Genomic DNA, 100195 nt, shown 5'->3' on the forward strand with positions numbered 1-100195 from the left:
AATCTGAGTCGCTATCTGAATCCGAGTCGCTGTCTGAGTCTGAGTCACTATCTGAGTCGGAATCACTGTCTGAGTCTGAGTCACTATCTGAGTCGGAATCACTATCTGAGTCAGAGTCGCTGTCGGAATCTGAATCGCTATCTGCGTCGGAATCGCTATCTGCGTCGGAGTCGCTGTCCGAATCTGAGTCACTGTCCGAATCTGAGTCTGAGTCACTGTCTGAGTCGGAATCGCTATCTGAGTCTGAGTCACTATCTGAGTCGGAATCTGAGTCGCTATCTGAATCCGAGTCGCTGTCTGAGTCTGAGTCACTATCTGAGTCGGAGTCACTATCGGAATCTGAGTCGCTGTCCGAGTCGGAGTCGCTATCTGAATCCGAGTCACTATCTGAGTCGGAATCACTGTCTGAGTCTGAGTCGCTATCTGAGTCGGAATCGCTGTCGGAATCTGAATCGCTGTCGGAATCTGAGTCACTGTCTGAATCTGAGTCGCTATCTGAGTCGGAATCGCTGTCGGAATCTGAATCGCTATCTGAGTCAGAGTCACTGTCTGAGTCAGAATCACTATCGGCGTCTGAGTCGCTGTCTGAATCTGAGTCTGCATCTGCATCAGTATCGTCTATATCTTTATAGAAACCTGAGTCTATTGTTAAGTCGTCCTCTTCAAGATCTACTTCTACAGTTTGACCATCTGAGTCTTTTCCATCATCTGTACCTTGATCTGGTGTTGTTGGTTTATAGCCTTCTGGTGTTTCAAATTCTACTGTGTAATGGCCTGGTTCTAACTCTTCAAAACCGTATTCACCATTTTCATCTGTTGTTGTGCGTCCGATTTCTTCGCCATCTTTATTTTTCAAGATAACTGTTACGCCTGAGATACCTTTTTCATCTGGATCTTGGACACCGTCTTTATTTGTATCCTCCCATACGTAGTCACCTAGTTTTAACTTAGGCTCTTTGTAGAAACCTGAATCAATTGTTAAGTCATCTTCTTCTAGCGTTACTTTAACAACTAAACCATCTGAGTCTTTTCCATCATCTGTACCTTGATCTGGTGTTGTTGGTTTATAGCCTTCTGGTGTTTCAAATTCTACTGTGTAATGGCCTGGTTCTAACTCTTCAAAACCGTATTCACCATTTTCATCTGTTGTTGTACGTCCGATTTCTTCGCCATCTTTATTTTTCAAGATAACTGTTACGCCTGAGATACCTTTTTCATCTGGGTCTTGGATACCATCTTTGTCAGCATCTTCCCATACGTAGTCACCTAGTTTTAACTTAGGTTCTTTGTAGAAACCTGAGTCAATTGTGACATCGTCTTCTTCTAGCGTTACTTTAACGACTAAACCATCTGAGTCTTTTCCATCATCTGTACCTTGATCTGGTGTTGTTGGTTTATAACCTTCTGGTGTTTCAAATTCTACTGTATAATCACCTGGCTCTAACTCTTCAAATCCATATCCACCATTTTCATCTGTTGTTGTGCGTCCAATTTCTTCGCCATCTTTATTTTTCAAGATGACTGTTACGCCTGAGATACCTTTTTCGTCTGGGTCTTGGATACCATCTTTGTCAGCATCTTCCCATACGTAGTCACCCAGTTTTAACTTAGGTTCTTTGTAGAAGCCTGAGTCAATTGTTAAGTCATCCTTTTCAAGTGTTACGTTTACTTTGAGACCATCTGAGTCAACTACATCGTTTCCACCTTGATCTACTTTTGTTGGAATGTATCCCTCTGGTGTTTCAAATTCTACAATATAATTACCTTCGTCTAAGTTTTCAAAGATGTATCCACCGTTTTCATCTGTTGTTGTACGGCTAATTTCATTGCCTTGGTCATCTTTTAAAATAACATTGACGTTAGGAATACCCTTTTCATTGATGTCTTGAACACCATCTTTATTCGTGTCTTCCCATACGTAGTCACCTAATTTTAGCTTAGGTTTTTTGTAGAAGCCTGAATCAATTGTTAAATCATCAGCTTGAAGATCTACACTTACAGTTAAACCGTCTGAATCAACTGCATCATTTTCACCTTGGTCTACTTTTGTCGGAATGTAACCTTCTGGTGTACCAAATTGAACTGTATATTTACCTTTGTCCAAATTATCAAATAGATAACGTCCATTTTCGTCTGTTGTTGTTCTTGCCACTTCAAGACCTTGGCTATCTCTTAAAATAACTGGTACGTTCGCAATACCACGCTCATTGTCATCTTGAACACCATCACGATTTGTATCTTCCCATACGTAGTCACCTAATTTTAATTTAGGCTCTTTGTAGAATCCTGAGTCAATTGTGAGGTCATCAGCTTGAAGATTTACATTGACACTCAAACCATCTGAGTCAGCTGCATCATTACTTCCTTGATTTACTGTAGTTGAAATATATCCTTCTGGTGTACCGAATTCTACTGTGTAATTACCTGCTTCTAATTCTTCAAAAATGTATTTCCCGTTAGCATCTGTTGTCGTACGTTTAATCTCTTTACCTTGTGCATCTTTTAAGATAACTGGTACGTTCGCAATACCACGTTCATCTGCATCTTGAATACCATCTTTATTTGTGTCTTCCCATACATAGTCACCTAATTTATAAAGTGGTGGTGGTGTAGGAATACTTGGTCTACCTTCCGCATCTGAAACATCACTGAAAATACCAGGGTAGTAATTGTGATATTGAGTAGTAGTATTATTTACAACATTTCGTAGTTCATTTGTGACTTGTCTGCTTTTTGCATCATCGACTGTTCGGACCAGCTTATACGTAACGATATACTGTTGTCTTCTATTGAATGGAATGACTGATGGATTAATGGATGCTCTCGTTCCATCTGCACTCATCGTGATACCATTAGAAGGAATTCGTACTTTTTCTAAACCACTAGTATCCGGGTTACCATTCGCCCAAAATTGACTTTTGTTTGTTACTTTGTACACTTGGATACTAGATTTATCAATTGTATAACCTTTGACAACAATATCTAATTTTTGTGGATCTAATATATCCCCACGTTGATTTAGGTAAGTTGTCATATATTGATCATTTGTTTGTCTATCAATATAATTTGCATTACCTTGAACATAACTGTCTGGTTTTAAACCATGATCAACCACGATATCTTTTCTATATGTTTCACCCGCAAAGTTCAACTCAAGAGGATAACTATTTTTATCAATTGTATTTTCTTTTTTGTTTTCATAACCTGTGATTTTAAAGCTACCTGATACATCATCAAGTTTATCTACATAGTCTGTAAATGTATAAGTTGATGTATTAGTTGCTAAATCATAAGATCCTTTTGCAACAACTTGTCCATCTCTACTATATAAATCAACTGCTATTGGTGGTAAATGTAAACCACCTGGGCGGAAGTAACGTCCCCAGTTAAAAGTCATATAGTCACCAGCGTGCACGTCATTGTCAACGCTATAGTTACCTGAGATTTCTAGATAGTCACCACTTGTTACCCAAAATTCATTTCTTGTGCCACCATTTGATGTTTTGATTGTTGAGTTAATATTAGACACTTGAACTTTGTCATTTACATTTCTGCCAGAAGGTGTTTCTGCTGCACGAAATGCTGTTGGTTGTGATGCAACACTTCTAAATGATGTTCGTGGTGCTGTTGCTTCTGTACGAGTATTGTCTACATTAAGGTTATTCGTTGAGGTATTAGATGTTTCTTCGATGTGATTTTTTTCGACACTAATTGCAGAAATAGATTCTGTCGTAGGTTGTTCTGAGGTTGTATCTGTGGATGTTGATGGCTCTGTTGATACAATTTCGTTAATAGGTGTTTTTTCAACATGTTCGAGTGTGACATTCGTAGTATTAGGCGTTTCAGAGGTATTGGCATCAGGGGTAGGTGTAGCCGTTCTTTCTACTTCACGCACAGGTTGGCTGTCTGCTTCTTCATCAACTTTTGTCTCTTCATCAGTTACTGACGTTTCAGTTGTTTTTTCTTCATCGACTTCTTCACTAACTATTGTGTCAACTTTTTCAGTAGTAGATTCTGCTTCTTCATTTAGTTGACTCTCATCAACTACTTCTTCTGATGTTTTTTCTTCAATAGACTTGTCAGAATCATCTGGTGTCGATAAAGCTTCTGTAACACCATCATTTTCTTCGGCTTGTGCTTCATCATTCGCAACACCAAAGACCAAAGTAGCACCAATCAAAATGGAGGCTGTACCCACTGTGTACTTTCTAATCGAATACCTATTTTTTCGATTAGGTAAAAAATCTAGCTTTCTCTTCAAAATGAACACTCCTTTAAAAATAATATTATAATACTATTACAGAATTATATATAACAATAATATTTTAATCAATAGGAATCCTTATAGTTTCACAATTATTTTGAATAAAATTTATCAAGGGATAACAAAAGTATTCATTTATACATATTACCCCTGCTTTATATCACAATTTTTGTATTAGCACTTCCTCATTTCTACTAAGCTTTAATTTAGTACACAATACTCATTTAGTGATAAGTTCATTACTATTCAAAGTATAAAATATTAAATCTAGACTTTATTATAATAAAATATTTTAATTGTTTACTCTCTAAACTTTGCTACATATATTAACCATTACTTATCTCATTACTTAACTGACCTTATCTCTTACATGCTGTTATCCAACTTTGACGCACTTTATTTATTTATTTATTATCAGCTTAAAAAATGTATGAAAAAAGCCGTGCAAAATCGCACGGCCTTTTATTTTAATATCCAATTATGATTGCTCGTCGTTACGTTTTTGACGACGTTTTGATGATAAGAATAGTGCACCTAATCCCGCAAATAATGATCCGAATAACGTACCATTCATACCTTTTTCATTACCAGTGTCAGGTAATTGACCATGGCCAGTACCTTTATGATCTTTATTATCTGCATCTTTATCAACATTGCCATCTTTATCTTCTTCAGCGTCAGAATCTGAATCGCTATCTGAATCAGAATCTGCATCAGCATCTGCGTCACTTTCTGCGTCAGAGTCACTGTCTGCGTCAGAATCGCTATCTGAGTCGGAGTCACTGTCTGAATCTGAATCGCTATCTGAGTCGGAGTCACTGTCTGAATCTGAATCGCTATCTGAGTCGGAGTCACTATCTGAGTCGGAATCCGAGTCGCTATCTGAGTCTGAGTCACTATCTGAGTCAGAATCGCTGTCGGAATCTGAGTCGGAGTCGCTGTCGGAATCTGAGTCGCTGTCCGAGTCGGAATCACTATCGGAATCTGAGTCTGAGTCGCTGTCGGAATCTGAGTCGCTGTCCGAGTCGGAATCACTATCGGAATCTGAGTCGCTATCTGAGTCTGAGTCACTATCTGAATCTGAGTCACTATCTGAGTCAGAATCGCTGTCTGAATCTGAGTCACTGTCTGAATCCGAGTCGCTATCTGAGTCGGAATCGCTATCTGAATCTGAGTCACTATCTGAGTCAGAATCGCTGTCTGAATCTGAGTCACTGTCTGAATCCGAGTCGCTATCTGAGTCGGAATCGCTATCTGAATCCGAGTCACTATCGGAATCTGAATCGCTGTCTGAGTCAGAATCGCTGTCGGAATCTGAGTCACTATCCGAATCTGAGTCACTATCTGAGTCACTATCTGAGTCAGAATCGCTATCTGAATCCGAGTCGCTGTCTGAGTCAGAATCACTGTCTGAGTCTGAGTCGCTATCTGAGTCGGAATCGCTATCTGAGTCTGAGTCGCTATCTGAATCAGAATCACTGTCGGAATCCGAGTCACTGTCTGAGTCTGAGTCGCTGTCGGAATCTGAATCGCTGTCTGAGTCAGAATCGCTATCTGAGTCGGAATCGCTGTCTGCGTCTGAGTCACTATCTGAGTCGGAATCGCTGTCTGAGTCTGAGTCACTGTCTGAGTCTGAGTCACTATCTGAATCTGAGTCGCTGTCCGCATCTGAATCGCTGTCTGCGTCTGAGTCGCTGTCGGAATCTGAGTCACTGTCTGCGTCTGAGTCACTATCTGAATCTGAGTCGCTGTCCGCATCTGAATCGCCGTCTGCGTCTGAGTCGCTGTCGGAATCTGAGTCACTGTCTGCGTCTGAATCGCTATCCGCATCTGAGTCGCTGTCCGCATCTGAGTCGCTGTCCGCATCTGAATCACTGTCTGCGTCTGAGTCACTGTCCGCATCTGAATCTGAGTCGCTGTCCGCATCTGAGTCGCTATCCGCATCTGAATCGCTGTCCGCATCTGAGTCGCTGTCCGCATCTGAATCGCTGTCTGCATCTGAATCAGAGTCGCTATCTGCGTCCGAGTCACTGTCCGCGTCGGAATCTGAGTCGCTATCCGCATCTGAATCGCTGTCTGCATCTGAGTCAGAGTCGCTATCCGCATCTGAGTCACTGTCCGCATCTGAATCGCTGTCTGCATCTGAGTCAGAGTCGCTGTCCGCATCTGAATCACTGTCTGAGTCGGAATCACTGTCGGAATCTGAATCAGCGTCTGCATCACTTTCATCTACACTTTGATCACCATTTGCATTACCTGAGCCATTGTACAAGAAGTTTTCATTATCCCAGTAGAAGTCACTTCCGTAGCCTGTATAGGCATCTTCAGTTTTCATTTTAACTCTTGTTTTTACATTTTCACCATTGTCTTGGTAATGTCCATCGACAGTAACGATATATGTTTTATCAATATTGCCAAAGTTGATGCTAAGTGAATTGTCATTATTGTATGTTACATACGGTAATACATCATTTGTAACATCTTTGTAGTTAGGATTTGTTGGATCCACATAGTAACTGTCTGTAATTTTTTCGCCATTGATCACTTCATAAACTCTTAAGTTTGTTTGATCAGCTGAAATAACTGTACTACTTGCAGTTGCGTCATCATGATATCCTTGAATCGTAACCATTGTATTTTTCAAATTACGTTTTTGTGGATTGACGTATACTGTTTGTTTATATTCTCTATTACCAGAAGCGATGTCTATTTCTGTAATCGTTGATGTAATATTCGCTCCGTATTCATGACCTTGTGCAGGATTACCGTAATCAATTACGACATCACCTACATATTTTTGACCAGCCATATCAAATTCAACATTATACGTACCATTTCTCAAAGAATTTTTACGGTCAGTAAAAATTGGTAATGTAAAATTTCCAGCAATATTATCTTTATCATTTACGTAATCTGTAAATACGTATGTGCCTGTTTTGTTTTCTGTATTGTAATAACCTGTTGCAACTAATTCACCTGTATTGCTATATAAGTTAGGTAAATCTGTAATGTTATTTACATTTGAATAATCAATGTCACCATCTAAACTTAAGTTATTTGGAATCACAAAGGTAAAGTAATCATTCTCTCTTACATTACCTTCCACTTTAAATGAACCGCTAAAGTTTAAAGATTCACCACTGTTAGGATAAAATGGTTTATTCTCAAGGTTAAAGCTACCCATTGTCACTTGATTGTTTACTAAATTACCTGTCGCATCATTTGGTCTCGCTCTATCAGCTACTGAACGAAAAGCAGTTCCCTCAGGACGTGTTTGATTATTAGTAGTGCTTACTGCAGGTTGCGGAGTTGATACCGGTTCCACATTCTCGTCTGATTCTACTGTTGTATTTTCTGTTTTTGGGGCAACTTCTTCAGTTACTTTCTCAGGTGTCGGTTCACTCGCAGCTGGCTCTACTGCTTCTGTTGCTTCATCCACTGTTGTTTCACCGTTATCCACTGTTGGATCAACAACTTCTTCAGTTGTTGGTTGCGTTTCAACAGTTGGAACTTCGCTTTCATTTGCTGTCGTTTCGTTAGTTGCTAATTCTGCTGTTGGCTTATTCTCTACGTCTGTGTCATTAGCTACGTCTGTTCCATTTTCCGTTGTCGTTAAAGTTCTTCCTGCATTACTTTGCTCTTCAGCTTGTACTTCGTCATTCGCAATACCTAAAGCTAAAGTAGCACCGATTAAAATAGACGCTGTTCCAATTGTGTACTTTCTAATCGAATACCTATTTTTTCGATTAGGCAAAAAATCCAATTTTTTCAAAATAAACACTCCTTTTTAAAAAGTAATATTATATTACTATTTGAATATCATATATCACAATAGTATTTTAATCAATAGAAAATACAATACTTTTGCAATCATTTTAAATAAAATCTATGAAAATTTTGAAAATATCATTTTTCAATTATTCTAAGACACCTTTAAAACTCTATAACAATGCATTGTTAAGCGTTTTCTTTAATCTAATTATTTTCTATCAATTGATTTACAATCATTGCAAAAAATTTAATTTATTCTTTAATTTTAATTAAAAATAAAGCTTAATAGTTCTGTACATCTAGTTTTATTATCCTATAATATTTTCCACCTTTCTGAAAACAAAAAAAACATACGTGCCTCTCTCATTGAGACTCGTATGTCTTATTCAATCGTTATATTCTTTTTTAAATCTCAAAACGCTCGCCGTTGCGAATTTTATCTGCCATTTCATTCAGCTTTCGCAAACGGTGGTTGACACCTGATTTAGAAATGGTGCCTGTACTAACCATTTCACCAAGTTCTTTTAAAGAAACATCTTGGTTTTCGATGCGCAGTTTTGCAATTTCTCTTAAACGGTCTGGTAAGTTATCTAAACCAATCTCTTGATCAATTAACTCGATACTTTTCACTTGCTTCATAGCAGCGCTCACAGTTTTGTTCAAATTCGCTGTTTCACAGTTTACAAGGCGATTTACGGAGTTACGCATATCACGTACGATACGCACATCTTCAAATTTAAGCAAAGCTTGGTAACCACCGATTAAGCTTAAAAACTCCGCAATACGTTCCGCTTCTTTTAAATACGTAATCCAGCCTTTTTTACGTTCTAACTTTTTCGCATTTAAACCGTACTGATTCATCAACTCTGTTAAACCTTCTGAATGACTCTCGTACAATGAAAAAATTTCTAAATGGTACGATGATGTTTCAGGGTTATTGACCGACCCCCCTGCTAAAAATGCACCTCTTAAATAACTGCGTCGCATTTCATCTGTAGCAACCATCGCTGGATCAATATCGTGTGTAAAGCTACCTTCTTTTAGAATCCCCAATTCATCTAAAATTTCTCTTGCTTTCATCTTAATACGACAAATATAAATATTATTTTTCTTAAGTTTCATTTTTTTGCGTACTAATATTTCAACTTCTACGTTAAATACTTTCTTAATTAATGAGTAAATACGTCGTGCTGTTGTCGCATTTTCCGTTTGAATATTGATGACAAATTGCTGATTGGACAGGCTAAGTGCACCATTCATACGGATCAACGCACTGAGCTCTGCCATAGCATCATCATTATTCACTTCGACTCTCGTTAATTCATTTTTCATGTCTGATGCAAAGCTCATATGATTGACTCCCTTTCTCTCTATTAACCGTTACTTTGTGGATTTAAGCTGATCTGGATCAAATTCGATCGTACTAATTTCTTGAAGGGCAATTTCATAAATCATCTCTGCCAATATTTCCGTACGATGACGGACATGATGGTTTTCTGAAATAAGTGCTAAGTCTTTTGCTGTCACTAACTCAACACCACGTTCTTGTAATGCCGCTTCATCATATAATACAGGTTTTGCACCTTTTTCTTCATATTTTTCTAAAATTTCATCATCAAATTTCAATTCATTCGCAATGACAAAGTCTAAGACGTTTTGTCCAAGTTGTTGATGTATCGCATCAATATGATCCACAACTGTGTAATTATCCGTCTCTCCCGGTTGCGTCATAATATTGGACACGTATAGTTTTTTAGCAGTACTTTCTATTAATGCTTTACTGATGCCATTCACACATAGCGTTGAAATCACGCTTGTATACAACGAACCCGGTCCTAGTACAATCAAGTCTGCGTCACGCAGTGCTTCTACCGCTTCGTCCATCGGTTCTGCATCTGCTGGCTCTAAATAAACACGTTTAATTTTTTTATGTTTTTTAGGAATACTTGACTCTCCTATGACAATTTCGCCATCTTCCATTTCTGCATGTAACGCAACACTTGAAACGGTTGATGGAATAACGCGACCTTTAATATTTAAAATTTTGCTAAGTTCTTTGACCGCATGCCCAAAGTCGTGCGTAATGTTGGTCATGGCTGCAATAAGTAAATTTCCAAGTGAATGGCCGCTAATCTTATCTTCTTCAAAACGATATTGAAAAAGTTGTTCTAAAGTCGGCTCTGCATCACTCAAGGCAGCAAGTACGTTACGCACATCACCAGGTGCTGGAATATCCATTTCATGACGAATCTTCCCTGTACTGCCACCATCATCTGCGACTGTAACGATTGCTGTAATATCTATTGGAAACGATCTTAACCCTCTCGCTAATACAGAAAGGCCTGTGCCGCCTCCTATTAGCACTAATTTGAGTTGTTTCATGTTAATCTCCACTTTCAATGTGTGCATCGCGATGGTACACATAAATATTATAGTCATATATTTGCTGTAATTCTTCTGCTAAACGTCTTGCCAAAGCAACTGAACGATGTTGACCGCCTGTACAACCGATGGCAATGACTAACTGAGACTTTCCTTCTTTTTGGTAGCCCGGAATTGTAAACCGTAATAAATCGAGTAGCTTTTGATAGAACGTTTCTGTTTCTTCCCACTTCATCACATACTCATAGACAGATGTATCCATACCCGTCAATGGACGTAACGATTCAATATAATATGGATTTGGTAAAAAGCGTACGTCAAATACAATATCTGCATCAATTTGAATACCATGTTTAAAGCCGAAGCTTGTCACGTTAATTGTAAAAGACGGATCTTCTGCTTTATTAAAATATTCAGCAATGCGCTTTTTCAACTGCTTCGGTGTGAGCTTTGTCGTATCAACAGTAAAACTTGAAATACTATGCACTTCAGATAAAAGTTGACGCTCTTCGGTAATTGCTTCCATCAAAGTTAATCCTGTTTTCTTTTGTAATGGATGTTGACGGCGTGTTTCTTTGTATCGTGAAATCAACTTTTTCGTTTCAGCATCAACGAACAGTATTTTAACTTGTACTTGCGCATCATCTTGAATTTTGTTGATTTCTTGGACAAAGCTTTGGAAAAATTCACGTCCTCGCAAGTCTATCCCAATGGCGACTTTTTGTAGTGACGGTGTCCCTTCAACCATTAATTCGATAAACTTAGGCAGTAATATTGGCGGTAGGTTATCGACGCAGAAGTAGCCTAGATCTTCTAAGCTTTGAATAGCTACAGACTTCCCTGCACCTGATAATCCTGTAACGATAATTAATTCTCTTTTCATTGTTTCTTTATTTTCTATGTCTTGCATATATATAACCACCATCCCATTTTAGTCTCTTTTAGTGTACATGAAAACAGTCTTAAGTAGTAGCCGTAGTCACAAAATGATCGATATTCTTCACGATTACACACACAGTCACAAACAGTTTTTTAGCGCGGCTATAGACGATTCCCAATACATAAGTAAAGACTGAACGATGATGTGTCCAGTCTCTATGTGTTACTTATATGATTGTAGCTATCGTAGCTTAGTCTTCCAACGCTTCGATATAGGCTTGAACGCTTTGTGCAGCAATACTACCGTCACCTGTTGCTGTAACGATTTGACGTAGACCTTTTTCACGCACGTCACCCGCAACATAAATACCTTTAACAGCTGTACTCATATCATCATTTGCGACGATATAACCTGCATCATTTGTAATACCTAAATCTTCAAATGGTTTCGTGTTAGGTTGCATACCGATATAAACGAATAAACCATCTGCTTCCACAGTTTGTTCTGAACCGTCTACTGTAGATACAAGTGTTAATGAGCCCACTTTGCCGTCTTTTTCGTTGACTGATTTCAATGTGTGATTGTAAATAAAGTCGATTTTTTCGTTTTTAAATGCACGATCTTGTAAGATTTTTTGTGCACGTAATTTGTCACGACGGTGTACAATCGTTACTTTATCTGCAAATTTCGTTAAGAATGTCCCTTCTTCTACTGCAGAGTCTCCGCCACCGATGACATAGACATTTTTGTTTTTAAAGAATGCACCATCACATACCGCACAGTAGCTTACACCGCGACCACCAAGTTCTTCTTCTCCAGGTACACCAATTTTTTTATATTCTGCACCTGTTGCGATAATGACCGCTGTTGCTTCAACTTGGCTTGAACCTAAATCGATGACTTTATAATCACCTTTATCTTCAATGCCTTTAATATCTCCGTATTTATACTCTGCACCGAATTTTTTTGCGTGGTCAAACATTTTAGTAGAAAGGTCAGGACCTGAAATCATTTCAAAACCAGGGAAGTTCTCGACTTCTTCTGTGTTTGCCATTTGACCTCCTGGTATACCGCGTTCAATCATCACTGTGTTTAAGTTTGCACGTGATGCATAAACAGCTGCAGTCATGCCTGCTGGGCCTGCACCAATAATCGCAACATCATATCTTACTTGTTCTGACATGGATGGTTCCTCCTCTTATTATAATCATAGTTATTTTACGATATTTGACTATTTGTCTAAACTTATATGCTCATCAATGTATCCAACGCGGCTGAAAAGCTTTCTTCAGTCACACCGAACATCTGACAGCACGTTTCTTTACTTTGCGGCGCCTCTGTTGTATTCAAATATAAAAAGACGACTGCTGCAATAAAAGGCTTCACATTTTCTTTGTCAATCTCCATTGCAAGTAGGTCTTCCGCATATGCAATCCATCGCAAATACAAAGCGGTATCCTCTCTCGTCGTTGGCACCTCATATAATGCCAACATACCGCGATGAATAAAGTCCAACTTCGTTAAATGCAATCCTTGTATAAGGTACGATAAATACAACTTTTCGTAGTCGCCTAACGATTCTAAAATTTCCCAAACGTCTCGTGTCATCAATACTTCTTTACCATTTAGCTGATTTAATAAGAATAGCCCATAGAGTCGACGGTGTTGGTCTTCACTCATCAACAACGGTGCGATATGCTCATCAAAATAAGCGATACGGGAATCAATGACCCATGGAGGGAGTCCCGGATAGGCACGGCTAAATGTCGCTAACTTATTCCAAAAATATTCGCTTTGCGTTCTATTTCCCAGGTAATAATAATTGACGGATAACGCATTGAACAGTTGGAACGTTTGAAATTTGCCTTTGCGATGGAGTGGAATCAGTAATTGTTGTGATGCTTCGTACTGTTTCAAATAGCTTAAAACAATCCCAAGCTTAAACGTTTCATCATCATTCATCGGCATAATTTTATTCAAGCGTTGGACATAACGTTCAAATAGTTGCTGTTCATTCATATTGTGTAACAACAGTGTATAGTGACACAATGCGTATACGTCTGATGGATCCTCACGCAACAATCTTTCGTACATCTCTTTAGCGATTTGATTTTCATTTAAATATAAATAGCACATCGCCAGTAAATTACGCACGATGCGATTGTCTTGTATGTCTTCGTCTTGCCTTAAAATATACGTGCGAGCATCTAATAAGCGACCTTCACCGAACAAATATTGAAAAATGACTTGCACGGTAAAAAGTTGACTTTCTTGTTTTAAAGTCGCTTCCTCATGAAACGACACGTCAAACATACTTTCTAACTCATCGCGATAATCTTCATCACCTGAAGTAAATACATAGTTCAAGCCGAATAAATAAGCTTTGTTCGGCTCATTCATTGTGATATTCAGTTGACTCAGTGCATAATAGGATGCTTCGAGATCTCTACCATCACTAATTGCATCATAATAAAGCGCTTCTGCTTTACGTAGGTTTCGTAATTTTTCATAACAGATCGCAAGTTGTTCTCTTGCTTCAAAATGATCCGGTGACAATTCCAACACTTTTTCTAAATAGTGGCGCGCTTTGTCATAAGATTGTTGACGTACTTTCTGTGTCGCTATTTTATAGTAGAGTGCCACATCTTGATTGAATGGTATCACTTTCTGTTCTTGTGTCATCATTGTCACCTCTCTTTATTTCTTCGGATTAATTTGTAATGGCGCACCGTATGCCGTGGCATTGTCAGGCACATCTTTAGAAACGACGCTACCAGCACCAATGCGGACATTTCGTCCAATCGTCACACCTGGTAGGATAGTCACATTCGCGCCAATTAATGTATTGTCGCCAATTTTTACGTCACCTACGCGCAATGCACCAATGATAAATTCATGCGTCAATATTGTGGCATTATAACCAATAATCACATTGTTGCCAATGGTAATGCGCTCAGGATACAACAAGTCTGGCACAGCTTTAAACGCAAATGCCGTTTGGGTCCCAATATTCATTTTCAATAAGCGGCGGTATATGGCACGCTTCCAACGCACAAATGGGACATAACGTGTTACTTCAATAATCAATGTATTTTTAAACATCTTTGTAAAGCGAATATAACGATATAAATACCAGAGTGGGTTGCGCTGCTTTGTATGGAGCGTTGTCAGTCGTCTTGACATATTATCGACGCCCCTTATTGTACGTCGCACGTCCTGGCCATGATAACACATTCGCATCACGATACATCATAACTTGCTGAGACTTACGTTGAATCACAATAATCACCAGCCCAACAAGAATGAGTGCGATAGACATTACTTGTGCAATACGGATTGTTTCCGTCAACATCAAGCTATCTGTACGCAGCCCTTCGACAAAGAAGCGACCGATAGAATACCAGATTAAATATAACGCAAATGTCTCACCGATACGAAGATGACGACGTAATACCATTAATAGTACGAATCCAAGAACATTCCATACAGATTCATATAAAAATGTCGGATGATAATATTGTCCGTTGATATACATATTGTCGATAATGAATTTCGGTAATGAAAGTTGCTCTAAAAATGCTCTCGTTACAGGTCCACCATGTGCTTCATGATTCATAAAATTACCCCAACGGCCGATACCTTGGGCTAAAATAATGCTTGGTGCAACAATATCAGCAACTTGTAGTGGATGCCAATTTTTACGATAACAATAATAAATGCCCATACCAAATGCACCAAGTAACCCGCCATGTATCGCAATACCACCTTGCCATATCATCGGAATTTCAGCTGGATATTGACTGTAATAATCCAAGTGGAAAAGCACAAAATATAAACGTGCTGTTATAATCGCTACAATGACACAGACGATTAACAAGTTAACAAGGTCATCTTCTTGGAAACCTACTTTTTTCGCACTGCGTTGGGCAATCACGTATCCGAGCAGTATCGCCGAAGCAATAATAATACCGTACCATCTGACGGATAAGCCCCCGAGTTGAATCGCAACTGGATCAATATAAGCTATCATAATTGCTCACCTTGTTTCTGCTGCTGACTATTTTTCAAAATTTCCGCGTTTAAGCGTTCATTGAATTCTTCAGCTGTATTAATCCCCATCACATTTAAGCGATAGTTCATCGCAGCCACTTCGATGATGACTGCAACATTACGTCCAGGACGAATCGGAATCGTCTTTTTCGTAATATCTGTATCTAAAATTCTTAGTTTTTCTTCGTTCAAACCGACACGATCATACATTTTTCCTTCGCGCCATGTTTCAAGATTGATATTCAATTGAATGCGTTTCTTTAATAAGATAGAACCTGCACCGAATAGCGTCATGACATTAATAATGCCGAGCCCTCGAATTTCTAATAAATGACGGATAATTTCAGGTGATTTCCCGATTAACTCATCTTTCACCACTTCTTTAATCTCTACATTGTCATCGGCAACGAGTCGATGCCCACGCTTTACAAGTTCAAGTGCTGTTTCACTTTTTCCAACGCCTGAATCGCCTGTGATTAGCACGCCTACACCATAGACGTCAACTAACACACCATGAAGTGATGTCGAGTTCGCAAGTTCATGTTCAAGATACGTTGTGACACGTCCCATGACACGTGTTGTTGCTTCATCGGCATAAAGGAGTGGCGTGTCTGTTTCCTTTGATGCACGAATCAATTCTTCTGGTGCTTCATGCCCGCGCGTAATAATAATCGCTGGCGTATCTGGGCGACATAACTTACGCATACGCCCTTTTCTTTCTTCATCACGCAGTAAATTATAAAAAGACAGTTCTGTCGTACCTAACACTTGTATACGGTTTGACGAATAGTGTGAGAAATATCCCGCCATTTCTAAGCCAGGTCGTGATATGTCCGTATTGTGGATTGGGCGGTTTAATCCTGCTTCGCCAGTAACCACATGAAAGTCAAACCTTTCAACGACGTCTTTCGTTGTTAACATTTCTTCACCTCATTTTATGTAGCTCCACTCTATCATATCAAATTGTATCGATAACTGGGAATTGAATATAAGAAATCACAATAGATTCACAAATTTTGACTCGTTTATCATATCATGTATCACTTGATTCTCTATGAATAAACGCCAAAAAAGCCACTGTCCGTCACATCATACACAAATTATTATTCGTACATAGATTGCAACGAAACAATGGCTATTTATACTATGCGTTCTATTTCTTATTTAAACGGTCACTGAATTCACGTAATGTTTTTTCTAGTTGTTGAAATGGGTCAACATCGGAATCGCTACGTTGTTCTTTCGCTTTTTTCAATTGTTCATCTGCTGTTTGAACACCTTTACGCACAGTATCTGTCACATTTTGAAATGTGTCGCGTACAAAGTCTTCAATGTTCGTTTCTGCTTGTTTCGCTGTTTCAGTATTTTTATCATCGTTTGACGTCGTTGCCTGTGCTTGCTGAGACGTTGATGCCTCATGTCCCATCGCATCTAACAATAACGTCGCATCGTCCACACTAATTTTACCGTCTGCTAAAAGTTCCAATACTTTTACTTTCGCTGTTTGCATGTTTTATCCCTCCATACGTGCTGTATCTCGTTCTAAAATACGTTTCAAATACTTACCTGTGTATGATTGTGGATTTTCCGCAATCTCTTCCGGTGTTCCAGTCGCAATAATCGTACCCCCGCCATCGCCACCTTCAGGACCTAAATCAATCAGATGGTCTGCTGTTTTAATGACGTCGAGGTTATGTTCAATAATAACAACTGTGTCACCATTTTCCACTAATTTGTTTAACACTTTTAACAAGCGCTGAATATCATCGACATGTAAACCTGTTGTCGGCTCATCTAAAATGTAAATAGAACGACCTGTTGATCGTTTGTGCAGTTCAGATGCAAGTTTCACACGTTGGGCTTCCCCACCTGAAAGTGTCGTTGCTGGTTGACCTAACGTAATGTAACCAAGTCCAACATCGACTAATGTTTGTAATTTGCGTTTGATCTTTGGAATATTTTCAAAAAACTGTGTCGCATCTTCAACTGTCATTGCTAACACATCCGCAATGCTTTTACCTTTGTATGTGACTTCAAGTGTTTCACGGTTGTACCGCTTGCCTTCACACACTTCACATGGCACATAAACATCTGGTAAAAAGTGCATTTCAATCTTGATAATCCCGTCACCTTTACACGCTTCACAACGTCCACCTTTAACGTTAAAGCTGAAACGTCCTTTTTGGTAACCACGTACTTTCGCTTCGTTCGTTGAAGCAAAGACATCACGAATATCGTCGAAAACACCTGTATACGTCGCTGGGTTTGAACGCGGTGTACGACCAATTGGCGATTGATCAATATCAATAATTTTGTCAATTTCTTCCATACCTGTTATATCATCGTGGTCGCCCGGACGTACTTTAGACTTGTTAATCGCTTTTGCTAAGGATTTGTACAACACTTCATTGACAAGTGAACTTTTACCTGAGCCTGACACACCTGTCACCACATTCATCACTGACAACGGAAAGTCTACATCGACATTTTTTAAATTATTACTGCGAGCCCCTTTGATTGAAATTTTACGGTCCGTTACTTCTCGGCGTTGTGGTGGCACTGGAATATACTTCGCACCACTTAAATATTGTCCTGTCAGTGATTTTTTATTTTTCATCACTTGTTTCGGTGTACCGCTCGCAACAACAGTCCCACCGTGTATACCTGCACCCGGACCAATATCCACAAGGTAGTCCGCTTCATACATCGTATCTTCATCGTGTTCCACAACAATTAATGTATTGCCTAAATCACGCATTTCTTTCAGCGTTTGAATTAAGCGGTCATTATCACGTTGATGCAAACCGATAGACGGTTCATCTAGCACATATAGAACGCCTGACAAGCGTGAACCAATTTGTGTTGCCAAGCGAATACGTTGCGCCTCGCCACCAGATAACGTCCCTGACGCACGATCTAAAGTTAAATAATCCAGACCAACATTATTTAAAAATGACAAACGGGCTGAAATTTCTTTTAAAATTAAACGTGCAATTTGCGCATCTTGTTCGGATAGCTCGATATTTTCATAATATGCGAGGGCTTCGCGTATGGATTGTGACACGACTTCGCCAATATTTTTTCCTGCAACATAGACAGAAAGTGCCTCTTTGCTTAAACGTTGCCCGTGACATGTTTCACACGGCTGTTCTGCCAAATATTTACGCATCATCTCACGCGTATATTCTGATGGCGACTCGTTAAAACGACGCTCAATGTTTGGTACAACACCTTCAAACGGCATTGTACGCTTGCGTTTGTCGCCTGAACGCGAATTAAATGTAAACGTAATTTCTTTATCGCCAGAACCGTACAAAATAATGTTTTGTTGGCGTTCAGTCAATTTGCCGAACGGTTTATCCATATTGATTTTATACACTTCACACACACGTTTTAACAGCGTTGGGTAAAAGTCAGAACTTTTAGGCTCCCACGGTAAAATCGCACCTTCTGCCAATGTTTTTGTACGATCTGGAATGACAAGATCGACATCAACTGTCAGTTTCTGACCTAACCCGTCACATGTCGGACATGCACCGAACGGACTGTTGAAACTGAACATTCTCGGTTCTAATTCGCCAATTGTAAAGCCACAAATAGGGCAGGCGTGCTTTTCAGAGAATTCGAGTGGTTCGCCACCAATCACATCGACAACCAAACGTCCTTCCGCTAATTCAAGTACCGTTTCAATCGAATCTGCCAATCGTGTTTCAATGCCTGGTTTAACAACGAGGCGGTCTACCACGATTTCAATTGTATGATTTTTATTTTTATCGAGTGCTGGCACATCGGTAATATCCATAATTTCACCATTTAAACGAACACGGACATACCCTTTTTTACTGATGTCCGACAATAACTTTTCATGCGTTCCTTTACGGTGACTGACAACCGGCGCAAGCAATTGAATCTTCGTACGTTCTTTCAATTCCATAATACGGTCTGCCATCTGTTGTACCGTTTGCGATTCAATTTCAATACCATGTTCTGGGCAGATTGGTTTCCCAATACGCGCGTACAATAATCGAATATAGTCATAAATTTCTGTTACCGTCGCTACTGTAGAACGTGGGTTTTTACTCGTTGTTTTTTGATCAATTGAAATCGCAGGCGAAAGCCCTTCAATCGTATCAACATCCGGTTTATCCATCTGTCCTAAAAATTGGCGTGCATACGCACTTAATGACTCAACATAACGGCGTTGCCCTTCCGCATAAATCGTATCAAAAGCAAGCGATGACTTACCTGAACCCGATAGACCCGTCATCACAATAAACTTATCTTTTGGTAGTTCTATATCTACATTTTTTAAATTATGGGCACGTGCCCCTTTTACTACAATTGATGGTCCTCTCATGCATGTCACCCTTCTGATTTAAGTTCAAATAATAAATCTCTCAATTCTGTTGCTTTCTCGAAATCTAATGCTTTCGCTGCTGCTTTCATTTCTTTCTCGATATTTTGTATCGTTTTTTGACGTTCTTTCTTCGTCATTTTCTTCGGTACTTCTTTGCGTTCTGCATCATTCGTCGTATCCGTTTCAACCGTAGCACTAATAACGTCATGAATTTTCTTATTAATCGTTTGCGGTATAATGCCATGTTTTTCATTGTATGCCATTTGAATTTCACGACGTCGTTCCGTTTCATCAATGGCCACACGCATCGAATCTGTTATCTTGTCAGCATACATAATCACTTCACCTTTATCATTACGTGCAGCACGCCCAATCGTCTGAATAAGCGAACGCTCTGAACGTAAAAAGCCTTCTTTATCTGCATCTAAAATAACGACCAATGACACTTCAGGAATATCAATACCTTCTCGCAATAAGTTAATACCAATCAAGACATCGTACGTTCCCATACGTAAATCTCGAATAATCTCGATACGTTCTAACGTCTTAATCTCGGAATGTAAGTAGTTAACCTTGACACCCGCTTCTTTCAAATAAGTCGTCAAATCTTCACTCATTTTTTTCGTTAAAGTTGTAATCAATACACGTTCGTTACGTTCCACACGCGTCTGTATTTCACTCAATAAGTCATCAATTTGATTTTTCGTTGGACGCACTTCAATTTTAGGATCTAACAAGCCTGTCGGACGAATGATTTGTTCAACCATTTCGTCCGTATGTTCTAATTCATAAGGTCCCGGCGTCGCTGATACGTACACGAGCTGATGTGCTTTTTCTTCAAACTCTTCAAACATTAATGGTCGGTTATCAAGCGCACTCGGCAAACGGAAACCATGTTCAACAAGCACACTTTTTCGTGCTTTGTCCCCATTGTACATCCCTCGAATTTGGGGTAATGTCACATGCGATTCATCAATCATAATTAACCAATCATCGCCAAAGTAATCAAGCAACGTGTATGGCGTTGAACCCAGTGGACGTAATGTTAAATGTACAGAATAGTTCTCGATACCCGAACAGAATCCCATTTCTCGCATCATTTCAAGATCATAATTTGTACGCTGTTCCAAACGCTGTGCTTCCAACAACTTATTTTCACTGCGTAGTTTTTCAAGTTGTGTCGCAAGCTCTTGTTCAATACGTTCAATCGCCACTTTCATCTTTTCTTCACGTGTAACGAAGTGAGAAGCTGGGAACAGCGCAAAATGTTCACGTTCACGCAGTACTTCACCCGTCAAATAGTTAATTTCGCTCACACGATCAATCTCATCGCCGAAAAACTCCACTCGAATACACAATTCATCACGTGACGCAGGGAAAATCTCAACAACATCACCACGCACGCGGAACGTCCCACGCTGAAAATCAATGTCGTTACGTGTATATTGCACATCGACTAACTTACGCAATAGTTCACTGCGATCCATCTCCATGCCCGCACGAATACTCACAACTAAGTCTTTATATTCTTCAGGATTCCCTAAACCATAAATACAGCTGACACTTGCAATAATAATGACATCATCACGCTCAAACAACGCACTTGTCGCTGAGTGACGCAATTGGTCAATCTCATCATTAATTGACGCATCTTTTTCAATAAATGTATCCGTTGATGGTACATACGCTTCCGGTTGATAATAATCATAATAACTCACAAAATATTCAACCCTATTTTCAGGAAAGAACTCCTTAAATTCACTATACAGCTGTCCTGCGAGCGTTTTGTTATGCGCAATGATCAACGTTGGCTTACCCGCTCGTTTAATCACATTACTCATCGTAAAAGTTTTCCCCGTCCCTGTGGCACCTAATAGCGTTTGATGGCGCTTGCCCTCTTGAATGCCTTGTACAAGCTCATCAATCGCGCGCGGTTGATCACCTTGTGGGTCAAACTGAGATACCACTTTAAAATCATGATGCTCCATGCACACTCGTCTCCTCATCTCATAATCGTACTGTTATTTTAACAAAACTTAAGATATAAATACAAACATCTGTTCGTTTTTCGATTTATTCATTTTAGTATACCCTTTTCTTCTATCGTGTCAAACGACAGCTTTTTCTGTTTGGGTTCATAAAAAATATTGACACACATTGGTATTGATATGAAAGAATCGTTTCTATTGCGAGACTCCATGCAGCATAAGCCGAAGCAAATAATAAAGAAACGATGGTACTAAAAAATACCGCTTAAAACTTATCATCGTAAGCTTTAAACGGTAAGTCAATCTAGTATTATCGTTCTTTGAAATCATCATAATAACGTGTATGCAATGTATCAACAATAATATAGCCCGCCAATATTGACACCACATCTATAAAAATAATCCATTCATTATGAAAAAATCCTTTATAAATTGAAGCACCAATAACGACAAGTGTCACGCACGTACCAATCCATTTGTTACGTGTAATTGCGCTTAATATAACGACTAACACGCATGGGAAAAAGGCTGCTAAAGCATACCATATCACGTTGATCACTGCTTTCTATTATTTAATATATGCATCGTTGTTTCACGTAATTCTGCACGTGGAATAAAGTTTTCTGTCAACATTTCTGGAATGATATTGTCGATGAAATCTTGCACCGCATGCAAATGATCAAACTGCATAATCGTCTCTAAACTCATCTCATAAATTTCAAAAAAGAGCGGTTCGGGATTACGTTTTTGAATTTCGCCAAATGTTTCATATAACAAGTCGATTTTGTCAGCAACGGATAAGAGCTGTCCTTCTAACGAATCATCTTTTCCTTCTTGCAAGCGTCGACGATAAATATCTTGGTAGCGTTCCGGAATTTCTTCAGAGATAAACGTATCCACCATCTCTTCTTCTACTTGTGAAAAGAGCTTCTTCAGCTCACTGCTCGCATACTTTACTGGCGTCTTAATATCACCTGTAAACACTTCGGCAAAGTCATGGTTGAGTGCTTTTTCATATAGGCTCTTCCAATCCACTTCTTTACCGTAATATTCTTCAACAGTCCCTAAATACTGTGCAATCTTTGTTACTTTGAAAGAGTGTGCCGCGACATTATGCTCAAAATATTTAAACTTGCCAGGTAAACGAATCAATTTTTCTAAATCTGATAGTCTTTTAAAATATTGGTGAACACCCATAATTCTATGTCCTCCTTCATACGTATCTTTATAGTTTATGATACTATAACACACTTTCTCACTTTCAAGCACATAAAATTATGAAGACCTTATAAATTCAAATACTTAGTAAATATATTGATAGGCGGTTGGATTATTAATAAAACGTGTACTGACAATCCCTTCTCCTTGCCAGTTCATCTCTGAAACACGAATCCCGTTACGATAACACGCTTCGACAATCGCAACATGACCATACGCACCTTCTTGTGAGACGAGAATCGCATTGACCCGTGGTTGATGAGAAACCGTATAACCAGCTTGTTGTGCATGCATCGCCCAATATTTGGCATCTACCCAATTATTCGGAATCGGACGTTGTCGCAGTTGACGCTGTTCAAATGCGTAAGCGGTACATTGCCCAGGCGTATATCCATTGTTGAATGACATGTCTTGTGACGAAACATCTGTATGTTGAAGTGAAGGTTCAAACGGCATTTCCATTGTTGGTGGTGATTGTGAAAAAGTTTGTGACATCGGTATCAATTGCGATAACGAAGGAGGAGTGAGATGTGCCATCCCTTTGTTAGAAACAGCAATATACTGTTGGTCATCACTTAGATTTAAAAATGGATTAAACTGTTGAATCGCATTGAGAGATAATTTTTGTTGTGAGAGAAAATCAGAAAGAGATTCATTTGCAGGCTTCATCAAAATGTCATCAGCGGGGAGTGTTAAAGTTTGGTGTGATTTAAAGTGTTCGTGTCTATCGTTTAAATGATTAAGTTGTTGAATACGCCGTGTCGTTGTCGCAAATTGTTGCGCAAGCTGGTAAATCGTCGTATCTTCAGAAAGTTCAACATGTTGCGTAGCTGCGGCTGGTGGTGACATTAAAGTAGCAATCAGTGGTAAGCTTAATAACAATACTTTCATCTCCTTACAAAATCATGCGTTCAGTATAGCATGTCATCTACAAGGAAAATGCATTGCTTTCAAATTGTGATGAAATTGAAATAACCCTACGTTATTTGAAAAACTGTATAAACAAATCGTGAAATGCGTTAAAAAAGGAAAACAAAAAACCTCCACAAATCTGTGAAGGCTTTTATTATTACTCATTACATCGAATCCGATGCTTCATTCATTTGACTGCGTAAGTATGCGTCAATAAACATGCCAATATCGCCGTCCATGACTGCATTCACATTCCCTGTTTCAACGTTGGTACGATGGTCTTTTACCATTGAATACGGATGGAATACATACGAGCGAATTTGACTGCCCCAACCAATTTCTTTCTGTTCACCACGAATTGCTGCTAATTCTTGCGCTTTTTGTTCCAGCTCAAGTTGATACAACTTCGCTTTCAACATTTTCATCGCTGCTTCACGGTTTTTAATCTGTGAACGTTCGTTTTGGTTGTTAACGACAATGCCCGTTGGATGGTGGGTAATACGAATGGCAGATTCTGTTTTGTTAATGTGCTGTCCACCCGCACCTGATGCACGGAATGTGTCCACTGTAATGTCATCTGGATTCACTTCAATTTCAATCTTCTCATTGTTGAACTCAGGAATGACGTCACAAGAAGCAAATGATGTATGTCTACGTCCTGATGAGTCAAAAGGCGAAATACGTACGAGACGATGCACACCTTTTTCAGCTTTCAAATAGCCATATGCATTGTGCCCTTTAATGACAAGCGTCACACTTTTAACACCCGCTTCGTCACCTGCTTGATAATCGGCGACTTCGACTTTGAAGCCTTGCTGCTCACAAAAACGTTGATACATACGCAACAACATATTCGTCCAGTCTTGAGATTCTGTACCACCTGCACCTGGATGTAATTCTAAAATGGCATTATTTGCGTCATGCTCGCCGTTAAGCAATAGCTGTAGTTCAAAGCGATCCAACTTCGGCGCGTAGTCACGCACGGTCTCTTCCAAGTCTGCTTTGATGTCTTCATCAAATTCTTCTTGAAGTAACTCATGCGTCGCTTCCATATCTTCAATATCTGCGGCAATATCGTAATACGTTGTTACAACAGCTTTCAACGCATTGTTCTGGTCAATCACTTCTTGCGCGCGTTGCTGATCATCCCAGAACGTTGGTTCCGCCATCATCTCTTCATATTCTTGGATATTCGTCTCTTTGTTTTCTAAGTCAAAGAGACCCCCTAAGTTGTTCTAGCTTTGATGCATACTCATCAATGTTGCGTTTGATTTCAGATAGTTCCATCCACTATCGCTCCTTTACACCTATTTACCATGACAGTTTTTATATTTTTTGCCACTGCCACATGGACAAGGGTCATTACGTCCTACTTCATCTTTTTTGACGATTGGTTGTGGTTTTACCTTTTCTTTACCGTCATTTGCTGAAAGGTGCTGACCTTCTAATTCTTTCGTTTTTTCACGTTGTACATCGTCATCAACTGAAACGATTGATTTCAAAATAAACTTGCTGACTTCTTCTTCAATACTTTGCATCATCGTGTCAAACAGTTCATGTCCTTCGTTTTGATAGTCACGCAATGGGTTTTGCTGACCGTATGAACGCAAGTGAATCCCTTGACGTAATTGATCCATCGTATCGATATGTGATGTCCAATGGTTATCAATGGTACGCAATAAAATCATACGTTCAAATTCTGGCATTTGTTCGCCTAACAATGCTTTTTGTTTTTCATAACCTTGTTCAACTTTATTCCAAATGACGTCATAAATGTCTTCATGATCTTTACCTTTTAGTTCAGAAACTTTCAAGTCACCTTCATGTAAAAAGACATCTTCCACATAGTGAACTAATGGTTCGTAGTCAGGGTTATCTTCTTCTTCGTTAATAAAGTATGCAATTGTACGTGTTAAAGCGGTCTTAATCATTGCGATAACAAGTGCTGAACTTTCAGGCTCATCAATGATTTTGTTACGCTCTTCATACATAATTTCACGTTGTTTTCTAAGTACTTCGTCATACTCTAAAATACGTTTACGTGCATCGAAGTTATTTCCTTCCACACGTTTTTGTGCTGATTCTACCGCACGTGTCACCATTTTAGACTCAATTGGTGTCGTATCATCCATACCTAAACGGTTCATCATTGATTTAATACGTTCTGAGGCGAAACGTACCATCAAGTCATCTTCTAAAGAAAGGTAGAAACGACTGTCCCCTTTATCCCCTTGACGACCTGAACGACCACGAAGCTGATCATCAATACGACGTGATTCATGACGCTCTGTTCCGATAACAGCTAATCCGCCTAATTCTTCTACGCCCTCACCAAGCTTGATGTCCGTACCACGACCGGCCATGTTTGTTGCGATTGTAACCGCACCTTTTTGACCTGCACCTGAAACAATTTCCGCTTCTTTTTCATGGTTTTTCGCATTCAAGACACTATGACGAATGCCACGTTTTTTCAATAGCTCAGAAATATATTCTGATGTTTCAACCGCAACCGTACCAAGCAATACCGGTTGACCTTTACGATGCTTTTCAATTACTTGTTCCACAACGGCATCGAATTTACCTTTTTGACTGATATAAATTAAGTCACTATGGTCCACACGTTGTACCGGTCGGTTCGTTGGAATTTGCGTAACTGTCATATTGTAAATGTTACGGAATTCTTCTTCTTCCGTTTTCGCTGTACCAGTCATACCTGCAAGCTTACGGTACATTCTGAAGTAGTTTTGGAATGTAATAGACGCCATCGTTTTCGATTCATTTTGAATTTTAACGCCTTCTTTCGCTTCAATCGCTTGGTGTAAACCTTCAGAGAAACGACGTCCTGGCATTGTACGACCTGTAAATTGGTCGACAATTAAAATTTCACCTTCTGATACCATGTAATCTACGTCACGTTGCATCGTGTAGTTCGCACGTAAGGCAAGGTTAATGTGGTGAATAATATCAACATATTTCAGATCGTATAAGTTATCAATCTTAAACATACGCTCTGCCTTATCAATCCCTTGTTCCGTCAATTGAATGTTACGTGTTTGTACATCGTAGTTATAATCTTCTTCAGATTTCAACATCTTCGCAAAAACATTTGCTTGTGTATATAACGACGTAGATTTTTCTGCTTCTCCTGAAATAATTAAAGGCGTACGTGCTTCGTCGATTAAAATTGAGTCAACCTCATCAATAATCGCAAAGTTAAGCGGGCGCATAACACGGTCTTCTTTGTAGTTAACCATGTTGTCACGTAAGTAATCGAAACCTAGTTCGTTGTTTGTACTGTACGTAATATCTTGTGCGTACGCATCACGTTTACCAGCTGTATTTAAACTATTAATATTAAGACCAACTGTTAATCCTAAGAAATTGTACAGTTCTTTCATCTCTTCACTTTGAACAGAAGATAAATATTCATTGACCGTGATGACATGCACACCACGACCTGTTAACGCATTTAAATACGTTGGCATTGTCGCAGTTAATGTTTTACCTTCACCAGTTCTCATCTCTGCAATATCGCCATTATGAATCGCAATACCACCCATAATTTGTACTTTATATGGAGACATGTTAAAGACACGCTTAGACGCTTCACGCACTAACGCAAAAGCTTCAGGTAAAATTTCGTCTAATTTGTTATTTTGTTTTTTGATGTCATCTATTTTTTGTAATTCTTCTTGAAATGTTTTTGTTTTTTGTCTAATTTCATCGTCCGTTAAAATTGCCATGTCATCTTCCAAAGCAATGACTTTATCCGCAATTTTGCCTAGACGTTTGACTTCTCGTTTGTTTCCGTCAACCAATTTGGATAAAATACCCATTTCGTTCGCTCCTTTAGCTTAAAACTCTGTCGCTTACAACAACAAATCATACCATTATTAAGTATACATTTATACCAATATACTCTTTCAAAATACCATTATAGCATGATATACCGCCGAACAACACGACGACGGGTTACCTATGTGACATAAATCACATTTTAACTGAAAACAACTTAAGAAAACAGCATAACAAAGTGATACGCAAGACCTATTTTAAAATAAACAAAAAAGCTAGGGTGCGCAGATTGCGATTGGCACCCTAACTCTCTATATAATGCTTGTTGTGATTATTCAGTTTCAATTAAACCGTATTTACCGTTTTTACGACGATATACGATGCTTGTGCCATCGGTATCACGGTCGTTAAATACGAAGAAGTCATGACCTAAAAGGTTCATCTGTAATACTGCTTCTTCTGGATCCATTGGTTTTAAGTGGAATGTTTTAGAACGAATGATTTCGATATCAGCGTCGCTTGCCGCTTCTTCTACATCTGGTTGTGTTGGTTGTGCATCTACAAAAATATCTTCTTCACTACCACGATCACGATGTTTACGGTTCACGCGTGTTTTATATTTGCGTACTTGACGCTCTAATTTACTGTTAATTAAATCAATACCAGCGTATAAATCATCATGACGCTCTTCTGCGCGGAGAGTTACATTTTTAAGCGGTATTGTTACTTCAATTTTAGTACTAGAATTTTGATAAGTTTTCACTTTTACGTGTGCTGTTGCATTTGGTACATTTGTGAAGTAGCGTTCTAATTTACCGATTTTCTCCTCGATATAATTTCTCATAGCATCTGTGATTGTGAGGTTGTCCCCATGAATTTCAAAGTTAATCATAGTGCTCGCTCCTTTCAACCTCTTTGTTATTATATTTCTTACTTATATTTTAACATGTTTACGCTAACGTGCAAACGTTAACATATCTAATTTTCTGACTTTTGATTGAAACAGCTTTATAGCAGCATTGTGCGCTGTTTTCCCCGTCGTGTAAATATCATCTACAAGTAAGATACTTTTGTTTTCGAGGTTTATTCCATCGCTAACATGTATCTCATTTGATATGCGAAATCGTTCTTTTTTCGTCAAATCAAATTGTTTATGGCGATTGGGCATCGTTAATATATCCTGAAACGCTATACCACGAGCTGTTAAGACGTACTTTACCGGATTAAATGTCCGTGCTTGATCATTCGATGGCGACGATGGAATTGGTATAATCCAATCATACGTCAACTGCGGCCAAATCATATAACGTGCAATGACTTCTGCAAGTGCGACATCTTTCATAAATTTATACTGTTGTATAAGTTCTTTCATAAAATTGGCATAACAAAATGGCGCAAAAATCTGATTGAATCGCACTGGACAGTCACTTAAATGTGCACATGTCATGCACTGTTCGTCCGTAAGACACCCTTTACAATATGGACAACGATTTGTTGAATCTAGCATGCATTCCGCCATATGTATACGACATCTTTCACATAAAAGATGTGGCCGTTCAAACAAATTGTGAAAGCTTAACATTTCTACAATATCTGTTCGACATACGAAACATTTCATCGTGTTATCCATCCCTTCTCAGCTGCCAAGTGGTTCATGCGTTTGATTTCTGAACGTGCGTGATACATGGCACGAGATCGTCCCTCATGATAAAACAATACGTCACCAGTCGGACATGTTGCTTTACGTCCAACACGTCCAGCAATTTGAATAAGTGCGGTCGACAAGTAACGATGGCTCTCCATAACCCAAACATCAAGTGCTGCCATTGTGAAACCTCTTTCTAATATCGTTGTTGTAAGCACAATTGTATAGTTCCCTGCACGTAGCGCTTCTACTTTCTCAAGACGTTCTGGATCTTCACTGTACACATAACACATCTTTGGCACATACCTTGCATATGTCTTATAAAACTGACGCATATCATCAATATCACTGAAAAAGAGTAATGTCGTCCGTCCTGCTGCTTGTTGTACCTGCATGTGTCGCAACAATTTCGATTGCACGCGATGATAACGCACTTTGAAATACTTAAACATCGGTACGGCAAGCGGATGACGATGAAAACGTGCAGGCAATGTGACGATATGTTGCTGTCCAACTTGACGTAGTAATGCTTGCGGAGGTGTTGCTGTCATATAAACGACACTGTTCCGTTCTTTACGCGCTTGTTGCAACGTATGCATTAATGTTTCATCCATCGACAACGGAAACGCATCTACTTCATCGACAAAGATAATATCGAAATGCTGTTTAAATCGATACAATTGATGAACTGTCGATACAATAAAATGCCCGTCAAAGCGTTGCTGACTTGCTTGATGTAGTACGTCGATCGCTTCATCACAAAACGCTTCACACAAACGTTTGCTCACTTCTATGACAACATCAACTCTAGGCGAGACAACCGCAACATTATCTCCACGTTGCCGTGCATAAGCGATTGCTTCAAAAATCATCTCCGTTTTCCCTGCCCCTGTTACGGCATGCAAAAGTAACGTTTCATAATTTTTTACAGCATGTAACACTTTATCAGACGCATACTGCTGTTGTTCGGACAAATGAAAAGGCAAATGATAACGCCCTTCAGAACGACTATTCACACTCTCTGTTAACCAAATACGGTCTACTGTCGACATTCTTCCCATCTGAAGACATCTTCTGCAATATGTCACAGCTGTTGAAGTTGTACATGATGTATATGTGTAAAAGTCCGTTTGACATCGTGTGCCACATTGCATACAACACCAGTCATCGTCTTTCTTTACTACACCGTATGACTCCGCATGTATTTTTTCTGTTGATAATTGCCCTTTGTCACTTATAAGCTGACCATGGCGCATGTATCATCCCCCCCTTTCACTTCTAATACACGTGTGACCGATCAAAATTACTTCTTGAAAAACGAAAAACCGCTAAAATTCTATTCATGAACTTTAACGGCTTTTTATATATATTTTATTAAAATGTTGGGTCATCTACTGGAAAATTAATATGGCGGTCTGTGACACCGATACCTAAACTACCTAATCCTAAATGTGATGAAATGACAGGTCCAAACTCTGAAAATACAATATGTTTGTCAGGACAACGCGCGATCATATCTTGGTAAACACGATGTGATTCTTCCTTGTTATCTCCGCCAATAATCATAATTGTAGGTTGATCATATTGTTCAGCGAGCTCTACAGCTTTATCTTCAATCAGCTTCAACGCACGTTTTTTCGTACGTACTTTTTCATAAGGAATAATTAAACCATCTTCAAACGTTAAGACGGGTTTCATTTTTAACAAGTTACCAATCCACGCTTGCGCACCTGTAATACGACCACTTTTATGTAAGTTTTTCAAGTCGTCTACAACTAAATAAGCACCGGTATTCTCACGCATCGCTTCAAGGTCTGCTAAAATTTCTTGAACGTCTTTACCTTCTTCAATCAATTTAATGGCACGTAAAGCATAGGCACCTTCAGGTAAACATGCGATTTTAGAATCAAATGGGTGTACATTAATGCCTTCTACCATGTCAGCTGCTTGAATCGCTGTTTGAAAAGCACCGCTAATACCACTCGATAAATGCACAACAATTACATCCGTGTATCCTTCATCTCTATAGTCTTCAAAAGCACGAATCATCTCGCCAATAGCTGGTTGACTCGTTGTAGGAATTGTTTCAGATTGCTCTAGAATCGCATAGAACTCATCCGCAAAAATTGTTTCGTTTTCTTTATAGTTTTCACCATTTTCCAAAGTAATGCTCAATGGAACTGTGCGTATATGATATTTTTCTAAGATAGATTGAGGTATATAGCTTGTTGAATCTGTCATCACAGCTATCTTCATCTCATCGTCCTCCTCTATAAGTTAAAACGTGCTAACTTCACGCTCATTTTTTCAAGTAAGATACAATGTACAGTGTACTACAATTCAAAATGGAATACTTCTTTTTAAGATTCTTTATGTCATTTGAATGTTTAATTTTGTATCATCTTTTATCATTTTGGCATTTAATCTATTTCACATCGCCAATTTTGCCTCTTATTATCATACATGCTTTTAACTTAAATTTCATGTATTATTTTTCATTTCATTCGTGCATACGCTTTCTTATGATTTAAGATGAAAATGTTTTATCTATTCTAAAATATAGTATAATCATAACTAAGAAATTTTGAAGTAAAGGATGACAGACATGACACGCTCAGTCATTACAATTAAAAACGAACACGAGATTGAAAATGTCATTAATAAATCTCGTTTTATTGCACATATTATTCCTGTTGAAACCGAAGAAGATGCAAAAGCATTTATTGCGCAAAAAAAGAAAGAACACCGTGAAGCAACACATAACTGTTCTGCTTATACAGTCGGTGACACCATGCATATTCAAAAAGCGAGCGATGATGGTGAGCCAAGTGGAACAGCCGGCGTACCCATGCTCGAAATGTTAAAAAAGCTTGATGTGCATAACGCAGCTGTTGTTGTCACACGTTATTTCGGTGGTATTAAGTTGGGAACGGGTGGCTTAATTCGTGCTTATGGTGGTGCTGTACGCGATGTGATACAAGATGTGGGACGTATTATTCTTCGCCCTGCCATTCCAATGCAAGTGACGCTTGATTATGACTTAACAGGTAAATTTGAATATGAGTTACAATCAACAACCTTCTTCCTACGTGACACAGTTTATACCGATAAAGTCACCTATCATATTGATGTCATTGAAGAAGAACGCGATGCTTTTATCACATTTTTAAACACGCATACCCAAGCAAAGTTTGACTTAGTGGAAGCACCCGTCAAACGTCTTCCCTTCGACCTTGAAGTAGATTAATATGTATAAAAGGACTGATTGCTCGTCGTAAGCTGTCAGTCCTTTTTATCATGTTTTATGATTCCGTTGCTTTGCGTGCAATACCGATAATCACTTGTGTCGCCAATGCCATAACATCAATTGACGCATATTCATACGGTCCGTGGAAGTTATCACAGCCCGTGAAAATATTCGGTGTTGGCAAGCCCATAAATGATAACTGTGATCCATCTGTGCCGCCTCGAATTGGTGCCGTATTTGGCGTAATATCCAATTCTGCAAATACCGCTTTTGGCAAGTCGATAATATGTGGATGTGGCAAAATTTGTTCAGCCATATTGTGATATTGATCATTCATCGTGATGTTTACCGGATCATAATGATAACGCGCATTAATGTCTCGTTGAATATTAATCATTTGTTGTTTACGTTTTTCAAATGTGGTACGGTCATGATCACGAATAATATACTGTGCCGTTGCTTTTTCAACGTTTCCTTCAAGCTGCATTAAATGATAGAAACCTTCATACCCTTCTGTATGTTCAGGCACTTCTTCACTCGGCAATAATTGATTAAAATACGTCGCCAAGTTCAGCGCGTTCACCATTTTATGTTTCGCAGAGCCCGGATGTACGTTAACACCTTCAAACGTCACAACCGCTTCAGCCGCATTAAAACTTTCAAATTGTAGCTCACCTAATTGACTGCCATCCATTGTGTATGCAAAATCTGCGTCAAAACGTTCTACATCAAAACGGTGTGGACCTTTGCCGATTTCTTCATCAGGTGTAAAGCCGACACGAATGCGACCATGTGGCACATCTGGATGTGTCGTTAAGTAATGCAGTGCCTCCATAATTTCAACAATACCTGCTTTGTCGTCAGCCCCTAACAAGGATGTGCCGTCCGTTGTCATGAGTGTATGACCCGTTACTTTTGACATATCTGGAAAGACTTCCGGATCAATTGTACGTCCAGAATCTCCTAATTGAATGACGCCCCCATCGTACTGTTCAATCACTTGCGGTTTGACGTTTGCTGCATTGAAATCAGGTGATGTATCAACATGTGCTAAAAAGCCAATCGTTGGGACATCTTTATCCGTATTCGCTGGCAATGTTGCAAAAAGATAGCCATGCGCATCCATATCGGTTTCAAGTCCCATTGCTTTCAACTCTTCTTCTAACACACGCAACAAGTCCCATTGGCGTGATGTAGACGGTGTTGTATCACTATTCGGATCCGATTGCGTATTGATTGTGACATAACGTGTCAATCTTTCAATAATTGCTTCTTTCATCCTCATACACTCCTTATATACGGTTATTCATATGATAACCTTTGCGATATGTTTTGCCTTTAAGTTTACCATACCCTTGTTTAATGCGTGTATAGATATAGTAAAAGATCTCCGCACATAAAATACCGAAAGCGATGGCACCTGAAATCAATGTGACTTCTAAAAATTGATTCACTGCAGCCGTATAAGAATTCGTTACTAATAAACGTGTCGCTTCATAAGCTGCGCCCCCCGGTACGAGTGGGATAATGCCCGGCACGATAAAAATAATGACCGGACGTTTGTAATGACGGCTCATCGTGTGACTCATCATACCTAAAATAAAACTTCCGAAAAAGGCAGCCATAACAGTACCGTAATTTAAATCAAGCGTAAATTTATAAATAATCCATCCCATTGAACCAACGAACCCCGACGCAACGAGTAAACGTTTCGGTGCATTAAATAAGATAGAGAACAGCATCGTCGAAATAAAACTGATTAAAAACTGTGCGATATAGTAGAACACCAACGTCATCATAATCCCCCTCTCTAAAAAATAAGTAAAACAATCGCTACACCTGCACCAATCGCGAATGCGGTTAATGCAGCTTCTACACCACGTGACATGCCGGCAAGTAGCTCGCCTGCCATTAAATCACGGATTGCATTGGTAATTAAAATCCCCGGTACAAGTGGCATGACACCTGCAATCGTAATGATATCTTGGTTCGTTGCCCAGCCAATTTTAGTGAAAAATGCTGCAATCATAATTACGACCATGGAACTAATAAACTCTGAAAAGAACTTAATCTGTATAAAACGCTGTACAATATCGAATGTTAAAAAGGCACCTGCCCCTGCAAGTACAGCGAATGGAAAATCTTGTCGAACACCGCCAAACATAAACATGAAAAATCCTGACGCAATTGCGGCAGATAGAAACTTAATCACGAATGAATATTGTAACGATGCTTGTTCCAAATGAATCAATTCCGCTTTCGCTTCGTCTAATGTTAATTCATCACGTGATATTTTACGCGACACATTGTTGGCAATTGCTATTTTTTCCAAATCTGTTGTACGCTCTCGCACTCGAACGAGACGTGTATTCGTGCGATCATTCAGCGAAAAAATAATCGCTGTTGATGTCACAAAAGAATATGTATCTTCTAAGCCAAAACTTGCTGCAATGCGTCCCATCGTATCTTCTACACGGTACGTCTCAGCACCACTTTCTAACAAAACTTTGCCCGCAAGTAAGACTACATCTATGACTTTATTTTCATCTATAATCGTCAATGCTTCAGCCATCGGACATCCTCCTTCTATTTTGATACGTCAAATCAATTGTCAGTCTACATTGTAATAACGGGTGTTGCAATACAAAATGATGAATCTCTGAAACTTTTTAAAGAAGTACATCATACCGTATTGAGTGTGGAACAGAAAACTTATTTTTGAAAAATAGGTCTGTAGCGCTACAAAAGTTTGTTAAATTAGTTTTTAAACATTTACATCAATAAAGTATTTTGACAATATTTTGTATTATTTGTATAATCCAAAACACAAAGGGGGGGATAGGCTATGAAATGTCTAATTTTTGGGTTCAGTACCCATACACAAAGCGTGTACTGGCACTATTTAAACAATGAAACAAAATTTGACAAGCTCATCATCGTGGACCTTATGTCAGCCAAGCAACGAATAGAATCTGAGTTATCTGACAGTCGCGTCCCATTTGAAACGGTATTTTTAGATGACCATGTTCAATATCATCAAACACTACCAAAAAATATGCACGAAAAACTAGCTGCTATCGTTCAAAAAGAACAAGTGACACATGCGATCATTTCAACAGAACCACGAAGTCACAACTTGTATATTGATTTCTGTTTGAGTATGAATATTAATATTTTATGCAACAAACCACTGACAACACCGATGTACACAAACACACCCGTTGGTGCATCACTCATCGCTGAAAATTTCCAATCGTATGACGCAAAATGGCAAGCAAGTGATACTGCCTTATTTGAATTACAGACGATAAAACGTACACATAAGGTCTATCAATATGTACGCATGCTCGTTGAAGAAGTTGTTAAAACATATCAAGTACCTATTAATAAACTGACTATTTCCTCGTCAGATGATCACTGGTATTTACCGAGTGATACGGCACTTAAAGAAACACATCCTTATAAGTATGGTTACGGCAGATTGATGCATAATGGTTATCACTTTATCGAATTACTAACCTCTTTTACAAATATTAATAAAAAGTATGGCTTTATAGAAACACAGAAAAACTATCATGTGTCAGATTATCGTCCGAGTGATTTCTATAAATATTATGGGAAAGCCTTTAATGAACAATTAGGTTTCTTTGATAATGATGATACCTATCAAAACCTTAATATCGTTCAAAACTTTGGCGAATTTGATTTAACTGCCATCATAGATTATTTAGATGGTGACAACCATAAAATCATGACCGCAAACTTACAATTTTCACAGTCCGGTGATGCACAGCTACCAACCGCACCTTCCGATGAAAAAGGACAACATTCAAATACACACGAAGTTGTTGAAATCAGTGTTGGCCCTTTAATAACTATCAAAGTAATTAGTCATTCAACAGCAAATTTTGAAGTTTTGATTTTCAGAAACACTGCCATTTTAGACGGCAAATCTTTCGAGCGACTTAAACAAGATGACCTCGAACAGGATACATTATCAACGACCTATGATATTGGACAGAACCAAGCTGTTTGTATTGAGGCACTCGATGGCTTCTTCTTCCATCAACAATCATATACAAGTCTTCTAGATCATCAAGAAGAAGTTGATATACTCACTACTTTATACAATCGTATGGCACAAAATTTAGATATGTCACATTTTCGTTTTGCGGTAGAATTAATTATCGAACATAATGGGAAATTTTTAGTATGCAGAAGACGTCCAGATGTTGAAGTTGCACCTGGCTTATGGAATGTGCCTGCGGGTAAAGTACAATACAACGAAAGTATGGACGCTGCCATTATACGTGAAGCAAAAGAAGAAACAAATCTCGATATATCTGACTTTAACTGCTTAGGTTATCAGTTTATTAATAAAGCACACCAACGTTGCGTCTACACATACCACGTCAAAATAGACGATATTTCAAACATTCAAATAGATGAAGGTGAATTCGATCGCTACGCTTGGATTGACGCCTCTCAAATTCATGAATACGACTCGTTAAATCCACATATTAAAGATGCCATTGTTCATTTACATCATACGTAATATTCAAAAAAGACCTCAAAACTCGCATTGAATTTTGAGGTCTTTATTTCATTATTGTAATTTAATAATCGGATTAAACATCACTTTATTACGCCCTTCATTTTTAGCGACATGCAACATGTCATCGGCGTCTTTAAATACTTTACGTTGTGATTTATAATCATCGTCTGTTAAATAACCAACACCAATGGACACGGATAGTTTAATAACTATTTTATCTGGTAAATGAAAACTTGATTTTGAAACTGCCACACGAATACTTTCTGCCAGTTTGACACATTCATCTAGCGTGTAATCACGTAATACGACAGAGAACTCTTCCCCACCGTTACGGAAGATCTGCGTCTGCTTCGGTACATAATTTTCTAATAAATGCGCCATTTGTTTAAGCACTGCATCACCTGCGCTATGTGTATAGGCATCGTTGACGTCTTTAAACCCGTCGATGTCAATGAGCAACAAGCCAAGACTTTGCGCTTGCTGTTGTGCTTGATTCGATACTTCGTTAAGATGGCGGTCAAATTCTTTCACATTACCTAAACCAGTTAAATAATCAATCGTATCTTCATTTTCATAACGTTCAATTAAACGGAAGAAATGATGGACATCTACATAAAATACAGCTGTTACAAATGTTGCAACGATAGATAAAGGCAATAAATATAAGACAGCAAGTACATCATAATTCGGCACAAACCACGCAATAATTAATAAGATGATAATACTAATGATATTTAAAATTTGCATGGCGATAATATGATTATATTTAATAAAAGGCCCGATTGTGCTGGCAATCGCACCAATAATAATTAATGCTATCGCAAATACGAGTGACATTGCGAGTACAAAATAACCCACTAGCGCAATAATAATCGCTGAGATAAAAGTATAAAAACCATTTGTATAGCGCCCTAAAAATAATAGCGGTACAAACGATAATTGAATCGCATAGCCCGCGATAGGTACTGGATAGAAAGTTAATAATAAACCGACAATCGTCATTAAAACGGTAATATAACTTTTAGAAAATCGAAAATCATGTGATTCTGCATATTGCAAACGATGGAACAAATAAATACCTGCGATTGTGACTGAGATATTGTAAATAATTGCTTCAATCATAACATTCGTCTCCTTTGCATCAACATCTATTGTATGGGAAAAGTCTTTTTTTGTCATCTGCTATGTTATGAAAAAGACATAAAGAAATGCTATTATTTTAAGAGCCTTAATAGGTTAAAATGTGATAAAATAAATAATGTTAGAAATTGAAATATAACTTTATACTTCCTACAGTATATAAATGAATAGACACTTGATTTTAAAAGTACTCTAAATTAGTTATGAGGGTGACCTGATGTATACATTAACACTCATTGCCGTCTCAATGATTGTCAGCTTAATCACAGCACCCATTGTGATTGCTGTATCTAAAAAATTAGATATTGTTGATAAACCAAACTTTCGAAAAGTACATACGAAACCGATATCCATGATGGGTGGCGCGGTCATCTTAATTGCCTTTTTTATCGGCATTTGGTTAGGTCATCCGATTGAGCGGGAAACAAAACCATTATTGCTCGGAGCGATTGTTATTTATTTAGTCGGTCTCATTGATGACTTGTATGACATCAAGCCTATATTGAAGCTACTCGGTCAAATCGGGGCGGCGTCTATTGTCGTCATGTACGGTGTAACGATTGACTTCATCACATTACCTATGGGCCCTACATTACACTTCGGTTGGTTCAGCATTCCAATCACAATCATTTGGTTTGTTGCGATTATTAATGCTATCAACTTAATTGATGGGTTAGATGGTTTAGCTGCTGGTGTGTCTACAATCGCTTATGTGACGATTGCATTTATCGCTATTTTACAAGGGAATATTTTTATTATTATGATATGCAGCGTGCAAATCGGGGCGTTACTTGGCTTTCTAGTGTTTAACTTCCACCCAGCCAAAATATTTTTAGGCGATAACGGGGCATTATTACTCGGCTTTATTATTGCTTTTGTGTCACTTCTAGGATTCAAAAACATTACATTAATTTCATTGTTTTTCCCTGTTGTGATTCTCGCTGTACCGTTTATCGATACATTGTTTGCGATGATTCGCCGTGTTAAAAAAGGGCAACGCATTATGCAAGCGGATAAATCACATCTGCATCATCGCTTGCTCGACCTTGGTTATACTCATCGCCAAACAGTTATTTTAATCTATGCCATTGCGATTATGTTTAGTGTTGTAAGTGTCATTCTTTATTTATCCCAACCTTGGGGCGTCTTTTTGATGATTATTTTAATTATCTTGACGATTGAATTGATTGTTGAATTTACAGGACTTGTTGATAACAACTACCGTCCGTTACTCAATATGATTGCACGTAAACGTTAGTATATAAAACAGCCGTATTTTCAGGTTTGACACCTTTGAAAATACGGCTGTTTGTTTATATTTTAACGATTGAGTAATTGATAAATCTTATAAAAGAATGGTTTGACTGGCTTAATAAAGTCGCCAATATATTCTTCAACATGTGCATTAAAGCCTTCTTTAAAGCGTTGTACACCTTTATCTTCTGCGTCATCGCTAAAGTCTCCAGTAATACCATAGAAATTATAGCGATCAATATTGTGTGCTTTCGCAAACTTAATCATTTCCCACTGTAAACGGTAAGCACCCATATACGCATTATATTTAGGGTTCGAACCACTCGATAAATAGTATACTTCATGGTCGTTATAAATATAAAGTGCTGCAGCTAAATCTAATACTTTACCGTCTGTTTTGATCAGTTGCTCCGTCTCAGCTATTTTCTTCTCTTGTTTCTCCAATTGTTGTTTAACTTGCTGATGTTTTGTTTTACTTTTTTTAGAATTTGGATTTTCTTGAAGTTTCTGCTCTGTTGCTTCAAATTCTTTCGATAACGTCTCATACTGCGCTTTTTGCTTGTCTAACAAATTCTCCAAGTCAATATAAGCTAATTTCAACATACTATTTTCTGGATATGTACGTTGCATCTTTTCAAAATAGTCTTGATCACGGAATTTAAAGCCATGTTTCTCTTCCGCCATTCTAAACAACTTGAAAAATCTATCCGTTTCGTCTATCGACAACGTACGAACTTGCACATCCATTTCATATGTTTTCTTAATATTACGTCTCGTTTGATAATCCATCTCTTTCAAGAGTTGGTCTTCTGATTTATCTGCCAAATCTAAAACGGACAACCAGCGAATTTGACTTGTTTGAGAATAGCCAATTGTATAACCTTGATGTTGATAACCGAGCTGTTCCATTTGTTTAATAAATAATTGATTGTCGAACGCTTGCACGACGTTCCCTTTCGCATCACGAATATTCTCTAGTAAATAAGGATCTGTTAACACAAACAGACATTGGTGTTTTTTCAAATACGCGGTTAAGTTGCTGTAGAAAAACTTCACAAGCTCCAAATCTTGATAGTCCATTACAGGTCCTCTATGCGTATAAAAATATTTAAAAAACTTCAAGCTTCTAGCTTCTGTCAATAAACATGCTGCTAAAATTGTTCCATCTTCATTTTTCACACCGACTAAATGCGCATCTTTCTGATTTAAGTCACGGAACGAAAAATGTTCAGCGCTCTGTGTATAATGAGAGAAACGCTCTTTGACAAATGTTTGATACTCTTGTTGATTCAAACGACCAAACTCCATTAAGTAAACAGCTCCTTTTTTTATCAGTTCACATATCACCATTCTAACATAAATAAGAAAAAACAGAGAGCGAGACAGAAAGCTCATTTTTGTAAAAATCTTTCTGTCCCACTCCCTGTCCCGTTCCTTTTTCACACTTACTTATTTCCCTATCTGTGATTGAAGTAACTTAATCGCTTGAATCGTATAACTACGCAATTGAATGCCTAGTTTAAAGTCCGGATACGTTGTAGGCATATCCATAAACGTATTGAACATGCCTGTCACACCTAGCGCTTCAAAGCGGGCAAATTTATCGGTCGTACCACAAATGGCAATGCTTGTTTTATCATATTTCTGTGCTAATTCTGCAATGCGCAATGACGATGTTTCTATTTGTTGATCTTGTTCGTTAATACCTTCTCCAAATACAATCAAATCTGCATGTTGTACTAATGCATCTAAACCCATAATCTGGTCGACAAGGACATGGCTTGTCACGACTTCGCCACCTAATAATGCTTGTGTTACAGCGGCAATACCACCACCTGCACCGCCACGTTCTACAGGTCCTAATGCAATATGCAAGTTGTTTTTAAACAATTCGCTGAAATACCACAGCAAGTTGTCAATTTCAACAGCTTCGTCACGTGTCATGCCAATTTCATTATAACGCTGCATGACTTCACTTTGCTTACCGTAAAAATGACTATCAAAGTCACTCAAAATTTGGATACGGGCTTGATAAATATCATCTCGAAGTTCTGAGACATCAATGCGACGAATATATTTAATTTGTCCTGCACCTTGTCGCATATCTAATTGTTCGCCTTCATCATTATAAAAACGCACACCTAATGCTTGTAACATGCCAGCGCCGCCATCAAATACTTGTGTGCCGCCTACTGAAATCGCAAAGTGTGTCGCATCTTGGTCTAAAGCATGGTTAATCACTTCACCTAAGCCATAACTTGTTTGTTGTATAGATGACACATCTGCTTTCATAAACTGACTCGCTTCAATTACGGTTAAGCCTTCTTCTGTTTGACCGTATGTCGCTGAAATAGGACGCATTTGTGCATCATGTATATCAATGTGATATTGTGTACCAGAACGCCATAAAAAGACGGCTTCTAACAGCTCGTGACGCCCATTGAACAACGGTACTTGTACAATATCTGCATTTTCAATTTGACTCGCAACCGCTTCTTCAACAAAACGATTGGCATCATAGCTTGAAATAATCCCATGATATGCATCCATGGCTACTAGTACTTTCATCTTGTCACCTCATTCATTTACTCATCTTTTCATTTTACCATAAAACACGACAAAAAAAGAACGCACAGGCTCTCCATCTTCGTGTTGGAGACCTATCGCGTTCTCATCTGTTTTGTTTATTAACCTTCTGCTTTCGCAAGTGAAGATACATTGATATTATTGTGACTGTCGTGCCACTTTACTTCGCCTTCCACAAAATAAAAAGCTTGTGGCGTTTCATGTTTAATGCCTGTTTTTTCTTCGATATAGTTCGATAATTCTCGCTCTTGTTGTACGATTAAATAATAACCATCCATATCGCGTTCATATAAAAATTTATTGAACTGATCTAAAGCATTTTCTGAAATTGGACATGTATTGCTGTGTTTAAAAATAAAAATATCATGATTCGTTGTAATCACTTGTTCGAATTGTTCTATTGAAGTTAGCTTAATAGCCATGACGTTCTTCACCTCTAAGTAAAATTTCAATTCGTCTCTCTGGCAAACCTTCCATCTCACATAAAATTCGTAATGTTTACCATTATACACATTATCAGTATCATTGTTAACCTGTAAATTTTGCCTCATACACGGTCAAACGTGTACATCATTTTAAAATATATTGCTATCAACAATCAGTTTGTACATCAACATATTTCTATTTATACCCTAACCATACCTTATCCAATCATTTATAGTGCATCATATTGCTTCTGGTACGGTTCATTGTAGTGTGCCAACTGTTCAGAAGAAGTTACCAACGTATTTGCATCTATTTTTGCCAACGCTTCACTATATTCAATCGTTTTAACACGTTCCTTGTAATAGCGTTCAAGATCATAGTACATCTCAATTGCACTTTGTCTTGCTTGACTGACAGAGTGATTATGTAGCTGCTTCTGATTTAGTGCTTGCGTCTGTTGTTGAATAAGCGGAATCGTTTTTGTATTGTAGACATCTGCTTCTTTTCCGTCATCGTTATGCGTTGCTGCTTCTTCTGCACTTGCCTTAATCTGCGCATTACAAGATTCTAACATATCTTGTAGAATAGCACCTTCTTCTACACCTTCTGCAGTTGATTGCGCCTGCGTCATATAGGTTTCAACTTGTACACGATGTGACTCAAAAGCTTGTGTGTTATTTAAAATCTTTTCGTTCGACTCAATTGATGCGATATATTGTGCCACAAAGTCTTCAAGGCGTTGTATCTCTTGTTCTTTACCCTGCATGCCTTTTAAGTATGCGTCTTTGACTGATTTCAATTGTGCGTTAGACGCTGGCAGTTGCTTCACCGCTTTATTGTACGCTTGAAATTTAGGTTTTAACTGCTTTTTAATTTCTGTATTAAGCTGTTTAAATACTTTTTTACTTTCGTCTGTCGTATCCCCTTGTCCTAAATCTTTCAATTTGTATAATGCCATGTTATCTAATGTTTGGTTAAATGCTTTCTCTTTATCAGCAACACGCGACAACTGTGCATCAAAAGCTGCTTTATCACGTTGTGTCTGTCCACCACATGCTGAAAGTACAAATATCACGATCATACAAAATGTTAAAAGCCTCTTTATTTTTTTCATGATAGCCCCCTTAACACCTCGTATTATACCGAAACATATTTAACTTGAAAATAATATATGTTATAGTAATGCAGAATTATAGAGCTGTCGGAACTGAATCTTTAAGGAGGACACCGCATGTACCCACATGTTCAACCTTTCGTCACTGATGCGGCGAAAGAAGATTACGCACAACAATATGCGCATTACCAATCGTTGTTATTCGATCTTTTAGACTCGCCTGTTAAATCAACGCAACATATCGGTGGAACACAGCACTTCCATTATCCAACTGAACCAATTCTTGATATTTTAGTCGGTGTTGATAACTTGCATGATATTACCTCACTTGATGAAAAACGCTTGAATTATGCAGGATTTTATCGTTTGCATCATACATACAATAAAAAAGTGATGATGGCACGTTTCAACAACTTATCGGAATTAAAACAACACGTGCGCCTACATATTTTACAGCGAAACACCGCATTGTTTGAACACTATATTGCGATAGACCAGCTATTAAACGAGTCTTCACAGGCGATTGATTTCTTCGCTAAAGAAAAACAAGCATTGCTGACAAACAGTCGTACAATTCGAAACTACGAAACAGGCAAGCAACAACTTTTTACACAACTCGGCAAATTATTATAAATGCCTTTTACTTTTATAGGTTGATACATGACTTTCAACCCGTTAAACAGGTAAAATAAAGATAATGATAATAGAAAGGATGTTACAAAGGATGAATATGAACATCTTGCAAGACCTTGAACAAATCGTTCCAAAAGACATTATTAAAGTGAATGAACCACTCAAAAAATATACGTATACGGAAACGGGTGGTATTGCAGATTTTTACATTTCACCTAAACGCTACGAAGATGTTCAACACGTTGTGAAATACGCTTATGCGCATCACATCCCTGTCACATATTTAGGGAATGGCTCTAACATTATTATTCGTGATGGTGGTATTCGTGGCATTGTATTGAGCTTATTAAAACTCAATCATATCGAAGCTTCTGATGCGACAATTATTGCAGGGAGTGGTGCCGCAATTATCGATGTTTCACGTAAAGCACGTGACTTGTCGTTAACAGGCCTTGAATTTGCATGCGGTATCCCTGGATCTGTCGGTGGTGCTGTTTATATGAATGCAGGTGCATACGGTGGCGAAATTAAAGACGTTATTGATTATGCACGCGTGATTGATGAACAAGGCAATATGTTACAACTCACGCATAACGAGTTAGAATTAGATTATCGTAATAGCATCATTCAAAGTGCACATTACGTCGTGCTTGAGGCAGCATTTACACTGACACCTGGTAAACAAGAAGCGATCCAAGAAGTGATGGATGATTTAACAGAACGCCGTGAGTCTAAACAACCCCTTGAATATCCGTCATGTGGCAGTGTTTTCCGTCGCCCACCTGGGCACTTTGCAGGTAAATTGATTCAAGATGCTGAATTACAAGGACATCGTGTCGGTGGTGTTGAAGTTTCTAAAAAACATGCAGGTTTCATGGTCAATATCGACAATGGGACAGCAACAGACTACGAGAATCTCATCAAACACGTTCAACACGTCGTGAAAGAAAAGTTTGATGTGATGTTAGAACGAGAAGTACGCATTATTGGCGAACCTTTAGATGACAATACTTCAGCAAAGGATGCCTAACGATGGTGCACGTATATGGTACCACCGTTGATAATGAAACACGTTGCACACACTATCATACAGACTTAGATATTATCGCAATTAAGTTTAAATGTTGCGATAAATACTACCCGTGTATTCATTGTCATAATGAAGCGGAAACACATTCAGCTGAACAATGGCCAGCGCATACTTTTACAAATACAAAAGCGGTATTATGTGGCGTTTGTCGATATGAAATGACGATTCAAACGTATATGCAGGCAACACATTGTCCACAATGTCAATCACAATTTAATAGTAGATGTCGCCTCCACTATCCTTACTACTTTGAAGTCGACCAATAACGAAAGAAGCGGTACGTACATATTTCCATATGCGCGTACCGCTTCTTTATTGGTATGATTTAAAATAAAAAGTCTTCATCACGTAAAGCTTCAACGTTTAATGCAAGCGTATAGCCGTCACCTTTCACTGAGAAGAAGTCATGGTTTTTCGTTGTTGTATCCAATGCATTTTCAATAATTGGATTGAATCCACGCTCTTCAAAGTACGGTTCAAAACCTAAGTTAGATAATGCTTTATTTCCGTTATAACGGACATAGTTTAACACATCTTCTGCTAAGCCAATCGGTTCATACAAACTACGTGTATACGATTCTTCATTGGCGTATAGCTCTTCTAACAACTTGTACATTTCACGATCCGCACGTTGCTTTTCACTCTCTGACAATTCATTGCGCAAGCTTTGTGCGTCGAGTCCTGTAAACACACCGTGAATCGACTCATCAAGTAAAATCTTACGGATAATTTCACCCGATGTTGTCATGCGTCCTTGTCCCGCTAAATATAACGGGTAGTAGAAACCAGAGTAGAATAAAAACGTCTCTAAGAACACACTTGAAACACGTGCCATATATTGATCGTAAATAGACGCTTCTGGCTTCCATAATTTATGATAGTTACCAACAATTTTTTCAGATTTGAACTTCAAATGTGGCTCTTCTAACACCCATTTGTCTAGCAGTTCATTCGTCTCTTTTGATGGTAATAACGTCGTGAAAATATGCGAATAACTTTTCGCATGAATTTGTTCCATCATCCCCATAAAAGAATAAACCGCTTTTTTACGCAAATCTTTCGTGTGCATCATAATTAATGGCATACCGTCATCTGCTTGGTGTGTATCTAGACCTGTTAAACCCGCCAATGCCTTTTTAAATGCATCTTGTTCTGCTTCTGTTAATGTCTTCCAGCTCGCAATATCTTTTGAAACTTTAAATTCCGTTTCCACCCACATCTGTGAAATGTTTTGACGCCAAAACATATTCGTCATGTCTTCTTGTGTATTCCAATTTACAGCAATCATTGACATAAAAAATCTCCTATCTATCGTTTTTCCAACACGCTTGTTATAAAAAGTAAAGCTGAGCTTATGCCCACGCTCACTTTCTACTTCAGCAATATTGATAAAAATGTAAAAGTTTTTGGTTGCTTTTGACTTCTATCAACTATCGCGTTTCAGCTATTTCTTTTTAATATGAGGGCTGTTGAGCACCCTATTGTTATCAACGTGTTATTGGTTGAGACATCATCTCTCGCTCTTGTCCCAACCGCAACGTCGTTTATGCTATGTCTCAATCGCTTCGTATCGTGTTGCTTTATGTTGCAGCCTTAAATCGCACAACTTGTACATTCTTCAACACTTAATAACTTGTTACGTGTGTAATACAATGACTTAAGGCCTTTATGGTGCGCATAAACATATAAGCGAGCCAATTCACGTGTTGAAATATCCGAGTTGACATATAAAATCGTCGAAATACCTTGGTCAATATGTGTCTGGATTGTCGCAATCAAATCAATTAACTTCATTTGATCTGTATTGAACGCTGACTTGTAATACCACATTGTTTGTGGTGATAGGAACGGCATTGGGTAGAACGTCTCAGCGTTACCGTACGTACGGCGCTCGATTTGATCGACAATCGGCATGACAGAGCTTGTTGCATTTTGCACGTATGAAATACTTTGTGTTGGTGCAATCGCTAAACGATACGCATGATAAAGACCATACTGCTTAACGTCTGCCTCCAATGCACGCCAATCTTCTTGTGTCGGAATATGATGTGGCGCAAACAATGCTTTTACTTTGTCGTATTCTGGTAAGAAATCTTCTGTTGTATAACGTTCAAAGTAACGACCGCTCGCATAATCTGATAACTCAAAGCCTTTAAATGCTTCGCCACGTTCTTTCGCAATTTGCATTGAACGCTCGATTGAATAGTAGTTCATCATCATAAAGAACACATTCGCAAAGTCTTTCGCTTCTTCAGACTCATAGTTAATTTGATTTTTCGCTAAGTAGCCGTGTAAGTTCATCACACCCAGACCAACTGAATGTAACTCGCTATTGGCTTTACGAACACCTGGTGCGTTTTGAATATTCGCTTCATCACTAACAACTGTTAAAGCGTCCATACCTGTATGCACAGAATCTCTGAACTTGTCAGATTCCATTACATTCACAATGTTCAATGAACCTAAGTTACATGAAATGTCACGTTTGATTTCATCTTCAATACCGTAGTCGTTAATAACAGACGTTTCTTGAAGTTGGAAAATCTCCGTACATAAGTTACTCATTTTAATTTGACCGATATTGCTATTCGCATGTACACGGTTCGCATTATCTTTGAACATCAAATACGGATAACCCGATTGTAATTGCGTTTGTGCAATCATATTGAGCATTTCACGCGCATCTTTACGTTTTTTCATAATGTTCGGGTTCTCAACAAGACGATCGTAATATTCTTCAATGTTAATATCGTCCAACGTCACACCATACTCTTGTTCTACAGTATGTGGCGCGAACATGTAGAAGTCTTTACCTTCCTTCGCTAAATCGAAAAACTTAGACGGTACAATCAAACCTGTTGAAATCGTTGATAGACGCAAATCTTCATCTGCATTTACTTTTTTCGTATCTAAAAATTCTTCCACATCGTAATGGAAAATATTTAAATATACCGCACCCGCACCCGGACGTTGACCGAGTTGGTCTGCGTAACTAAAACCACCTTCAAGTGCTTTTGCAACAGGTAGCACACCTTTTGCAACACCTTTAATCCCTTTAATCGCTTCGCCACGTGCACGTAGTTTAGAAAGGTTGATCGCAACACCGCCACCAATTTTACTTAATTGTTTCGCCGTAGAATCAATAAAGTTGATAGAATTCAAGCTGTCATCAACTTCTAGTAGGAAACATGACACTAATTCGCCACGTCTCGCACGACCTGCATTTAAAAATGTCGGCGTCGCTGGTTGGTAACGTTGATCAATCATCGCTTGAATAAAGCGTTTTGCCAACGCAACGTCCCCTTTCGCTAAATAGAGTGATACGATGACAACGTGTTGATGGTAGTTCTCAAGATATTGTGATTTATCATTTGTCTTAAGGGCATAGTCTTTGTAAAACTTACTTGCTGACATATAGCTCGCAAAATGAAATGGCAATGTGTTCGCAAAGTCAATAATCTCTGTTAACTGTGCCTCTGTATAATCATTGAATACATTATAGTAAAACTGATTGGCTACTAAAAAGTGAAGGCGGGCAAGTTCATTATCGAAATGGACTGTTTTGTCTTGAATCTCCTCCAAATAGACATTCAATGCTTCTTGGTCCTTCTCTAAATTAAAAAAGCCACTCTCGTTACGCTTCGTTACTTCATTATTTAACTCAATATGATTGTAGTGCTTCTCTTCCATAGCTTTCATCAAAATTAACCACCTTCTCTTTAAACTCCAAAGTATCTTTCAAAGTGCCGTGCAATTCAAACTTCATGAGTAACGGAACGTCGTATGTTTGAGAAATCGTCACGCCTGCTTTCGCAAAGTTATTACCCCAATTGCGATTACCACTTGCTGCCACACCTTTCAAATTAGCATGATTGACTGCCAAAAAGTGTTCAACGGGTGCAGGGACTTCTCCAAAACCAATCGTTCCAGTCACTAAAATAAATGGTTCTGTCATTGTCTCAGAGGCATTTGCTTCTGTAATCTCATATATATCTGTCAGTTCTGTTCGCTTAAGAAATCGTCTAACATTGCCTGTCAAAGAATAATAAACAATTTTCATCATAAATGACCGCCTTTCCCACGCCATCTCCTAACAGTGCGTTATGACTTGGACCTTTCGTACGCTATTGGAATCACTCTAGAGATTTTCAATCGTACATGGCTCGTATTGCCTATAATGATATAAATGTATGTCCATGTCATAATCAGCCGATCCCTTAAATATACGACTCAAAAACACGAACATACATTTCTATTTTACGCAATTACTTCAAGCCAATAAGCGCTGACATGTTTTGTATCAATGTCGAACGCATACCGAACGTTTATGTAACACATCATGTGCACATAAAAAAATCTCATATGTATACATGCGTACCATATCGTACATATCATATTCAACCCATACAAAACACAATATATAGTATGTTTTCTATCTGTTAAACACTACATTCTGTGCTTCATTATACCTAAGATATTGTCCAAATAAAAGAGGAAAATATTGAAGTATTACATCTCAACAGAGCTAAAAGCAATGATATCAATATGTACAAGATTTGAGAAATTTATTTGAACAATTTTCGTGCTTTTTTGCTTGACTTTTTCAAACAGAATAAACAGAACGTGCGTTCGCATTTATTATACACCTTTCTACTTCAAAATCAATGTTCCTACTGTACCATCATCACAACGATAAAATCAAAAATTTGAAATGTAGCACATCCATTGCTTTTGTGCTACGATAGATACGTTGAAAATTTAGTTAATGTAGAGGCGATTGCATGAATTCTAAAATGAAAGGCATTATCGCTATTTTAATTTCTGCTATTGGTTTTAGCTTTATGGCAGTTTTTTTTCGTCTTGCTGGCGATTTACCTGTCTTCCAAAAATCTTTAGCACGAAACTTCGTGGCGATGTTTATCCCCTTGTTTTTCATCTTAAAATATAAACAACCCTTTTTTGGCAAGTTAAGCAGTCAACCTTTGTTGGTGACACGGTCAATGCTCGGCTTAACAGGTGTGCTACTCAACATCTATGCCATTGATCATATGGTATTAAGTGACGCTGACATTTTAATGAAGCTCAACCCATTTTGGACGATATTACTCAGCCTAATCATTTTAAAAGAGTATATTGAACGCTATCAATTGATTGCCATGGTCGTTGCGATTATCGGTATGTTTTTCGTCGTTCAACCCGAGTTTTCATCTGATGTAACACCTGCCGTCATGGGGCTACTGTCAGGCATCTTTGCCGCTGGCGCTTATACCGCGGTACGTGCGTTAAGTACACGAGAAGCACCTTACACGATTGTATTTTACTTTTCATTCTTCTCCGTTGTTGCACTTTTACCGTTCGTTGCGTTCACATATGAGCCTATGACAACGTTGCAAATAACGTATTTAATTTTTGCAGGGTTATCCGCAGCAGTCGGACAAATCGGTGTAACCGTCGCATATAGTTATGCACCTGCGAAGGATATTTCTATTTTTACGTATGCGTCAATTCTATTCACTGCACTTATCGGCTTTGTGCTCTTTGGTGAATCACCTGACTTCTATGCCATTATCGGCTACGTCATTATACTTACTGCGAGCTATTATATGTTCGAGGTGGCACGTCGTTCAGCCTCACCGAAACACCGCAAACAACAATCAAACACATAACTTAAAAAAGGAGGTCTTGTCATGTCTGAAGGACGTTCAAAAGAAGACTTACAAGATATTACATTACTTGGTAACCAAAATAACACTTATAACTTTGATTATCGCCCAGATGTTTTAGAGAGCTTTGATAATAAGCATCAAGGACGTGATTACTTTGTGAAATTTAACTGTCCAGAGTTCACATCGTTATGTCCTATTACGGGACAACCGGACTTTGCAACGATTTATATTTCATATATTCCTAATGTGAAGATGGTCGAATCAAAATCATTAAAGCTTTACTTGTTTAGTTTCCGTAACCACGGGGATTTCCATGAAGATTGCATGAATATTATTATGAACGATCTTATCGAATTGATGGATCCACATTATATTGAAGTTTGGGGTAAATTCACGCCACGTGGCGGCATCTCTATTGATCCATACACGAACTATGGACGCCCGAATAGTAAGTATGAAAAAATGGCGGAATATCGTATGATGAACCATGATCTCTATCCTGAAAACATTGATAACCGCTAAAAAGGCTGTCTATCTACTGTGATGGGGAGATAATTAAAAGTATCTAGTTTTATGATCATTTCATATATGTAGGAGAAATAGCTGGTTATGTCTAAGCGTACAATCTTGATGGGTTGTGCGCTTTTTTAGTACCATCGTTTCTTTCATAACTCTAAATACATGCCGTAACAGAATAGGTCGTTTCAGCTATTACTTAACGTTTAAGTAGCATAACACGTTAAGCTGTCCTATACAGGAGGTTGATACACCTTAAAAATCAACAATAAAATTATTAACATTTCGATAGCCATACGATATGCGTTTAATTAACTTGACTTTATTGTCGATTCCTTCAATACCACCATTATTGAAATGTGAGTTAATAAAAATAACACCGTATCATCATAAACAAATATCCTGCTCGTGTGGTATGTCATCACTTACGAGTGGGATATTTTGATAAGTCGTAATGCTTATTCAAAAAATAAGTCATTTGTATATAAATCGTCACAAATGACTATAATATTTTTCAGAATTTTCTTGTTTAAAATGATTATTAGGTATAAAATGGGAGTAATTCTCGCCAAAGGAAGGGGCAGTATTATGAGCAAACATTACACAAGAGAAGAAATCCTCAACAGTACACCTCGTACTGGATTCTTCGGGCATCCAAAAGGTCTAAGCACCCTGTTCTTTACAGAGTTTTGGGAGAGATTTAGTTACTATGGTATGAAGGCCATTTTAGCTTATTACATTTATTACTCTGTAGCAAAAGGTGGCTTTGGCATTGATCAAGGCGTCGCACTTCAAATCGTCTCTATGTATGGTGCGTTAATCTACATGAGTGGTGTGATTGGTGGTTGGATTGCCGACCGTCTGATCGGTACACGACACGCACTATTCTACGGTGGTATTTTAATTATGATTGGGCATATATTATTATCACTGCCGAACAACTTTATTCTTTTATTAGTCGCGTTATTCTTTTTAATTATCGGTACAGGATTACTTAAACCGAACATTTCATCAACAGTTGGTTTACTGTACGATAAAAATGACCCACGTATGGATTCAGCATTTACAATTTTCTACATGTCTATCAACCTTGGTAGCTTAATTTCACCACTTATTATCGGTTGGACACAAGTAAATGTTGGCTTCCACGCCGGATTCGCAATCGCAGCTGTTGGTATGTTCTTTGGTTTAGTTACATATTTTGCAACAAACAAGAAATACTTAGGTTTAGCAGGATTAGAAGTACCTGACCCATTATCAGCAGAAGAACGCTCTAAATTTATTAAGATCACATCTATTGTTATCGCAATTGTTGTCCTTGTTGTTATCGGGCTTTATTTCATTGGACAACTTACGATCGCAAACTTTGCAAACTTTGTAACACTCTTAGGTATTGGTTTACCATTATTTTATTTCATCAAAATGCTTACAAGTAAGAAAACAGCGGATCACGAACGTAAACGTGTTTATGCGTACATCCCGCTATTCATTGCATCTGTCGCATTCTGGATGATTCAAGAACAAGGTTCAACAGTATTGGCACAATTTGCTGATACAAAAACACAGTTAGACTTGGCAAAAGCAACAGGTGGTTTAATCGATTTCCATATTCCACCGGCTTGGTTCCAATCATTGAACCCACTGTTCATCGTTATCTTAGCACCTGTTTTCTCAATATTATGGGTCAAACTCGGTCGCTTTAATCCACCTACTGTTATGAAATTTGCTATCGGTGTATTACTTGCCGGTATTTCATATTTAATTATGGTTGTACCATTGTCAGGTGGCGCAGAGTTAATTAACCCATTCTGGTTAGTGGCAAGTTTCTTACTCGTTACATTAGGAGAACTTTGCTTATCACCAATCGGTTTGTCAACAACAACAAAATTGGCACCAGAAGCATTTACCGCTCAAATGATGAGTGTATGGTTCTTGTCTAACGCAATGGCACAAGGTATCAACGCGCAAATGGTAACAATCTATACAGCGATTAGTGCAAACCAATACTTCCTATATTCAGGTGGTATTGCCATTCTTATCGGTGTGTTATTAACGATTGCAACACCATTCCTTAAAAACTTAATGCAAGGTGTTAAATAACATCGATCAACAAAAACAGACACTTTCCTAGATGGACTAGAGAAAGTGCCTGTTTTTTTATACATTATTTTAGAAAATACGCTTCAACTTCACGCCAATCATTCAGACGTTCAAATTCTGTATTTCCGTGATTATGCGGTGCACTGAACATTAAAGACTTCCCTTTAAAAATGCGTAATTGTTTAGGATTATCATCTATTAAATAATCAGTCGCTGCAATGTTTTTACGCCCACAAAATACAAAGTGCTGTGGATCTAAAAACGGAAAATATTTACGTAACCATTCGTATTTGTCATGAAACGAAGATGGCACATCCATTGCTGCTGTAACAATATAAACATCATAGTGTTCTGTCAGCTTTTCAACAACTTCTTGTGCGTCTTTAATGACTGGCAAACGGCCAAAGAAGCCATCTGATGCTAAGATATCACGGATGACTGGTTTGTGTTCAGGCATAATATCGTATACCTTTTTACCAGTAATCTCTTCAATTGTGATACCAAGCTGCGTACGACGGTTAAACTCTTCTAAAATCGCCCCCATCGTATCAGCTAAAACTTCATCCATATCAATTCCGATTGATTCTCTCATGTTATCGCTCCTTGTGACTGTCCTTGACTTTATTATAGCAAATCGTTGATGTAACGTCTTTTCACACAGACTTTAAAATTGAGCGAGTACTTGGCGAATCACTTCATTTTGTTCTGGGAAACCGAACGTAATGCGGACGCCATTTGGAAAAGCACGTGCAATAATGCCGGCTTTCAACAATGCTTCATCTAACTCCGCAACGCGATCTGTTTCAACGAAGACAAAGTTTGTTTGCGTTGGATACAGTTTAAGCGATGTCTCTACATCTGCAAACTTGTCACGTTCCTGTTTGTTCACTGATACAGTTTGTTTCAAATAATCTTGATCTTGAAAAGCGGCTAATGCAGCTTGTTCAGATAAACGTGTTGTATTAAACGGTGGACGAATCACATTGAGTTGTTCCGCTAATGGTGTTGGTGCGATGATATAACCAATACGTAATCCTGCAAGACCGTATGCTTTTGAAAACGTACGTAACATCGCAATATTGTCATATTTTTTCATGAGTTCTAATGTATCCGGATAATCATCCGCTGTCACATACTCTACATATGCTTCATCAAATAAAATCGTGACGTTACTTGGGATTTTTTGAATAAATGCTTCAATCGCTTCTTCGTTATGATACGTACCAGTCGGATTATTTGGGTTACAAATCCAAACGAGTGCTGTGTCTTCATCAACTGCTTCAGCAATCGCATCTAAGTCATAAGCACCTTCTTGTAATGGCACTTGAACGATATTTGCATCTTCAACAACAGCGTTATGAAAGTATTGACCAAAAGTGCCTGCACTCGTTACAACCTTATCTCCTGAACGAATAACAGTACGTGAAATAATGACAATCATTTCGTCTAACCCCGCACCAAATACAACTTGTTCAGGGGCAACACCATAATGTTTGGCAATTGCTTCCTGTAATAATGGTGCATTCGGTTCAGGGTACAAAAATAAATCATCAACATGGGCTTTGATTGCTTCTTTTGCTTTCGGTGAAGGACCATAGACATTTTCATTGGAAGCAAGTTTATGTAATTCGCCGGTAATACCCAACTTTTTCTTCAATGCTTCTGGTGATAAGCCAGGTGTGTATGCACGTAACTGTGCGATTTGTGACTTCATAAATACGACCTCCATTTAATTCTGAAAATTTAAAATATGTTAATAATTATAACGATAGAATTTGAAAATAGCTAGTGTTGTAGTGAAAAAATGCAGCGGCGTCCAACGACTTCCGCTACATTCTCGTATTAATCAATAATATGATGTTTTTTCAAATAGTCTTTGGCAACATCATAAGGACGTTCGCCTTTTTCAGCAACACGATAATTCATATCTTGCATTTCTTCATCTGTAATTTGACCTTCTAATTGATTCAACGCTTTCTCAATCTCTGGATGTTTATCAAGGAATGCTTGTTTAAACAAAGGTGCCCCTTGATAAGGCGGGAAGACATGTTGATCATCTTCTAACACGACCATATCATATTGCTTTAACTCAGCATCAGTTGAATACGCATCAATTAAGTTAATTTCACCTTTTTCAACCGCTTGATAACGCAGCTTCGGTTCCATCGTTCTAACGTTACTAAAGTTCAAATCATACGTTGACTGCACTTTAGGATAGCCATCTTGACGGTCATTAAATTCAAGTGTAAATCCCGGTTTAATTTCATTCTCTACACGTTTTAAGTCACTGATTGTTTTTAAATCATGTGCTTCCGCGAACGATTTTTTCACCGCTAACGCATACGTGTTATTGTATTTCATCGGTTTGAGCAATGTCATATCAAACTTTGACTCTAAGCTTGAACGTGCTTGATTGTATACTTCGGTTTCTTCATTTGATTTTGGCGTTTCTTTCGTTAATTCACCTAACACTGTTCCTGTAAATTCTAAATAGCCATCAATTTCATCTGCTTTTAATGCATTGAAAAGGAATGTTGTTTTACCCATCCCATCTTTCACATCAACGGTATAATCAGTTTCTTCTTCAATAATAAGCTTGTACATATTCGTAATAATTGATGGTTCTGTTCCTAACTTACCAGCGAGTGTGATTTTATTATCTTTCTGTGCCAACATTGGTGCAAGTGTCACACTTAACATTACAACAAGCACTGCTACTAATGTTACAAGCATTCTACGATAAGAGACGCGACTCAAAATACGTAATAATATGTCAAAAAGAATCGCAAGGACTGCTGCTGGAATTGCCCCAATTAAAATTAGTGATGTATTATTGCGGTCAATACCGAGCAAAATCAAGTCCCCGAGTCCACCTGCACCAATCAATGCTGCAAGTGTGGCTGTCCCGATAATTAAAACCATCGCTGTACGAATACCTGCCATAATAACTGGCATAGCAAGCGGGAGTTCGACACGTAACAGTCGACGTGCTGGTTTCATGCCTATCCCTTTGGCCGCTTCAATTAATGAACCATCGACACCTACAATCCCCGTGTACGTATTGCGTAAGATAGGTAATAAAGCATAAATGACCAATGCGATTACAGCAGGTACTGTCCCAATGCCGAATAATGGAATCATCAACCCTAGCAATGCGAGTGATGGAATCGTTTGAAGGACTGCTGCAACGTTAATAATCGGTTCTGATAATTTTGGTGTTTTCGTCAATAAAATTCCTAATGGCACGCCAATTAACACCGCAATGAGAAGTGCAATAAACGACAGTTCAATATGTTCCAGTAACGCTTCTAGCAATTCTCCTTTACGTTCAGCAAGTGTTGAAAGAAATGTAGTCATCGCACATCACCTGCTTTGCTTTGTGATAAAAAGCGGAAAATATCTTCACGTGCTAAACGCCAACGTTGTGCATCTACTTCAACAATAACTGCTTCATGCGTAGCCAATTCACGATACACATCACTCACAGCATCTTCATGATGTACAATCGGTAAGTGCATACCCACGTCATCTGACACACGTTCTCCAGCTAATTCAACAATTTTCCCAAGTGAGAAGTGGTTGAGTACCACTCCTGTTAAATTACCGATAAATTCACGCACAAAATCATTTTTCGGATGTTTCACAAAATCATTTGGTGTTCCGATTTGTTCAACACGCCCTTGATTCAACAAGCAAATGCGGTCTCCTAATTTAAATGCTTCTTCAATATCGTGCGTTACAAATACAATTGTTTTATTTATTTTACTTTGTAATGCTATGAGATCATCTTGTAGCTTCTCTCTCGTAATAGGATCTAACGCACTAAATGGTTCGTCCATAAGAATAACGGGCGGATCTGCTGCGAGTGCACGAACAACCCCCACACGCTGCCGTTGACCACCTGACAATTCACTCGGCATACGGTCACGGAATTGTTGCGGTTCGAGACCTACCATTTCTAACAATTCATCAACGCGTGAATCAATCGTTTGTTTATCCCACTTTTTCATAAGCGGCACTTGCGCAATATTATCTCGAATTGACATATGTGGGAATAGCGCAATTTGTTGTAATACATAGCCCATATCCCAACGCATCTCATACACAGAGTAATCACTAATCGGTTGCCCTTTAAAATAAATATAGCCTTCAGACAAGTCAATCAAGCGATTAATCATCTTCATCGTCGTTGTCTTCCCCGAACCAGACGGCCCAATGAGAACAAAGAACTCCCCTTCTTTTATTTCTAAATTAACTTGGTCAACAACCGTTTTGTTGCCATATCGTTTGGATACATTTTCAAACTTTATCATAAACTCACTCTTTTTATATTTTTTAACAGCTTATACGTATCAAGTACCCTACATACACAACTATTATCATTATTTAAACACATTTTCTAAAAAAATTAATCTAATTTGATTGGGTAGTGCGTGATATAAAGTAAAAACACTGGTATGATACGAAGTCAGTTGGTTGGACTTGTAATATTACCAGTGTTTTATATTAGTTTTTTCAATTTACAAAAGGTGCTATCGACACGCACCTATCCTATTAAAGTTTTTCAATAAAGTCTAAAATTGTTTTGCTGTTATCGTCTTGGTAAGCGTACTCTAAATAATACGCTATATTTTTTAATACTGTGTCAGATACTGTAAATCCACGCTCAATATTATTTTTGATTTCTTGAACTGTTTCTTCAATCGTACTAACAGACTTACCAAGTTCGTTCTTTTCAAAATCCAAGTACCCTTTTTTGTAATGTTTTTTATAAAAATCATCTATATCAAATTGTGTGAACAATACAGGCTTTTTCATAAATAAAACATCGAAAAATACTGAAGAATAATCTGTAATTAGCATGTCACACTCAATCAACAAGTCTTGTACATTTTTTTCTTTTGGAACAATTTCAATTTTGTCTGATTGTGGTTGATCAAAATATTCAAGTAGATCCCTCATCTCATAGTGCGGGAAAAATTTCAACTTAATATTTTGTTCTTCAAGTGCTTGGATCATCTCTTTATTATTTATTAAATCATTATAGAAATGATAATAATCTGACGCTAGGAACTTAGTAGGGTCTAGTTTAAAATCCTCACCCTTTCTGTCATAAGAAAGAGGTGCTAACCCTTTACGCCAAGTTGGCATTAATAGTATTGTTCTTTCTTGACTCTGATCAAACTGAATAGCCTCATTAGAACGAATATTCTCTTTTAATCGCTGATATCTCGAAAATCCTGATGGAATCAGTTGATTATCGTTGTAATATGCATTGCGTTTAAGTAACGCTTCTTCTGATTTATTCGTAATCACGATGCCTTCAAATCCGATACGATAATTTGAAATAGCTTGCACTACATTATTATAAGTTACACCGTGTTGAAGAAAGACACGATTGTAGTGAATTAAATCTCCAAACAGGCGATAGAACTCTGGTTTGGAATAGGCTGATGGGCGCATATAGGAATCTGGATCATAAGAATTCACTAACGTATCCGCTGACAATAAATACAAAAAGTGTCTGATGGAGTCTTTTGGGATGACCTTACCATACTTTTGCGCTTCTTGATACGCTTCAGACTGCCCATCCGCTAAATAATAATAATTTTTCTTCTTGTTAGGTTGTGTATTTACATATTTAAAAAATGCCGCACTATTATCTTGGAATGTATCTGGTCGTTCAGCAACAAGTACAATGTTTTTCTTTTTTAATGCCCAATTTGTCGCATGATGCATAAGTCGCAACTTACCACCGACACGAAGTTTTGAATGATCCATAATTTTGTTCTTTTCATGAATCAGTTTTTCTTTCAATGATGCATTAGTAATCAATTTAACTGTACGGTTCGGTAGTACATCAAGTGATATTTGACGATCTACTTTCCCTTTAAATCGATGGAATAAACCGTGTGCTAACGTTGCGATATGTTTGCGTTCTTGTGTTGCCTCTTCAATAATACAAACGGCTATTTCAAAGCTATTTTGCGATTTATTAATAAGCGCTTTCGGAATGCTGACTTTTATGCCACAATTCGAATCTTCTTCTTGCTTCAAATAAGGTGAGTCTAGTTTGTTAAACTTTTGAATTGGGAATTCCATCGTCTTATCTTCTATATCCTTCAGCTGAAGTACTAATGGGTTTTGAAGACGATAATCAATAATTGCATTGTTTGAAAGTATTTCCCCAATTAACTCAATTTCATCATCACGTGCAATCAATCTTTCAATAGACGCATACAAATGAACTGAGTTAATTTCTGGTATTTCAAAATGTTTAGGTGACGTTAAAACACCATCACGAATAATGATTTGATTTACAATTAACTGCGGATTAACGAATAACGCTTCATCATTCGTAACTAATGCATAATAAATTGTTTTTATCACGCGATGATTACTAAGATTTTCCAGCAACTTATAACTGATATTTTGGTAAATCGGTTGAATTTGTTTAAAGATATTTGCTTTTGCCAAATCGTCAAACACAATCTCATCATTTAAAAAGATATTATTTAAATATCCATGAAATGTTTTATAGATGAATTTCTCAACCGCAAATTTAATCTGGTAAACTTTCTGACCTTCTACAAACGGTGTATAAAGTGATTTTATCAGTTCAATATAATCATAATAGTTCTTTTCTTTAGTAAACACTGAATCCATGATAGATGTCCCATTATCACGTTGTCTGTATAAATAAATGGTTTCATCCAATAGACCAATGCGTTTAGAATCTATCATTAATGGGATAATTGCGAAGGCATCTTCAAAATGACGCCCAACAGGGAATAATTCTGTTTTATCGCGCAAAATTTCTGTTTTGAATATTTTGTTGCATGCTGATGGGTTTCTTAACAGATCTTCTCCGCCAACTGTTAAGTCAATCACTACATTGCCATTGCCATAATATTTTTTCCACTCGTATTTAGGCGTTTCGGTAGGAAAAGTCACTAGATCTCCTACGACAATATCTAAATTATTTTCTTCAGCAAAATCATAAAGATGCTCACACGCCTGAGGGGTATACATATCGTCAGAGTCTAAAAACATCGTATACTTACTTTCTACGTACTGTAGACCATGATTGCGAGCAGAAGACAATCCACCGTTCTCCTTAAGATAATATGAAATATTGGAATACTTTTTGGCATAGTCTTTCGCAATATCTGTACTACCATCTTGACTGCCATCATCTATTAGTAAGATATCAAGATCTTGAAAAATAGTTTGAGCGATCAATGACTCAATAGCTTCTGCTAAATAATCTTCCACATTGTATATTGGCACTATAATAGATATTTTGCTCATTTGTTAAATCTCCTAACCTTTATGATCATTCCATTTATTTCTATACAATACTACTTCATTTTAAAATTGATAGTATGGATAAGCAACTAATTTTGTGAATTTGTTCTCGTTATCCAATGCTAACTTTTCGTTTTAAATCATCAACCTTTTATATCTTATACGCTTGTATCGCTTCTAAAAAGACTGGGCAGTAATGTTTAAGTTTATAACTGCCGACGCCTTCTATATGAATCATTTCTTGCTTAGTCATTGGTTTACGCTTCGCAAATTCTTCTAATGTATAATCTGAGAATACATTGACAGGTGGGACATTCAATTGTTCACTTAATCGTTGACGTACAGCTACTAAACTTTCTAACAGTTTACGGTCTACACCTTCAACTGTGTTAATTTTAACGGTCTCTTTAGACTTGCGACGGAATGGTGTTGTGTATACGTGTTCCGCTTCTTTTAATATTTTTTTCACGGTATCATCGCACAATAAAATATCGTCTTGCGCATTCAAATACCCTTTAAAGCGCAATTCATCAATTAAATGATGCAGTTCACCCGTCGTATAATTTTTCATAATGCCATATGTAGAGACTTCCGCAAAACCTTGGTGTTGAATATAATCCGACTGTTCCCCGCGTAATACTTGAATGACTGTCTGGTATGTTTCACGTTGTCCCAGACGTGCCACACAGCTAATAATTTTCTTCGCCTCTTGTGTCATATCATACGTTTTATTTTTAGCGATACAATTACTACATTGTCCACATTCTTCAAGACGTTCATTCGGTTCAAAATAATGAACGAGTGTTGCTTCTAAACATTTTTTCGTCTTCGTATAATGAATCATCTTCGTCAGTTTTTCGCCCATCTTATCTTGATAGTCTTCATCTGCTTTCGATGACGTAATAAAATATTCGTGCAAGCCAATATCACGCTCACTGAATAACAAAATACAGTCACTTTCTAAGCCGTCACGACCCGCACGACCCGCTTCTTGATAATAAGACTCCAAATCACCCGGCATATTGTAATGAATCACAAAACGTACGTTGGACTTATCTATCCCCATACCGAACGCATTCGTTGCAACAACAACGCGTGTACGATCATATAGAAAGTCATTTTGTGCTGCTTCTCTTTCTTTTGCCGAACGTCCTGCGTGATAATACGTTGCCGACACACCAGCATCTTCCAACGCATGGTATAGCGCCTCTACTTGTTTCCGTGTGGCACAATACACAACACCCGAGGCTTGTGCATGTTTTTTAATATAATCAATCACAAATTTTTCGCGCTGATATGTCGGGTTGACATCAAATATCAAGTTGCGTCGTTTAATACTTGTTTTAACAACGTAATTCGTATGAATGTGTAATCGTTGCATAATGTCCTGTTGTACTTCCGTCGTTGCCGTTGCTGTAAGTGCTACAATCGCAAACTGCTGTGGCAATGTGAGCACTGTATTAATGACGGCTTGATAACTCGGACGAAAGTCATGCCCCCATTTAGAAATACAATGTGCCTCGTCAAATGCGACAAGTGCCAGACGTATGCGACGTAACAATGCAACAAAACGCTGTTGTTCCAATCGTTCAGGTGCAACGTATAAAAACTTAATCGCTCCCGCTCGTAACTGAGCCTCAATCTCTTGTTGTTCTTTGACACTTTGACTGCTGTTCAAATACGCAGCTGAAATCCCCATCGCCTTGAGCTGATCGACTTGGTCTTTCATCAGTGAAATCAATGGACTAATAACAAGCGTCGTTCCTGATAGTTTAAGTCCTGGCACTTGATAACAAAGAGACTTACCGCCACCTGTTGGTAAAACACCTAATGTATGATGGTTGTCCAAGACATATTCAATAATCTCTCGCTGTCCTGGTCTGAACTGTTGGTATCCAAAATAATGCGATAATATCTCTTCCATGCTATCCCTCTTATTGTTCTAAAATTTCTTCTAGTTCACTCCAACGTGTGATGTCCGTTTCATATTGCGCTTCAAGCGCTGTACGCTCTTCATTTAACGTATGAATTGCCCCGTAATCCGCCTGAGCTGCAATCATTTCTTCATCTATTTCAGCTAAGCGTGTTTCCGCTTCATCAATTCGCGTCAGTAACATTTCATACTCACGCTTCTCTTTGTATGACAAGCCACGCTTTTTAGGTTTTTTATTTGTAACTACAGTTGGCTTTTCTTGTGCGACTACAACAGCTTCTTGTTCTTTTTTATGTGCTAAATAATCTTCAAAACGTCCTAAAATCATATCGACTTGCCCATCATGTATGTACCAATAGCAATCGACCACTTTGTCTAAGAAATAACGGTCATGACTTACTGTAATCACCGTGCCACCAAATGTCTGAATATAATCCTCTAAAATCGTCAATGTTTCCGTATCCAAATCATTCGTCGGTTCGTCTAACAAGAGTACATTCGGTTGATGCACGAGTAAACGCAATAAATACAACCGTTTTTGTTCGCCACCTGATAACTTATATACTTTTTTACCATGTGTTTGCGTTGGGAATAAAAATTGTTCTAATAACTGTGTTACCGAAACAGTTGTGCCGTCTTTTTGTTTCGCCACTTCTTGTTCTTCACGTAAAAAGTCAATCATACGAATATCACGATTCAAACGTTCATCCGTTTGTTTGAAGTATGCGATTTTAACGGTTTGTCCCACCTTCATCACACCACTATAATCCGTATCTTCTCCGGCCAGTATATTTAATAACGTTGTTTTTCCCGCACCATTCGTTCCGACGATACCAATTTGCGTTCCTTTTTGAATAATCATCGTCAAGTTTTCAAAAAGTGTCCGACCATTAATCGTTTTACCGACACCTTCCAACTCAAAAACTTGTTTACCGAGCCTCGAATGTGCCAAGTTCAACGTACCTTTTTCTTGTGTTTGATGTGACTTCACTTGTTGTTCAAGTGTTTTAAAACGATCTTGGCGTGCTTGTTGTTTCGTTGTGCGTGCTTTAACGCCTGCACGCATCCATGCCAACTCCTGTTTAAACAATGCACGTTGCTTCGTTTGTTGACGTGCCACAACCTCTTCTTGTTCCGCACGCATCGCAATATACGCTTCGTAGTTGCCTGGATAAGACGTTAGTTTTCCATGCTTTAATTCCACAATGCGTGTCGACACTTCATTTAAAAAATAACGATCATGCGTGACACATACAACTGCCTTTGGATATGATTTTACAAAGTTAATCAGCCAATGAATCGATTCAAAATCTAAATGGTTCGTTGGTTCATCGAGCAACAACAAATCCGGCTGTTCAATCAACGTTCGTGCCAATACAACACGTTTTTGCTGACCACCAGACAGCTCACCAATTCGTTTCGTCGTATCATGAATACCTAATTTGGATAAAATCGTCTTAATCTCCGCACTATAATCCCATGCGGCTAACATATCCATCGCGGCTTGTGCTGCCATCATCTCTTCTAACGCTTGATCCGTTTGTTGTTCCGCATACGTTGCAGTCGCAAGTTCATAGCGTTTAATCGCACGTAATGTCTCTGTATCCGCACTGTACACCACATCATAAACTGTCATCGCTTCATCTAAAAATTGTTGTTGGGACGCATAACGAATACGATATTGTTTCGGATGTGTCACTTCACCATCAAAATCTTCATCCATACCTGCAATCACTTTAAGTAATGAACTTTTTCCAGTCCCATTGATTCCGACTAAACCAATGCGTTCTTTATCGGAAACTGCAAATTCTAAATCATCAAAGATCACTTTATCCGCGAATGATTTGTTCAGGTGTTCAATTTTATACGCTGCCATCAAACATACTTCCTTTTATCTTATAGATTTACTCAAATATATCTGTTAATCTTAAATCAGTTCTATCTATTATACCGTTTTTTCTATTCAAATGATACAAGGAGACCTGTTCTATGTTAGACTACATTGCACATATTCCGCCTTTCATACAAGCGCTCATAGCCGGGCTCATTACATGGCTATTAACCGCTTTAGGGGCGGCAACTGTGTTTCTATTTAAAACTGTCAATAATAAAATATTAAGTGTGATGCAAGGCTTTGCTGCTGGTATTATGATTGCCGCAAGTTTCTGGTCATTGCTACAACCTGCTATCGAAAGTAGTTCAGACAGTGCAATGCCTTGGCTACCTGCCGCAATCGGCTTCTTGCTCGGTGGCGTATTTATTCGTTCTTTAGACTATGTGATTCCACACATGCATCGCAATGCACAAGATACTTCTCAACAAGTAGAAGGTGTAGAAACAGGTCTGAGTAAAAATACGTTACTGCTCCTTGCCATTACATTGCACAACATACCAGAAGGGCTCGCAATCGGTGTCGCATTTGGTGGTGTTGCAACGGGTAATGAACATGCCACATTATTAGGCGCACTCGGTTTAGCAATTGGGATCGGTATTCAAAACATTCCTGAAGGTGCCGCATTATCATTACCTATTCACGCAGCAGGACAGTCACGTTGGAAATCTTTCAACTATGGCCAAGCTTCTGCATTAGTTGAACCTGTTTTTGCGACAATCGGTGCAGCAGCTGTCTTAATCGTGACACCTATTTTGCCGTACGCACTCGCTTTTGCAGCTGGTGCTATGATTTTTGTTGTCGTTGAAGAACTCATTCCCGACTCACAATCAGGTAAAAACACTGACCTTGCAACATTAAGCTTAATGCTTGGCTTTACCATTATGATGATTTTAGATGTGGCATTAGGCTAAAACTTGCACACACCTCTAACTAGAAATACGAAAAGCGACTGGCTTGGCACATCTCGTGCTAACCAGTCGCTTATTTTTATGGTTCTATTTACTTCCTTTAGAACCTGCTTCATATTTATATTTCGTTGGATCTACTTTCTTGAAGTCTGGGTTTTTGTAGAATCGGAATAAGTCACCGTTCAAAATTTTGTCTGATACTTCAAGGTCTGTTTCAACTTGTTGCTTCATTGCTTCTAAGTTCGATGGTATTGTTTCCATCGGCTCATTATCTTCATTACTATAAACCTTGCCGTTCACGTATTTATAGTCTTTCGTTACAAAGTCACCGTTACGGAATGGTACCACTTCTTGATGGTCTTTAGACAACATATCTGTTCCTAACATCAAGTAGTTCGATGTATCAATACCGAGCAAGTGTAATAATGTTGGCATTACGTCAACTTGACCTGCATACGTTTCATCGACTTTTGGCTCAACACCCGGCGCTTTAATCCAGAAACCAGTTTTATTCAAATCATTGAATTTTGCTGGTGTAATCGGTTCTCCTAATAACTCACTCATCGCTTTGTTATGGTTTTCTGAGATACCATAATGGTCACCGTATAAAATAATAACTGAATTATCGTAAAGGCCACGTGCTTTCAAATCATTAATAAACGCTTCAACTGATTCATCTAAATAGCGTGCTGTTTGAATGTAACCATCTACAGTATTGTTACCTGTATCACTCTTCTCAATCGTTGCATCTTCTTCACTTAATGTGAATGGGTAATGGTTCGTCAACGTCACTAAGTGTGAGTAAAATGGTTCTTTTTCCTTATCCAAGTACTCTGCAGATTCTTCAAAGAACTTTTTATCTTTCAAACCTAAGTTTTCTAAGTTCTCAGGTGACATATCGTAATACGTTGCATCGTAAAACTTATCAATACCAAAGTGGCGATACACTTGATCACGGTTCCAGAAAGTTTTGTAGTCCCCGTGCATCACATTCGTTGTATAACCTTGTTTCTGATGTAAAATCGCTGGTAATGATTGGAATGTATTGTCCCCTTTTAATGAAAAGGCTGAACCTTGTGGCAGACCATACAAACTGTTATCCATCGTAAACTCTGCATCAGACGTCTTACCTTGACCTGTTTGGTGGTAAAAGTTTGGATAATATCTAAAGTCATCTTGACCTGATGATAGTTTATTTAAAAACGGTGTCACTTCTTCACCATTTACTTTTTTATTGATTAAAAACGTTTGGAAACTTTCCAAATGAATTTTAATCACGTTCTTCCCTTTGGCTTTTCCGAAGTATGCTGCATTCGGCTCTGTATTTTTCTGTTTTGAGTAGTTCAACACTTCCGTTAAATCATCTTCAGACGCAAGTGCTTTTTGTTGATTGTTTTCAATCGTTTTAACACCGTCATAAACCGTAAAGTTATACGGTCCTAAATATTTCACTAAATATTTATGGTCAAACGTACGTGTTAACAACTCTGGACGATCTGTCTCCGCAAACGCTAAGTTCAAGAAGAATAGTGCGATTGCTGTTGCCATCACAACTGGTACAAACTTCTTATGGAATACTTCTTTGCTCAACCATTTTTGTTTAAATGTTAATACGAATAAGTACACAAATGTATCTAAGAAGTACACAAAGTCATACCATTGGAATGATGCACTGACAGCACCACCCATTGAATCAACATTGCTTACTTGGTTCAACGTACTGAATGTAATAAAGTCTGAGAAGAAGCGGAAGTACACGACATTGGCATAAAGGACAAATGTCACTAAAAAGCCGCCAATGAACATGAACCAATAGGCTTTTCTACCTTTAAAGAATAGAAAAACACTCAGTAATAATGCTACCAAACTATATGGATTCATCAATAATATTAAGTTTTGTACAAGTCCTTTAACGCCAAGTGACAAGTCAACATAATAGGCAAAGTACGTTTTCAATGCGATTGTAAAAACCATCAGTAAGAAAAACGTAAAAATACCTATTTTTTTATTTCCTTTTTCCATGTATGTGCCCCCGTTATTTATTCTCAGTTCCTAGTTAATTGCTCGTTTATTTTAAACATGCGCCACATACGGTAATGTGCACGCAAAACATGAAGTTAATCTTTTTGTAATCATTTTGTAATATTCATTTCGAGTTCAGTATAACAATATATACGAATTAGTGACAAATTTCAAGTGAAAACCTAACAAATTACTTAGTTGATTATATGCTTTTATTATATAAAGTGTGCATCTTATAATAGACACCGTTAATCTTCATTATATAAAAAGTAGATGAGTTTGTATTCAGACTCTAGTTGTATGTCACACAAAAATAAGCAATCATATGTAAGACGAACTTCATCATACATACCATTGCTTATTGATGGCATCCTATTTGCGCATTTCCACTTGCATGCGATATTCGATACCCGCATAAAATTGGCGACACCATTTATGATATTTCACTAAGTTACGTTCTGCTTGCTCAATATCAATTAATTGAAACTTCACTTTAGACCCTTGACGCTTTTGCGCTATTTTCGACAAGTGGTATGTTGCGATCGTCCCTATTTGCGGGTAACTGCCAAGTGTATAGTGATCGTTCAATAATACAACCGGCGACCCATCTTTTTTCACTTGTATCGTACCGCGTTTCACCGAACGATGCGGCGGTGTCCCTTCATAATGCGCTTGAATAGGTAAACCATCTAATACGATACCCATACGATTCGCCTTACTCGTCACACGATACTCTTGTTGCGTAAAGTCACGTAAACAATTCGCATCAAAGTCTTCTGTTCCTTTATTCGGTATGACATGCACTACATCAGAAAAATAGTTAAATGATAACGTATAACCATCGACACCCCACTGCGTCATATGCGTATCTCGAAGATTTTCGAACAACTTGCGGTGACGTTGACTGTAGCTATGCTTCAAATTGATTTCATCGCCTGCTTTTACAGCACGCCCATGATAGCCACCCATTTTAGCAATAATATCTGTCGATACCGAGTCGAGCCACGTATCAAGTTCAAAACCACCTGCCACAGCAAGATAAACACGCGCACCTCTTTTTAAAGCATCGAAACTCAAAACGTCCCCTTTATTCATTAAATACAACTTGTTAATCTTAATTTGCATCTCATCCGTATGCGCAACAGCCTGTGCCCCTGACAATGCAATTAATGTTGGCTCGGTAAAACGAATGCGTGCCATGCGGTTCGTCATTTCTAGCGTCGCTTCATTCGGATCGTTGCCTACAAGACGATTGGCAATTTCGTGTGCTAACACATCGAGTGCACCACTGCGAATAACGCCCATATGTTCATAGCCAGAGCGACCTAAATCTTGAAAACTTGAAAAAAGACCACTATCTTCAATAATAATACTCATCACACACCACGCCCTTCTTGCAACACATCAAATTTAACATGATCACCTAGTGAGATGAGCGCAAAGTCTTTTTTCGTCGGATCAAACAACTTAAGTGGCGTCCAACCGATCACTAACCAATCTTCATATGTATCTGTCGTTGTAATGCCACATTTATTATTTTCCAAGATGACAGAGCCTGCTGGAATAAAGCGCTTATCGTCAGCCGTATGGTTCACAATAATACTGTTATCCACACCTGATAAATATGGAAAGCCCGGAGAGTAACCCATCATAGACACAAAATAATCGCCTGACGTATGACGTTCGATAAATTGCGCTTCCGTCATATTAAGCTCTTCTAAAATGCCTGCTAGATGTGGTCCATGCGAGCCACCATAATACATCGGCACCTTCACACAGCGGCGTTGCTTTTTCCATTTTTCTTCTGACAAATCAATCTGTGCGATCAATGCTTTCATATGTAAAAAAGGCGATTCCACATTCAATTGTTTCATCATTAAACGTGCATCGTAAGAAATCAACATATCTGTCTCTGTTGGTACAATTTCTGTAATAAATGGATAATTCTGTTCATTTAAATAGTGTCTTAACACGAGCAAACGTTGTGTTGCCTTAGGCGTTACTTGTCCGCGCAAAGATACAACAATCGCTTGGTCCCCTTGACTATAGACCTTCATTCATTTCACCTCATTACGTTCCATTATAAAACATTTTTAAGACCGCAGTCATCTGTTGGATAAATGTCCCAACAAAATAATAAATGACAATCACTTGCAACCCCAGTACAACAATTATCCAAAAGTACGCTAATCTCCGCTGTTGACGTTTCATACACTTGCGACAGACAAATCGTCCGAACCATAACAAAAAGATAAATAGTGCTATTTCAACAATGATTACCATCACTTTTTATTCACAACCTCATCTGTCAATATGTGAGAACACGACTGGCACCCATGCTCGCAAACTATTAATCATCCATATTTTATCATGCTGCTCAACCGCTTGGGCAAGTGCGTCAATCGTCAGATCCGCTTCTACAATTTCACCATTATCTAGCAATGCTTGGCGCATACAACCACGTAAAAAATCATTTTGGTAGCGTGGTGTGCATAGCTGACCTTGCCATTCCATCACAAAGTTACCAATATCGAATTCTAGCAATTTGCCGTGTTCATTCGTAAACAGTACAAGATCCGTTTGATGATGATGTTGCAAAAACGCACGTTCAGATGTTTTATTCACACGCTGCCATTGCGGTATGTCATCAGCCATTTGGACAAGGCATGCTGTCATATGTGGTTTATCAGTTAAAGCCCCAAGTTCACTAGACAATACACCTGCTTCTGACAACATAACCTTCAAACGATAACAACCTTGTGCATGCGTTACTTTAATGTCATCTATCAACTGTTGCCATTTAATTGTTGAAAAAGGTATCGCCAAATTGTGTGCCGAACGTTCGATACGTTTATGATGATATGTTTCACGTGGAATATGCCCGTTTTCTAATCGCATCGTTTCAAATAAATACATGTTTATGACCCCTTTAAAATTCTCGTTTTATCATGAAACTCAATGTATTCTTGTTCTGGATCTGAATCAATTGTAATGCCCGCACCGACACCATAGACGAATCGCTCCCCGAATTGTTGCACCGTACGAATTGGTACATTGAATACCGCATTCCCTTCAGGACGCAACAAACCAATCGTGCCACAATAGCAATGACGTGGTGTCGGTTCTAAACGATGAATTATCGACATCGTATGAACTTTCGGTGCCCCGGTAATCGAACCACACGGAAACAGTGCACCTAACAAATCATTCAATGTAGTCTGACGTGTAATTGTCCCTAACACCATTGTCGTCATTTGATAAACCGTCGGATAGGTTTCAATCGCACATAACGGGCCTACACGCACTGTGCCTTGTCGTGCAATACGTGCAATATCGTTACGCAACAGGTCAACAATCATAATATTTTCAGCACGATCTTTGGCGGATTGTTGTAACGCTTTATAGTTTGCTTGATCTTCTGCGTGTGTAACACCACGTGGCATGGTCCCTTTCATTGGTTTACTCATGACCGTACGCCCCGCATCAGCGAATGATCCTACTTGGAAAAATAACTCCGGTGAAATTGACGCAACTTTTAACTCATCTGTCTCTAATAAAGCGGTATAATTCCCATTTGCTTGCTGTGTTAACGCATCATAAAGCACGTGAATAGGCGCTGTCGCTCGTGCTTCAAGACGTGTCGTATAATTCACTTGATACGTCCAACCATCTACAATTTCTCGTTGAATCGTACGCACATTTTCTGTAATCGTTTCTTTCGTTTCTGCAAAATTGAACGCAGGCATAGGCGCTTGTTCCGCCGCTTTAACAGTGTTTATTTCTTCTATCTCAACAGGGGATTCAAATGCATAACATGCCGCATAAATACCATCAACAGGCGTGTATGTTTTAAACTGCGCATTATAATACGGTGCCACTTCATAAGGTAAATATAGCGCAACATAATACCCTTCTGATTGTAGTTTTTCAGCTTCTGTCACAACACGTCCGACTTCTGCTAATGTATATGCAACGTGTGACACATGCGGTTGATCAAACGTATAGCGATACTGCTCTGTGTTTTGTTCATCTATATAATAAGTATAATTAAACTTCACAACCATTTGACGTTCCTACCTTACTTAAAAAGTTACGTATTTGCGCATGTCCATGTTCTGATAAAATAGATTCCGGATGATACTGCACAGCATAAATTGGTAAAGATGCATGTTCAACTGCCATAATTATCTGGTCTGTATTCGTAGCCGTGACGACTAAAGGTGCGTGAACCGACGCAGGATCTGCCATAAGCGAATGATAACGCATCACATTAAATGATGTTGGCAAACCTTTAAACAGCTGAGAACCATTATGGGTAATCTGTGTCGTATGCCCGTGTACCGGATATGGCGCATGCACAATCTTGCCACCATAATACGTCACAATCAGCTGAAAACCTAAACACACACCTAATATTGGCACGCGCTGTTCAAAATGATCCAGTACATCTCGCAATACCGGATAATCTGCTGGCGCGCCCGGTCCCGGAGAAATAACAATTGCAGTAGGCTGATATGCCTCTAGTTTTTCAACAGTCACATCATCCACATCAATGACTTCAACATGTTGCGAACTTTCCGTTTTTAAATAATCTACAATATTGTATGTAAATGAATCTTTGTTATCAATCATTATAATCATTTGCTCTGCCTCATTTATACTGTATTAACTCTATTATCACAAATGTCTCCCAAATTGACAAAAATGAACACGACATAATAAGCGACATTTAATGAAGCTCATTCAATATCATTCTATATAACAATAAAAAGCCACTTTCATAATGGTACATCATTTACGTCAAAGTCACTTTTCTACCTGATATAGGTTAGCCACAGTTGATTTCTTAACCGAGATGCGTTACATTAATCAACGTAAAACAATGATACAGAGGTTCCTAGCGTATATTTAACCCTCTATAAAAAACTAGACTGTTGGTATCCGTCTATGTTTATGGGGACGGACTTTTTTTATGCTTTTTTGCACGTAAGCTGTCCATGATACAACATGCCTATCATATAGCTTTGTTGCGCCCCCTTTTCAAAAACCGCTTGGAACGCTCACGATTAAAAGGAGCGACATACTATGTCAAATGCACTTAAGCAAGAAAAGGCACTCGTTGTCTTTAGCGGTGGTCAAGATAGTACCACTTGTTTGTTCTATGCGAAACAACACTTTAAAGAAGTAGAACTTGTAACCTTTGAATACGGTCAACGTCATGCGAAAGAAATTGAAGTTGCCAAAGCGATTGCAGAAGATCAAGGGTTAAAACACCACATTTTAGACATGTCATTATTATCACAGCTTTCCCCTAACGCACTGACATCATCAGATATGGAGATTGATACGAAAGACGGCGTGCCAAACACATTTGTTCCAGCACGTAACCTACTCTTTTTATCTTTTGCTGGCGCACTTGCCTATCAAATTAATGCAAAACATATTATTACAGGTGTTTGTGAGACGGACTTTTCTGGCTACCCAGATTGCCGTGACCAATTTATCAAATCAATGAATGTGACAATGAGCCTAGCGATGGATCGTGACTTTGTGATTCATACACCGCTAATGTGGCTCGACAAAAAAGAAACATGGGCACTTAGTGATGAACTTGGCGTCTTAGATTATATTCGTTATCAAACGCTGACGTGTTACAACGGTGTGATTGCAGACGGTTGCGGCACATGTCCAGCATGCCAACTACGTCAACGTGGTTTAGAACAATATCTCAATGAAAAAGGAGCCAACACACTATGATGCAACAAATTTATCCAAGCGTCGATCATCCCTATACATTTGAACTAAACAAAGACTTTAACTTTTCAGCAGCCCATTATATTCCGGCACCAGAAGCAGGTAAATGTATGCGCACGCATGGTCACACGTATTTCGTCAACCTTACAATTGGTGGAGACGCTTTAGACGAGACCGGCTTTTTAATTAATTTTAGCCATTTAAAAGCGTTGATACACGATCAATTCGATCATTATTTACTCAATGACCTACCATTATTTGAAGGTAAAAGTCCATCGACTGAAGTCGTCGCACAAACGATTTATGAAATTGTAGCTGATCACTTAAAGGACTTGCCACACGCACCAAAATGCTTACAAGTCTTCTTAAGAGAAACACCGTCTAGCTACGTTGTTTACAGACCAAAACATAAGAAGGAGCAACTATAAATGACTGCCAAAATACCTGTACTTGAAATTTTTGGTCCTACGATACAAGGTGAAGGCCAAGTCATTGGACGCAAAACCATGTTTGTACGCACAGCCGGCTGTGACTTTCGTTGTAGCTGGTGTGACTCGAAATTTACATGGGACGGTTCCATGCGTGACGACATTGAAATGCTGACCGCCGAAGATATTTGGCAACGACTGAAAACCATTGGTGGTGATTGTTTTGATCATGTCACCATTTCAGGTGGCAACCCAGCACTCATCAAAAACCTGCAAACTTTTGTCAACTTGTGTGAAGCGCAACACATCCAATTGGCTCTCGAAACACAAGGCACAAAGTTTCAACCATGGATGACTCAAATTCACAACTTAACGATCTCGCCGAAACCACCAAGTTCCGGTATGAATCAAGACCTAGCACAACTTGATGACGTTATTGCACAATGTAACCAAACAGCACTGAGTCTCAAAGTCGTTGTGTTTGATGATGACGACTTGGCATTCGCACAAAAAATTCATCAGCGTTATCCAAATATTCCTTTCTACGTGCAAGTCGGCAACCCTTATTTGGAAGATGACGTTGACAATCATACCGCCCGCCTACTCGAACGTTATGAATGGCTCATTAATAAAGTGATGACCAATGCTGAAATGAATCGTGTGCACGTCTTACCACAATTGCACACATTGTTGTGGAGTAACCTCAAAGGGGTGTAAAATAAATATAAGAGGTTGAAGGGAGCAAGACAGAAAGCCCATTTTTGTCAAAAGCTTTCTTAGTCCCGCCCGGGTAAGAGTGACTAGAACGTACTTTTACTTTAAGCTTCTACTGCCATTCATATGTTTTGGCATACTTAGTTGAGGCGATTTTACTATGTCCCACTCCCTACCAAACAACTTCTTACACATGAAATTTTCACAATCCCGATATATAGGAGTGATACAATGCGACGCACACAGCAATCCGAAGTATATCCAAGAGTTGAAAAAGTTCTGGAAGACGGTACCATTATCGCCTATGACAAGCACAATCGACTTAATACAGATCTCAATATTCATACGTTAACAGACCAACAGCAATATGATGTTTTCGGCGGACTTCTTATTAAAACTAATCCCCAACATCATGCACGTGATTATGAATATTTACGTCAAAAAGATGCAGAAATTCAAAAAAGTCAGCGTAAAAATAAATGGTTACTCGTTGGTTTCGTTATCGCTTTATTAATCATTGGACTATTTGTGTTCAAATCTTGTTCAAGTGATACAGACAACACGATGAACCAAGACGAACAAACGACGACGCAAGAACAGGAAGACGTTTTACAACAAAAAGATGCAGAATTGCAGCAGCAAATTAAAGATACACAAGATAGTATCGCGTCTAATGATGCAGAAGCCCAAAGTAAAATTGACGCACTTAAACAACAAATTCAAGACTTGCGCGATAGCATCAATAGTAAACAAGCCGATAAAGTGGCCAATCAATACGATGACACGGTCAACAATTTACAAGATGCAGAAGATGAACGTCAAAACGGCAACTTAGAAAAAATGCAAGAAGAATTAGATAAAGTTAATTCAAAACTCGATGAAATCACGCAAAAAATTAGTGATTGGTTGAATCAATAGTGTGTATCAAAGAAAGTGCCATTGTATTGGTGCTTTCTTTTTTTGTTACAACAATTGTCATTCCCTTTCTCATATTCTCACAACAAAAATATTCTTATTGATATTCACATTTTACATGCTATCCGATTGTGACATTGGTATAATAATAAAATGAAACGCAAATAGTTAGGAGAAATCTATGGCCGCTTTTGTTATTATAAATAGCATCGTCGTCGTTGTTATACTCGCTTTTGATATGTATCGACACCAATTTCAATCACTTCATTTCAGCAGTGTATTACTAGCGATTACCACGAATGCCTTTATTAACTTAATGTTGTTAGGCAAACTGACTTTTATTTCAGTCTTTACTTTACTGATGTATTGTATTTGGACAGTCTTACAATATTACTTGAATTACCATTATCAGCCTTTTACAATTAAAAACTACAAATTTTTAACAGGGATTGTTACGATTATGTTGAGCATCGCACTTGTTGTTGTCGATCAAACAGCGGATCAATCTTATTACATGTCTGTCCCATACTTGTCACCTGCCATTTTTGCATTCGGTGCAATCCTTTTATTTTCCAGCACCTTTGACTCTGACTGGTATCGACGTCTGTATCGTAAATTGAAAATTAAGCAGCCATTATGGGTCGGCACATCATTGATTATTATTGCTTTCATCGTAATGGTCGCACTCACACCGTTTTGGTATTTATTTGTTTTAGTTTACGGTGGCTTATGGGTGCTATTGTTCATCGAAAAAATTTTTTGAATTTAAATGGTTAAAATTTTGAACAGCGGGTATAACTGTATTATGAAATTGAATTAGTTTAAAGAGGAGGCTATTATAATGGGCTTTATTGTCATGTTAATAGTAGGTGGTCTCATTGGTTGGGCTGCCGGAGCAATTTTAGGAAAAGATATCCCTGGTGGTATTTTAGGTAATATTATCGCAGGTTTACTCGGTTCATGGGTTGGCGGTATGATTTTTGGTGACTGGGGCCCATCATTCGGTGGCGTATTCGTATTCCCAGCATTACTTGGTTCAATTATTTTCGTCGCAGTCGTTTCACTTATTTTAGGTAAATTACGCGGTAAAAAATAAATCGACTTATTGTCAAACACGCACTATGCAAATGCGCATAGGCGTGTTTTTTTGTACAACGAAAAAAGCCTTATGATTTAATTCATTGGAATCTCATCATAAGGCTTTACATACTTCTATTTTCTTACAACCTGTTGTTCATGTAGTTCTTGCTCATGATGTGCATAAGGAATATCTATTGGTTCATGTGCCGGTGGTTCAACATTCGCTACACTGACAATATACTTCGGTCGTTGCTTAACTTCATAGTAAATACGGCCGATATATTCACCAATAATACCGATAGAAATCAACTGAATACCACCCATCAATAAAACAGCCGCGATCATTGTTAAATATCCTGGCACTGCAATCCCGTGAATTAATGTATCGATAAACAAATAGATGAGATACAGTAAACTCACGCCAAAACTTGATACACCTAGATAAATCATCATACGTAACGGTTTGTTATTAAAAGAAATCAAGCCATCAATCGCATAGTTTAATAAACTCTTAAATGACCATTTAGATTCTCCAGCTTCACGTAATACGTTATTGTAACTCATTATTTTCGTGTTATAGCCAATCCAAGCAAATAAGCCTTTAGAAAAACGATTATATTCGCCCATACTTACAAGTGAACGTACTGCACGTTGACTAAGCAAACGGAAGTCACCGATACCATCAATCAATTCAATATCTTCAACCCAGTAATTGATCATTTTGTAGTACAAATGCGTCATCCATTTACGCACTGCTGTTTCACCATCTCGATTACGCTTCGCAATGACTTGATCATAGCCTTCATCATAAGCCTTAATCATATCAGGAATTAACTCAGGTGGATGTTGTAAGTCCGCATCAATCATTACAACAGCATCACAATCTACACTATGCTCAAAACCAGCAATCATCGCAGATTCCTTACCGAAGTTACGACTAAATGATAAAAATTTAACAACTGGTGACTGTTCGGCTGCACGCTGTAAAATATCTATTGTTGTGTCTTTACTCCCATCATCTACAAATAACAAATCATATGTGTACCCTTGCTTTTGTGCATCAACATCCAATATTTCTTGTAACTTATCAATCGTTTGTTGCAACACAGCCGTTTCATTATAACAAGGCACAATTACTCTTACTTTCACTATCCGTACACCTACTTCAATTATATTAATTCGTTTTTGGGACACTATTATGCACTATTACTGTTGTCACATGAGATTTACCCATGAATAATGAAAAGCATATGCTCACCAATACAGTATACATTTTATGACATTGTCTATTTGTTTAATCATCTATTTGTTGAGTACCCACTTCATATATCATTATAACTTGTCCCGCTTCAAATTGCATAAAAATATATATTACTACTTCAAAAAAACACTACTTTCGAATTAAAAGTAGTGTTTTGTAGTGCCTATTAGTCTTCATCTAAATCATCTTCATCAATATTTTTAGGACGTTCTGCATTATATTCATAGCGCAATATCACATGAATGATTTGATGGTTTTCAATCTCTGAAATCACCCATCTATCAAAGACCGTATCGACAAAATCATCTTGTTCAAGGTTCGTGTTTTGCGCTTGCAACCAACCACCGATTGTATCAATATCTTCCGAGTCTTCAAATTCAATATCAAACTGTTCTTCAAGATCGCTTAATAAGACACGACCATTAATTTGATATGTTTTTTCGTCTAATTGCACAATATCATTGACTTCATCATCATCAAATTCATCTCGAATCTCGCCGACAATTTCTTCCAAAATGTCTTCCATTGTTAAAATCCCTGCTGTCCCACCGTACTCATCAATAATCAAACTGATATGTACATGTTCACGCTGCATGCGTACAAGTGCATCACTAATACGTGTCGTCTCAGAGATCATCGGCAATTCATGAATATAATCACTCGTCTTAATCGGTACCCCAGACGCATACTCTGTTAAAAACTCTTTAACATTAATAAAGCCTTTAATATGGTCTTTATCCCCATCTTCAGTGATTGGATAACGTGTAAATTGATGTTCTTTAACCGTTTCTAAAAGATCGTCTACGTTGAACGGTTCATTCAACGTAATCATTTGTGTTCGTGGCACCATAATATCTTTGGCATGGCGTTCATCAAATGAAAAGATATTTTGCATATAGGCCAATTCTGTTTGGTTAATCTCGCCACCATGATAACTGTTGTTCATAATAATCTTAAGCTCTTCTTCTGACATTGCTTCGTTACTGACGTTAGGATCGACACCGAACATGCGAATAATCAGACGTGCTGAGCCGTTCATTAACCAAATTAACGGCTTCATCACAAAGCCAAAATAATAGAGTGGGCGTGCATACAATAATGCGATACGCTCCGTATATTGAATTGCGAGTGTTTTAGGCGCTAACTCTCCGATCACCACATGAATGTACGTTACAATCGTAAACGCCGTCACAATGGAAATCGTTGTGACAAGTGCATCTGGTACATTCAATAAATCAATCACTGGATGTAAAATACGTTCGAAAAGGGGTTCACCTAACCAACCTAATCCAAGTGATGTCACCGTGATACCGAGCTGACACGCAGATAAATAATAATCCAAGTTGGAAATCATCTTTTTGACAACACGTGCGTTGCCGTTCCCTTCGCCAATCAATTGTTCAATTCGCGTTGCACGCACTTTTACCAATGCAAACTCCGAACCTACAAAGACCGTTGTCAATGCAATCAATATAAAAAATACAATTAAATAAATAATGGTCGTACTATCCAATTAGTTCCCTAATAACTAGGGATTCACCTCCGTTAGTTTCGCACCACTCAATAGAAAGTGATGTCGTCATGTTTTTTTCTGTTATTTCTTGGTACGCTAAACAAACTAAATCCTTCCCATTGAGCTACCTCCAGACATAAAAATAATAATTTTATCATACCACAACTTTTTAGAGAATTATACATAAGAATCCCCGATACAATTGAAAATAGGGCGTAAGTTGTAGACACTCATACAACATACCCCTATTCCAAATTTTAAAACGAGACTGGTCAATAATGACACAGCCTCGTTCGTAAAAGTTATTAAATTGTTGTAACATCTGTTGGTTTTTTCTTCAATAAACCATACATTACGGCACCGATAAGTGCACCGATTAAAATCGCAAGCATTGTAAGGAACGCTTGTCCTACACTATTACCAATGAAGAATACGAAAATACCGCCGTGTGGTGCTTGGATATGAGAACCGAATAATAATGCTAAACCACCTGCAACACCTGAGCCGACCATCATTGATGGAATCACGCGTAATGGGTCTGCTGCCGCAAATGGGATCGCACCTTCTGTAATAAAGCTTGCACCCATAATAAAGTTTGGAACGATAGAACCTTTTTGCGCTTTTGTAAACTTACTACCGAAAATAATCATCGCAATGGCTAATGCGATTGGTGGCACCATACCACCGACCATTGCCGCTGTAATTGGTTCTGGGTTTCCTGCAGTTAAAGCTGCTGTACTGAAAACATACGCTGCTTTGTTGAAAGGACCACCCATATCAATTGCCATCATTGCACCGATAACGATACCAAGAATCACAACGTTAGTCCCTGATAAACTATCTAATCCTGAAATTAAAGCGTTGTTTAACCATGCTGCTGGTGTGTTGAAAATATAAACCATTGCTAAACCAGTTAAAGTGACTGAAAAGATTGGGAAAATCAATGTTGGTTTCAAACCTTCAAGCACTTGTGGAAAGTTCTTAGTCGCTGCTTTAATACCTTGCGTTAAGTAACCTGCTAAGAAACCTGCGATAATACCACCAATGAAACCTGAGCCACCTGATACCGCTAACATACCACCGACAAGACCTGCTGCGAAGCCTGGTTTGTCTGCAATACTACGCGCAATGTAACCTGCTAAAATTGGCACGATTAAGGCAAAGGCACTCTTATTACCAATTTGCCATAATGATGCTGCAAAAGCGTTATAATGACTGTCTTTTGGATCCATAGCATTTGGATCAAACATAAACACAATTGCCATTAAAATACCACCGGCAATAACAAGCGGTAACATGTTAGAGACACCGTTCATTAAATGTTTGTAAATCGTTTTACCAATGCCTAGCTTTTCATCGTTACTTTCTGAAGTGCTGCCACCTTTTTCAGCAACGAAAGGCTTTCTACTTTTATCTAATGCTGTATTAATCAGTGCTTCTGGACGTTTAATACCATCTGCAACAGGTACTTGTACAACATTTTTACCGTCAAAGCGGTTCGTTTCAACATGTACGTCTGCCGCTACGATAATACCGTCTGCTTTCTCGATATCTTCGGCTGTCAAATGGTTTTTAATACCACCTGCACCGTTTGTTTCGACTTTAATTTGAACACCCATATCTTCTGCTTGTTTTTTCAAAGCGTCACGTGCCATAAACGTATGTGCGATACCTGTCGGACAAGCCGTTACCGCTAACACGTATGGTTCGTTGGCATCTAAATCAGCTGGTGCTACCACTTCATCTTCATCTGCCACTTCGTCATCTGCTTTGTTAATAATCGCTAAAACTTCTTCTGGTGACGCTGCGTGTAATAATGCTTCACGTACTTTGTCATCCATTAAAATACCTGATAATTTAGCAAGTGCGTCTAAATGTGTTTGTGCACCTGATGCGGGTGCTGCAATCATAAAGAATAAATGTGCCGGTTGCATATCTAAACTTTGATAGTCGATACCTGCTTTTGATTTACCGAAAGCAATCGCAGGTGTATCTACCGCTTCTACTTTCGCATGTGGAATGGCAATCCCTTCACCAATCCCTGTTGAACTTTGATCTTCACGCGCATGAATCGCTGTGACAAAGTCATCTAAATTATTTAATTTCCCCGCTTGGTTCAATTGTTGTGCAAGCTCTAAAATGGCTGCGTCTTTCGATGTTGCTTCAAGATCCATTGCGACAGTATCTTTTGTTAGTAATTCTGTAATTCTCATGTTATCCCTCCTCATGTAACTCCGTAATGCTGATGTTTTGTAGTAATGTATCAATCATCTCACGCTCTGCTAAGTCATCATTAAATGCTGTCGCAGAACCTGATGCAATCGCTAATGCTAATGTTTCTGAGTGTGACAAACCTTGTGTTAATCCAGCAACCATTCCGGCAACTGTGCTGTCCCCCGCACCGACTGTGTTAATAACATGACCTTTTGGTGCAGGCACTTTATAAGCTTGTGTGGCATCAAGGTAAATGGCACCGTCACCACCAAGTGATACAAGGACTGCTTGTGCCCCTTTATCTAACAACTTGCGCCCATATTTGAGTACTTCTGCATCAGATGACATCTTTGTATCAAACATTTCTTCAAGCTCTACTTTATTCGGCTTAATCAAACGTGGGCCATACGGTAAAATGCCTTCAACTAAAGACTTTTCAGCATCTACGACAAATTGTGCGCCTGTTTCTTGCAAGATTTTCGCCATATCTGAGTAAATTGTATTCGGCACACTGCTTGGAACACTGCCTGCGATAACAACCATATCATCCGACGTTGTTTGACGAAGCTGATTTAATAATGCTGAAATATTTTCGTCAGTAATCGTCGGGCCTGTCGCATTAATTTCCGTTTCGTTACCACTTTTCAATTTCACGTTAATACGTGTATCTTCATCCACACGTGTAAATGCCGTGTGAATCCCTGCTGATGTCAATGTTTCTTCAACAAACTGTCCTGGAAACCCTCCAACAAAGCCGAGTGCTGTGGATGGTACATTTAACGTTTGTAGCACACGTGAAACATTAATCCCTTTACCACCCGCAAACTTCGCAGTCGCAGATGTTCGATTTAATGCGCCCGCTTCAAAACAGTCTACAAACATCACGTAGTCTATAGATGGATTTAACGTCACTGTATAAATCATAATTAGCCTCCTAATAGTTCCAAATTCTCTGTTTCTAATATCTCTTTACCGAGCATGCGCCCGCGTTCTGATGTAATGACAATCGGTGGTTCTACTGCTTTAACGGTTGCAAAATGTGTCTGGTGAAACTTAGAAGCATCTGCAAGGACATACGTTTGTTGACTTTGTTGTATCGCAACTTCTTTCATCAATGCTTCACGCTCGTCCGGTGTTGTTAAACCTGTGCCTACATCAATGCCATTAATGCCAAGGAACACTTTATTAAAACAATAATTTTTTAAAAAGTTCACCGCGCGTGTTCCAACGACTGCCATCGTTGTCGGTTTCATTTCTCCGCCGACAATGTATGTGCGAATCCCTTGCTTTAACAACGCTTCAACATGCGTCAAACCATTTGTAACGACTGTAATGTCCGTCGCCTGTATATACGGAATCATTTCTAACGTTGTTGAGCCTGCGTCCAAATACAAACAATCACCGTCATTAATGAGTGTTGCTGCTTGTTTCGCAATTTCAACTTTCTCTTCAATATGCTGTGTGCGCTTCGTGGATAACTCAGGCTCAGTCGTTAATGCTACCAACTTGGCACCACCATGGACCCGTGTAAGCAAGCCTTCCGCTTGGAGCTTTGTTAAATCACGTCGAATCGTCGATGCACTGCTACCTGTATATTCCATTAACTGTTGCAAACTTAAAAAATTATGTTGCGCTAACACATCAATAATGAGTGCATGTCGCTTATCCGTTAACATGTAACCACCTCAATTCCCTTTTAGTATAATGTATTCGTTTTCAGTTTTCAATCAAATCCGCTCACTTACATTCAAATTCAGTCATATGAGGTCACAAAAAAGACACATGCAGTCATTTTCAATCATATAATACCAAGTCATCACCTAATTTAGAAATTAGCTTAAAGTGCATATTATGTATGTACAAAGTACTTACTTATTGTTACAATAGATAATTGTAAGGAGTTGATATATTGTGACTACTCAATCTAAAATATTTAAAAATGGGAATAGCCAAGCTATTAGCCTAAATAAAACACTCATGCAACAAGCCGGATTTCACATTGGTGACGAACTAGATGTCACTATTCAAGAAGAAGCACTTCTTTTCACTAAAAAAAACAAAACTATTAAAGATGAAATTCAGGACTTTTACAAAAATGGTGGGAAATATACAGAAAGTGAAATTGATTATGGCGAATCAAGAGGCAGTGAACTATGGTAAAACAATTCGATATTATAACTGTAGACCTTAATCCATCTAGAGGTAGAGAGAAAAATAAATATAGACCTTGCCTCATCATTAGCAATGATTTAATGAACAAAAACACGCCATTAAGTTGGATTTTCCCTATTACGAATCGTCCAAAAAAATTTCCTTCAGATATCATATTAAAAACAAATAATAAAAATGTGGAAGGTATTATTGACACTGTACAAATAAGAGCTCTTGATTTAACAGTAAGAAATGCTAAAGTAATTGATACACTACACGACAGTTTAAAAGCTACTGTTTTAAAAACAATTGAAGCACATACCGAAATGGTTTAAAACCGTATTTATGACATCCAAATGCGTGCGCCTCGCTTTGGATGTCGTTTTTTTATCACTGATCTGGCTAATTATATTAGCAACCGTAATCGTAATTAATATATTAATTCATTGATTTACTATTGAAATGTATTAAACATTGATGTAGAATAGCTAATGAAATCACTGTATAGCGTTTTAGCTTTCACATGTAAAATCTATTTGGGAAATGGAGTGTCATAATGATTCAAAAAAATGATATTGTAGATTTAGGTTTAGCAAAAACTTTAGGAATGATTGGTAGTACTTTAGGTATTGTTGCTGCAATGTTCAAGTTTTTGCTGTTTATGATGAATCGTGCTATCGGTTCTGTAGGAGAACTTTTTGGTGTTGATGCCACTGATAACAGTATTTTAACTGCTTCGATTTTTGCACAATTTTTATGTGTTGCCACATTAATTTTAAGTTATTTAATTCATAAAAATCCTAAAGTATTCGGTATTCTTTTAGTCATTGGCGGTGTATTGAATGCTGTGTGGCTTAATGGCTTAGGATTTGGGTCTGGTCTATTAATTCTAATTGCGGGTATTGTCGCTCTTTTAAAAGCAAGCTTTTTCGCTAATTTGAAAAAGAAATATATACAAAACCAACCTATGAATAAAGATTTAGGTTAATCCAAAAAACGACGTACAAAGCGGACTACTACTAACTTTGTACGTCGTTTTTCTATTCTGTTATTGCTACTTCAGCAACATGTGCTTCTGCTGCTTGAATTAGGTCATTTGGTGCCACGCCCATTTGTACACCGCGTTGCCCTGCGCTCACAAATACTTGATCAATATGATTAACGGCTGTATCAATGACTGTTGGGAATTTTGTTTTCATGCCAATTGGTGAACAACCACCACGAATATAGCCTGTCACTTTTTTCAAATCATCGAGTGGCATTAAATTCAATTTTTTCTCGTGCACACTCGCAGCTGCTGCTTTCATATCTAAATGTCCTGAGACTGGGATCACAAACACAAAGTATTCACGTTTGTTGTTGGTTAATACTAATGTTTTAAAGACTTGATCTTCTGTTGCACCGATACGTTCTGCCACTTCGGAACCTTCTATATGTGCGTCATCCACAGTAAATGTGCGCATTTCATATTCAATTTTAGCGCGATCGAGTATGCGCATTGCGTTAGTTTTTTTCACTTTCATCTTTCTGTCACCTCTTACATAAAATCAACGTTCCCATATCTTAGCCGCGACTTCTTCATCAGACGTTGCATGATCAAAGGTCATAAATTGTGCAAGCATGTCGCTATGATCTACGTTTGTTGTTTGTAAAATGCTGTTAGCCACCTGCACAGCATCCGGTTGTACACGTTGAATTGACGTCAACTGTGCCATGTCGAAATAGAAGCCAATCGTTTGTTGGTACGTTTCTGTATCTTCATCTAAAATCAAAATAGGTCGTTGTAAATGTGCGTAATCAAACATCGCTGACGAGTAATCTGTCATCAACGCATCTGCTAACAAATAAAGCTCTTGAATATCTACGAATGCATTGTCAAAGCAATGAACACGTGGGTGGATCGCTTCATATGTTGGATACAAATGTCCTTCATTCGGATGAAGTTTAACAATGACTTCATAATTTGATGGCAATGTTTCTAACAAAGTAACCAAATCTAATTGCGATACACGTTCACGTTCTCCTTGACGCCACGTTGGACAAAATAATATATAACGTTTCTTGACATCTTTCGTAAATAAATATTTTTCTTGAACAGCTGCACGTTCTATTGCGTCGTTCTGGTGGCGTAATAAATAACTGTTACGTGGAGCACCATATGGAAAAATACGTAACGATGAATGTGTATTTAAGTCAAATGCCGATGTCACATATCGCTCATACTGACGTGATGACGCCAATAAGACATCCCACTTCAACATGCGTGGTTTGAATTGTGCTGCTTGACGACGGCGTTCTTCCGGATTCATTAAGTCATTGACCATACGTTTTAACGGAAAACCGTGCCACGTTTGGATGACTTGTTGGTCTTTTTGTTTCGTCAACTTATCCCATAAATTCCCATTAATAATCGCATAACGACATTGATCAAATGCTTGAATATAGTCTCTTGAACCAAAACGGACTGGAATCATACCATACGAACGAATCTCCATATCTACAAACGAATTCGCAGCACTTACGAAAAATGTCGTTTCAGGATGCTGACGTTGAAGTGCTAATGCAATATATTTCGGATCACCGGAAAAGTTCTTACCGTGAAAAGACTCGATAAAAATATAGTCTTGTCTCACGCCATGTTGTCGTTTCAGACGTTTGAAGCGTGCTTCTGTTAATAATACTGCTCGACTTGCACGCTGCGTCCAAACATTATGCGTTACTTTTTTAGGCAGTTTTATTGTGCGCTTAATTTTTCCAGCAATGCGTGTACGTTGCCCTGCCCAATATTGCTGCTTCGCTGATCGTTTAGGTTTCGGTAACGCTGACACTTGGATCTTATGTGTATCAGCCATTTCAGTTGTTTGTGCAATGAGTCGATCTGCATATCCTGCCGTTACAAACTGTGTTTCATACTGCTGTTGATCTTCTTGCTGTTGTGAAGATGAATCAGTCTTTTCAAATACCTTCATCATCGTCTCAAAATCTGTTTCTAAGTCTTTCGCTATAAAGTCGACAGCGTGATACGGTGCATAAATATCATGCAGTACATTGTCATTACCTGGATAAACTAATGCACGCTGACCTTCCGCAAGTGACTCTATAATTGAAAAGCCAAGCGTCTCGTACGGCGATGCCGATAAATAAACATAGTCTTTCGGTAGCACTTCATTGATATGCACATTATTCGTCAACGCATAGTATGTTATAAGTTGCTCGTACAATTCAAGAGCCGGACCGTAACCTTGCAAATATAAATGAATATCCGCGACATCACGTGTATGAACAGCATAACGCATTAACTTCAATGCGTATGAAATATCTTTGACTTCATCTTCAAAGCGTGCTTTCATCACCAAATTTTTATTCTCATTGTGTGATTTTGGTTGCCATGCGATATGCCCAGTATTCACATACATTGGAAAAACATATGGATAGTCATAACGTTCCTTAAAAGCTTCAGCAATCGCAGGTGTACTAACACGAACCGCATCAATCGCTTCTAAAGCAAGGTCCGTTTCCTCTGACAAATAAGCAAGCGGGCCATGTATTTCGCCAAGCGTTATAATATGTGCATCATGTTGTTTTACTTCGCTGGCCATATTAAAGAAACTTTCACGTGTAAAAATGAGCATATCTGTATCCAATAATGATTGAATCCCACGGAATGCGATGACTTGCGCCCCTGCTAACGCACCTTCCTTTGCTTGTTTCAGCGTTTGAAGATGACGTTGTTGAAAGCCGACAAAGTTCACATACGTGACATCATGTCCTGCATCAACGAGCGCTTCGACAAGATTCAAGTTACTCTGTGACGTCCCACCTTTTTGAAAGACATTGTAGCCTAGTACTTTAACGCGCATTACATCCTCGCTCCTCTTGTTCCACATTTTTTCTCATTATACCACCTTCGTACGTGAAGAATATAAAAAAGTGAGACAGAGAAAGGCATCAGTCCTCGCTTCGTCTCACATCTTATAAAGTATTGGTATTACGCTGTCGCACGTTTACGCAATAGTTTTTCAATCATGATAACACCACAACCAATCATCATAAAGAGAATTGACATCAATAGTGGATATTCAATATTCACATCATACAATGCACCGGCAATCAATGGTCCGATAAAGTTCCCCATACTTGTAAAAGTAGAGTTCAATCCACCCGCAAAGCCTTGACGGTTCCCTGCAATATTCGAAAAATAGTTCGTTAACGCTGGGCGTATTAAGTCAAAACCGATAAATACGATAAAGCAAATGAACATGACGTGCCAATAGGAATTCGCAAAAATAAGAAATCCTAAAACGACGGCCGAATAGATTAATGAGTATGTGATGAGTGCTAATTCTTCCAAATAGCGCATCATTTTATCGAATAAAAATACTTGGAAAATCGCCCCTAAAATACCACCGCCTGTAATCGCAATTGAAATATCCGCTGGTTGGAAATCCATTTTATCTGCTGTATACAATGGAAACAGTGTTTCAAATGCTGATAAGCCGAATGCGAGTACTAACGTTAGAATGGCTGGTGTAATAAACTTTTTCACCTGTATTTTTTCAAGTTCAGCCTTTTCAAAGTGTGGGAAGCCTTGTGCTGTTTCGTCTTTAGGTGCTTGAACAAACACTAATGTTCCAAAAAAGGCTAAGACGCCTAATGCCCCGGCAAAGTAGAACGGCATACGATGTGAAATTTCTGCTAGAAAACCGCCAGCACCCGGACCTAGAATAAAGCCGGCTGAAATCACGGCAGACATATAACCGAAATTACGCGCTTTATCTTGCATAGGAGAAAGGTCAGCAATCAGACCGGTAACACCTGGCATAATCATACCCGCACTAAAACCACCTAGTACACGTGATACAAGTAATAATGAAAATAAGTGACTGACTGCAAATAAAAACTCTGAAATACTAAATAGAATCAAGCCGATACAAATAATGAGTTTTTTACCGAGCTTATCTGCTAATACGCCACCGAATGGCGAAATAATCATCTGTGCTAAAGCAAAAGCGGCTACCATGACGCCAAGGTCTGCGCCAGTTAATCCTAAGTCTTTCAAATAAATAGGCAAGACTGGAATCACTAATCCTATTCCTAGAAAGACTAAGAAAATATTCAGATATAAAATAATAAATTGCTTCTTCATACGTACCTCCTTCTTTTTCAGATTTTTAGCATTGGCTTATTATATACTATCCGTATTATTATATAAAGAAGTTAATTTCCAACTCAAATTAATTGTTTGAAACTTGTAATGATGGGCAGAAAAGAGGTTTTTTAGCACGCACTAATGATTATTATACGGAGGCGTTAAAACACTTTTAACCGTATCTCTCCTCATTTTCGATTTCCTCACACAAGTATGTTTTAATAGAAAGTACATAAATATGAAATTATAGGGAGGATTATATATGCATCAATCACCACAAAAAGTCACTTGGCTTGATTTGTGTGCATTTCCAATCTACTTTTTAATCCAGATCTTTTTGCCACTCATTCTTGTGGGTGTATTACTTATTACTCATCAATCATTATCAGAAGGCATACTGATTATGTTCGTGAGCGTTATCACTTCTATTGCGGTGATATTGTTTCTGATTTTAACGCATCGTCGTGGCTTTATGATTCACTACCGCCATGCGTTTAGTGACATTCGCCGTCACATCAAACTCATTCTTTTAACGTACATCGGTTATTTTGTGACGAATGCTGCTTTTATGGCTTTGATGACTCAATTACCTGCGAAATGGCAATTTGAAGAAACAGGCAATCAAGACGCCTTAATGATCTTTTTTGAAGACCCAAAATGGTTACCACTAATGTTTATCGGCATTGTACTGCTAACGCCTGCCACTGAAGAATTATTGTTTCGCCACGTCTTAATTGGGGAACTCGGCAAAAAATTTGGTATTGTGTTTATGAGTATTATATCCGTTGTGGTTTTCGCCCTTTTACATATGCAAGTCGCTCAATCGCCACTTGAAATTGTGCCATACCTTTTAATGGGGGCAATGTTTGTCATTGTTTATGTAAAAAGTGGTTGCAATATTGCGGTTTCTATCGCCATGCACGTATTTAATAACTTCATTGCTTTTATCGCAATTTTATTCCAAATGTAAATAACCTTACACGTTAAAAGACCAAGGGCTGGGACTTAACGACATTGTGCTCTGGGAAACCGATAAACGGTGTCCCAAAAGCAGGATTCTCGGCAGAACTGCCACGATTTCGGCAAAATTTGGGAGCACTACAGAAATCTTATGCACAAGCATTGATTTCGTCGTAGTGCCCCGGCAAGGCTAATTAGATATGTATCAAGCTTGTAAAACGATGATACATATCAAACAGCTACTGCCAATAATGTTAATTGACATTGTAGTGAATACACCGAAAACAAGTTCTAATCTGCTCAAATCCTAAACGCTTTTGTCCCAATCTCTTGGTCTTATTTTTATATTATTCGTGACGTAATGATGCTTTCACACGTGCCACAGATGCTGCTGAATGTGACAGTTGTGCACGTTCATCTTCGTTTAGTGAGACTTCAACAATACGTTCGACACCGTTTGCCCCTAAAATTGTTGGCACACCGATGTACAAATCGTTTAAGCCAAATTGTCCTGTGCAGTATGCGATTGCTGGAATGAGGCGTTTTTGATCGAACAAGATTGCCTCAACCATTTCATAAATAGCTGCTGATGGTGCGTAGTAAGCAGAACCATCCCCGAGTAACTTAACGATTTCCGCCCCACCGTTCCGTGTACGATCGACAATCGCATCAATGTCTTTTTGTGACATCAATTCTGTTAATGGGACACCGTTGACTTGGCTGTGACGTACTAATGGCACCATTGTATCGCCGTGTCCACCTAATACAAGTCCTGTCACATCACTCACTGCAACATCTAATGCTTCTGCGACAAATGTGCTAAAGCGCGCGGTATCTAAGACGCCAGATTGTCCGATAACACGTGAACTTGGGAAGCCAGATGCTTTATACACTGTGTATGTCATCGCATCAACTGGGTTCGTTAATACGATAATTGTACAATCAGGTGAGTATTGAACGATTTTCTTCGTTACATCTACCATAATTTCTTCATTCGTTTGAACAAGATCATCACGACTCATACCCGGTTGACGCGGAATACCTGCTGTTATAACAACAATATCTGAGTCTTTCGTGTCTGCATAGTCAACCGTTGATGACACATTCGTATTAAAACCAAGAATCGAACCACTTTGCAATATATCTAACGCTTTCCCTTTCATCGGTTGTTCGTTTTTATCTCGGTCAACAAGTAGTACATCTGCAATCTCCTGTGTTGCGATAATAAACGCTAAAGTTGCCCCCGTATGCCCTGAGCCAATAATCGATATTTTTTTACGTTTCATCAAAGATTCCCCCTTCACTATCTTTCAACTTCATTATAACACTGTCAATTATAATATTTAACACAAAATTGTAAACGCTTACAGTTGTTGGGTAAAAAATATGCACGCAAGTCGACCTGTCATCACCTACGTGCAAAAAATGTTTTATCTATGTTGAAATAACATGTTTACAAAAAATGCAAAGCCACCTATAACACATGCCGTCAAGAACAATAAGTAGAGCGTTTCTTTCCCATACTTAAGTAAAAATGCGGTGAACATTGCGAGAATGTTGTAAACCATAAACACACAAAAAACTGATACAAACCAAATTGTTAGCGGGGCAAACAACATAATAAGTGCGACAATCACACCAAAAATTAAATAAGGTAACGCAATAACATATAATCTAAAACGATTACGTTGTTGATACTCTTTTTCCGTCATAAATACTGCCTCTTTTCATTCGCATAATCTTTCATTGTTTATGGTATATCATATCCTTGTGCTGCTGTATAGATGTCAAACCATTCTTGATCATGTAATGTCACATTTAATCCTGCAAGTGCGGCATCAATACGGTCTAGACGTTGCGTGCCGAGAATTGGCATAATTGTTGCTGGGTGCTTCGTCAACCAAGCAATCACTATCGCTTCAACCGTTGTGTCATGTGCAGCTGCCACACGTTGTAGTACTGGCAATACACGTTGCGCAACAGCATCATTCTGATCAAATAAACGTCCTCCTGCAAACGGTCCCCACGCCATAATTTTCACTTTATCTTTGTACATATCATCTAACGTACCATCGTGAAATGACTGTAACATGTACGGTGACACTTCAATTTGGTTGACTGCAATGTGAAAACGATCATCTTTTAAGCACTCATTCAACAACTCATATTGCGAACGTCTAAAGTTCGACACGCCAAATGAACGTACTTTTCCTTCATCTACAAGCGATTTTAACGCATCTGTAATCTGACACGGTTTCATTAATGGCGATGGACGATGAATCAGTAACGTATCAACATAGTCGACTTGTAATTGCTGCAACGAACGCTCAACTGAACGTTTAATATGTGCCTCACTCAAGTCGTAACGATGACCGTCATGGTCTGGAAAAATGTTATTCGGCAACACGATGCCACATTTTGTGACGAGTTGGATTTGATCGCGCAATTCAGGTGACAACGCAAGTGCTTCTCCAAAGCGTTGTTCAACCGCATACTTCCCATAAATATCGGCATGATCCATCGTTGTAATACCACGTTCAACGAGTTCATGTAAAAAACGGTTCATCTCTTGCGCGCTCATCTGCCATTCGTCAGCACGAAAAAAGCCATGTATTAAGTTAGAATAGGACACGTGTTGATTGATTTTAATTTTTTTCATTCATTTCACCCTAACGATTAGATTTCTTATCTAAATTGTAACGGAAGTGCTAGCACTTTGCATGTATCTCCTGACTGTTAACCAAATTGCAACAATTCCAGTTTATTTTTTAATGCAGGTTTATCAAGATGTTCACCTATAATCACTAATGTTGTTAGTATGTTGATTTCCCCGACACTTTCTAATGATGGCAAGCCACTCGCGTACTGTAATAGAAACGTCTCATTCGGTTGGTCACGAAATTGAATATACCCTTTCATACGCAAAACTTGATCAGGAACGTTTAAAATAAATTGAATTAACTGCTCACGTGAAACAGGGTGTGTAAAATGATAACTCAACGTATCGTAATGCACGTGTGGCTGTGTGCTTGATAGCATTTGTTCACGCCCTACCCCTGAACCTTGTTGGACGATTTCTTGTGCTTCAGCATACTTCGCGAGTACGATTTGGCTATAAGGTGCCAATTCAGCCACTTGTTGTACAACTTCATCTCGCTGATTTTGATTTTCCAACAAGTCTATTTTATTTAATAAAACTTGTTGACTGGCACGTATTTGATCGTACATCAACGTTTGTGTCGCTTCTGATAACTTCTCTGGTTGTAATAAGCGCAAACTATCTACTAATGTAATTGTTGTTGGGCGCGCAAATAAATGTGCAATCAGGGGATCTTGACATGCAGACAACATTTCAATCGGATTCGCGACACCTGTTGCTTCTATAACAATATGTGTCACACCTTGTTGTGCCAACTGTTGTAACTGCATAACGAGATCATCTTGCAAGTCACAACAAATACAGCCCTGTATCATCGACACAGATAATGCAGTTTCATCCAAAATATGTCCATCTACATCAAAATCACCAAATTCATTGACGATTAATGCTACCTTCTCATTATCTTTTAATATTTTACTCATATACTGATTTAAAAATGTCGTTTTCCCACTGCCAAGGAATCCGCAAACGAGCGTGATTAAAATTTTTTTATTATCCACAAGTATACCTCTCTTAAAATTTTTTATAAATCTGTTATAATATATTTGTTATTTTAGGCTTTCAGCTTGCTAAAGTACAAGCTATCTTCTAAAATAACCGCATGCTATCATTTTACGTTAGCATCATTGTAGCACTAATGAGTCAAACACTCACTGTAATGAGCGGACCATGATCCGTTATAAAGAGAGAAAAAACGGATAAAATGTCTGGAGGAGAAGAAAGATGTCTAATAATCCAATAAAGGAACAAGTATGCTTTAACTTATACAATGCACAAAGACAAGTCAACCGCTTCTATACAAATCAAATTTTCAAAGAGTACAAACTGACTTACCCACAATACTTAGTGTTAAATATTTTATGGGCTGAGTCACCTGTAAACGTAAAAAAGGTAGTGACGTACCTTTCACTGGATACAGGAACTGTCTCTCCTTTGTTGAAACGTATGGAGCAATTAGACTTAATTAGGCGAGAACGTTCAGAAGTTGATCAACGTGAAGTTTTCGTTCATCTTACGGATAAAAGCAAAGCCATGGAAGCACGCTTTTGCGATACACCGAAAGATTTAGCAGAGGCTTCCTCCTTAACGCTCGACGAAATATACGAATTGAATGATTTACTCGAAAAAGTCATTAGTGGATTTAGTGAATCAAACGATGATAAAACGCACTAAGCGTTTCATACAATAGACGTCGTATAAGTCTGTCATAATAGATGCCCGCATTAAAATTTATTTTTAGTGCGGGCATCTTTCATACTTTGGTCTGAATATTTTAGCTACAACAGACAAGTGACATTGTGTTATGCTATGATGTGCAGTGAGATTAATCTAATATAAAGAGGAATTTTTTATGCTATTTATTGAACTTATTAAAGCACTCATCTTAGGTATTGTAGAAGGACTAACAGAGTTTGCACCTGTATCATCAACAGGGCATATGATTTTAGTAGATGACATGTGGTTAAAATCAACGGAATTTTTAGGCTCAGAGTCTGCATTTACATTTAAAGTTGTTATCCAGCTTGGTTCTGTTTTCGCAGCGGCTTGGATTTTCCGTCATAAATATTATGAAATGCTACATATCGGTAAATATGCACCGAAGCATCAAGAAGGTCGCCGTTCAAAACCACGTCGCTTGAAGTTAACACACATTCTTGTCGGGATGATTCCTGCAGGTGTACTCGGATTATTGTTTGATGATTTAATTGAGAAGTATCTATTCAGTATGCCAACTGTGCTGATCGGCTTATTTTTAGGTGCGATTTACATGATTATTGCTGATAGATATAGCCGCAATGTTCGTAACCCTATCAATGTCGATGAAATTTCATACTTCCAAGCATTCGTTATCGGACTTTCACAAGCTGTCGCAATGTGGCCAGGCTTTTCACGTTCAGGTTCAACGATTTCAACTGGGGTACTGATGAAGTTAGATCATAAATCAGCATCGGACTTCACATTTATTATGGCTGTTCCAGTTATGTTAGCAGCGAGTACATTATCAATCGTTAAACATTACAACTACATTGATTTATCGCATATCCCGTTCTATATCATCGGTTTCTTAGCGGCATTTATCGTCGGTTTTATTTCAATCAAATTGTTCTTAAAGCTGATTCAAAATGTAAAATTATTACCATTTGCAATCTACCGCATCGTTCTCGTTGTCGTGATTGCTGTCGTATACTATGTCATTCTATAATCATCCTTTATGACAGAAGCGTCTACATCTTCAATGATGTGGGCGTTTTTTTTATGGCTGTCCATCTTCTGTGGTGGATAGATCATTAAAATAGCTCGGCATATCCATGCGTACAATGTTGATAAGTTATACACAAGGAGTCTCGCAATAGAAACGATTCCTCCATGATTCACATAATACTTCTCTCCTCCCTCTACATTACTACTGTTACACAAGAAATAACGTTTAAATTATGCTACATTGGGTATACATCTATCAATTAAGTAATTTTGGAGGTAATCTTCATGAATAAAAAAGTTAAAATGCTCATCAATGTACTTCCTGTTTTTCTCGTACCACTTATTCTCGAACGCCAAAAATTTAAAAAACATCCTGATGTTCAAAAAACTGTTGCTACGTCTAAAACAGTTGCAAAACAAACAGGCCGTGCTGCAACACAAGTCAAAACAAGTGTTGCCAATCATTCACAACAATTGAAGTCACGAATTAAAGCGAAAAAAGTACGCCATGACTACAAAAAAGCTGTGAAACAAGCTGAGGCTGAACAACGCGCGATGCATCCTGATAATGTGCATGCACGTGGTAACGAGCTCGCGAAACAAAATAGCAAAAATGTCAAAAAACTCGATAAAAAATTACAAAAAGCGATCGACAAACGTCATAAAGCTGAAGAAAAAGCACAAGCACATCGCCAAAAAGTAATGAAAAAAGAAATGGCGCGTATGCAAAAACATGCCAAACAAGTAGGCTTTGTACCAAGTACGATTGATCCAGATGTCGAAGCGCACGGCGAAAAACTTGCGAAACAGAATAAAAAAGGCATTAACAAAATGGATAAGAAGCTACAAAAAGCGATTGCCAAACGACACAAAATTGAAGACAAGATGCGTGAGAAACGTCAAAAAGTGATGAAGAAGCAATTGCATGCTTTGAAAAAACAAGAAGCAACTAAAACACCAAAAGATACTACCCAATCAAAACATGATACACAACGTATTAAGACGTTATCTGACCGTCATGATACAAAAGATACAACATATCGAAATGATCAAATACACAATGAGTCACCGGATTTATAAGCGTATGAAGACACGCATATTAGTGGATGGAGATGCCTGCCCTGTTGTTGACACAATCGTCGAAGTCTCAGCAAAAGCAGGTGTCTCTGTTTTATTATTCCGTAGTTATGATCATTTTTCGTATCAAGTGTATCCGGATCATGTGCAAATAAAATATATTGATGGTGGGCGCGATGCTGTCGACTTCGCCCTTTTACATGCAACGCAACATACAGATATTGTTGTGACGCAAGATTATGGTTTGGCAAGTTTAGCTTTAAGCAAAGCCGCCTATGTCATCCATCACACAGGCTATCAATATACGACAGAAAATATTGAACAGTTACTGTTACAACGCTTTTATCATCAACAAGAACGCCATGCGACGAAACGCTACGGCAAAGGGCCTAAGCCGTTCACGCAACCACAACGTCTCAAATTCCAAAAAAGATTATCGCAACTTTTAGCACACATATAACTTGATAAGTCTCAAACCGTGATACATTATAAAAGTATAGGGTTAACAAAGATAGGTGAGACACATATGCGACATGAATTGAAACCTTTCGTGAATAAGAAAATGACTGTTCAAGGGGTCGTTACCAAAGTTTTTATTAAGCATAAAATCTATATGAATGAACCATATAAACGTATTGTTCGTATTCTTTTAAGAAATGTGAAGATTGGTGGGGTACAACTCGATCATATATGGCTTTATGAGCGTAAAAAGAATTATGAATACTTTCAGTCGTTAATTGGTGAGGAAGTCAAATTCAAAGCAGTCATCACCCCCTATGTTAAAAAGAAGAACGGTCTGTTTATCGAGGATTACGGCATTACAAAACAATCTAAAGTGTTGCCTGTCGATCTCTATCAAAAGAAAATGGAACAAATGCATAAACTGAACCGTTCAAATGACGTTATAGAAGACAACATAAACAAAGGAGCAGATTTTATGACGATTAAACGAATTGCTGTCTATTGTGGGGCAAGTAAAGGGAAAGATCCACAATATGTTGAAGCTGCTTATGCACTCGGAAAATACTTTGCAGAACAAGACATTGAACTTGTTTTCGGTGCAGGTTCTGTCGGTATTATGGGTGCCATTCAAGACGGTGTGCTTGATCATGGTGGAAAAGCTATCGGTGTCATGCCTAAGTTACTGGATGAGCGCGAAATTACAAGTCAAAAAGTATCTGAATTGATTCTCGTCGATTCAATGCATGAACGTAAACAAAAAATGTCTGAATTAGCAGATGCCTTTGTCATTGCACCAGGTGGCGCAGGATCGCTCGAAGAATTTTTTGAAGTATACAGTTGGGCGCAGATCGGGTTGCATCAAAAGCCAATCGGTATTTACAACATCAACCGTTTTTATGACCCATTGCAACAACTCATTCAACATATGATTGATGAAGGCTTTATCGATGCAAAATATAAAAACCTTGCGCAGTTATTTGATACACCAGATGCACTGCTTTTCGGTTTATCTCAAGCAGAGCCTATCTCAACGCGTACATACGATTAATATATAATGACCGAGCCCCTGAAATATTGTGGACTCGGTCTTTTTTATGATGATTGCTGCGATTTAGTTAAATCAATGTGATAACGTACTTGTCTTTTTAACGGATGTTGTAAACCTAAATGTCGATTTTCAAACTTGTCATAGCGTGTCATTCCTATCTTTTCCATAACACGAATAGAGGCGAGATTTTGTTCAGCCGCAATCGCATAGACTTCTTCAATCCCTTGTTGTTGTGCATAGTTTAACACTGCAATCGCACCCTCTGTGGCAATCCCATTATTCCAAACGTCCGGCATTAAACGCCAACCAATTTCATAAAATGGTAAGTCGCGAAATGGATAGTCATTCGTTTTCGGTAAATAATTGAGACCAATCAGACCAATCCATTCCTTTGTTGCTTTCAGTTCTACAGCAAATAAACCAATATGATGCGTCTCTAAATAAGCTTTCATCGGTGTAAAAACTTTTGCCGTTCTTTGATGGCTTAGAATACTTGGAAAAAACTGGCGTACTTGCCGATTGGCGTTTAATCGTTGGAGTAGCGGTAAGTCTGTGTCTTGCCAACTTCGCAATCGCAGTCGTGCTGTTTCGATATAAACCATCATGCTGTCGCCCCCTTTCTACACACCTTTCATCGCCTATATGTCCATAACAAAAAGCGCCCTAGAGCACGGTTAGCTGTAGAACGCTTGTGTTGCATATTGTTTATGCTCTTGAAATATAACTGATTAACTGAATCTTTACTGGTACTTCTTTCAAACGTTCTTTGTTATAGTTTTTCACAACGGTAAAGACGGCATCAATATAGTCATTGCGATGTTTCAAACGATAAGTTGCATTATAAGTTTCCCAATCATGAGAAAAGTTTGGTTTTAATGCAATCACGCGATCAAGTTCTCCTGTTGAATCAATTAATTCATAACCTGTAATATTTTCAAGTTCTCTGCCTAATGTGATCAGTGACATTTCACGGCCTTCTAATAGTGCAAATTCTTTTTCATACATCGTCTGTTCCTCTTTTCTCTTCATTCGATTCTTCGTTATTTTCACAATACCCTACGCATTAGTACATCAAACGCTTGCGACTAACACATCTTGCAGGTAATTACTGTTCATTTTTTTGTGGTGTTTGAGCACCTTGTGTATCATCTTTATGATTCGATGATGCATTCGTATTTGCTGATGTTTCCTTTGTCTCATCTGAGCTATCAGAGCTATCAGACTTATCAGACTGGCTTGATGCTTGCTGAATTTTCTTTTCTGCCGCATGTATTTGATCATCCAGCTTATTACTCTGTTCTTTAAGTTTTTTATTTTCTTCTTTCAACAGTTTCTGTTCTTTTTCTAATGATTGGATTTGATCTTGCAACTTCGCTTTCTCGCTTTTGCCACAGCCAGTTAATACGAGCATAGCCATCAGCATGATTACGCCTAATTTTTTCATCATTTTCTCTCCAATATGTCTATTGCTATTATTCTATTTTAACATGACTGTCACATACACGTATAGAAATCTAAAATATTGAAAACCAACTTTCTTGCATCCTACATAGACTATATATTGATTTATGAACATAAAGTCGTCATAATAGTATCTGTTTACAAGCCCGCTATCAATTAAGGGAAGTGCTGATTATGAAAACAACGAACGAACTAATGAAAGAAAATAATGTGAAGTCATTGCGTCTAAACAATACCGATCGTCAAATTTTTGAAGGCTATATGACATACGTCCGTGCGGATATGCGTGTGAATGCGTATGATTCTGAAAAAGTGTTGCAAGAAATTTTAACACATCTACTCAAGGCGGAAAATAAAGGTATGCATGCGATGGACTTTTTCAATCACGATCCGAAACGTCATGCCGACCAAACGATTAAAGCGTTGCCGAACCATACGTTTATTAATATTTGTCACTATATCTACCAACATATTGTATTTTTGTTAGGCCTATTTTGCTTTTTAAAAGGATTTCTCGGATTCTTTATTAACGATACACGTGTATTCATTTACACTTTCCCGTTAACATTGCTCACAGGTCTATTCATTATTTTTCTCTTTGTCTGGGCATGTTTTAAAATGGTGCAGCTTCAAGCGTTTCAATATTCACGCTTAGCTTGGCTCGTCGGCTATTTAGTACTGATTAGCTTAATCATCTTGATGTTCCAAATCTTTTTCTTTCCACAACAAATGTTTCAATTTGGGCCGTACGTTCATATTAGCAATTGGGCATTTGTGCTCGTTTCATTTGTTATTTTACCTATCGGGCTCTACTTAAACAGTCGACAACAAGAAAGTAGCCGTGCATCATGGCGCTAAAACAAAAAGGATAGCCAAGACCCTAAACTGGACCCTATAGATTAGACACTAAAAAAAGAGTGTCGGTCTATAGGGTTATTTTAATGTATAATTTGAGTAACTACTCTAATGACTGAGAGGTGCAAATTGATGAG

87 protein-coding genes and 1 pseudogene are annotated in these 100195 nt (G+C 38.3%); 26 read left to right on the forward strand and 62 right to left on the reverse strand.

The features are described 5' to 3' along the window. The 22 genes from TP70_RS12960 to fakB1 form a co-directional block, all read right to left on the reverse strand. On the reverse strand, positions 1-4261 hold a 4261-nt coding region (locus TP70_RS12960), incomplete at its 3' end, for an SdrD B-like domain-containing protein (protein ID WP_156962249.1). A 481-nt stretch (positions 4262-4742) separates the two neighbouring features. After that, positions 4743-8036 (reverse strand): fibronectin-binding protein FnbA, encoded by a 3294-nt coding sequence (locus TP70_RS11890; RefSeq protein ID WP_169743592.1) that lies wholly within the window; start codon positions 8034-8036, stop codon positions 4743-4745. A gap of 404 nt (positions 8037-8440) precedes the next feature. After that, on the reverse strand, positions 8441-9385 hold the full coding sequence (gene whiA / locus TP70_RS00840) for a DNA-binding protein WhiA (protein ID WP_044358653.1): 945 nt from the start codon (positions 9383-9385) through the stop codon (positions 8441-8443). A gap of 30 nt (positions 9386-9415) precedes the next feature. Continuing rightward, positions 9416-10417 (reverse strand): gluconeogenesis factor YvcK family protein, encoded by a 1002-nt coding sequence (locus TP70_RS00845; RefSeq protein ID WP_044358654.1) that lies wholly within the window; start codon positions 10415-10417, stop codon positions 9416-9418. 1 nt (position 10418) lies between these two features. Next, positions 10419-11327 (reverse strand): RNase adapter RapZ, encoded by a 909-nt coding sequence (gene rapZ, locus TP70_RS00850; protein ID WP_044358655.1) that lies wholly within the window; start codon positions 11325-11327, stop codon positions 10419-10421. 220 nt (positions 11328-11547) lie between these two features. Then, complete coding sequence (gene trxB / locus TP70_RS00855) at positions 11548-12480, reverse strand: thioredoxin-disulfide reductase (protein ID WP_044358656.1); 933 nt, start codon at positions 12478-12480, stop codon at positions 11548-11550. Positions 12481-12542: 62 nt separating this feature from the next. Then, entirely contained in the window at positions 12543-13982 is a 1440-nt protein-coding gene (locus TP70_RS00860; RefSeq protein WP_244914284.1) for a tetratricopeptide repeat protein, read from the reverse strand. 12 nt (positions 13983-13994) lie between these two features. Continuing rightward, positions 13995-14480 (reverse strand): acyltransferase, encoded by a 486-nt coding sequence (locus TP70_RS00865; protein ID WP_044358657.1) that lies wholly within the window; start codon positions 14478-14480, stop codon positions 13995-13997. Between the two features lies 1 nt (position 14481). Next, positions 14482-15327: a prolipoprotein diacylglyceryl transferase gene (gene lgt / locus TP70_RS00870; RefSeq protein ID WP_044358658.1), complete on the reverse strand. Its 846-nt coding sequence runs from the start codon at positions 15325-15327 to the stop codon at positions 14482-14484. Then, complete coding sequence (gene hprK, locus TP70_RS00875) at positions 15324-16268, reverse strand: HPr(Ser) kinase/phosphatase (protein WP_044358659.1); 945 nt, start codon at positions 16266-16268, stop codon at positions 15324-15326. Before hprK ends, lgt begins: the two co-directional genes overlap by 4 nt. Positions 16269-16500: 232 nt before the next feature. Continuing rightward, positions 16501-16857 carry an SHOCT-like domain-containing protein gene (locus TP70_RS00880; RefSeq protein ID WP_044358660.1) on the reverse strand — a complete coding sequence of 119 codons (357 nt, stop codon included), beginning with the start codon at positions 16855-16857 and terminating at the stop codon, positions 16501-16503. 3 nt (positions 16858-16860) lie between these two features. After that, the gene (gene uvrA, locus TP70_RS00885; RefSeq protein WP_044358661.1) at positions 16861-19704 is read right to left on the reverse strand and encodes an excinuclease ABC subunit UvrA; all 2844 of its coding nucleotides are present in this window, start codon (positions 19702-19704) and stop codon (positions 16861-16863) included. Positions 19705-19709: 5 nt separating this feature from the next. Further along, positions 19710-21692 carry an excinuclease ABC subunit UvrB gene (gene uvrB, locus TP70_RS00890; protein WP_044358663.1) on the reverse strand — a complete coding sequence of 661 codons (1983 nt, stop codon included), beginning with the start codon at positions 21690-21692 and terminating at the stop codon, positions 19710-19712. A 310-nt stretch (positions 21693-22002) separates the two neighbouring features. Continuing rightward, positions 22003-22242 carry a CsbA family protein gene (locus TP70_RS00895; protein ID WP_044358664.1) on the reverse strand — a complete coding sequence of 80 codons (240 nt, stop codon included), beginning with the start codon at positions 22240-22242 and terminating at the stop codon, positions 22003-22005. Between the two features lie 5 nt (positions 22243-22247). Further along, positions 22248-22889: a YfbR-like 5'-deoxynucleotidase gene (locus TP70_RS00900; protein WP_044358665.1), complete on the reverse strand. Its 642-nt coding sequence runs from the start codon at positions 22887-22889 to the stop codon at positions 22248-22250. A gap of 105 nt (positions 22890-22994) precedes the next feature. Next, on the reverse strand, positions 22995-23801 hold the full coding sequence (locus TP70_RS11735; RefSeq protein WP_084207625.1) for a CHAP domain-containing protein: 807 nt from the start codon (positions 23799-23801) through the stop codon (positions 22995-22997). Positions 23802-23986: 185 nt separating this feature from the next. Beyond that, positions 23987-25109, reverse strand: a protein-coding gene (gene prfB, locus TP70_RS00910; RefSeq protein WP_103369401.1) for a peptide chain release factor 2 whose coding sequence is annotated in 2 segments (ribosomal slippage) — positions 23987-25036 and positions 25038-25109 — 1122 coding nt in all. Because the reading frame shifts where the segments join, the coding sequence is not laid out codon by codon here. A 20-nt stretch (positions 25110-25129) separates the two neighbouring features. Then, entirely contained in the window at positions 25130-27658 is a 2529-nt protein-coding gene (gene secA / locus TP70_RS00915) for a preprotein translocase subunit SecA (protein WP_044358668.1), read from the reverse strand. A gap of 290 nt (positions 27659-27948) precedes the next feature. Then, the gene (gene hpf / locus TP70_RS00920) at positions 27949-28509 is read right to left on the reverse strand and encodes a ribosome hibernation-promoting factor, HPF/YfiA family (RefSeq protein WP_044358670.1); all 561 of its coding nucleotides are present in this window, start codon (positions 28507-28509) and stop codon (positions 27949-27951) included. 63 nt (positions 28510-28572) lie between these two features. Then, positions 28573-28989: a ComF family protein gene (locus TP70_RS00925; RefSeq protein ID WP_156962250.1), complete on the reverse strand. Its 417-nt coding sequence runs from the start codon at positions 28987-28989 to the stop codon at positions 28573-28575. Positions 28990-29231: 242 nt separating this feature from the next. Further along, complete coding sequence (locus TP70_RS00930) at positions 29232-30518, reverse strand: DEAD/DEAH box helicase family protein (protein ID WP_044358672.1); 1287 nt, start codon at positions 30516-30518, stop codon at positions 29232-29234. A gap of 118 nt (positions 30519-30636) precedes the next feature. After that, positions 30637-31518: a fatty acid kinase binding subunit FakB1 gene (gene fakB1 / locus TP70_RS00935; RefSeq protein ID WP_044358674.1), complete on the reverse strand. Its 882-nt coding sequence runs from the start codon at positions 31516-31518 to the stop codon at positions 30637-30639. 349 nt (positions 31519-31867) lie between these two features. On the opposite strand from fakB1, the gene TP70_RS00940 reads away from it, so the two are divergent. Then, positions 31868-32509: a YigZ family protein gene (locus tag TP70_RS00940; RefSeq protein ID WP_044358675.1), complete on the forward strand. Its 642-nt coding sequence runs from the start codon at positions 31868-31870 to the stop codon at positions 32507-32509. 55 nt (positions 32510-32564) lie between these two features. On the opposite strand, the gene pepT is transcribed toward TP70_RS00940, so the two are convergent. Genes pepT through TP70_RS00955 form a run of 3 tightly spaced genes read right to left on the reverse strand, consistent with a single transcriptional unit; the run spans position 32565 to position 35081 of the window. After that, positions 32565-33788 carry a peptidase T gene (pepT, locus tag TP70_RS00945; protein ID WP_044358677.1) on the reverse strand — a complete coding sequence of 408 codons (1224 nt, stop codon included), beginning with the start codon at positions 33786-33788 and terminating at the stop codon, positions 32565-32567. A gap of 13 nt (positions 33789-33801) precedes the next feature. After that, a complete protein-coding gene (locus TP70_RS00950) occupies positions 33802-34305 on the reverse strand; it encodes a threonine/serine exporter family protein (protein ID WP_411914102.1) in 504 nt (167 codons plus the stop codon). Positions 34306-34319: 14 nt separating this feature from the next. After that, a complete protein-coding gene (locus TP70_RS00955; RefSeq protein ID WP_044358678.1) occupies positions 34320-35081 on the reverse strand; it encodes a threonine/serine exporter family protein in 762 nt (253 codons plus the stop codon). Between the two features lie 375 nt (positions 35082-35456). Between TP70_RS00955 and TP70_RS00960 the strand changes: the two genes are divergently transcribed. Beyond that, entirely contained in the window at positions 35457-37064 is a 1608-nt protein-coding gene (locus tag TP70_RS00960; protein ID WP_248783004.1) for an NUDIX hydrolase, read from the forward strand. A gap of 51 nt (positions 37065-37115) precedes the next feature. Here the strand turns inward: TP70_RS00960 and gdpS are convergent, their stop codons facing one another. Beyond that, positions 37116-38186: a GGDEF domain-containing protein GdpS gene (gene gdpS / locus TP70_RS00965; RefSeq protein WP_044358680.1), complete on the reverse strand. Its 1071-nt coding sequence runs from the start codon at positions 38184-38186 to the stop codon at positions 37116-37118. Positions 38187-38421: 235 nt separating this feature from the next. Between gdpS and TP70_RS00970 the strand changes: the two genes are divergently transcribed. After that, a complete protein-coding gene (locus TP70_RS00970; RefSeq protein WP_044358681.1) occupies positions 38422-39462 on the forward strand; it encodes a glycosyltransferase family 4 protein in 1041 nt (346 codons plus the stop codon). 62 nt (positions 39463-39524) lie between these two features. Here TP70_RS00970 and TP70_RS00975 read toward each other — a convergent pair whose 3' ends face one another. The 4 genes from TP70_RS00975 to TP70_RS00990 form a co-directional block, all read right to left on the reverse strand. Then, on the reverse strand, positions 39525-40766 hold the full coding sequence (locus tag TP70_RS00975) for an aminoacyltransferase (protein ID WP_044358683.1): 1242 nt from the start codon (positions 40764-40766) through the stop codon (positions 39525-39527). A gap of 141 nt (positions 40767-40907) precedes the next feature. Then, entirely contained in the window at positions 40908-42026 is a 1119-nt protein-coding gene (locus TP70_RS00980; protein WP_044358685.1) for a glycerate kinase, read from the reverse strand. Positions 42027-42145: 119 nt separating this feature from the next. Further along, positions 42146-42466: a bacillithiol system redox-active protein YtxJ gene (gene ytxJ / locus TP70_RS00985; protein ID WP_044358687.1), complete on the reverse strand. Its 321-nt coding sequence runs from the start codon at positions 42464-42466 to the stop codon at positions 42146-42148. 233 nt (positions 42467-42699) lie between these two features. Next, entirely contained in the window at positions 42700-43584 is an 885-nt protein-coding gene (locus tag TP70_RS00990) for an EMYY motif lipoprotein (protein ID WP_044358689.1), read from the reverse strand. Between the two features lie 117 nt (positions 43585-43701). On the opposite strand from TP70_RS00990, the gene TP70_RS00995 reads away from it, so the two are divergent. The 3 genes from TP70_RS00995 (at position 43702) to TP70_RS01005 (ending at position 45573) form a co-directional block, all read left to right on the forward strand. Continuing rightward, positions 43702-44217 carry a GrpB family protein gene (locus TP70_RS00995; protein ID WP_044358690.1) on the forward strand — a complete coding sequence of 172 codons (516 nt, stop codon included), beginning with the start codon at positions 43702-43704 and terminating at the stop codon, positions 44215-44217. A gap of 91 nt (positions 44218-44308) precedes the next feature. Continuing rightward, positions 44309-45247 (forward strand): UDP-N-acetylmuramate dehydrogenase, encoded by a 939-nt coding sequence (gene murB, locus TP70_RS01000; protein ID WP_411914103.1) that lies wholly within the window; start codon positions 44309-44311, stop codon positions 45245-45247. Positions 45248-45249: 2 nt separating this feature from the next. After that, complete coding sequence (locus TP70_RS01005) at positions 45250-45573, forward strand: CHY zinc finger protein (RefSeq protein ID WP_044358692.1); 324 nt, start codon at positions 45250-45252, stop codon at positions 45571-45573. 59 nt (positions 45574-45632) lie between these two features. On the opposite strand, the gene nrdF is transcribed toward TP70_RS01005, so the two are convergent. The 3 genes from nrdF to nrdI all read right to left on the reverse strand — a co-directional run bounded on the left by nrdF (position 45633) and on the right by nrdI (position 49367). Beyond that, on the reverse strand, positions 45633-46595 hold the full coding sequence (gene nrdF / locus TP70_RS01010; protein WP_044358752.1) for a class 1b ribonucleoside-diphosphate reductase subunit beta: 963 nt from the start codon (positions 46593-46595) through the stop codon (positions 45633-45635). 305 nt (positions 46596-46900) lie between these two features. Then, entirely contained in the window at positions 46901-49006 is a 2106-nt protein-coding gene (gene nrdE, locus TP70_RS01015) for a class 1b ribonucleoside-diphosphate reductase subunit alpha (RefSeq protein WP_044358693.1), read from the reverse strand. Then, on the reverse strand, positions 48969-49367 hold the full coding sequence (gene nrdI, locus TP70_RS01020; protein ID WP_044358754.1) for a class Ib ribonucleoside-diphosphate reductase assembly flavoprotein NrdI: 399 nt from the start codon (positions 49365-49367) through the stop codon (positions 48969-48971). Before nrdI ends, nrdE begins: the two co-directional genes overlap by 38 nt. Positions 49368-50088: 721 nt before the next feature. On the opposite strand from nrdI, the gene TP70_RS01025 reads away from it, so the two are divergent. Continuing rightward, on the forward strand, positions 50089-50973 hold the full coding sequence (locus TP70_RS01025; protein WP_044358694.1) for a DMT family transporter: 885 nt from the start codon (positions 50089-50091) through the stop codon (positions 50971-50973). Positions 50974-50994: 21 nt separating this feature from the next. Next, entirely contained in the window at positions 50995-51495 is a 501-nt protein-coding gene (queF, locus tag TP70_RS01030) for a preQ(1) synthase (protein ID WP_044358695.1), read from the forward strand. Between the two features lie 264 nt (positions 51496-51759). Here queF and TP70_RS11895 read toward each other — a convergent pair. After that, positions 51760-51846 (reverse strand): annotated as a pseudogene (locus TP70_RS11895) (transposase); the annotation flags it as partial. A gap of 231 nt (positions 51847-52077) precedes the next feature. On the opposite strand from TP70_RS11895, the gene TP70_RS01035 reads away from it, so the two are divergent. Continuing rightward, on the forward strand, positions 52078-53589 hold the full coding sequence (locus tag TP70_RS01035) for a peptide MFS transporter (protein ID WP_044358696.1): 1512 nt from the start codon (positions 52078-52080) through the stop codon (positions 53587-53589). 64 nt (positions 53590-53653) lie between these two features. On the opposite strand, the gene TP70_RS01040 is transcribed toward TP70_RS01035, so the two are convergent. From TP70_RS01040 to TP70_RS01070, 7 genes are all read right to left on the reverse strand, one after another. Beyond that, positions 53654-54181, reverse strand: a complete 528-nt coding sequence (locus TP70_RS01040; RefSeq protein WP_044358697.1) for a 5' nucleotidase, NT5C type — start codon at positions 54179-54181, stop codon at positions 53654-53656. Between the two features lie 72 nt (positions 54182-54253). Next, positions 54254-55303: a histidinol-phosphate transaminase gene (gene hisC / locus TP70_RS01045; RefSeq protein WP_044358698.1), complete on the reverse strand. Its 1050-nt coding sequence runs from the start codon at positions 55301-55303 to the stop codon at positions 54254-54256. A gap of 128 nt (positions 55304-55431) precedes the next feature. Next, positions 55432-56946: an ABC transporter permease/substrate-binding protein gene (locus TP70_RS01050; protein ID WP_044358699.1), complete on the reverse strand. Its 1515-nt coding sequence runs from the start codon at positions 56944-56946 to the stop codon at positions 55432-55434. Further along, positions 56943-57902 (reverse strand): ABC transporter ATP-binding protein, encoded by a 960-nt coding sequence (locus TP70_RS01055; protein ID WP_044358700.1) that lies wholly within the window; start codon positions 57900-57902, stop codon positions 56943-56945. Before TP70_RS01055 ends, TP70_RS01050 begins: the two co-directional genes overlap by 4 nt. Positions 57903-58143: 241 nt before the next feature. Further along, positions 58144-60900 (reverse strand): bifunctional glycosyltransferase/CDP-glycerol:glycerophosphate glycerophosphotransferase, encoded by a 2757-nt coding sequence (locus tag TP70_RS01060; protein WP_044358701.1) that lies wholly within the window; start codon positions 60898-60900, stop codon positions 58144-58146. Positions 60901-61048: 148 nt separating this feature from the next. Then, on the reverse strand, positions 61049-62821 hold the full coding sequence (gene recQ, locus TP70_RS01065; RefSeq protein ID WP_044358702.1) for a DNA helicase RecQ: 1773 nt from the start codon (positions 62819-62821) through the stop codon (positions 61049-61051). A 10-nt stretch (positions 62822-62831) separates the two neighbouring features. Then, positions 62832-64706, reverse strand: a complete 1875-nt coding sequence (locus tag TP70_RS01070) for an ABC-F family ATP-binding cassette domain-containing protein (protein ID WP_044358703.1) — start codon at positions 64704-64706, stop codon at positions 62832-62834. 113 nt (positions 64707-64819) lie between these two features. Here TP70_RS01070 and TP70_RS01075 point away from each other — a divergent pair, with 113 nt between their 5' ends. Continuing rightward, positions 64820-65635 (forward strand): ZIP family metal transporter, encoded by an 816-nt coding sequence (locus TP70_RS01075; RefSeq protein ID WP_044358704.1) that lies wholly within the window; start codon positions 64820-64822, stop codon positions 65633-65635. An 84-nt stretch (positions 65636-65719) separates the two neighbouring features. On the opposite strand, the gene ltaS is transcribed toward TP70_RS01075, so the two are convergent. The 6 genes from ltaS to TP70_RS01105 all read right to left on the reverse strand — a co-directional run bounded on the left by ltaS (position 65720) and on the right by TP70_RS01105 (position 72295). Then, complete coding sequence (ltaS, locus tag TP70_RS01080) at positions 65720-67654, reverse strand: polyglycerol-phosphate lipoteichoic acid synthase LtaS (RefSeq protein WP_044358705.1); 1935 nt, start codon at positions 67652-67654, stop codon at positions 65720-65722. Positions 67655-68026: 372 nt separating this feature from the next. Next, positions 68027-69031: a 5-oxoprolinase subunit C family protein gene (locus TP70_RS01085; protein WP_044358706.1), complete on the reverse strand. Its 1005-nt coding sequence runs from the start codon at positions 69029-69031 to the stop codon at positions 68027-68029. Further along, complete coding sequence (locus tag TP70_RS01090) at positions 69031-69711, reverse strand: 5-oxoprolinase subunit B family protein (protein ID WP_044358707.1); 681 nt, start codon at positions 69709-69711, stop codon at positions 69031-69033. Before TP70_RS01090 ends, TP70_RS01085 begins: the two co-directional genes overlap by 1 nt. A gap of 244 nt (positions 69712-69955) precedes the next feature. Continuing rightward, positions 69956-70570: an aminotransferase class IV gene (locus tag TP70_RS01095; RefSeq protein WP_044358708.1), complete on the reverse strand. Its 615-nt coding sequence runs from the start codon at positions 70568-70570 to the stop codon at positions 69956-69958. Between the two features lie 2 nt (positions 70571-70572). Beyond that, the gene (pabB, locus tag TP70_RS01100; protein WP_044358709.1) at positions 70573-71718 is read right to left on the reverse strand and encodes an aminodeoxychorismate synthase component I; all 1146 of its coding nucleotides are present in this window, start codon (positions 71716-71718) and stop codon (positions 70573-70575) included. After that, complete coding sequence (locus TP70_RS01105) at positions 71702-72295, reverse strand: anthranilate synthase component II (RefSeq protein WP_044358710.1); 594 nt, start codon at positions 72293-72295, stop codon at positions 71702-71704. Before TP70_RS01105 ends, pabB begins: the two co-directional genes overlap by 17 nt. Positions 72296-72739: 444 nt before the next feature. On the opposite strand from TP70_RS01105, the gene queC reads away from it, so the two are divergent. The 6 genes from queC (at position 72740) to TP70_RS01135 (ending at position 76561) form a co-directional block, all read left to right on the forward strand. Then, complete coding sequence (queC, locus tag TP70_RS01110; RefSeq protein WP_044358711.1) at positions 72740-73411, forward strand: 7-cyano-7-deazaguanine synthase QueC; 672 nt, start codon at positions 72740-72742, stop codon at positions 73409-73411. Next, positions 73408-73836, forward strand: coding sequence for a 6-carboxytetrahydropterin synthase QueD (gene queD / locus TP70_RS01115; RefSeq protein ID WP_044358712.1), 429 nt, complete (start codon positions 73408-73410; stop codon positions 73834-73836). Before queC ends, queD begins: the two co-directional genes overlap by 4 nt. After that, positions 73837-74553: a 7-carboxy-7-deazaguanine synthase QueE gene (gene queE / locus TP70_RS01120; protein WP_044358713.1), complete on the forward strand. Its 717-nt coding sequence runs from the start codon at positions 73837-73839 to the stop codon at positions 74551-74553. A gap of 228 nt (positions 74554-74781) precedes the next feature. Beyond that, positions 74782-75468, forward strand: coding sequence for a hypothetical protein (locus TP70_RS01125; RefSeq protein ID WP_044358714.1), 687 nt, complete (start codon positions 74782-74784; stop codon positions 75466-75468). 178 nt (positions 75469-75646) lie between these two features. After that, complete coding sequence (locus tag TP70_RS01130; RefSeq protein WP_044358715.1) at positions 75647-76228, forward strand: hypothetical protein; 582 nt, start codon at positions 75647-75649, stop codon at positions 76226-76228. Between the two features lie 75 nt (positions 76229-76303). Beyond that, complete coding sequence (locus TP70_RS01135; RefSeq protein ID WP_240626954.1) at positions 76304-76561, forward strand: GlsB/YeaQ/YmgE family stress response membrane protein; 258 nt, start codon at positions 76304-76306, stop codon at positions 76559-76561. A 116-nt stretch (positions 76562-76677) separates the two neighbouring features. On the opposite strand, the gene TP70_RS01140 is transcribed toward TP70_RS01135, so the two are convergent. From TP70_RS01140 to TP70_RS01160, 5 genes are all read right to left on the reverse strand, one after another. Further along, on the reverse strand, positions 76678-77694 hold the full coding sequence (locus tag TP70_RS01140) for a glycosyltransferase family 2 protein (RefSeq protein ID WP_044358717.1): 1017 nt from the start codon (positions 77692-77694) through the stop codon (positions 76678-76680). Between the two features lie 278 nt (positions 77695-77972). Continuing rightward, positions 77973-79319, reverse strand: a complete 1347-nt coding sequence (locus TP70_RS01145) for a hemolysin family protein (RefSeq protein ID WP_044358718.1) — start codon at positions 79317-79319, stop codon at positions 77973-77975. Between the two features lie 305 nt (positions 79320-79624). Then, positions 79625-81532, reverse strand: a complete 1908-nt coding sequence (locus tag TP70_RS01150; RefSeq protein ID WP_044358719.1) for a PTS fructose transporter subunit IIABC — start codon at positions 81530-81532, stop codon at positions 79625-79627. Position 81533: 1 nt separating this feature from the next. After that, positions 81534-82457 (reverse strand): 1-phosphofructokinase, encoded by a 924-nt coding sequence (gene pfkB, locus TP70_RS01155; protein ID WP_044358720.1) that lies wholly within the window; start codon positions 82455-82457, stop codon positions 81534-81536. Between the two features lie 2 nt (positions 82458-82459). Beyond that, positions 82460-83209, reverse strand: a complete 750-nt coding sequence (locus TP70_RS01160; RefSeq protein WP_044358721.1) for a DeoR/GlpR family DNA-binding transcription regulator — start codon at positions 83207-83209, stop codon at positions 82460-82462. A gap of 235 nt (positions 83210-83444) precedes the next feature. Between TP70_RS01160 and TP70_RS01165 the strand changes: the two genes are divergently transcribed. From TP70_RS01165 to TP70_RS01175, 3 genes are all read left to right on the forward strand, one after another. Beyond that, on the forward strand, positions 83445-83693 hold the full coding sequence (locus tag TP70_RS01165; protein WP_240626952.1) for an AbrB/MazE/SpoVT family DNA-binding domain-containing protein: 249 nt from the start codon (positions 83445-83447) through the stop codon (positions 83691-83693). After that, on the forward strand, positions 83687-84019 hold the full coding sequence (locus TP70_RS01170) for a type II toxin-antitoxin system PemK/MazF family toxin (RefSeq protein WP_044358723.1): 333 nt from the start codon (positions 83687-83689) through the stop codon (positions 84017-84019). Before TP70_RS01165 ends, TP70_RS01170 begins: the two co-directional genes overlap by 7 nt. A gap of 221 nt (positions 84020-84240) precedes the next feature. Continuing rightward, positions 84241-84672, forward strand: coding sequence for a hypothetical protein (locus tag TP70_RS01175; RefSeq protein ID WP_052502852.1), 432 nt, complete (start codon positions 84241-84243; stop codon positions 84670-84672). A gap of 52 nt (positions 84673-84724) precedes the next feature. Here the strand turns inward: TP70_RS01175 and ybaK are convergent, their stop codons facing one another. The 3 genes from ybaK to norA all read right to left on the reverse strand — a co-directional run bounded on the left by ybaK (position 84725) and on the right by norA (position 88830). Then, on the reverse strand, positions 84725-85207 hold the full coding sequence (gene ybaK / locus TP70_RS01180) for a Cys-tRNA(Pro) deacylase (RefSeq protein WP_044358724.1): 483 nt from the start codon (positions 85205-85207) through the stop codon (positions 84725-84727). A gap of 24 nt (positions 85208-85231) precedes the next feature. Continuing rightward, positions 85232-87544 (reverse strand): CDP-glycerol--glycerophosphate glycerophosphotransferase, encoded by a 2313-nt coding sequence (locus TP70_RS01185; protein WP_044358725.1) that lies wholly within the window; start codon positions 87542-87544, stop codon positions 85232-85234. 128 nt (positions 87545-87672) lie between these two features. Next, positions 87673-88830 (reverse strand): multidrug efflux MFS transporter NorA, encoded by a 1158-nt coding sequence (norA, locus tag TP70_RS01190; protein WP_044358726.1) that lies wholly within the window; start codon positions 88828-88830, stop codon positions 87673-87675. A gap of 265 nt (positions 88831-89095) precedes the next feature. On the opposite strand from norA, the gene TP70_RS01195 reads away from it, so the two are divergent. Continuing rightward, positions 89096-89803: a CPBP family intramembrane glutamic endopeptidase gene (locus TP70_RS01195; protein WP_044358727.1), complete on the forward strand. Its 708-nt coding sequence runs from the start codon at positions 89096-89098 to the stop codon at positions 89801-89803. Positions 89804-90140: 337 nt separating this feature from the next. Here the strand turns inward: TP70_RS01195 and mdh are convergent, their stop codons facing one another. The 4 genes from mdh to TP70_RS01215 form a co-directional block, all read right to left on the reverse strand. After that, on the reverse strand, positions 90141-91079 hold the full coding sequence (gene mdh, locus TP70_RS01200) for a malate dehydrogenase (protein ID WP_044358728.1): 939 nt from the start codon (positions 91077-91079) through the stop codon (positions 90141-90143). A gap of 144 nt (positions 91080-91223) precedes the next feature. Then, on the reverse strand, positions 91224-91505 hold the full coding sequence (locus TP70_RS01205) for a hypothetical protein (protein WP_044358729.1): 282 nt from the start codon (positions 91503-91505) through the stop codon (positions 91224-91226). A gap of 38 nt (positions 91506-91543) precedes the next feature. Then, positions 91544-92452 carry an aldo/keto reductase gene (locus TP70_RS01210; RefSeq protein WP_044358730.1) on the reverse strand — a complete coding sequence of 303 codons (909 nt, stop codon included), beginning with the start codon at positions 92450-92452 and terminating at the stop codon, positions 91544-91546. A gap of 77 nt (positions 92453-92529) precedes the next feature. Continuing rightward, complete coding sequence (locus tag TP70_RS01215; protein ID WP_052502853.1) at positions 92530-93453, reverse strand: CobW family GTP-binding protein; 924 nt, start codon at positions 93451-93453, stop codon at positions 92530-92532. Positions 93454-93676: 223 nt separating this feature from the next. Between TP70_RS01215 and TP70_RS01220 the strand changes: the two genes are divergently transcribed. From TP70_RS01220 to TP70_RS01245, 5 genes are all read left to right on the forward strand, one after another. After that, a complete protein-coding gene (locus TP70_RS01220) occupies positions 93677-94126 on the forward strand; it encodes a MarR family winged helix-turn-helix transcriptional regulator (protein WP_044358732.1) in 450 nt (149 codons plus the stop codon). A 178-nt stretch (positions 94127-94304) separates the two neighbouring features. After that, positions 94305-95156, forward strand: a complete 852-nt coding sequence (locus TP70_RS01225) for an undecaprenyl-diphosphate phosphatase (protein ID WP_044358734.1) — start codon at positions 94305-94307, stop codon at positions 95154-95156. A gap of 284 nt (positions 95157-95440) precedes the next feature. Next, positions 95441-96235, forward strand: a complete 795-nt coding sequence (locus TP70_RS01235; protein ID WP_176579756.1) for a hypothetical protein — start codon at positions 95441-95443, stop codon at positions 96233-96235. Positions 96236-96239: 4 nt separating this feature from the next. Beyond that, complete coding sequence (locus TP70_RS01240) at positions 96240-96692, forward strand: YaiI/YqxD family protein (protein WP_044358736.1); 453 nt, start codon at positions 96240-96242, stop codon at positions 96690-96692. A 483-nt stretch (positions 96693-97175) separates the two neighbouring features. Then, the gene (locus TP70_RS01245; RefSeq protein ID WP_044358760.1) at positions 97176-97742 is read left to right on the forward strand and encodes an LOG family protein; all 567 of its coding nucleotides are present in this window, start codon (positions 97176-97178) and stop codon (positions 97740-97742) included. Positions 97743-97786: 44 nt separating this feature from the next. Here TP70_RS01245 and TP70_RS01250 read toward each other — a convergent pair whose 3' ends face one another. The 3 genes from TP70_RS01250 to TP70_RS01260 form a co-directional block, all read right to left on the reverse strand. Beyond that, positions 97787-98347, reverse strand: coding sequence for a GNAT family N-acetyltransferase (locus TP70_RS01250; RefSeq protein ID WP_044358738.1), 561 nt, complete (start codon positions 98345-98347; stop codon positions 97787-97789). A 100-nt stretch (positions 98348-98447) separates the two neighbouring features. Beyond that, positions 98448-98747, reverse strand: a complete 300-nt coding sequence (locus TP70_RS01255) for a hypothetical protein (protein ID WP_044358740.1) — start codon at positions 98745-98747, stop codon at positions 98448-98450. A 100-nt stretch (positions 98748-98847) separates the two neighbouring features. Continuing rightward, a complete protein-coding gene (locus TP70_RS01260; RefSeq protein WP_044358742.1) occupies positions 98848-99186 on the reverse strand; it encodes an SA0632 family lipoprotein in 339 nt (112 codons plus the stop codon). Positions 99187-99377: 191 nt separating this feature from the next. On the opposite strand from TP70_RS01260, the gene TP70_RS01265 reads away from it, so the two are divergent. Continuing rightward, complete coding sequence (locus tag TP70_RS01265; RefSeq protein ID WP_044358744.1) at positions 99378-100061, forward strand: DUF1129 family protein; 684 nt, start codon at positions 99378-99380, stop codon at positions 100059-100061. The last annotated feature ends 134 nt before the right edge of the window (positions 100062-100195 follow it).

Source organism: Staphylococcus microti (assembly GCF_000934465.1).
Taxonomy (GTDB): Bacteria; Bacillota; Bacilli; order Staphylococcales; family Staphylococcaceae; genus Staphylococcus; species Staphylococcus microti.

Bases quoted from the DNA above. Each gene is read 5' to 3' on its own strand.
- whiA (WP_044358653.1), bottom strand. From the start codon at position 9,385: ATGAGCTTTGCATCAGACATGAAAAATGAATTAACGAGAGTCGAAGTG.
- TP70_RS00845 (WP_044358654.1), bottom strand. From the start codon at position 10,417: ATGAAACAACTCAAATTAGTGCTAATAGGAGGCGGCACAGGCCTTTCT.
- rapZ (WP_044358655.1), bottom strand. From the start codon at position 11,327: ATGCAAGACATAGAAAATAAAGAAACAATGAAAAGAGAATTAATTATC.
- trxB (WP_044358656.1), bottom strand. From the start codon at position 12,480: ATGTCAGAACAAGTAAGATATGATGTTGCGATTATTGGTGCAGGCCCA.
- TP70_RS00860 (WP_244914284.1), bottom strand. From the start codon at position 13,982: ATGATGACACAAGAACAGAAAGTGATACCATTCAATCAAGATGTGGCA.
- TP70_RS00865 (WP_044358657.1), bottom strand. From the start codon at position 14,480: ATGTCAAGACGACTGACAACGCTCCATACAAAGCAGCGCAACCCACTC.
- lgt (WP_044358658.1), bottom strand. From the start codon at position 15,327: ATGATAGCTTATATTGATCCAGTTGCGATTCAACTCGGGGGCTTATCC.
- hprK (WP_044358659.1), bottom strand. From the start codon at position 16,268: ATGTTAACAACGAAAGACGTCGTTGAAAGGTTTGACTTTCATGTGGTT.
- TP70_RS00880 (WP_044358660.1), bottom strand. From the start codon at position 16,857: ATGCAAACAGCGAAAGTAAAAGTATTGGAACTTTTAGCAGACGGTAAA.
- uvrA (WP_044358661.1), bottom strand. From the start codon at position 19,704: ATGAGAGGACCATCAATTGTAGTAAAAGGGGCACGTGCCCATAATTTA.
- uvrB (WP_044358663.1), bottom strand. From the start codon at position 21,692: ATGGAGCATCATGATTTTAAAGTGGTATCTCAGTTTGACCCACAAGGT.
- TP70_RS00900 (WP_044358665.1), bottom strand. From the start codon at position 22,889: ATGGGTGTTCACCAATATTTTAAAAGACTATCAGATTTAGAAAAATTG.
- TP70_RS11735 (WP_084207625.1), bottom strand. From the start codon at position 23,801: ATGAAAGTATTGTTATTAAGCTTACCACTGATTGCTACTTTAATGTCA.
- secA (WP_044358668.1), bottom strand. From the start codon at position 27,658: ATGGGTATTTTATCCAAATTGGTTGACGGAAACAAACGAGAAGTCAAA.
- hpf (WP_044358670.1), bottom strand. From the start codon at position 28,509: ATGATTAACTTTGAAATTCATGGGGACAACCTCACAATCACAGATGCT.
- TP70_RS00925 (WP_156962250.1), bottom strand. From the start codon at position 28,989: ATGAAAGAACTTATACAACAGTATAAATTTATGAAAGATGTCGCACTT.
- TP70_RS00930 (WP_044358672.1), bottom strand. From the start codon at position 30,518: ATGCGCCATGGTCAGCTTATAAGTGACAAAGGGCAATTATCAACAGAA.
- fakB1 (WP_044358674.1), bottom strand. From the start codon at position 31,518: ATGAAGATAGCTGTGATGACAGATTCAACAAGCTATATACCTCAATCT.
- TP70_RS00940 (WP_044358675.1), top strand. From the start codon at position 31,868: ATGACACGCTCAGTCATTACAATTAAAAACGAACACGAGATTGAAAAT.
- pepT (WP_044358677.1), bottom strand. From the start codon at position 33,788: ATGAAAGAAGCAATTATTGAAAGATTGACACGTTATGTCACAATCAAT.
- TP70_RS00950 (WP_411914102.1), bottom strand. From the start codon at position 34,305: ATGACGTTGGTGTTCTACTATATCGCACAGTTTTTAATCAGTTTTATT.
- TP70_RS00955 (WP_044358678.1), bottom strand. From the start codon at position 35,081: ATGGCTGAAGCATTGACGATTATAGATGAAAATAAAGTCATAGATGTA.
- TP70_RS00960 (WP_248783004.1), top strand. From the start codon at position 35,457: ATGTCAGCCAAGCAACGAATAGAATCTGAGTTATCTGACAGTCGCGTC.
- gdpS (WP_044358680.1), bottom strand. From the start codon at position 38,186: ATGATTGAAGCAATTATTTACAATATCTCAGTCACAATCGCAGGTATT.
- TP70_RS00970 (WP_044358681.1), top strand. From the start codon at position 38,422: ATGTATACATTAACACTCATTGCCGTCTCAATGATTGTCAGCTTAATC.
- TP70_RS00975 (WP_044358683.1), bottom strand. From the start codon at position 40,766: ATGGAGTTTGGTCGTTTGAATCAACAAGAGTATCAAACATTTGTCAAA.
- TP70_RS00980 (WP_044358685.1), bottom strand. From the start codon at position 42,026: ATGAAAGTACTAGTAGCCATGGATGCATATCATGGGATTATTTCAAGC.
- ytxJ (WP_044358687.1), bottom strand. From the start codon at position 42,466: ATGGCTATTAAGCTAACTTCAATAGAACAATTCGAACAAGTGATTACA.
- TP70_RS00990 (WP_044358689.1), bottom strand. From the start codon at position 43,584: ATGAAAAAAATAAAGAGGCTTTTAACATTTTGTATGATCGTGATATTT.
- TP70_RS00995 (WP_044358690.1), top strand. From the start codon at position 43,702: ATGTACCCACATGTTCAACCTTTCGTCACTGATGCGGCGAAAGAAGAT.
- murB (WP_411914103.1), top strand. From the start codon at position 44,309: ATGAATATGAACATCTTGCAAGACCTTGAACAAATCGTTCCAAAAGAC.
- TP70_RS01005 (WP_044358692.1), top strand. From the start codon at position 45,250: ATGGTGCACGTATATGGTACCACCGTTGATAATGAAACACGTTGCACA.
- nrdF (WP_044358752.1), bottom strand. From the start codon at position 46,595: ATGATTGCTGTAAATTGGAATACACAAGAAGACATGACGAATATGTTT.
- nrdE (WP_044358693.1), bottom strand. From the start codon at position 49,006: ATGAAAGCTATGGAAGAGAAGCACTACAATCATATTGAGTTAAATAAT.
- nrdI (WP_044358754.1), bottom strand. From the start codon at position 49,367: ATGAAAATTGTTTATTATTCTTTGACAGGCAATGTTAGACGATTTCTT.
- TP70_RS01025 (WP_044358694.1), top strand. From the start codon at position 50,089: ATGAATTCTAAAATGAAAGGCATTATCGCTATTTTAATTTCTGCTATT.
- queF (WP_044358695.1), top strand. From the start codon at position 50,995: ATGTCTGAAGGACGTTCAAAAGAAGACTTACAAGATATTACATTACTT.
- TP70_RS01035 (WP_044358696.1), top strand. From the start codon at position 52,078: ATGAGCAAACATTACACAAGAGAAGAAATCCTCAACAGTACACCTCGT.
- TP70_RS01040 (WP_044358697.1), bottom strand. From the start codon at position 54,181: ATGAGAGAATCAATCGGAATTGATATGGATGAAGTTTTAGCTGATACG.
- hisC (WP_044358698.1), bottom strand. From the start codon at position 55,303: ATGAAGTCACAAATCGCACAGTTACGTGCATACACACCTGGCTTATCA.
- TP70_RS01050 (WP_044358699.1), bottom strand. From the start codon at position 56,946: ATGACTACATTTCTTTCAACACTTGCTGAACGTAAAGGAGAATTGCTA.
- TP70_RS01055 (WP_044358700.1), bottom strand. From the start codon at position 57,902: ATGATAAAGTTTGAAAATGTATCCAAACGATATGGCAACAAAACGGTT.
- TP70_RS01060 (WP_044358701.1), bottom strand. From the start codon at position 60,900: ATGAGCAAAATATCTATTATAGTGCCAATATACAATGTGGAAGATTAT.
- recQ (WP_044358702.1), bottom strand. From the start codon at position 62,821: ATGGAAGAGATATTATCGCATTATTTTGGATACCAACAGTTCAGACCA.
- TP70_RS01070 (WP_044358703.1), bottom strand. From the start codon at position 64,706: ATGGCAGCGTATAAAATTGAACACCTGAACAAATCATTCGCGGATAAA.
- TP70_RS01075 (WP_044358704.1), top strand. From the start codon at position 64,820: ATGTTAGACTACATTGCACATATTCCGCCTTTCATACAAGCGCTCATA.
- ltaS (WP_044358705.1), bottom strand. From the start codon at position 67,654: ATGGAAAAAGGAAATAAAAAAATAGGTATTTTTACGTTTTTCTTACTG.
- TP70_RS01085 (WP_044358706.1), bottom strand. From the start codon at position 69,031: ATGAGTATTATTATTGAAGATAGTGGTCTTTTTTCAAGTTTTCAAGAT.
- TP70_RS01090 (WP_044358707.1), bottom strand. From the start codon at position 69,711: ATGAAGGTCTATAGTCAAGGGGACCAAGCGATTGTTGTATCTTTGCGC.
- TP70_RS01095 (WP_044358708.1), bottom strand. From the start codon at position 70,570: ATGTATTTATTTGAAACGATGCGATTAGAAAACGGGCATATTCCACGT.
- pabB (WP_044358709.1), bottom strand. From the start codon at position 71,718: ATGGTTGTGAAGTTTAATTATACTTATTATATAGATGAACAAAACACA.
- TP70_RS01105 (WP_044358710.1), bottom strand. From the start codon at position 72,295: ATGATTATAATGATTGATAACAAAGATTCATTTACATACAATATTGTA.
- queC (WP_044358711.1), top strand. From the start codon at position 72,740: ATGTCAAATGCACTTAAGCAAGAAAAGGCACTCGTTGTCTTTAGCGGT.
- queD (WP_044358712.1), top strand. From the start codon at position 73,408: ATGATGCAACAAATTTATCCAAGCGTCGATCATCCCTATACATTTGAA.
- queE (WP_044358713.1), top strand. From the start codon at position 73,837: ATGACTGCCAAAATACCTGTACTTGAAATTTTTGGTCCTACGATACAA.
- TP70_RS01125 (WP_044358714.1), top strand. From the start codon at position 74,782: ATGCGACGCACACAGCAATCCGAAGTATATCCAAGAGTTGAAAAAGTT.
- TP70_RS01130 (WP_044358715.1), top strand. From the start codon at position 75,647: ATGGCCGCTTTTGTTATTATAAATAGCATCGTCGTCGTTGTTATACTC.
- TP70_RS01150 (WP_044358719.1), bottom strand. From the start codon at position 81,532: ATGAGAATTACAGAATTACTAACAAAAGATACTGTCGCAATGGATCTT.
- pfkB (WP_044358720.1), bottom strand. From the start codon at position 82,457: ATGATTTATACAGTGACGTTAAATCCATCTATAGACTACGTGATGTTT.
- TP70_RS01160 (WP_044358721.1), bottom strand. From the start codon at position 83,209: ATGTTAACGGATAAGCGACATGCACTCATTATTGATGTGTTAGCGCAA.
- TP70_RS01170 (WP_044358723.1), top strand. From the start codon at position 83,687: ATGGTAAAACAATTCGATATTATAACTGTAGACCTTAATCCATCTAGA.
- TP70_RS01175 (WP_052502852.1), top strand. From the start codon at position 84,241: ATGATTCAAAAAAATGATATTGTAGATTTAGGTTTAGCAAAAACTTTA.
- ybaK (WP_044358724.1), bottom strand. From the start codon at position 85,207: ATGAAAGTGAAAAAAACTAACGCAATGCGCATACTCGATCGCGCTAAA.
- TP70_RS01185 (WP_044358725.1), bottom strand. From the start codon at position 87,544: ATGCGCGTTAAAGTACTAGGCTACAATGTCTTTCAAAAAGGTGGGACG.
- norA (WP_044358726.1), bottom strand. From the start codon at position 88,830: ATGAAGAAGCAATTTATTATTTTATATCTGAATATTTTCTTAGTCTTT.
- TP70_RS01195 (WP_044358727.1), top strand. From the start codon at position 89,096: ATGCATCAATCACCACAAAAAGTCACTTGGCTTGATTTGTGTGCATTT.
- mdh (WP_044358728.1), bottom strand. From the start codon at position 91,079: ATGAAACGTAAAAAAATATCGATTATTGGCTCAGGGCATACGGGGGCA.
- TP70_RS01205 (WP_044358729.1), bottom strand. From the start codon at position 91,505: ATGACGGAAAAAGAGTATCAACAACGTAATCGTTTTAGATTATATGTT.
- TP70_RS01210 (WP_044358730.1), bottom strand. From the start codon at position 92,452: ATGAAAAAAATTAAAATCAATCAACACGTGTCCTATTCTAACTTAATA.
- TP70_RS01220 (WP_044358732.1), top strand. From the start codon at position 93,677: ATGTCTAATAATCCAATAAAGGAACAAGTATGCTTTAACTTATACAAT.
- TP70_RS01225 (WP_044358734.1), top strand. From the start codon at position 94,305: ATGCTATTTATTGAACTTATTAAAGCACTCATCTTAGGTATTGTAGAA.
- TP70_RS01235 (WP_176579756.1), top strand. From the start codon at position 95,441: ATGAATAAAAAAGTTAAAATGCTCATCAATGTACTTCCTGTTTTTCTC.
- TP70_RS01240 (WP_044358736.1), top strand. From the start codon at position 96,240: ATGAAGACACGCATATTAGTGGATGGAGATGCCTGCCCTGTTGTTGAC.
- TP70_RS01250 (WP_044358738.1), bottom strand. From the start codon at position 98,347: ATGATGGTTTATATCGAAACAGCACGACTGCGATTGCGAAGTTGGCAA.
- TP70_RS01255 (WP_044358740.1), bottom strand. From the start codon at position 98,747: ATGTATGAAAAAGAATTTGCACTATTAGAAGGCCGTGAAATGTCACTG.
- TP70_RS01260 (WP_044358742.1), bottom strand. From the start codon at position 99,186: ATGAAAAAATTAGGCGTAATCATGCTGATGGCTATGCTCGTATTAACT.
- TP70_RS01265 (WP_044358744.1), top strand. From the start codon at position 99,378: ATGAAAACAACGAACGAACTAATGAAAGAAAATAATGTGAAGTCATTG.